The sequence below is a fragment of the Campylobacter sp. 2014D-0258 genome (assembly GCF_008000495.1).
Taxonomy (GTDB): Bacteria; Campylobacterota; Campylobacteria; order Campylobacterales; family Campylobacteraceae; genus Campylobacter_D; species Campylobacter_D jejuni.
Map to the genome: position 1 here is coordinate 1 of NZ_VOAR01000001.1, position 100,562 is coordinate 100,562.

100 protein-coding genes, 1 rRNA gene, 1 other RNA gene and 4 pseudogenes are annotated in these 100,562 nt (G+C 30.5%); 67 read left to right on the top strand and 39 right to left on the bottom strand.

Annotated elements, in window-relative coordinates:
• Positions 1-4: 4 nt before the first annotated feature.
• The 4 genes from rrf (at position 5) to SR62_RS00020 (ending at position 7,218) form a co-directional block, all read left to right on the top strand.
• Positions 5-121, top strand: a 5S ribosomal RNA gene (rrf, locus tag SR62_RS00005).
• Positions 122-226: 105 nt separating this feature from the next.
• A complete protein-coding gene (locus SR62_RS00010; protein WP_002892151.1) occupies positions 227-1,630 on the top strand; it encodes a PD-(D/E)XK nuclease family protein in 1,404 nt (467 codons plus the stop codon).
• A 46-nt stretch (positions 1,631-1,676) separates the two neighbouring features.
• Positions 1,677-5,294 (top strand): class I SAM-dependent DNA methyltransferase, encoded by a 3,618-nt coding sequence (locus SR62_RS00015; protein WP_002892149.1) that lies wholly within the window; start codon positions 1,677-1,679, stop codon positions 5,292-5,294.
• Between the two features lie 154 nt (positions 5,295-5,448).
• Positions 5,449-7,218: a pentapeptide repeat-containing protein gene (locus tag SR62_RS00020; RefSeq protein ID WP_002892147.1), complete on the top strand. Its 1,770-nt coding sequence runs from the start codon at positions 5,449-5,451 to the stop codon at positions 7,216-7,218.
• Between the two features lie 29 nt (positions 7,219-7,247).
• Here SR62_RS00020 and SR62_RS00025 read toward each other — a convergent pair whose 3' ends face one another.
• A complete protein-coding gene (locus tag SR62_RS00025) occupies positions 7,248-7,949 on the bottom strand; it encodes an SIMPL domain-containing protein (protein WP_002866314.1) in 702 nt (233 codons plus the stop codon).
• Positions 7,946-9,148 carry a multidrug effflux MFS transporter gene (locus tag SR62_RS00030; RefSeq protein ID WP_147502213.1) on the bottom strand — a complete coding sequence of 401 codons (1,203 nt, stop codon included), beginning with the start codon at positions 9,146-9,148 and terminating at the stop codon, positions 7,946-7,948. The genes SR62_RS00025 and SR62_RS00030 overlap by 4 nt, the downstream gene beginning before the upstream one ends.
• A 102-nt stretch (positions 9,149-9,250) precedes the next feature.
• Between SR62_RS00030 and SR62_RS00035 the strand changes: the two genes are divergently transcribed.
• A complete protein-coding gene (locus tag SR62_RS00035) occupies positions 9,251-10,600 on the top strand; it encodes a DUF2130 domain-containing protein (RefSeq protein WP_002888662.1) in 1,350 nt (449 codons plus the stop codon).
• Positions 10,601-10,623: 23 nt separating this feature from the next.
• Here the strand turns inward: SR62_RS00035 and SR62_RS00040 are convergent, their stop codons facing one another.
• The 3 genes from SR62_RS00040 to typA all read right to left on the bottom strand — a co-directional run bounded on the left by SR62_RS00040 (position 10,624) and on the right by typA (position 14,300).
• Positions 10,624-11,667, bottom strand: coding sequence for a c-type cytochrome (locus SR62_RS00040; RefSeq protein WP_002851947.1), 1,044 nt, complete (start codon positions 11,665-11,667; stop codon positions 10,624-10,626).
• 177 nt (positions 11,668-11,844) lie between these two features.
• A complete protein-coding gene (locus tag SR62_RS00045) occupies positions 11,845-12,492 on the bottom strand; it encodes a hypothetical protein (RefSeq protein WP_002851804.1) in 648 nt (215 codons plus the stop codon).
• Complete coding sequence (gene typA / locus SR62_RS00050; RefSeq protein ID WP_002799607.1) at positions 12,492-14,300, bottom strand: translational GTPase TypA; 1,809 nt, start codon at positions 14,298-14,300, stop codon at positions 12,492-12,494. The genes SR62_RS00045 and typA overlap by 1 nt, the downstream gene beginning before the upstream one ends.
• Before the next feature lie 134 nt (positions 14,301-14,434).
• On the opposite strand from typA, the gene SR62_RS00055 reads away from it, so the two are divergent.
• The 4 genes from SR62_RS00055 to SR62_RS00070 are packed head-to-tail and all read left to right on the top strand — an operon-like array spanning position 14,435 to position 19,148.
• Positions 14,435-14,758 carry a hypothetical protein gene (locus SR62_RS00055; RefSeq protein ID WP_002869940.1) on the top strand — a complete coding sequence of 108 codons (324 nt, stop codon included), beginning with the start codon at positions 14,435-14,437 and terminating at the stop codon, positions 14,756-14,758.
• 17 nt (positions 14,759-14,775) lie between these two features.
• Positions 14,776-16,569 carry a flagellar hook-length control protein FliK gene (locus SR62_RS00060; protein WP_147502214.1) on the top strand — a complete coding sequence of 598 codons (1,794 nt, stop codon included), beginning with the start codon at positions 14,776-14,778 and terminating at the stop codon, positions 16,567-16,569.
• A 53-nt stretch (positions 16,570-16,622) separates the two neighbouring features.
• Positions 16,623-17,507 carry a flagellar basal body rod modification protein gene (locus SR62_RS00065; RefSeq protein ID WP_002805290.1) on the top strand — a complete coding sequence of 295 codons (885 nt, stop codon included), beginning with the start codon at positions 16,623-16,625 and terminating at the stop codon, positions 17,505-17,507.
• A gap of 3 nt (positions 17,508-17,510) precedes the next feature.
• Positions 17,511-19,148, top strand: coding sequence for a flagellar hook protein FlgE (locus SR62_RS00070; RefSeq protein ID WP_002893371.1), 1,638 nt, complete (start codon positions 17,511-17,513; stop codon positions 19,146-19,148).
• A gap of 3 nt (positions 19,149-19,151) precedes the next feature.
• On the opposite strand, the gene SR62_RS00075 is transcribed toward SR62_RS00070, so the two are convergent.
• Positions 19,152-21,020: a flagellar assembly protein A gene (locus SR62_RS00075; RefSeq protein ID WP_002893372.1), complete on the bottom strand. Its 1,869-nt coding sequence runs from the start codon at positions 21,018-21,020 to the stop codon at positions 19,152-19,154.
• Positions 20,977-21,741 (bottom strand): hemerythrin family protein, encoded by a 765-nt coding sequence (locus SR62_RS00080; RefSeq protein WP_052804010.1) that lies wholly within the window; start codon positions 21,739-21,741, stop codon positions 20,977-20,979. The genes SR62_RS00075 and SR62_RS00080 overlap by 44 nt, the downstream gene beginning before the upstream one ends.
• Positions 21,742-21,921: 180 nt before the next feature.
• On the opposite strand from SR62_RS00080, the gene ffs reads away from it, so the two are divergent.
• From ffs to SR62_RS09255, 4 genes and pseudogenes are all read left to right on the top strand, one after another.
• Positions 21,922-22,019: signal recognition particle sRNA small type (gene ffs, locus SR62_RS00085), an RNA gene on the top strand.
• Positions 22,020-22,269: 250 nt separating this feature from the next.
• Positions 22,270-22,389 (top strand): hypothetical protein, encoded by a 120-nt coding sequence (locus SR62_RS00090; RefSeq protein ID WP_002893375.1) that lies wholly within the window; start codon positions 22,270-22,272, stop codon positions 22,387-22,389.
• 222 nt (positions 22,390-22,611) lie between these two features.
• Positions 22,612-23,208 (top strand): annotated as a pseudogene (locus tag SR62_RS09250) (anion permease).
• 20 nt (positions 23,209-23,228) lie between these two features.
• Positions 23,229-23,765, top strand: a pseudogene (locus SR62_RS09255) (anion permease).
• Positions 23,766-23,792: 27 nt separating this feature from the next.
• Here SR62_RS09255 and mnmA read toward each other — a convergent pair.
• The 10 genes from mnmA to aroQ form a co-directional block, all read right to left on the bottom strand.
• The gene (gene mnmA, locus SR62_RS00115; protein ID WP_147502215.1) at positions 23,793-24,809 is read right to left on the bottom strand and encodes a tRNA 2-thiouridine(34) synthase MnmA; all 1,017 of its coding nucleotides are present in this window, start codon (positions 24,807-24,809) and stop codon (positions 23,793-23,795) included.
• A complete protein-coding gene (locus SR62_RS00120) occupies positions 24,809-25,414 on the bottom strand; it encodes a TIGR00730 family Rossman fold protein (RefSeq protein ID WP_002892110.1) in 606 nt (201 codons plus the stop codon). Before SR62_RS00120 ends, mnmA begins: the two co-directional genes overlap by 1 nt.
• A 67-nt stretch (positions 25,415-25,481) precedes the next feature.
• On the bottom strand, positions 25,482-26,324 hold the full coding sequence (gene fliY, locus SR62_RS00125; RefSeq protein WP_002892112.1) for a flagellar motor switch protein FliY: 843 nt from the start codon (positions 26,322-26,324) through the stop codon (positions 25,482-25,484).
• A complete protein-coding gene (gene fliM, locus SR62_RS00130; RefSeq protein ID WP_002851710.1) occupies positions 26,321-27,400 on the bottom strand; it encodes a flagellar motor switch protein FliM in 1,080 nt (359 codons plus the stop codon). Before fliM ends, fliY begins: the two co-directional genes overlap by 4 nt.
• Positions 27,400-28,092, bottom strand: a complete 693-nt coding sequence (locus tag SR62_RS00135) for an RNA polymerase sigma factor FliA (RefSeq protein ID WP_002892114.1) — start codon at positions 28,090-28,092, stop codon at positions 27,400-27,402. The genes fliM and SR62_RS00135 overlap by 1 nt, the downstream gene beginning before the upstream one ends.
• A complete protein-coding gene (locus SR62_RS00140; protein WP_002854547.1) occupies positions 28,073-28,429 on the bottom strand; it encodes a hypothetical protein in 357 nt (118 codons plus the stop codon). Before SR62_RS00140 ends, SR62_RS00135 begins: the two co-directional genes overlap by 20 nt.
• A gap of 18 nt (positions 28,430-28,447) precedes the next feature.
• Positions 28,448-29,314, bottom strand: a complete 867-nt coding sequence (flhG, locus tag SR62_RS00145; RefSeq protein ID WP_002854691.1) for a flagella biosynthesis ATPase FlhG — start codon at positions 29,312-29,314, stop codon at positions 28,448-28,450.
• Complete coding sequence (gene flhF / locus SR62_RS00150; RefSeq protein WP_002854264.1) at positions 29,307-30,761, bottom strand: flagellar biosynthesis protein FlhF; 1,455 nt, start codon at positions 30,759-30,761, stop codon at positions 29,307-29,309. The genes flhG and flhF overlap by 8 nt, the downstream gene beginning before the upstream one ends.
• A 9-nt stretch (positions 30,762-30,770) precedes the next feature.
• A complete protein-coding gene (gene folK / locus SR62_RS00155) occupies positions 30,771-31,244 on the bottom strand; it encodes a 2-amino-4-hydroxy-6-hydroxymethyldihydropteridine diphosphokinase (RefSeq protein WP_002851803.1) in 474 nt (157 codons plus the stop codon).
• Between the two features lie 2 nt (positions 31,245-31,246).
• Positions 31,247-31,726, bottom strand: coding sequence for a type II 3-dehydroquinate dehydratase (aroQ, locus tag SR62_RS00160; RefSeq protein WP_002852001.1), 480 nt, complete (start codon positions 31,724-31,726; stop codon positions 31,247-31,249).
• A gap of 91 nt (positions 31,727-31,817) precedes the next feature.
• On the opposite strand from aroQ, the gene SR62_RS00165 reads away from it, so the two are divergent.
• The 3 genes from SR62_RS00165 (at position 31,818) to SR62_RS00175 (ending at position 35,042) form a co-directional block, all read left to right on the top strand.
• Positions 31,818-33,047, top strand: a complete 1,230-nt coding sequence (locus SR62_RS00165; protein WP_002892119.1) for a metal-dependent hydrolase — start codon at positions 31,818-31,820, stop codon at positions 33,045-33,047.
• Positions 33,035-33,931 carry a signal peptide peptidase SppA gene (sppA, locus tag SR62_RS00170; protein WP_002892120.1) on the top strand — a complete coding sequence of 299 codons (897 nt, stop codon included), beginning with the start codon at positions 33,035-33,037 and terminating at the stop codon, positions 33,929-33,931. The genes SR62_RS00165 and sppA overlap by 13 nt, the downstream gene beginning before the upstream one ends.
• A 79-nt stretch (positions 33,932-34,010) precedes the next feature.
• Entirely contained in the window at positions 34,011-35,042 is a 1,032-nt protein-coding gene (locus tag SR62_RS00175; protein ID WP_002892122.1) for a Cj0069 family protein, read from the top strand.
• Here SR62_RS00175 and SR62_RS00180 read toward each other — a convergent pair.
• From SR62_RS00180 to cdtA, 10 genes and pseudogenes are all read right to left on the bottom strand, one after another.
• Positions 35,032-35,223: a hypothetical protein gene (locus SR62_RS00180; protein ID WP_032603995.1), complete on the bottom strand. Its 192-nt coding sequence runs from the start codon at positions 35,221-35,223 to the stop codon at positions 35,032-35,034. The genes SR62_RS00175 and SR62_RS00180 overlap by 11 nt on opposite strands.
• A 60-nt stretch (positions 35,224-35,283) precedes the next feature.
• A complete protein-coding gene (locus SR62_RS00185; RefSeq protein WP_002854639.1) occupies positions 35,284-35,892 on the bottom strand; it encodes a bacteriohemerythrin in 609 nt (202 codons plus the stop codon).
• A gap of 2 nt (positions 35,893-35,894) precedes the next feature.
• The gene (locus SR62_RS00190; RefSeq protein WP_261791844.1) at positions 35,895-36,491 is read right to left on the bottom strand and encodes a hemerythrin domain-containing protein; all 597 of its coding nucleotides are present in this window, start codon (positions 36,489-36,491) and stop codon (positions 35,895-35,897) included.
• A gap of 230 nt (positions 36,492-36,721) precedes the next feature.
• A complete protein-coding gene (locus tag SR62_RS00195; RefSeq protein WP_002857772.1) occupies positions 36,722-37,378 on the bottom strand; it encodes a lactate utilization protein C in 657 nt (218 codons plus the stop codon).
• On the bottom strand, positions 37,371-38,810 hold the full coding sequence (locus SR62_RS00200) for a LutB/LldF family L-lactate oxidation iron-sulfur protein (protein WP_002922400.1): 1,440 nt from the start codon (positions 38,808-38,810) through the stop codon (positions 37,371-37,373). The genes SR62_RS00195 and SR62_RS00200 overlap by 8 nt, the downstream gene beginning before the upstream one ends.
• The gene (locus SR62_RS00205; protein WP_079263620.1) at positions 38,807-39,547 is read right to left on the bottom strand and encodes a (Fe-S)-binding protein; all 741 of its coding nucleotides are present in this window, start codon (positions 39,545-39,547) and stop codon (positions 38,807-38,809) included. Before SR62_RS00205 ends, SR62_RS00200 begins: the two co-directional genes overlap by 4 nt.
• 123 nt (positions 39,548-39,670) lie before the next feature.
• The gene (locus tag SR62_RS00210) at positions 39,671-41,353 is read right to left on the bottom strand and encodes an L-lactate permease (RefSeq protein WP_002869917.1); all 1,683 of its coding nucleotides are present in this window, start codon (positions 41,351-41,353) and stop codon (positions 39,671-39,673) included.
• A gap of 171 nt (positions 41,354-41,524) precedes the next feature.
• Positions 41,525-42,093: pseudogene (gene cdtC, locus SR62_RS00215) on the bottom strand (cytolethal distending toxin subunit Cj-CdtC).
• Between the two features lie 10 nt (positions 42,094-42,103).
• Complete coding sequence (gene cdtB / locus SR62_RS00220) at positions 42,104-42,901, bottom strand: cytolethal distending toxin nuclease subunit Cj-CdtB (protein WP_002851847.1); 798 nt, start codon at positions 42,899-42,901, stop codon at positions 42,104-42,106.
• A pseudogene (cdtA, locus tag SR62_RS00225) lies at positions 42,898-43,704 on the bottom strand (cytolethal distending toxin subunit Cj-CdtA). Before cdtA ends, cdtB begins: the two are co-directional and overlap by 4 nt.
• Before the next feature lie 112 nt (positions 43,705-43,816).
• Between cdtA and SR62_RS00230 the strand changes: the two are divergent.
• Genes SR62_RS00230 through cydB form a run of 3 tightly spaced genes read left to right on the top strand, consistent with a single transcriptional unit; the run spans position 43,817 to position 46,737 of the window.
• Entirely contained in the window at positions 43,817-44,050 is a 234-nt protein-coding gene (locus tag SR62_RS00230; RefSeq protein WP_002851632.1) for a DUF4492 domain-containing protein, read from the top strand.
• A complete protein-coding gene (locus SR62_RS00235; RefSeq protein ID WP_002893388.1) occupies positions 44,051-45,613 on the top strand; it encodes a cytochrome ubiquinol oxidase subunit I in 1,563 nt (520 codons plus the stop codon). It begins immediately after the preceding gene.
• Positions 45,613-46,737 carry a cytochrome d ubiquinol oxidase subunit II gene (gene cydB, locus SR62_RS00240; protein WP_052794145.1) on the top strand — a complete coding sequence of 375 codons (1,125 nt, stop codon included), beginning with the start codon at positions 45,613-45,615 and terminating at the stop codon, positions 46,735-46,737. The genes SR62_RS00235 and cydB overlap by 1 nt, the downstream gene beginning before the upstream one ends.
• Before the next feature lie 193 nt (positions 46,738-46,930).
• Here cydB and SR62_RS00245 read toward each other — a convergent pair whose 3' ends face one another.
• Together SR62_RS00245 and ung are read right to left on the bottom strand one after the other, a co-directional pair.
• Entirely contained in the window at positions 46,931-47,626 is a 696-nt protein-coding gene (locus SR62_RS00245) for an aspartate/glutamate racemase family protein (RefSeq protein WP_002893390.1), read from the bottom strand.
• Positions 47,627-47,745: 119 nt separating this feature from the next.
• A complete protein-coding gene (gene ung, locus SR62_RS00250) occupies positions 47,746-48,441 on the bottom strand; it encodes a uracil-DNA glycosylase (protein ID WP_002854281.1) in 696 nt (231 codons plus the stop codon).
• Between the two features lie 270 nt (positions 48,442-48,711).
• On the opposite strand from ung, the gene aspA reads away from it, so the two are divergent.
• The 36 genes from aspA to SR62_RS00430 all read left to right on the top strand — a co-directional run bounded on the left by aspA (position 48,712) and on the right by SR62_RS00430 (position 78,641).
• A complete protein-coding gene (gene aspA, locus SR62_RS00255) occupies positions 48,712-50,118 on the top strand; it encodes an aspartate ammonia-lyase (RefSeq protein ID WP_002851742.1) in 1,407 nt (468 codons plus the stop codon).
• Positions 50,119-50,134: 16 nt separating this feature from the next.
• On the top strand, positions 50,135-51,472 hold the full coding sequence (locus tag SR62_RS00260) for an anaerobic C4-dicarboxylate transporter (protein WP_002892575.1): 1,338 nt from the start codon (positions 50,135-50,137) through the stop codon (positions 51,470-51,472).
• 107 nt (positions 51,473-51,579) lie between these two features.
• On the top strand, positions 51,580-52,941 hold the full coding sequence (locus SR62_RS00265; RefSeq protein WP_038400824.1) for a COG3014 family protein: 1,362 nt from the start codon (positions 51,580-51,582) through the stop codon (positions 52,939-52,941).
• Between the two features lie 9 nt (positions 52,942-52,950).
• A complete protein-coding gene (locus SR62_RS00270; RefSeq protein WP_002854396.1) occupies positions 52,951-53,319 on the top strand; it encodes a DUF1425 domain-containing protein in 369 nt (122 codons plus the stop codon).
• A 23-nt stretch (positions 53,320-53,342) separates the two neighbouring features.
• Positions 53,343-53,966 carry a penicillin-binding protein activator LpoB gene (lpoB, locus tag SR62_RS00275; RefSeq protein WP_002851945.1) on the top strand — a complete coding sequence of 208 codons (624 nt, stop codon included), beginning with the start codon at positions 53,343-53,345 and terminating at the stop codon, positions 53,964-53,966.
• Between the two features lie 81 nt (positions 53,967-54,047).
• Complete coding sequence (locus tag SR62_RS00280) at positions 54,048-55,400, top strand: hypothetical protein (protein WP_002892571.1); 1,353 nt, start codon at positions 54,048-54,050, stop codon at positions 55,398-55,400.
• 9 nt (positions 55,401-55,409) lie between these two features.
• Positions 55,410-56,600 (top strand): CsgG/HfaB family protein, encoded by a 1,191-nt coding sequence (locus SR62_RS00285; RefSeq protein WP_002892570.1) that lies wholly within the window; start codon positions 55,410-55,412, stop codon positions 56,598-56,600.
• Positions 56,601-56,758: 158 nt separating this feature from the next.
• Positions 56,759-57,067, top strand: a complete 309-nt coding sequence (rplU, locus tag SR62_RS00290) for a 50S ribosomal protein L21 (protein WP_002778820.1) — start codon at positions 56,759-56,761, stop codon at positions 57,065-57,067.
• A gap of 10 nt (positions 57,068-57,077) precedes the next feature.
• A complete protein-coding gene (gene rpmA, locus SR62_RS00295) occupies positions 57,078-57,332 on the top strand; it encodes a 50S ribosomal protein L27 (RefSeq protein WP_002800974.1) in 255 nt (84 codons plus the stop codon).
• Between the two features lie 108 nt (positions 57,333-57,440).
• Positions 57,441-58,478 carry a GTPase ObgE gene (obgE, locus tag SR62_RS00300; protein WP_002892569.1) on the top strand — a complete coding sequence of 346 codons (1,038 nt, stop codon included), beginning with the start codon at positions 57,441-57,443 and terminating at the stop codon, positions 58,476-58,478.
• A gap of 122 nt (positions 58,479-58,600) precedes the next feature.
• Entirely contained in the window at positions 58,601-59,356 is a 756-nt protein-coding gene (gene proB, locus SR62_RS00305; RefSeq protein ID WP_002892568.1) for a glutamate 5-kinase, read from the top strand.
• A 73-nt stretch (positions 59,357-59,429) separates the two neighbouring features.
• The gene (gene fmt, locus SR62_RS00310) at positions 59,430-60,347 is read left to right on the top strand and encodes a methionyl-tRNA formyltransferase (protein WP_002892567.1); all 918 of its coding nucleotides are present in this window, start codon (positions 59,430-59,432) and stop codon (positions 60,345-60,347) included.
• Positions 60,310-60,963, top strand: a complete 654-nt coding sequence (locus tag SR62_RS00315; protein WP_002892566.1) for a biotin--[acetyl-CoA-carboxylase] ligase — start codon at positions 60,310-60,312, stop codon at positions 60,961-60,963. Before fmt ends, SR62_RS00315 begins: the two co-directional genes overlap by 38 nt.
• A complete protein-coding gene (locus tag SR62_RS00320; protein WP_002851697.1) occupies positions 60,960-61,745 on the top strand; it encodes a ParA family protein in 786 nt (261 codons plus the stop codon). The genes SR62_RS00315 and SR62_RS00320 overlap by 4 nt, the downstream gene beginning before the upstream one ends.
• A gap of 5 nt (positions 61,746-61,750) precedes the next feature.
• Complete coding sequence (locus tag SR62_RS00325) at positions 61,751-62,587, top strand: ParB/RepB/Spo0J family partition protein (RefSeq protein WP_002851919.1); 837 nt, start codon at positions 61,751-61,753, stop codon at positions 62,585-62,587.
• Between the two features lie 60 nt (positions 62,588-62,647).
• Positions 62,648-63,073 carry a FoF1 ATP synthase subunit B' gene (locus SR62_RS00330; protein ID WP_002857723.1) on the top strand — a complete coding sequence of 142 codons (426 nt, stop codon included), beginning with the start codon at positions 62,648-62,650 and terminating at the stop codon, positions 63,071-63,073.
• Positions 63,074-63,083: 10 nt separating this feature from the next.
• Positions 63,084-63,596 carry a F0F1 ATP synthase subunit B gene (locus tag SR62_RS00335; protein ID WP_002851681.1) on the top strand — a complete coding sequence of 171 codons (513 nt, stop codon included), beginning with the start codon at positions 63,084-63,086 and terminating at the stop codon, positions 63,594-63,596.
• Between the two features lie 2 nt (positions 63,597-63,598).
• The gene (locus tag SR62_RS00340; protein WP_002851861.1) at positions 63,599-64,120 is read left to right on the top strand and encodes a F0F1 ATP synthase subunit delta; all 522 of its coding nucleotides are present in this window, start codon (positions 63,599-63,601) and stop codon (positions 64,118-64,120) included.
• 13 nt (positions 64,121-64,133) lie between these two features.
• Positions 64,134-65,639: a F0F1 ATP synthase subunit alpha gene (atpA, locus tag SR62_RS00345; RefSeq protein WP_002892565.1), complete on the top strand. Its 1,506-nt coding sequence runs from the start codon at positions 64,134-64,136 to the stop codon at positions 65,637-65,639.
• Positions 65,640-65,647: 8 nt separating this feature from the next.
• Positions 65,648-66,532: an ATP synthase F1 subunit gamma gene (atpG, locus tag SR62_RS00350; RefSeq protein WP_002860587.1), complete on the top strand. Its 885-nt coding sequence runs from the start codon at positions 65,648-65,650 to the stop codon at positions 66,530-66,532.
• Positions 66,533-66,556: 24 nt separating this feature from the next.
• Complete coding sequence (atpD, locus tag SR62_RS00355) at positions 66,557-67,954, top strand: F0F1 ATP synthase subunit beta (RefSeq protein WP_002852005.1); 1,398 nt, start codon at positions 66,557-66,559, stop codon at positions 67,952-67,954.
• A gap of 3 nt (positions 67,955-67,957) precedes the next feature.
• Complete coding sequence (atpC, locus tag SR62_RS00360; protein ID WP_002892564.1) at positions 67,958-68,347, top strand: ATP synthase F1 subunit epsilon; 390 nt, start codon at positions 67,958-67,960, stop codon at positions 68,345-68,347.
• Positions 68,347-68,901 carry a MotA/TolQ/ExbB proton channel family protein gene (locus tag SR62_RS00365; protein WP_002892563.1) on the top strand — a complete coding sequence of 185 codons (555 nt, stop codon included), beginning with the start codon at positions 68,347-68,349 and terminating at the stop codon, positions 68,899-68,901. The genes atpC and SR62_RS00365 overlap by 1 nt, the downstream gene beginning before the upstream one ends.
• 8 nt (positions 68,902-68,909) lie before the next feature.
• Positions 68,910-69,299 carry an ExbD/TolR family protein gene (locus SR62_RS00370; RefSeq protein ID WP_002892562.1) on the top strand — a complete coding sequence of 130 codons (390 nt, stop codon included), beginning with the start codon at positions 68,910-68,912 and terminating at the stop codon, positions 69,297-69,299.
• 2 nt (positions 69,300-69,301) lie between these two features.
• Positions 69,302-70,081 (top strand): TonB C-terminal domain-containing protein, encoded by a 780-nt coding sequence (locus SR62_RS00375; protein ID WP_002892561.1) that lies wholly within the window; start codon positions 69,302-69,304, stop codon positions 70,079-70,081.
• A 9-nt stretch (positions 70,082-70,090) separates the two neighbouring features.
• Complete coding sequence (gene tolB, locus SR62_RS00380; RefSeq protein WP_002892559.1) at positions 70,091-71,299, top strand: Tol-Pal system protein TolB; 1,209 nt, start codon at positions 70,091-70,093, stop codon at positions 71,297-71,299.
• Positions 71,300-71,375: 76 nt separating this feature from the next.
• Positions 71,376-71,873 carry a peptidoglycan-associated lipoprotein Pal gene (pal, locus tag SR62_RS00385; RefSeq protein ID WP_002851617.1) on the top strand — a complete coding sequence of 166 codons (498 nt, stop codon included), beginning with the start codon at positions 71,376-71,378 and terminating at the stop codon, positions 71,871-71,873.
• A 3-nt stretch (positions 71,874-71,876) separates the two neighbouring features.
• Complete coding sequence (locus SR62_RS00390) at positions 71,877-72,824, top strand: tetratricopeptide repeat protein (RefSeq protein ID WP_002892557.1); 948 nt, start codon at positions 71,877-71,879, stop codon at positions 72,822-72,824.
• A 14-nt stretch (positions 72,825-72,838) separates the two neighbouring features.
• Complete coding sequence (locus tag SR62_RS00395) at positions 72,839-73,408, top strand: peptidylprolyl isomerase (protein ID WP_002851661.1); 570 nt, start codon at positions 72,839-72,841, stop codon at positions 73,406-73,408.
• 47 nt (positions 73,409-73,455) lie between these two features.
• A complete protein-coding gene (locus SR62_RS00400) occupies positions 73,456-74,328 on the top strand; it encodes an ACP S-malonyltransferase (protein ID WP_236842038.1) in 873 nt (290 codons plus the stop codon).
• Positions 74,325-75,014 (top strand): aminodeoxyfutalosine nucleosidase, encoded by a 690-nt coding sequence (gene pfs / locus SR62_RS00405; protein WP_002859787.1) that lies wholly within the window; start codon positions 74,325-74,327, stop codon positions 75,012-75,014. Before SR62_RS00400 ends, pfs begins: the two co-directional genes overlap by 4 nt.
• Positions 75,011-75,766 (top strand): ATP-binding protein, encoded by a 756-nt coding sequence (locus SR62_RS00410; protein ID WP_002892556.1) that lies wholly within the window; start codon positions 75,011-75,013, stop codon positions 75,764-75,766. The genes pfs and SR62_RS00410 overlap by 4 nt, the downstream gene beginning before the upstream one ends.
• Positions 75,767-75,770: 4 nt before the next feature.
• Complete coding sequence (locus SR62_RS00415; RefSeq protein ID WP_002785057.1) at positions 75,771-76,292, top strand: isochorismatase family cysteine hydrolase; 522 nt, start codon at positions 75,771-75,773, stop codon at positions 76,290-76,292.
• Positions 76,292-76,906 (top strand): recombination protein RecO, encoded by a 615-nt coding sequence (gene recO / locus SR62_RS00420; protein ID WP_002851895.1) that lies wholly within the window; start codon positions 76,292-76,294, stop codon positions 76,904-76,906. The genes SR62_RS00415 and recO overlap by 1 nt, the downstream gene beginning before the upstream one ends.
• Positions 76,903-77,307, top strand: coding sequence for an rRNA maturation RNase YbeY (gene ybeY / locus SR62_RS00425; RefSeq protein WP_002857275.1), 405 nt, complete (start codon positions 76,903-76,905; stop codon positions 77,305-77,307). The genes recO and ybeY overlap by 4 nt, the downstream gene beginning before the upstream one ends.
• A gap of 86 nt (positions 77,308-77,393) precedes the next feature.
• Complete coding sequence (locus tag SR62_RS00430) at positions 77,394-78,641, top strand: Cj0814 family flagellar-dependent secreted protein (protein WP_147502217.1); 1,248 nt, start codon at positions 77,394-77,396, stop codon at positions 78,639-78,641.
• Here SR62_RS00430 and SR62_RS00435 read toward each other — a convergent pair.
• Genes SR62_RS00435 through bamA form a run of 7 tightly spaced genes read right to left on the bottom strand, consistent with a single transcriptional unit; the run spans position 78,638 to position 85,145 of the window.
• The gene (locus tag SR62_RS00435; RefSeq protein WP_002868942.1) at positions 78,638-79,555 is read right to left on the bottom strand and encodes a tRNA dihydrouridine synthase; all 918 of its coding nucleotides are present in this window, start codon (positions 79,553-79,555) and stop codon (positions 78,638-78,640) included. The two genes, SR62_RS00430 and SR62_RS00435, sit on opposite strands and share 4 nt — an antisense overlap.
• Positions 79,552-80,538 (bottom strand): hypothetical protein, encoded by a 987-nt coding sequence (locus SR62_RS00440; protein WP_002868941.1) that lies wholly within the window; start codon positions 80,536-80,538, stop codon positions 79,552-79,554. The genes SR62_RS00435 and SR62_RS00440 overlap by 4 nt, the downstream gene beginning before the upstream one ends.
• Positions 80,528-80,890: a molecular chaperone DnaK suppressor DksA gene (gene dksA, locus SR62_RS00445; protein WP_002851949.1), complete on the bottom strand. Its 363-nt coding sequence runs from the start codon at positions 80,888-80,890 to the stop codon at positions 80,528-80,530. Before dksA ends, SR62_RS00440 begins: the two co-directional genes overlap by 11 nt.
• Positions 80,891-80,901: 11 nt before the next feature.
• The gene (locus SR62_RS00450; RefSeq protein WP_002857335.1) at positions 80,902-81,351 is read right to left on the bottom strand and encodes a 23S rRNA (pseudouridine(1915)-N(3))-methyltransferase RlmH; all 450 of its coding nucleotides are present in this window, start codon (positions 81,349-81,351) and stop codon (positions 80,902-80,904) included.
• Position 81,352: 1 nt separating this feature from the next.
• Positions 81,353-82,195 (bottom strand): acetyl-CoA carboxylase, carboxyltransferase subunit beta, encoded by an 843-nt coding sequence (gene accD, locus SR62_RS00455; RefSeq protein ID WP_002851791.1) that lies wholly within the window; start codon positions 82,193-82,195, stop codon positions 81,353-81,355.
• Between the two features lie 8 nt (positions 82,196-82,203).
• Positions 82,204-82,926, bottom strand: a complete 723-nt coding sequence (locus SR62_RS00460; protein ID WP_002851687.1) for an inositol monophosphatase family protein — start codon at positions 82,924-82,926, stop codon at positions 82,204-82,206.
• The gene (gene bamA / locus SR62_RS00465; RefSeq protein ID WP_002869859.1) at positions 82,926-85,145 is read right to left on the bottom strand and encodes an outer membrane protein assembly factor BamA; all 2,220 of its coding nucleotides are present in this window, start codon (positions 85,143-85,145) and stop codon (positions 82,926-82,928) included. Before bamA ends, SR62_RS00460 begins: the two co-directional genes overlap by 1 nt.
• 76 nt (positions 85,146-85,221) lie before the next feature.
• Here bamA and SR62_RS00470 point away from each other — a divergent pair, with 76 nt between their 5' ends.
• From SR62_RS00470 to SR62_RS00520, 11 genes are all read left to right on the top strand, one after another.
• On the top strand, positions 85,222-86,049 hold the full coding sequence (locus tag SR62_RS00470) for a prephenate dehydrogenase (RefSeq protein ID WP_002860599.1): 828 nt from the start codon (positions 85,222-85,224) through the stop codon (positions 86,047-86,049).
• A gap of 79 nt (positions 86,050-86,128) precedes the next feature.
• A complete protein-coding gene (locus SR62_RS00475; RefSeq protein WP_002876253.1) occupies positions 86,129-87,502 on the top strand; it encodes a M23 family metallopeptidase in 1,374 nt (457 codons plus the stop codon).
• Complete coding sequence (lpxC, locus tag SR62_RS00480) at positions 87,502-88,386, top strand: UDP-3-O-acyl-N-acetylglucosamine deacetylase (protein WP_002869857.1); 885 nt, start codon at positions 87,502-87,504, stop codon at positions 88,384-88,386. The genes SR62_RS00475 and lpxC overlap by 1 nt, the downstream gene beginning before the upstream one ends.
• Before the next feature lie 38 nt (positions 88,387-88,424).
• A complete protein-coding gene (locus tag SR62_RS00485) occupies positions 88,425-88,826 on the top strand; it encodes a tRNA threonylcarbamoyladenosine biosynthesis protein TsaB (protein WP_002851789.1) in 402 nt (133 codons plus the stop codon).
• A gap of 8 nt (positions 88,827-88,834) precedes the next feature.
• Positions 88,835-89,713: a homoserine kinase gene (gene thrB / locus SR62_RS00490; protein WP_002851909.1), complete on the top strand. Its 879-nt coding sequence runs from the start codon at positions 88,835-88,837 to the stop codon at positions 89,711-89,713.
• Between the two features lie 24 nt (positions 89,714-89,737).
• The gene (locus SR62_RS00495) at positions 89,738-89,995 is read left to right on the top strand and encodes a DUF448 domain-containing protein (RefSeq protein ID WP_002859353.1); all 258 of its coding nucleotides are present in this window, start codon (positions 89,738-89,740) and stop codon (positions 89,993-89,995) included.
• A complete protein-coding gene (gene infB, locus SR62_RS00500; RefSeq protein WP_002867809.1) occupies positions 89,982-92,597 on the top strand; it encodes a translation initiation factor IF-2 in 2,616 nt (871 codons plus the stop codon). The genes SR62_RS00495 and infB overlap by 14 nt, the downstream gene beginning before the upstream one ends.
• Entirely contained in the window at positions 92,594-92,956 is a 363-nt protein-coding gene (gene rbfA, locus SR62_RS00505; protein ID WP_002778650.1) for a 30S ribosome-binding factor RbfA, read from the top strand. Before infB ends, rbfA begins: the two co-directional genes overlap by 4 nt.
• A complete protein-coding gene (gene rimP, locus SR62_RS00510; protein WP_002935258.1) occupies positions 92,946-93,368 on the top strand; it encodes a ribosome maturation factor RimP in 423 nt (140 codons plus the stop codon). The genes rbfA and rimP overlap by 11 nt, the downstream gene beginning before the upstream one ends.
• A 120-nt stretch (positions 93,369-93,488) precedes the next feature.
• Complete coding sequence (locus SR62_RS00515) at positions 93,489-95,300, top strand: McrB family protein (protein WP_052805899.1); 1,812 nt, start codon at positions 93,489-93,491, stop codon at positions 95,298-95,300.
• Positions 95,300-96,637, top strand: a complete 1,338-nt coding sequence (locus tag SR62_RS00520; RefSeq protein ID WP_002859357.1) for an McrC family protein — start codon at positions 95,300-95,302, stop codon at positions 96,635-96,637. The genes SR62_RS00515 and SR62_RS00520 overlap by 1 nt, the downstream gene beginning before the upstream one ends.
• Here SR62_RS00520 and SR62_RS00525 read toward each other — a convergent pair.
• The 3 genes from SR62_RS00525 to SR62_RS00535 are packed head-to-tail and all read right to left on the bottom strand — an operon-like array spanning position 96,626 to position 99,179.
• The gene (locus SR62_RS00525) at positions 96,626-97,429 is read right to left on the bottom strand and encodes a metal ABC transporter permease (RefSeq protein ID WP_002903408.1); all 804 of its coding nucleotides are present in this window, start codon (positions 97,427-97,429) and stop codon (positions 96,626-96,628) included. The two genes, SR62_RS00520 and SR62_RS00525, sit on opposite strands and share 12 nt — an antisense overlap.
• Positions 97,422-98,276, bottom strand: a complete 855-nt coding sequence (locus SR62_RS00530) for an ABC transporter ATP-binding protein (RefSeq protein WP_002910485.1) — start codon at positions 98,274-98,276, stop codon at positions 97,422-97,424. Before SR62_RS00530 ends, SR62_RS00525 begins: the two co-directional genes overlap by 8 nt.
• 12 nt (positions 98,277-98,288) lie before the next feature.
• Positions 98,289-99,179, bottom strand: coding sequence for a metal ABC transporter solute-binding protein, Zn/Mn family (locus SR62_RS00535; RefSeq protein WP_070316337.1), 891 nt, complete (start codon positions 99,177-99,179; stop codon positions 98,289-98,291).
• Between the two features lie 268 nt (positions 99,180-99,447).
• Between SR62_RS00535 and SR62_RS00540 the strand changes: the two genes are divergently transcribed.
• On the top strand, positions 99,448-100,562 hold a 1,115-nt coding region (locus SR62_RS00540), incomplete at its 3' end, for a cache domain-containing protein (protein WP_187106210.1).

The following is a 100,562-nucleotide window of genomic DNA, read 5'->3' on the forward strand; positions in this document are numbered from 1 at the left end:
CAATGTCCGTGATTATACAGATGTGGAAACGCCTTGCTCCATCCCGAACCAAGAAGCTAAGCACATCGTGGGTGATGATACTACGCCTTACTGGCAGGGGGAAAGTAGCTCATTGCGGACTTGTTAATTCTACTTAACTTGCCTATAAAATTAATAATCAGTTTTTTTAGTTTGTAATTAAAAATTTATTTACATGTAAGATTGTATAAAATTTGGAAAGTGATATATGGAAAAATTTATTGAAAGATTGCTTGAAGAAGATATTAAATTTGAAAAAGATGTGAATAATGGTTTGAGTGATATAAATATATTTGATGCTTTGAATATTGAAACAAAAGAAAATTATCATTCTAAATTTATAGCTTATTTAATTGATATAAATAAGGATCATTATCAAAAAAATTTTGCAAAGGTATTTTTAGAAAAACTTGGCAAGAGTTTAGTAAATACGAAATTTGAAAATTTAAACATAGAAGATATAAAAAGCGTAGAAACAGAAGCCTGCATAAAAGATAATAGAAGGATAGATATTTTAATAACATTAAGTGATAAAAGATATATTATAATAGAAAATAAAATTTATGCAAAAGATCAAAAAAATCAATTGAAAGATTATATTAATTTTGTAAGAAAAAATATCAAAAATATAAAAGATTGTTATAAAAACATATTGACTATATATTTGCATCAAGATGAGTGTGCTAGTCCTAGTGATTATAGTTTGGGAAATTTTACAATAAAGACAAATTTGATTAAAGATAAAAATGAAAATAATGTTAGCTATTATTTGAAGATGGATTATATATGGATTAAGGAATGGATTGATGAGTGTATAAAAATATATGAAGAAAAATCAACCAAAGATCAAAAATTTATTCTTGATATACAAAACATTATTTTTACTTTAAATCAATACAAAAGTATTTTACAATGGTATATGACAGATGAGTATACTCAAAGAGATGATGTATTGGAATTTATTTTTCAAGACATTATAAAAATGCAAAATTTAAAAAATGCGATGATTTTATATAGATATAACAAAAACAAATCAGAGCTTAAAAATTTAAATGAAGAAAAATATAAAAAAGCTAAAGATATTATTCAGCATAAATGGAGCAACATCTGCGAATATATAATAGAAGAATTTTTTGATAGTTTTGAACACAAGGAAATTAAAATAGGTGATATAACTTTTATCGGCAATAAAATAGAAGAAAATCGTGTTAATCATGGTGTATTTATATTTTATCCTGTTGATTATAAGAATGAAAGCATATATCCATGTATATATATTTATTTTAAAAAAAAATACTATGATATTATTGGTTTGACATTTGAAATTTCAAATGATGATGAAGAAGATATAGAAAATGAAAAATATAAAGAATGTTTAAAATTATTTAAAGATGTAAAAGAAGAAAATGTTAGAAAATATCAAAATCACTATTATTGTGATAAATTAATAAACAATGAAAAATTAGAAGGAGAATACGCTTTTATTTATTGGTTGATTGAAAATCAAAATTCTAAAAAAGATTTTATTCAAATTTTAAATGATTTTTTTATTAAAAAACCTATACAGGAAGCATATAAAGGTATTAATAAATTCTTAAAAAATTTTATATAAAAGTAAAATTTGATAAAATACAAAATATTTTTTATAAAGGTTAAAAATGCATTTCACTTTGCTAAATGAAAAAGATTTTTTCAACCCATACTACCGCAAAAAGCAAATCATGCAAAATGAATTTGATATATTTAGCAAGGCTTTAATGCAGTATTTAGAAAGACTTGAAAGTTCGCAAAGTGAAAATGAAGATTATCTTGTAGCTAATGCACTTAGTCCATTTTTAACCATGTTAAATTTCAAAACCCACATCAAAACCAAGCAAAAAGGCAAAAGTGAGATTGACTTATCCATCTCTAAAGATGAGTTTAGTAAAGACTTAGAAGTTCTTATTGAGGCTAAAAAGCCAAATTCAAAAGAATTTATCACTCATACAAAGGTAAATTCTAAAGCCTTACACGAGACTATTTTATATTATTTTAGAAATAGAGAGTATAGTTTTAGCTTAAAATTTATTATCATCACAGATTTTTATAAATTTTACATTTTTAAAATTAGTGAGTTTGAAGAGCTTTTTTATAAAAATCCAAGTTTTAAAAAACTTTTTGAAGAATTTTGTAATCCAAATTCACTTTTCAAAGGCAATACTGAAGAATTCTATAAAGAAGTAGCCAAACTCATAGAAAATTCCAAAGAAAACTTAAAAGGCTTTTTGATTGACTTGACGTTTTTAAAAGACAAACAAAAATCAAATTTTAAAAACCTAGCAAGTATTTATAAAACTTTTCATAGAGACTTTTTGCTAAGTGAGTTTAACCCCAACGATGCAAATTCACTCAACAACGCTTTTTACAAAGAGCTTTTATATATCTTAGGGCTTTGTGAGAGCAAACAAAACTCAAAACTCATCATCGCAAAAAGTGAAGAAAGCAAAGAAGAGCAAGGCACTTTCTACACCGCTATAAACTCTAAGCTCAAAGAAGAAAATTTTGAAACCATCTTAAAACTTTTGATCTTATGGCTTAATCGCATTTTGTTTTTAAAGCTTATAGAGTCAAATTTGGTGCGTTTTAATGATGATAAAAATTTGAAATTTTTAAATTTCAAAAAAATCCCTGATTTTGACAAGCTTAGCGAACTTTTCTTTGAAGTTTTAGCCAAAGAAAAAAGCACGAGAAAGAAAAGCGAATTTGCTTATCTGCCTTATTTAAATTCTTCTTTGTTTGAAAAACAAAGCATAGAAAACACACTTGAAATTTCAAGCTTAAGCAATGATTTAAAGCTTTTTTACTATAAAAACACCGTGCTAAAAGATGATAAATGCAAGGCTAAAAAAGGACAAGTGGGGCTTTTAGAATACTTGTTTGAATTTTTGGATAGCTTTGATTTTGGTAGTGATGATGAGCAAAGCGAAATTTTAAGCCAAAAAGAACTCATAAGTTCAAGTGTTTTAGGAAATGTGTTTGAAAAACTCAATGGCTACAAAGAAGGAAGTTTTTACACGCCAAGCTTTATCACTTCTTATATGTGCAAAGAAAGCATCACAAAAGTTGTGCTTGATAAATTCAACGCTCAATTTGATCTTGATGCTAAAGATATAAGCGAGTTAAGAAGATCTTTAAGAAAAGAAGATAAAAAAGCACAAAAAGAGCTTTTAAACTCTATAAAAATTTGCGATCCTGCGGTGGGAAGTGGGCATTTTTTGGTTTCTGCTTTAAATGTTATGTTAAGCATTTATGATGAGCTAAATCTTTTTGATGAAGAATTTTATCTAGAAGTGCAAAACGATGAAATTCTCATCACAGGTAGAAAAGGCGAGTTTATAGAGTATAAACGCCCAAGTACGCCTAAAGATAAAGCCCATCTTATCCAGCAAGAACTTTTTCATACCAAAAAAGACATCATAGAAAACAACCTTTTTGGAGTCGATATCAACCCTAACTCATGCGAGATCACCAAGCTAAGGCTTTGGATAGAGCTTTTAAAACATAGTTTTTATCAAAGCTTTGATGATGAGAATTATCACGATCTTAAAACATTGCCAAACATCGATATAAACATAAAATGCGGAAATTCTTTAGTATCTTACTTTGAAACAGGCAAAAGCCTAAACCACTATCCTAACATCAAAGAACGTATGGGCAAATACAAACGCATAGTAAAAGACTATAAAGAAGGCTTTTACACAGATAAAAGCCACATCAACCAAGAGATAAAAAATCTCAAAATTTCTTTTAAAAATTTCTGCTTTGCAGATAAATTTAAAAAAGAAATGAAAAGCTTTAATGATAAATGTGAAAAATACTCTAAAAAATACGGAAATTTCTTAGCCGTAGATGATGAAAATTTGAAATTCTTTGTTAGTGCGAATTTGACTCTTTTTGACTTTGATGAAAAAGAAGCCACAAAAGAATTTGCAAATCTTAAAAAAGAATACGACAATATCTTCAACCTAGAAAGCAATCATCCTTTTGAATGGCGTTTTGAATTCCCTGAAATTTTGGACGATGATGGAAATTTCAAAGGCTTTGATCTCATCATCGGCAATCCACCTTATATAAGACAAGAGGAGCTTAAAGAACTCAAGCCCCATTTAGCTAAAAATTATAAGGTTTATAAAGGCACGAGCGATATTTATACTTATTTTTATGAACTAGGATTTAATGTTTTAAAAGATAGGGGAGGGGTATTGAGCTATATCACTTCTAACAAATACACGCGTGCAGGATATGGGGAAGCTTTGCGTGAATTTTTGCTTAAAAATGTTAAGTTTTTAGAATACACTGATTTAAACGGCATAAAAGTTTTTGATAGTGCTACAGTAGATACTTCCATACTTTGTTTTGAAAAATCAAAAAGCAAAGATAATAAATTCAAATACCTTGCCCTAAGCAATGAAATTTTAAAAACTTGTGCTTATGACATTGGCTTATATAAGGACTTTGCAGAATTTTCGCAAAATTCTTTAAGCAAAGAAAGCTTCACTTTTAGCGATGAGAATACTAGTGCCTTAAAGGCTAAGATAGAACGCATAGGAACTCCACTTAAAGAATGGCAAGGACTTAATATATATCGTGGAATTTTAACAGGCTATAATGAAGCCTTTATCATCACTACTGAAAAAAGAAATGAAATTTTAGCAAATTGCAAAGATGAAGCCGAAAAAGAACGCACCGCCAAACTCATACGCAAAATGCTACGCGGACGCGATATAAAAAGATATAGTTACGAGTGGGCGGGACTTTGGGTGATATTTATACCTTGGCATTTTCCAAATGTTGAAAAACCAAAGACAATGCTAGAAAATGAACAAGATTTAAAAGAACAATATCCGAGCTTATATAAGCACTTGTTATCTCATAAAGAAAGATTATCTAAAAGAAATAAAGAAGAAACAGGAATTCGCTATGAATGGTATTGTTTGCAAAGATGGGGAGCAAATTATTATCAAGAATTTGAAAGGGAAAAGATAGGTTGGCAAAGAATAACACAAGAGCCAAGTTTTATTTTAGAAAAAGAATATATTTTATTAGATTCTATGGCTTTTATGGTGGCAAATTCTAAAAATGAACTCAAGTATCTTTTAGGGTTTTTAAATTCTAGTTTGATATTTTATTATTTTAAAAATATAGGACATTTGTATTCTGACAAAGGCTTTTTATTATCAAATCAATATGTAGAAAAGTTTCCTATACTAAAAATAAATTCTAAAATCAAAAAATAGCCGATGAGCTTATAAATTTAGTCGATGAAATTTTAAAAGCCAAAGAACAAGACAAAAACGCAAATACCCAAGAGTTAGAAAATAAAATCAATTCTTTGGTTTATAAACTCTATAACTTAACCGAAGAAGATATAAAAATCATAGAAGGGAAATAATGGAAGAACTAACAAAAGAACAAAGACAAATCATAGAAGAAGAAATTAAAAAAGAAATTAAAAAAGCTGATACTTTTTTAAAACCTGAATCAATTAACAAAATTATACAAGATATTATTGGAAATATAAAAGGAAATTTTAAATACCCAAAAAATTTAGAAGAAATATTATCGAGTATTCCGCAAAAAGTTTATGTATCTTTAGGAAAAGAAGAAATAAAACAAATTTTAAAATTAGATTTTTGTTGTTTTGTCGATAATGTATTTTACATTAATTTTGCTCCTAAAATAGAACCTTACGAACACAATCAAAATAAAACTGCTATCGAAGAGCAAAGAATAATACAATGCTCTTATGATGATTTATTGTATTTGTTTAAAACCTATCCTTTAATATTTAATCATTGTATATTTGATTATAAAATAGATAAGAAAACACCCATAGAACAAATCAAAAAACTTTCTTTTTTAAATTGTAATTTTAAAAAAGAAATTTATTTACATTTTCAAGAATGCTTAGATATTTTTCAAATGGATAATTGTGTATTTGAAGATAGGGTTACCATCAAAGGGAAATTTAACGATAATGTTTATTTCAATAATTCTATTTTTAAAAATTACGCTAATTTTCACACTTGTGAATTTGAAAAAACAGCTAGTTTTTATGGGGTGAGATTTAATAAAACTCCAAATTTTTCTCAAGCGATTTTCAGAGGAAATTTAAATGCTGTAAATGCGAATCTAAATTTTACTTTTGATGATTTACAAGAGAGAATCAAACAAGAATATGAAGATTTTAATAAAAATATAGAAAACAAAAAATCTTTAGATAAATTTGCAAATGATTTTAGAGATTCTTTTAGGACTTTTAAAAATGCCTTGATAAAAGATAATAATCTTTTAGACGCTTCAAATTTTCATAAATACGAGCTTTATTGTAAAGAGATAGAGCTAAAACAAAATTGGGATAAAAGGGGTGAGAATGTAAAAAATACGACAGATTTAGAAAAAAATGTTTCGAGAATTCGGGATTTTATGGATTTTTTACTTTTAGGATTTTATAGAAAGCTTTGTGATCATCATACAGACTTTTTAAAGGTTTTTAATAATCTTATATTATTAATTGCTTTGTATGCTTTGTTTGTTTTTGGTTTTACTTGGCTTCACGATGATAAACTAGAAGATACAAGAGCGATTTTAACTTTATTTGGATTTTTTGATAAATTTAGGCTTTATTTTGATATCATAAGCACTATTTTTGTAGTTTTTGGATGTGGTTTTTTTGTTTGTAAATTAGATTCATATGAAAAGAAAAACAATGTTTCAAAAAAACAAAACATAAATTTTATATATATCATTGGTGATTTTTTGAATTTGATTAAAAGCTTATTGTTTGCATCCTTTATCCCTTGTGTTTTTTATGTGTTATTTTCATTATCTGGATTTTTTTTAAATTTAGGTAAAGACTTTGGATATTCATTACTTATAAATACTTTGTTTGTTAGTTTATATATTTGTTTAGTTTATACCAAATCTTTGTTTTTTGGTAGATATGTGGTGCTTATCTTTTCATATATAGTATTTATTATAATGCTCATAAAACAACCTAATGTAATTCACCCTTTAATAGGAAAAATCGCAAACGAATCTGATAAATTTTTTAATTATCCAAGCTTAATAGTGCTAAACATACTATATACCATACTTTTAGCTTTAGTTCTTTTCTCACTCCAAAAGACCGCACGAAAAAATTCCATAGTGCCAAGCTAAGCCTTAAAGCTTAGCTTGAAATTTTATCATCAGTCTTTTAAGTAGTATTCTATAGTAGAAACCACTCTTATGGTTTTGATATAAGGGGTGTTTTTATCTCTGTTGCTAATGCTAAATTGTCCTTGAGAAGCCTTTTTTATCTTGCCTAGATGGCTGTTTGAGTCTTGTGCGAATTTTATCGCTGCATTTCTAGCATTGAGCGTTGCTTCTTCTATCATTTGTGGTTTTATATCATTTAGCTTGGTGTAAAGGTATTCTATATCATAATCATCGATTTTTGTTACTATACCAAATTTTGCAAGACTTGAAATGTTTTCTAGTATGCTTTTTCCAAGCTTTACATTTTGAGTATAGATGAGTAAATTCGCAGTGCCTATGTATCGGTATGCAGCTTGAGTGTCGTTGCTATAAGGATCGCTTAAACGATCTATGATATTTGGCGAGTTGTAGCTGATCTCATCTTCTTTTATGCCTTGTTTTTCTAAAAATTTGATGATATTTTCTTTATCTTGCTCTAGTTCTTCGTATAAATTTGTAAGATTGTTATTTGATCTTGTGAATTTTATAGGAAGTATCAAAGTATCCGCTTCGACTTCTTTTTGGCTTAAACCCTTTACGCTTACACTTCTTTCAAGTGTTTTAAAATCGCTTAAAGCCTTGTTAAATCCAAAAGCTAGAATCAAACTTGCTAAAACTATGGCTAAAGCCATAAAGATATTATTTGTTTTCATTTTTTCTCCTTTATTTTGATTAGAAAATATATCATATTTGCAACCAATACGCAAGCACACATTACAAAAGCAAGGATTATCGGCGTATTTGCGTTAATAGCCCCAACCACGAAGGAGATAAAACCTGCAAAACCAAATTGCACCGTTCCAAGCACCGCAGAAGCAGTTCCGCTATGTTCTTTAAACCTTGCCATGGCTAAAGTCGTGGTATTAGGTGTGATGAAACCAAGCATAGCGATACTTGTAAAAATACTAAGTTCAAAAAGCAGGAAATTTGGATGAAAAAAGGCATTTACAAGTAAAATCACGGTCGATATAAACATTATCATCAAAGCTTTTGCCAAAATTTTTTCGCTTTCGTATTTTAAAACCAATCTCGCATTGATATTTGCACAGATGACAAAACCTAAAGCATTTGCCCCAAAAAGCAAAGCAAATTTTTGCTCACTTAAGCTAAAAAACTGCGTAAAAACAAAGCTTGATCCTGTGATATAAGCAAACATCGCCGCCAAAGCAAAAGAAGCACATAGTATATAAACTAAAAAGCGTTTATCGCTTAAAACAAATTTGTAGCTTTTCATCGCTTCATGATGGGAAAATTTTTTGTTTTTAAGATGAGGTGCGGACTCTTTTAAACCAAAAAGTATCATCAAAAAAAGTAAAATTCCTAAAGCAAACAAAGTCGCAAAAATACTATGCCATGAAAAATACTCTAGCAAAATTCCCCCAAAAGTTGGCGAAAGCATAGGAGCAAGAGAACTAAAAACCATCATCAAAGCAAAAATCCCTGCAGCTTCTTTGATCTCAAACAAGTCATTGATAATAGCCCTTGCGATAACCACACCTGCACAACCCCCAAGTGCTTCAAAAAATCTCAAAGCGATAAAAGCATAAATATCATCGATAATCACACAAAACAAACTCGAAACGATGAAGAAAAATATCCCCACCAAAGCTGGAATTTTACGCCCAAAAATATCACTTAAAGGCCCATATATAAGCTGTCCTAAAGCAAAAGCGATAAAAAAACTTGCGATACTAAGTTGGGTTAAAAAAGAATTAGTTTGAAAACTTTGCTCCACATGAGAAAGTGCAGGCAAATACATATCTGTAGAAAGTGGTGCTATGCTTGACATCAAAGCAAGGATAACGATGAGTTTAAATTTAGTAAAGCCGTGAATTTTGGTGTGTTTTTGCATTTGTAATCCTAATTATTCTAAAAGAATGATTTTAACAAGTCAATCTTAGAATAATCTTTGTTTTTCTATGTTAAATTTAGGGAAAAATTCTAAGGAAATTTTATGCAAAATTTAAACCAAAATGAACAAATCAAATGCCCAAGTTGTGGAAGTTTTATCGATATTAGCACTGCTTTATATGTTCAAATTTTAGATAAAGCCAAGCAAGAAATGCTAAAACAAAAAAAAGAATTTGATGATGAGGTAAATGCTAAAAGAGCTGAATATACCAAAGCTTTAAATGATTTAAAAACTCAAAAGATAGAACAAGAAAAACTCATAAACGAGCAAGTAAGCCAAAAGCTTCTTTTAGAAAAGCAAAAATTTGAACAAGAACTTCTCACACAAAAGCAAAATTTCCAAAAAGAATTCAGCGAGAAATTTAACAAAGAGCATGAAAATGAAATGAAAATCATGCAAGAAGAACTCGAGAAAAAAAGCAAAGAACTTAGCGAGTTTTTAAGCATAAAGGCTGAAAATGAAAGGCTAAAAAGAGAGCAAAAAGAAAATGAAGAAAGATTGAAATTTCAAGCCAAAGAAGAGGCTTTTAAAGAATTTAAAGAACAAGAAAGCAAAAATTTGGAATTTGAAAGAGAAAAAATGCGTCTTGAATTTCAAAAAAGCACTCAAGAGCAAGATCTTAAATACAAAGAACTAGAAACGAATTTTAAAAGTGTAGCCCAAAAGTTAGAAGACGCACAACGCAGGATAGAGCAAGGCTCACAGCAACTCCAAGGCGAAGCAGCCGAACTACTCATAGAAGAATACATACAAAGTGAGTATTTAAGCGATGAAGTAAAAGAAGTGCCAAAAGGCGTAAATGGAGCTGATTGTCTGCATATAGTAAAGGATAATTTTGGAAATATTTGTGGAAGTATTTTGTATGAGAGCAAACGCACTAAAGAATTTAATAAAGAATGGCTTGATAAACTTAAACTAGACAGTATAGCCGCAAAAAGTGATATAGCAGTTTTGATCACAAAAACTATGCCAAAAGATAAAGAAAAAACGCATTTTAAAGAAGGAATTTTGATTTGTACTTTTAATGAATTCAAAGGTGTTTTAGCAGTGCTTAGAGAAAGCATTATAAACGCTTATAAACTCAAAAATGCCCTGCAAAACAAAGATGAAAAAAATCACATTTTATACGAATACTTAAATTCTAAGGAATTTAACACGCAAATCACTTTTATACTCAAAACTTACCAAAATATGAAAGAAGAGTTAGAAGCTGAAAAAAGGGCTTTGCAAAATATATGGAAAAAAAGAGAAAGAGCTATAGAAAATCTAAGTTTTAATTCCACTGCCATAGTGAGTTCTTTAAATGCGATATTTAGCGACTTACAAAGTGGAAATTTGATAGGCGAAGAAGGGATTAAAAGTCTTGAAAATTTAGCCAAAGATGAGGATTAATTTTGGGCTAAGCCCAAAATTAATCATTCTCCTGGGAAGTGATTTGGATTTTTCCAAGGTCCGTATTTTACTTTTATGTATTCTTTAGGGTCTAAATTTTGTTGTGGTGAAGCAAAATACTCAGGTTTTAATGATGGGGATTTGCTATAAGCTGTATCAAGTCCTGCACGATTTTCTGTAGTGGTTATAGGCATTCTTACAAAACCTGTATTGACATAAGCTGCTATATCCAGTGCATCTTCATCGCTTAATATAGGATTATCTGCACTCGCACCAAAAGGCATGGCTGATTTTAAAAATCTTGCTAAAAATGGTATCATAGCCATGTGTCCACCATCAGGATAGATAAGTAAAGATGGATATAAATGTCCGCTACCTTGTTCGTAATTATCATTTTTTACCCCAAGTCCTCTTTCGCCATGACAAGCAACGCAATTTTCTTCAAAGAGCTTTTTCCCACGCACAGGGTCAGCTGGGCGATTTGGAAAATTCATCTTAGCAAAAAAATCTCCTTCAAGCTTTACGCCGTCTTTGATACCATAAGCTTCTTTTAGCCATTTAAAATAAGCTAAAATTGCTTTCATTTCTTTAGAATCATTAGGAAATCTATGAGAGTCAGTTCCGCCCATTCCGCGAATTCTATCTTCAACAGAGATGATTTTCATCGTTTCTATGTCAAGTCTTGGATAATTGTTTAGGATATTTAAAAATGGAATAACATATTTTTTTGTCCCTGGCAAACCATTGCCGTCATTGTCCATGTGACAGGAAATACAATTTACTTCGTTGCTTGTCTTTTTTAGCTTGCTATAGGGTCCTAGAGTACTTTCTGTCTTGCTTAAAAGCTCTATGCCATAACGGATTAAATCCCCTTGCTTGCCTTTTGGAACATCATTGATGCTTAAATTTTTATTTGGCCATTCTTGCACAGGTCTTTTGGAAAGTTCCTTAAAATACTCTACTCCTTCCTTGTCGCTTAATTCTTCTCCTACTTTGTAATCACTCACGCTTTTAGCACTAAGACTCAAACTAAGACATAAGCCAAGCAATAAAATGTTTTTTTTCATGATTTTCCTCCTTTTTATTTGCAGTTCAAATTGATTTTAGTGTATTTTTTCTTAAATATTAAGCATAATAAGAATAATTTAAATAAAATTAAATTTTAAAGTGTTACTAAAAGTAATATATTTTTAAAGTATATAATTAATATTTATTAAAATTTTATAATATTAACTTTATATTAATTATTTAAATAATTTATTTTTTATAGAATTTAGATTTTCTTCTAAATTTTTGAAATTGTTTTCAAAATCTTTTTTTATATCTATAAAAAAAGGATTGCTTAAAGTAGTGATAAGATAATGATTTTCTTTAGAAAAGATATGATTTAAAGTGAAATTTTTATCTGTAAGTTTGATATAAATTTGTTCTTCGTTTTCAAAGCTAGGATTTTTGTTTGCTTTTGAAATTTCGAGCAAAATTCCGCAAAAAAAGCGTTTGTTTTCGTCTAAAAACTGAATATCATAAATTTTAAAATCCTTAAATTCAAAGCAGTTTTGACTTTTAAATTCTTTCAAATCCTTTGTAAGTCCTAGTTTTAAAAAGTCTTTTTGACTTAAACTTTGCTTTTTAAATTTCGCCCCAAAACGACGCAAAAACAAATTTAAAGCATTAATTTGTAATTCTTTTTGTGCGAGTTTTAGTTTTTTGGCTGTAAAACGAAAGAAAAAAACACCCACAAAAACAGCTAAAATTACTGCGATTAAGGCATCTCTTATAAAAACAAAGGCTAAAAAACCTACAAGTAAGGCTTCGATAATGCTTAGGAATTTTAAGATTCCTAAGCGTTTAAGTATATAAAGTCTATTATTTTCTAAGCTTTTTAAATCCATTAAGATTTTGCTTTTTCCATTCTTTTTCTTTGAGTTGGGTCAAGATAGCGTTTGCGAACACGCACATTTACAGGTGTAACTTCTACAAGTTCATCTTCTTCTATCCACTCTAAAGCTCTTTCAAGACTTAATTTTCTAGGTGGCACAAGTTTGATTGCATCATCGCTTCCACTTGCTCTTACATTGGTAAGATTCTTTCCTTTGATAGGATTAACATCTAAATCATTTGGACGAGAGTGCTCACCTATAATCATACCGGTATAAACTTTAGTTTGAGGCTCTATGAAAAGTACTCCACGCTCTTGAAGGTTAAACAAAGAATACCCTAAAGCCACGCCATTTTCCATAGAAATTAACGCTCCATTATTACGCTTTTCAACCGCACCGCTAAAAGGACGGAATTCTAAAAAGCTATGATTCATCACGCCTTCGCCTTTGGTATCAGTTAAAAACTGACTTCTAAAACCTATAAGTCCGCGTGCTGGAATTTCAAACTCAAGCCTTGTTTGTCCATCGCCCGTTGGTGCCATGGTTTTCATTTCAGCTTTTCTTTTGCCAAGTTTTTCTATTACCGCACCGCTAAATTCTTCAGGCACATCGATAACTAAATGTTCAAAAGGTTCTGTTTTAACTCCATCTTCAACCTTTACGATAACTTCAGGTCTTCCCATACAAAACTCAAAACCTTCACGACGCATATTTTCAGCTAAAATAGTGATTTGAAGTTCGCCCCTACCGCTTACTTTAAATTTGCCTTCGCCTGTGCTTTCGTATTTCATAGCGATATTAGTTTTCATTTCAGCTTCTAAGCGTTCAGCGATTTTATTTGAAGTTACATGTTTTCCTTCAGTTCCTGCTAATGGTCCATCATTTACAGAAAATACTATGCTTAAAGTCGGCTCTTCAATGTGTAAAGGATCAAGTGGCATAGGATTGTTTGGATCTACAACGCTATCACCCACATCTAAAGCTTCAAAACCTGCTATAGCTACGATATCTCCACTTCCTGCTTCTTCAATATCCATTTTTTCTAAGCCCATAAAGCCAATGAGTTTTGAAATTCTACCATTTACTTTGGTGCCATCAGCTTTTGCAAGCATTACGCTTTGGTTTTTCTTCACAACCCCATTGAAAATTCTAGCAATGCCTATTTTACCTACAAAATTATCATACCCTAAAGTGAAAACTTGAAGTTGTAAAGGATTGTCATTTGTGCCACTTGGTGCTGGAACGCGTTCAAGTATGGTTTTAAAAAGTGGCTCCATATTATCACTTTCATCGTTTAGATCAAGCTTAGCATAACCATTTTTTGCTGCAGCATAAACTATGGCAAAGTCAAGTTGCTCATCGTTTGCATCTAGGGCTACAAAAAGATCAAAAATTTCATTGATCACTCTTTCAGGATCAGCAGCTGGTTTGTCGATTTTGTTGATTACAACTATAGGTTTAAGCCCTAAAGATAAAGCTTTTTTAACCACGAATTTAGTTTGTGGCATAACGCCTTCTTGAGCATCCACCAAAAGCAAAACTCCATCAATCATTTTTAAAACGCGTTCTACTTCTCCGCCAAAATCAGCATGCCCTGGAGTATCTATGATGTTGATTTTTGTACCTTTGTAATTGATCGCTGTGTTTTTTGAAAGTATGGTAATGCCACGTTCTTTTTCTATATCGTTGCTATCCATAACGCGTTCTGAAATTTGTTCTCTTTCGCTAAAGGTGCCTGATTGTTTTAATAATTCATCTACCATAGTGGTTTTACCATGGTCAACGTGAGCTATAACTGCTATATTTCTAATGTTTTCCAAATTTTCTTCTCCAAAGCTAAATTTTTAAAAGCTTAGATTATACAAAAATTTAACTTAAACTATAAAGCATCAAAACTTGGAACACTTCTTGCTTTAAAGACTTGTGAAATTAAAATTTTAAAAAGGAAGTTAAAATGTCAAAACCATTAAATGAAGAGATTTTTATTGAATTTAAAAGCGATTTAGCTGAGAGAAAAAATGAAGTTTTACTTCAAGTTTTAGAACTTTTAGAAACTTTTAGATCAGATAAAAATGAAAAAATGGCAAGAATTTCAAGTGAGCTTACAGAAATTTTAGAAAATGAAGAAAATTTAGAAAAAATTTTAAATGCTAAAAATTTAGAAGAGCTTTTAAATATTTTAATTGCTTTAAATGAAGATAAGATGATTAAAGTATATGAAGATTCTTATTTGAAAGAAAAATTTCCTAATGTAATGGTAGATCAATTTTTAAAATAATTTTTTTTGAAGGAAAAGTGATGTCAAATTTAGCTCCGCAAAATGATGTTTTAAATCTTACGCCGAGTAAAACTTCTAATACTAGTAGTTCCTTTAGTAAAACTAGTAAAAATAAAGAACATGAAAGTAGTGATAGTAAAAATTCAACTCAAGATGATACGGAAAGTTTTTTAAATTCTTTGCTTAATTCTATCAATGAAACCAATGAATTTTTACCTGATCATATGAAGATCAGTCAAAAAGAAGTTGTTAATGAAGCGATGAGCAGACTTCAAAAAGGAGCTTTTGATGAGAGCGATAAGATAAGCATTTTCGAATCTGCTTCTTTTATGCAAATTCTTTCTTTGTTAGATAAGCTAAAAACAGATACAGCAGATGTTAAACTAGCAAATCTTTCTACTCAACTTTCAAGTCTTATTAAAACAGAGGCTAATTTTAATGCTTTAAAAGGTGCATCAAATCTTAGTGAGCTTTTGGACATAGCTAAAGATCTGGGCTTAAATGTAAAAAATATTAAAGTAGATCGTCTTCTTGATCTTAAAGCAACTTTTCCAAATTTAGATAAGGCTGATTTTTTTAAGGGTGCTGTGGATAATGTTTTTAAAGAAATCATCAATAATAAAATTTCCAATGTGAGTAAAAATTTAAATCACAATTTAGAAAATACAACTCATACTACAAGCACTCATTCTATGCAAAAAACAAATTCTAAAGATAGCGGTTCTTTGCTTTCTCAAACTTTAAAAAATTTAGATTCCATACTTTCATCCAAAGAAAGCAAACACGAAAAAAACGATAAAGTTAAATCAAAAATAGAAGAAGATACCACAGATGCTAAAAATACTTTAAAAAATATCAAAAATGATGAGTTTGCAAAAAATTTAACAGAAGAGTTAAATATAAAAGATAAAAAAAACCAAGATAATTTAAATAAAGAAAGCAAAGACTTAAACAAAGATTTTAATAAAGAGTTAAATAAAAATCAAGAAAAAAACAATTTAAATCAAGAAAATATACAAGATCAAAATAAAAATTTAAAGAACAATGATCAAAATTTAAATCTTGATAAAAATTTAAATAAAGAAATTGTTAAAGATACTCAGAAATTAGTTTCAAATTTAACACAAAAAGATTTTAATCTAAATAAAGAGCCTAAAAACAACAACAAAGAAAATAAAGATATAAAACAAAATTTCTTTGATCAAAAATTAAATTTTGAAAATTTAAATAAAACTCAAGTAGTTCAAAACAAAGAGAATAATGCAAATTTTAATAATAATACTACTAATAAAGAAACTTTTACTCAAGAGCAAACAAAAACGCACAGTGAAAATGTAGATAAAAATAGCTTAGATGAGTTAAATTCTTTAGTCAAAGATTTAAATAAAGTAACACAAAACAATGCTCGCAATATCACTCCTAAAGAAACTTTGCAGTATTTTTCACAAGATTTAAAAGAGGCTGTGGATCAATACAAAGCACCTATTACTAAACTTAGTATCACTCTAAATCCTAATAATCTTGGAGAAGTGGAGGTAACTTTGATACAAAGAGGTAATAACCTTCATATCAATTTCAACTCCAATACCAATGCAATGAATTTGTTTATCCAAAATCAAGCCGAGTTTAAAAATTCTCTTGTAAATATGGGATTTGCTGGACTTGAAATGAATTTTAGTGATCAAGGTAAAAGAGAGCAAAATCAAAATCAAGGAAAAAATCGTAGTGGATATGGTTTTAAAGATGCTTTAGATGGAAAAAATGAAAGTGAAAAAGTCAATCTAGAGCTTGTTTTAGCGAAGTATTTTTAAGTTGGAACACTTATTGCTTAAATAATAAAAAACTAAATAAAAAGGAGTTTATAATGATATCATCATCGGATTGGAATTTAAATACCACTGCTACAACTTCAGGTACTACTTCTTCAGGAAGTACTAGTGGAACAACTAGAACAGATTCAAGCAGTAGCTCAGGAATAGTGAGCAATCCAAATGCTACCTTAGATAAGGATGCGTTTTTAAAACTTCTTTTGATAGAGCTTCAACATCAAGATCCAACAGATCCTATGGATAGCGATAAAATGCTTACTCAAACTTCACAGCTTAGCGCACTTGAAATGCAGCAAAATACCAATACAACTATGCAAAAAATGGTTGAAACTATGCAAAAGCTTTCTGATTCTTTTAGTACAAGTATGAGTACTTCAGCTTTAGGGGCTATTGGTAAAATGGCAACTGTTTCAGATAATAAAATCAAACTTACAGGTGCAGATGAGCTTATCGCTCTTAAAATGTATTTGCCTGAAGATTCTGATGAAAACGGTGTTACGCTAGAAATTTATGATAGCAATAATAAACTTGTTTTCAGTGAAAAAAGCGATGCTAAATCTATTTCTCAAGGTTTATTTACTATGGAGTGGCCAGGAAGAAATAACGATGGGGTTTATGCAGGTGATGGTGAGTACACTGTTAAAATGGTTTATAATAATAAAAATGGTGAAAAAATCACTGCAAATTACGGAACTTATCCTATCGAAGGTGTTGTTTTTAAAGATGGTGTTGCCTATGCAAAAATGGCTGGACAAGAAGTTCCTTTTGATGCAATACAAGAAATAACAGATTATAAGCTTGGTTCATCTTCATCTACTGGAGGAAGCGGTTCAAGTGGAGACTCAAGTGGTGGTTCAAGCGATGGAGATTCTTCTGGGTCTGGATCTACAGAAGATGGCGACAAAGAGGAAAAGGCATAAGCCATGATGAATTCATTTTATAATGGGATTTCTGGAGTAAAAAGCAATAGCTTTGGTATTGATATCACTGCTAATAACATAGCAAATGTCAATACCACGGGCTTTAAATACTCTGATGCTCAATTTAAAGATATTTTTTATACTACCATAACAACCCAATCAACCAACCCTGCTCAAGGTGGTTATGGTAGCGGTGCAGCATCTTCTCAAGTTGTTTTCGAACAGGGTTCTCCTGTTGCAAGTGATGGCGAATTTGATGTGGCTTTGCAAGGAAAAGGATTTTTTGGGGTTTTAGGGGCTGATGGCAATGCTTACTATACTAGAAATGGATCATTTAGAAGAGATGCCAATGGATATTTGGTAGATTCTTATGGAAATTTTGTTTTAGGAACAATGAATCCTGCTTTTACTGGTATTAACTATAGCGATAGAGTTGCTGGGCTTATGGGGGATTATCTTAACACAGGAACTCCGGTAAATAATGGTTTTACTGTAAATTCAAATAATTCTTTCAGTATAGGCACAACCGCTTCTCAAGGGGCTATTAAAGTACCTGTGAATATGTATTTACCTCCTCAAGTAACTCAAAATGTAAAATGGAGTGGAAGTTTAAATACTAACACAACAACAGAAGTAGTTAAAGTAGATCTTGATCCTAGTAAATTTAACATTACAAAAACTGAAGATGGAAAATATGTAGTTAGTGGTAGTGTTAGCAAAGAAGATGTGTTTAGTGCTAAAGCAGGTGATAGGATTATTTTAAATTTCACTGATGATAATGGCGTAAAAACAAGCTTTGAAGCGACTTTAGATGAAAATCTAAATTTTAAAAGTAACGAGCTTGATTTAAAAGGATTGGATGAAAATAGCATCAAGCTTGATACAGCTCAAATTTCAACAGAGCAACAAAAAGCCAATAAAGATATTTTAGAATCCCCTATTTATAATGCAGATGGAAGTAAAAGCACTTTAAGGGTTACACTTGAAAGAGTTTTACCGCAAGAAAGCGATAATATACAATATAAAGCTATTGCACAAATTTATGATTCTAATGGGAATGCCGTAGGCAATCCGACTGAAGGAAATATGGTTTTTGATAAAAATGGTGCTTTGCTTCAAAACAATATTACAAGCATTGCAAATCCAAATGGTGGAACAATTAATATTGATTTAGGTTCTCCTTATGATGCTAACAAACCTGGTTCGGGTTATAGTGGGATTTATATTAAAGAAGGCGTCGAAAAAAATGTAGTTACACAACAAGATGGTGTAGCTGAAGGGTTTTTTGAACAATATAATATATCCGATGATGGAAGTATTGTTGCGCAATTTAGCAATGGTAAAAATGCCATAGTTGGAAAGCTTGCTTTATATAATTTTATCAATGAGCAAGGATTGGCTGCTATGGGAGATAATATTTTTGCAGCAACGGCAAATAGCGGTGATGCAAGCTTTATTATGAAAGATGGTCAAGTTGTTAATACAGCCAAATTTAAAGGCGGATTCTTAGAACAATCAAATGTTGATTTAAGCACAGAGCTTTCAAACCTTATCGTAACTCAAAAAGCTTTTGATGCAAGCTCAAAAAGTATTACTACAAGTGATCAGATGATACAAAAAGCCATTAATATGAAAAGATAATTTTTAGGAATTATCTTTTTCTAATTTTTCAAAAATAATTTTAATTTCTTCTATATCACTTTCGCTATAATTATGGCTTGATTTAATATAACTTACTTGCTGCCCTTTTTCAAGATATAAAACCTTTTCATAGTCTTTTAAATTTATATGATGTTTTAATTCAAGGTTGGTGTTTGTTTTAGGATAAAATTTTAAAAAATTATCCTTTCCGATATTTTTGGCTTTTATGTATATTTTTACATTGTAAACCATTTCATTTAAGAAATTTAATTTCGCATCAATTTGATATTTTAATTTTATAAGTTTTTTATACAAGATGCTAAGATGATTGTATTTTTTTATGATATCGTGATAAAGATTTGAAAATTTCATTTCTATAGCACTAGGATTTTTAGTCTTTTGAAGTTTGATGATTTTGATTTGATTTTTGATTAGATAATCATAATAATTTTGCATTTTGCTTATGGTGTCATCAAGCTTACTTTTTATTTTAAGGCTTAGGTTTTTAAGATTTTCACATTCTGTATCTGAGTTGTTTTCAATAGAAACTAGTGGCGAAACTACGATATTGTTTTTAAATTTTATATTGTTTGCTATGATTAGATTTTTTCTTGGATATAAAGTATTATCTGTTAGTAAATTGCAAATATAAATATTTTCTGCTTCTATTTTTCCACCCATGCAGTTTTCAACAAATACATTTTTAGCTATAATTGTCCCATTTTCTAAATTTTTTATATATACAGTGTCAGCCTGCAAAGTTCCTTTGTGTATTGCAACAAAAACATCTTGTGCAAAAATTTCGCTTTTTGCATGAGTTAAGCCTTTTATGCTGATATTTTTTCCATAAAGTTTTGTCGCTCCAATGCTCCCATTTACTTTTATATCTGAAGCTTGAACATTTACAATACCTGATTTAATAGCATCATCGCTTATATCAAAATTAGTGATTTCTAAGTTTATATTTTCATTGGTATTTGTTTTGATTGAACCGGTTGTTTTAAGCCCTACTTGCGATAATTTTAAATTGTTTATAACGCTATATCCTGAGTGGTCTTTATTTAAAAATCCATAATTGGCGCTAAAATATTTAATTCTATCTTCTAGTTCTTCTACATAAATGCTTTCATCTTTTATGATAAAAGGATTATTAAGAAAGGCTATTGGATTTAAATGAAGGATTTCTCCTCTTAAATTTCTACCTTCTTTTCCAAGAATTCTATAAATGTATTCAAAAAGTAGCTCATTTTTTTCAATAGGTTTGCAGTAGTTCCCTTCATCATAGTTAGCATTTTCACTAAAACACACTTCTTCAACATTTCGATGATAGATAATTTCATCACTTTTATGTTCAATTTTATCTACACCTTTGGCAATTTCAAGCTCTAATTCTTTAATAGATGGATTTTTTTGTATTGATAAGATAAAATCATCGATTTTTGTAAATAAATTTTTATCAAGTCTTAAGATTAAAAATTTTTGCTTGATCATTATTTTGTAGATATTTTGCAAAATATCAAATTTTAAATTAGGGTAATATTTAAAATTTTCTGTAAGGTTGATACTGGCTTTTAGATGGGTTAGGTTGGAGTTGGATCTAAGTTTGACTGTAAAAGGAAAACTTTTTTTTGGATAAATTTCTATAAGAAATTTTTGTATTATGGTATTATAGTTTTTTACAAAAAAATCATCTGCATAAAACAAATCAAAATCTTTTCTTTCATAAGTTTTTGTTTTCGCTGGTTTTACACTAGAACACAGAAGTTTAAAATCTATAACTCTAAAATCAAGAATTTGTTCTGTGTTTGCTTGTTCGTGATTTAAACTTTCAAAAGGATTGAAAGTTTCTAAGGTTTTTACTTGAAAATTCATCTATCCCCCCCCCCATATCATTTTTTTGAGTCGTGAAATGGTGATTTTGTAGTGCATCTTCAAAAATAGCATTGAATTTTTCGAAATTTTGATTCAAATCAAAATAATCCAAATGAACTAAAATTTGTCCACATTTTTCACATTTTAAAGTATTTTCCTTGCTAACAAGTTCTTCGTGTATGGTTTGTGGAACTGCATGAGTACGTAAATAACAATTGCAAATATAATCATGAGTTTTTTCAGCTCTTAGGTCTTGTTTGATTGATTTTAGTTTTATGTATTGTTCTAAGGTATAATGGATTTCTTGAAGGTGTAGGGTTTTTTTTGTAAAATTAGCTATCCATAAATCTTCATTAGCAAAATGATCTAAAATCCAATCTTTGGTTAATATGGAAAGTTCTTGAGACATTTTTACAATATTATCTGAATGCTCTAAAAGCTCTTTAGTTTTTTCTACTAATATTTGATGAGATTTTTTATGTTCTTCAATCAAAGGAAAATCAATGCTTTCCATAAATTTTTCTTCATCTTTAAAATGAATTTTGATGTATTGAAATAGCTTTACAAGAATTTGTTTTAAATCATTTTTGTGTTGTGTATTATTATCTTGAATGTTTAGAGCTAAATCATTTGCAAGATTGGTAATTTCAAAAATTAGTTCGTGTTGTTTGTCTAATTGCATATTTTTAATGCTAAAATCTCTACTCCATTTAACTTCCATATTTTTCCTTTTTGGATGTAATAATTATTTTTATATCGTATTTTTTGAAAATAAAATAATAATTTTACAAATGAATTTTTAAAATTCTTAGTAAAAACAATGGATTGATTGCAAATTTATATATTGAATCTTAACAACTCAAGGCTTTTTAAGTATATTATGATATAATTTTTAAGCCTTTTCTTAGACCTGTGCAATGCTATTTTTAAGCACCGCTTCAGGGTGGGAACACAGCAGAGCACTTGATTTTAGCGTGTGCCGCAGTTATCTGGGGAAGGGTTTTATTCATTTTAAAATTCCTATTTTTCAATTAGGCTAGCTTTTTTATAAATTAAAAATTTATTTAAAAATTATCATTTTAAGATTTATTAAAATATTAGTTAATTAGAATTTAAGCATTGCAAATTACATTACCAATATCAAAGGATAAACAATGGATAGAAAGAAAATTCCCTTGTTGGTGCTGTGTATTTAATTGCAACTGTGTTTTGGCTTGTACCTACTCCTTGTAGGTTTGGAAGATAATTCTTGCATTTTCTTGAGTTTTTTATTGCCGTGATTATGGCAGTGATTTTACAAGTAATGCCTTTTATAGCTATTGCCATAGTAGCTCTTAGTGGTATTACCACTACCCAATTGAAAATCTAAGTAAAATTTACGCCAAAGCTACTTCAAAAACTTCTACGCAACAACTTATTGATGAGACTAAAATTTCCTTTAAATACTTCAGTACTTGATTTTTTATATCAAAAGAGTATAAGATGAAAAGGTAAATGCTGCTATATCAAATTTAAAATCTAAAACGGGTATAAAAGACGCTTTAAGTGGTTTTTCAAATTCTCTTATTTAGCTTATAGTTATTCTATTATTGTGGCTCGTGGAGTTATTAAAACAGGACTTGGAGAGCATTTGGCTTATCATTTTATCAGTATTCTTGGTAAAAAAACCTTAGGTATTGCTTATTCTATAGCTTTTTGTGAAACTATTTTAGCTCCAGTTACTCCTTCAAATACTGCAAGAGCAGGGGCTATCATAAATCCTATAGTTCAAGTTATTGCAAGAAGTTTTAAATCCACTCCTGAAGATGGAACACAAAATAAAATAGGCACTTATCTTTCTTTGGTAAATTATCAAGAGCCAATCCTATTTCATCAGCTATGTTTATTACAGCTACAGCTCCAAATCCTTTGGTGGTTGATCTTATAGCACAAGCTACAAATTTAGAAGTGCATTTAACTTGGGGGGGGGTAATAGGCTTTAGGGATGTTTTTACCTGGTATAGCTGCTATGCTTTTGATGCCTTTGATGCTTTATTTTCTCTCTCCGCTAGAAATTAAATCCACGCCTAATGCTTCTACTTTTGCTAAAGATAAATTAAAAGAACTTGTAAAAATGAAAAATAGTGAAAAAATCATGCTCAGTGTTTTTATCTCGCTTTTACTTTTATGGGCTGGAGCTTTGGGCTAATTTCTCTTGATGCGACTAGTGTGGCTTTGCTTGGGTTGTCTTTGGTGTTGATTAGTGGAGTTTTAACTTTTGGGGAAGTTTTGGCTGAAAAAGCTGCTTGGAATACTTTAGTATGGTTTTCAGCTCTTGTAATGATGGCAACTTTACTTGGCAAACTTGGTGTTACACAGTTTTTAGCTGAAGCTTAAGGTGAATTTGCTTCTACTATGGGACTTGGGGAAATTTCTATTATGATATTTTTAAGCCTTGCTTTTTTTTATATACACACTATTTCTTTGCTTCCATTACAGCTCATATATCAGCAATGTTTTTTGTTTTTTATAGTGCAGCTTGCCTTAGGAGCACCACCACTTTTTTATGCTTTTATTATGATAGCTTCAGGTAATGTTATGATGGCATTAACTCACTATGCAACAGGAACAGCTCCTGTTATTTTTGGAACGGGCTATGTAACTCTTAAAAAATGGTGGAGTATAGGTTTTGTGATTTCCATAGTTGATATAGTGGTGATGATAGCTGTTGGGCTTTTTTGGTGGAAAATTTTAGGATTTTATTAATAATTTCTAGGAATTAATTCCTAGAAATTATTCTATAAAACCGCTTGCTATGACTTTATCAATATCATAAAAGACTGCCATTTGTCCGCTAGCAAGTCCATAAACAGGATCTTTTAGAGTGATTTTTGCGCTTTTATCTTCATAAATTTCTACCTTACAAGGTGTAGATTTTGAACGATAGCGGATTTTTACTTCGCAATCAAGCTCTTTAGCGTCTATAAAAAGATTGATATTTTTTAGGTTAAATTCACTGATTTTAAGTTCTTCTTTGGTTCCTACGATGATTTGGTTTTGCTTAGGATTGATTTTTAAAACAAAATGCGGCTCATGCGCCCCACGTACCTCAAAGCCTCTTCTTTTGCCTATGGTATAGTGCATATAGCCCTCATGTTTGCCTACTACTTTTCCGCTACTATCTAATACTTCTCCAGGAATTTTTGTATCCATAAACTGATCTAAAACTTGCACATAAGTATCTTCAACAAAGCAAATTTCAGAACTTTCCTTTTGGGTGGCAAAAGATTTTAAAACCTCTATAGTGGAAGCAAATTTTTTCACATCTTCTTTTTTCATTTCGCCTAGCGGAAAAATAAGATATTTTAAAGCTTCTTTATCTGCACTGGCCAAAAAATAGCTTTGATCCTTGCTTTCATCTACTGCGGTTTTTATTAAGTTGTTTTCAAGTCTTGCATAATGCCCTGTGGCAAGTTTTTCACAACCTAAACTTTTAGCAAATTCTAAAAGTTTTCCAAGTTTGATAAAACGGTTACATAAAGCGCAAGGATTTGGTGTTTTACCCTCTTTATAAGTATCCACAAAAGGCATGTAAACTTTGTTTTTAAAATCTTCTTGTAAGTCTAAAATATGATAAGGAATTTGCAAAAAGTTTGCAACTTTTTCTACTTTTTTGATATTTTCTTCGTGATAATTTGGTTTGCCATGAAGTTTCATATAACAACCTATAACTTCATGACCTAAATTTTTAAGTTTATAAGCAGTGACTGTACTATCAACTCCACCGCTCATAGCGACTAGAATTTTCATTAAATTTCCTTTAAAGTATTAATTATAAAATCCAAGTCGTCAGTGATTTTATACTTTAACTCATCTCCTTTAGAAATCACTTCAAGTTTGAGTAAAGAATTTCTGACGAACTCATCAAAACCTCGCCAAAATTCACTCCCAAACAAAATAATAGGAACATCTTTTTTAAATTCTAATTGTTTTAATGTAAGAATTTCACACAATTCATCAAGTGTTCCAAAGCCGCCTGGGAAGATCACAAAAGCTAGACTCTTTTCAATAAGAGCCATTTTGCGTATGGCTAAGCTCTCAAAAGTAATATTATATTCTACAAAATCATTAAGTTTTTGCTCGTGAGGTAAAAATATATTAAACCCTACAGAACTCATTGAATTTGTATTATTTTTTTGTGAAAAAGCACCTTCGTTGGCTGCACGCATAATACCACCACCTCCACCACTTATCACACAAAAACCATTTTGAACACATTTTTGTGCCAAAATTTTAGCCTGCTGATAATAAAAATTATCTTCTTTAAGTCTTGCTGAACCAAAAAAAGTAACAGCCTTTTCTAGCTCGGGTATATTTTCAAATTTTTCAACATCTTTTATGATTTTTGTATCCATCAAATACCTTTTTGGCAAAACTATAAAAAATGATTATAGCTAATTTTTTTAAATTTATAGAGTAATTTTATCTTAATTGCTCTAATCTTTCTTTTTTAGATCCGATTTCTGTAATTTGAACACCAAAATTACCATCGACAATTACTACTTCACCATAAGCAATTCTTTTATCTCCGATTAAAATTTCAAGCGGATCGTTTGCAAGTTGATTAAGCTCCACAACTGAACCTATATCCATAGTTAAAACATCTTTTAAAAGCATTTTTTTATTGCCTATACGCACACGCACAGGCAAACGAACATCCATGATAAGATTGATATTTTTAAGTTCTTCGCTAAGCATTATCGCTTTTTCTTCAGCGTTGTGATTAGAATCAGTGCTTGTATTTCCTGTTTCAGCAGGTTTACCACTTAGGATGTTGTGAAGTGTTTGATCCATGGCTAAAGAAACTTGTTCTTCTAAATCGCCTATTTTTACATCATATAAAAATAATTTTTTAAAATCTTTAAAATCTACGCTTTCAGGCACAAATTCACAAGATTCTATACTAAAATCCATTTTTGGAATGTCTTTTTGAGCTCCTAAAGTTGTAGAAAATGCTGAAATGATATTTTGGATGGCTTCTTTAGCTGCATCCATTTCATCAGGACCTAGTTTATCGTTTTTGGTGATCTCTTCTTCGCCCATCATCCATTCACCAATAGCACTCATTAAAACAGCACCGGCTAAAATTCCTATTTTTCCACCATTTGCTATATCAAATATAGCATACACTAAAGGTGCTTTTAAGGTATCGCTTGTATTGACATCAAATTCTTTATATTCGCTAAATTCAGCACTTTTTCCTGTTAAACCTTCAATGGTGCTGATGCATTCATTTGTAAACATTTTTAAAAAATCATTGATCATATTTCTTCATCCTCCTCTTCAGGCTCATCATAAACACTGGCTTTAGCTTTACGCTCTTCTTCGTATTTTTCCAAAATTTCTTTGATTTCATCTTTATCTGTGCGTATAAGTTCTAAAATTTTAATAGATTTTCTAAAACGATGCAATCCAATTTGTGCTAAGAAAACATCTTTTTTATCGATACTTACTATAGCTTTATCGTCTGCTTCTCTATCAAGCCTTAAAATATCGCCTTGTTTAAGTTCTAAAAATTCATGAACATTAATTAAGGTTTTTCCTAAAATTGCCTCATATACCACTTCAGCACGACCGATTAAAGTTTTAAGCTCTTTGTTACGTGATTTTTTGGCTGAGGTTTCACCCATCATAATATCACGGTTTGCTAAACGGCTTAATATACTTTCTAAATGTACTACAGGATAGCAGATATTTACCATTCCGCTTGAATTTCCTATGATGATTTCCATTACTACCATGATAACAATCTCATTTTGAGATACGATTTGCACAACATTTGGACTTGATTCTTTAGCTTCTATACTAGGATAAATTTCAGTTACGGTAGCCCAGCTTTCTTTAAGTCTTTGCATAATGATACGCAAAATAGAATCAAGTAAATTAAGCTCAATATCCGTAAGCTCACGCGAAGCTTCATAGCTATCGCCTTGACCACCTAAAAGCCTGTCTATCATAGGAAAAGCTATGCTTGGATTGATTTCTAAAACACAGTTTCCATCTAAAGGTTTGATAGAAAAAACGTTAAAACTTGTTGGGCTTGGCAAAGACATTAAAAACTCTCCATAAGTCATCTGATCGACTGAATGAAGTTTAGTTTCAACAATACTTCTCATCATCGATGAAATTTGAGAGGCTAAATTTCTTGCTAATTTATCATGTATGCCTTTAATCGTCCTAAGTTGTTCTTTTGAAACTCTGTTTGGACGCTTAAAATCGTATACAACGATATTTCTTTCGTCTTTTTCATCTTTTGAATTTGAGGCTATGGGTGTGTCGGTGTTATCATCGACAACTTCAAGTAGAGCATCAATTTCTTCTTGGGAAAGTATCTCAGCCATTACATTAGCCTTTCTCTAAGTTTTTTAAGAAGTTTTTTGTGAATTTGTGAAATTCTGCTTTCACTGATTTGTAAAATTTCACTGATTTCTTTTAGGCTTAATTCTTCATAATAATAAAGCTGAATAATTAACTGATCGCGCTCTTTAAGATCATCTAGCACTTCGTGAATTTTTTCTAAAAGTTCTTCTTTTTCAATTTTTTCTAAAGTATTGTCTTCGTTATAAAGTTCGATTTGCTCATCGATGGGCAGGGTATAGCTAATAGCATGAGCTGTTCTTACCTCTTTGATTTTTTCTACATCTAAATCAAGTTTTTTGGCTAGATACTCATCATCAGGTTCGCATTCATTCTCAAGGAAATATTCGTCCATGATTGCATCAATATCTTTAATAATTTTGCGATTATTGCGACTCATTACATCAAGACTTCTAAGATAATCAAGCATAGAGCCATTAACTCTTTTTCTTGCAAAACCCCAGAAGTTATCATTTTGTTCTTTATCGTAACGGCGTGAAAGCTTTATCATTTCTTCAACGCCTATGCTAATAAGATCATTAACATCTATGCTTGAAGGCAAGCGTTCTTTTAGTCTAAAAGCCATAGCACGCAGAGCTGGCATGTAAGAAAGCACAAGCTCATCTTGCTCTTTCTTTAGCATTTGTGCATAAGCTTTAGGCGGCTCTTTTAGCATTTCTTCGTCTTTCTTTGGATTCATTTTTCTTTAGCTCTTCTCTTTCTTCATTGAGCTTTTCTAAAATTATATCCATTTTCTTTTCACGAATAACTAAATCGTTGATAATATTATTGCTAGTTTTTTCATAATCGTGTTTATTAAAGATTCTGCCACTAATTTTCTTTACATCTATAAAATTCATAATAGCAATATGAACAAAAACATAAAACATAAAAGTAATAAAACAAGTAAAAATCAGTATATCAAAGGCTTCATCTATACTAATAATGCTAAATGCAAGTCCTATAAAAAATCCACAAACAGTGAAAAATGCTACATAATTTTCTGGCCTCATAATCTCTTCTCTTTATTGCTAAAATCTTTCAATAATTTTTCTAAAAAAACTTGAAAAACTACGATTTGAAACATTATCAAGCACTTTCCGTTCCAATCTATATAAAAGCTTGGAGGCTAGGGCTTTAAGCTCATCACTTGAGGCTGTGTTTTCATCGCTAAATAAAGTTCTTTTTTTAATACTACCACTTACATCTTTAGAAGCGCTTAAATGACCTAAGAATTCTAAATTTAAAGGATTTTTAATGTTTGCATCTGCAACTTTTTTAATATTTTCAAAAACTTTTAAAGCTTCATTTTCATTTTTTACAACATTAAAGAGCATTAGTAAATTTTCTTTTGTCTTAGAAGTTGTTTTTATGGTTGCATACGCATCGGTAATTGCTGCAGGATCAGGAACAGTTACTACTATAACTTCATCAGCCATTTCTAAAAAATTTAAAATATTTCCACCAATACCCGCACCTGTGTCGATAATAAGAAAATCAAGCTCATCTAAAATACTTGCTTGATTTAAAAATCTCTCGTAAATATTTTTATCATTATATTTTAAAATCTCATCTCCACTTTCGCCTGGGATGAGCCATAAATTTGGCTTAACTTCTATTAAAATATCTTCCAAAGAACATTCTCCGCGTAAAACATGCAAGAGATTTTTTTGTATGCGTACATTTAAAATGACATCCAAATTTGCCAAGCCAATATCAGCATCAAAAAGCCCAACTTTATAGCCATTATTTGCTAAAACATTGGCTAGATTTGCGCTAATCGTACTTTTTCCAACGCCACCTTTTCCACTTGTAATAGCTATAAAATGAGTGTTTTGGGATTTTTTGGTTCCATTTTGACTCATGAGATTGCGAAGTTTATTTGCTTGGTTATTCATTATTTTTTCCTTTGTTAAACCCTTCTAAAATACAATGAACTAGAAAATCACTATTGGCTACTTCTAAATCATCTGGCACTTCTTGTCCTGTAGAGAAAAAGCTTAGAGGAATATTTGTTTCATAAATAAGAGAGAAGATATTTCCAAAAACCTTTGTTTCATCAAATTTAGTAATAATCAAAGTATCAATATTTAAGAATGAAAAATTTTTATAAATTTCCATTAAATCTTCATGTTTGGTGTTTGCAGAAACCACTAAATTTACATCAATTTCTGCATTTGAGTGCATTAAAAATTCTTTAGTTTTAGCAAGTTTGCTTTGATCGTATTGTGAATTTCCTATAGTATCAACTAAAATTACTTCGCAATTATTTAAGCTTTTTATCGCTTCATCTAAATCCTTTGGTTCTATGCTATCAATAATAGGAAGTTTCATCATTTTTGCATACTGAAAAAGTTGCTCAACCGCACCGATTCTATAAGTATCAAGCGTAATAATACCTGTTTTATAACGCTTATCTCCATAAGCATAGCGAAAAGCTAACTTAGCTAAGGTTGTTGTTTTTCCGACTCCTGTTGGGCCCACTAGCATCATGATTTTTTGTTTTTTTATATCGCTTTCAACGCGACAAGGCAAGATATTTCTTAAAAGTGAGTGAAAATATCTTTGAACCGCATCTTTGTTGGTTTTCATAGCAGCTGGCATATTTTCTATAGTTGCTTTCATAATCGCTTCTAGATGATTTTCAAGCATTCCACTTTCTTTGGCTTGTTTATAAATACTTGCAAATTCAGGAGGTATCATAAGATTTTTTCTAGCTTCAGCTTTATCGTCCCACATCATATCTGCAAGAAGATCTATTTTATCGTTAAGCTTGTTGATTTGTTTTTCAAATTGCTTTTCAAAATTTTCTATTTTTTTATTATAATTTGGATTAGGGGTGTAATTTTCTAAAGGTGTGTTTGTGACTTTAGAAATTTCATTGCTAACTTCACTTAGTTTTTCTTTAAAATCATCAAAGCCTAGAGTCTTATTTTGATGAGGGTTGATTTTGTTTTGTGGAAAATCTTGATAGGTTTTTTTAGTTAAGTCATTGTTTTTTACAGTGTTTAAATTTGTATTTAAGCGAGTGTTTGAGAAATCCAAGACTACATCTTCATCTTCTTGAGGGATTTGAGATCTAATTTTTTCTTCTGCAAGAGAGGTAGAAGATGGTTTTGGCGAGCTTTTTTTTGCAGGTAAAGATTTTCCTTGTTTTTTTAAGTGTTCTTCATAGTCGCTTTCTTCTATGGCTACCATAACCTCATAAAGCGCACTGCGATTTAAGGTTTTAGGACGAATTTGTTTATTTGTTATAATTAAAGCTTTATCTCCGTAATCTTCTTTTACTTTGGGTATAATTTGTTCTGTATCTTCAACAGTAAAAGTATGTATAAGTTGTCCCATTTATATTCCTTATATCATGCCTAAAGGCAAAATTACACTCACTCTTTCTTTAGCCCCTTTATGAGGCACCTCACACCACTTATCACGCTTGACTTTTTGTGAAAAGTATAAAAGATCTAAATCAAGCGTTCTAGGAGCGTTTTTGAAAGTTCTCTTGCGTTTAAATTTTACTTCATAATAAAGTAAAACTTTCAAAAGTGCTCGTGCATGCAAATTAGTTTGTATCAACATAACAGCATTGGTAAAATCTTTTTGTTCTTTAAAACCAAAGGCTTCATTTATCAACATAGGAGATGTGGATAAAATTTTAAATCTTTTATCATCCATCATTACTCGAAAAAGCATATCAAATCTTTTTTTTTCGGGCTCTATATTGCTTCCTAAGCCTATAAGAGCTAAATATTTAAAAGATCGTATATTTTGACTAAAAAAAGGAAAAAAACGACTTTTTTCAAAGTGTTTTACTCCTTGAATTTTTAGCATTATTATTTATTCGTTTGTTGTGCTTGTTGCATCGCACGCAAATTTTTTATTTGTTCGCAAATTTGAATTATACCCATTAAAGCCAAGTGATAGCCAAAAGGACCAAAACCAACAATAGTTCCAGAACATACAGGTGCTATAAGACTTTTTTGACGAAATTCTTCTCTACGATAAACATTGCTAATATGTACTTCAATTGTAGGCAAAGCTACTGCTGCAATAGCATCGCGAATAGCTACTGAAGTATGAGTATAACCTGCTGCATTGATAATAATTCCATCAACTGTTCCAAGGCATTCTTGAATTTTATCTACGATTTCACCTTCAAAATTACTTTGGAAAAAGTCAAGTTCTACATTGTTTTGCGATGCTGCAAGTTTCATTTGCTCATGAATTTCTTCCATTTTCATAGCACCATAAATTCCCACTTCTCTTACGCCAAGCATATTAACATTTGGGCCTTGGATAATCATTATTTTCATGGATTTAACCTTAAAAATTTATTTTTTAACCTTTTATTATAACATTTTAAAAATAAATTTTTGCTACAATGTAATTTTTGAAAGGAAAATCGTGTTTATAGCTGCTGCAAGATATCTTTTTTTATGTGATGAAGATTTTACGATACTAGAAAATCAAGCCTTTGTTTTTGAAGATAAAATTTTAGAATTGGGTGAATTGGATAATTTAAGAAAAAAATATCCCAAGGCTAAAATCATCAAAACACCTAAAAATTCGGTTATTTTACCTGCTTTTATAAATCCTCACACACACTTAGAATTTAGTGCAAATTCAACAACTTTACATTTTGGAGAATTTTTAATTTGGCTTAAAAGTGTTATAAATTCTCGTTCTATGTTAAATGCACAGGCCAAAGAAGAATTAATACTTCAAAGCATTAAAAAAATGCAAAAAAGCGGTATAGGCACTATAGGTGAAATTTCAAGTTTTGGGAGTGATTTAGATCCTTGTTTAAAGGCTAGTCAAAAGGGTATGCGTATAGTATTTTTTAATGAAATTTTGGGTACAAATGAAAATCAAGTTGAAGATAAAAAACAAGAATTTTTAAAAAGATTTGAAAATTCTTTGAAATTTAAAAATGATTTTTTTATCCCAGCAATTTCGATTCATTCTCCTTATTCAACTCATCCTAGTTTGGCTCATTTTGCTCTTGATTTAGCTAAAAAGCAAAATTTACTAGTTAGTACGCATTTTTTAGAAAGTAAGGCTGAAAATATCTGGCTTAGAGAGTTTAAAGGGGGGTTTAAAAAATGGCTTGAAAATTTCACACTTCATCCTAAGCCTCTTTATGCACCAAAGGATTTTGCTAAACTCTTTAAAGGAGTAAGGACTCTTTTTACGCATTGTGTTTATCTAAAAGAATATGAATGGTTGGATAAAAATTTACATTCTATTACACATTGTGCATTTTCAAATCGCCTTTTAAGTCAAAAAAGCTTAGATTTAAAAACGGCTTTAAAAAGTGGATTAAATATCCATTTAGGAACCGATGGACTTAGCTCAAATATTTCATTGTCCTTGCTAGATGAAATGCGTGTAAATTTGCTTATACATAAGAATTTTGATTTATTAGAGTTAGCCTCTAAACTTTTGCAAATGGCAACGCTTTATCCTGCAAGGGCTTTAAATTTAAATTTAGGAGAGCTTAAAAAAGGTAAAATTGCTGATTTTAACGTATTTGAGCTAGGAGAATGTGATAAAAAGCAAGCTCCTTTGCAGTTTATTTTAAATGCTAAGGAAGTAGATAAATTATTTATAAAAGGAAAAGAATGCAAATTTTAAAATCATTTTTTAAGGCTTTAGGATGCGGTATAAAATTTATCAATACTTATTTTAAAACCTTTGTTTTATTGTTGATTATTATATGGATTTTAATGCCTAGTGCAAATTCAAGCTCTAATCTTGCAAATTTAGAACGCATTGATTTAAAGGGTGAAATTTTTGACAGCTCTGCGGTTTTGGAAAAAATTATCAATGCTAAAAATGATAGCAATATTAAAGGAGTGCTTTTTGTTATAGACTCTCCTGGTGGAGCTTTTGCTCCTAGTATGGAACTAGCTCTAGCTATAAAGGATTTAAAAATTAAAAAGCCTGTGCTTGTTTATGCAAGTGGAACTATGGCAAGTGGAAGTTATTTAGCAGGAGTTGGAGCAAATAAAATTTTAGCCAATCCGGCAAGCTTTATAGGCTCTATTGGTGTGATTATGCAAGGAGCTGATTTAAGTGGATTGGCTAATAAACTTGGTATTAAAGAACAAACTATTCAAGCGGGTGAATTTAAAAGTGCTGGAACTTTTGCAAGAGCTTGGAATGAGAATGAAAGAAATTTTTTACAGGGTTTAATTGATCAAAGTTATGATCTTTTTACAGGTTTTGTTGCCAAGGAAAGAGCATTAGATCTTAACAAAAAAGATCAATGGGCAAATGCAAGAGTGTTTTTAGCTGCCAAGGCTAAGGAGCTTGGTCTTATAGATGAGCTTAGTAATTATGAAAATGCTAAAAAGGAGCTTGAAAAACTTGCTAATGTTTCAAATCCTGTTTGGAAAGAAGAAGATAAGATTGATAAATTTCTTAACCGCCTAGAAGGACAAGCATCAAGCTTGATAAGTAAAAGCTTAATTGAAATCGCTTATAAGACTAATAGCAGTTTTATAAATGCTAGATAAAATATATAAATATTTTTATTTAATTTTTGCAATATGTTTACGCAATAATTATTTATATCTTAGATAAGGAGTAAAAATAATGAAAAAAAATATTGTTTTTTTCGAAGTTAAAGGTGGGAGTGATAAAGGTGAAGATGGTTATAGAAAAGATACCATGCCTATGGTAAATGCCTTAAAAGCTAAGGGTTGGAATGCTGAGGTGATTTTTTTTGAAGTGGGTAAAAAAGATGAAATTTACAAATATGTAAAAGAAAATTTTGATGGTTATGTTTCTCGCATCAATCCTGGTAATCTTAAAGAAGAAAATGAGTATTTTGATATGTTAAGAAAACTTTGTGCCGACAAGCTTGTAGGTATGCCTCATCCTGATGCTATGATAGGTTATGGCGCTAAAGATGCACTTACAAAATTAGCAGACACTGATCTTGTTCCAAGCGATACTTATGCTTACTATGATATTAAGACTTTTAAAGAAAATTTTCCAAAAAGTTTGGCTAAAGGTGAAAGGGTTTTAAAACAAAATCGTGGCTCTACAGGAGAGGGAATTTGGCGTGTGAGTGTAGAGGGTAATGTTAGTGGAGGTAGTTTGCCTTTAAACACAAAAATCAAATGTACAGAAGCTAAGGATAATCATGTAGAACATAGAGAGCTTGGGGAATTTATGGATTTTTGCGAGCAATATATTATAGGTGATAATGGTATGCTTGTGGATATGACTTTTTTACCGCGCATTAAAGAAGGTGAAATCAGACTTTTAATGCTTTATAACACCCCTGTAAATGTAGTGCATAAAAAACCAGCCGAAGATGCCGATGCTTTTTCTGCTACGCTTTTTAGTGGGGCAAAATATCGCTATGATAAGCCAGAAGATTGGAAAACTTTGGTGGATATGTTTTTAGGCGAGCTTCCTAAGGTAAGGGAAAAATTAGGCAATTACGACTTACCATTGATTTGGACGGCTGATTTTATTTTAGATATTGATGAAAAGGGCAATGATAAATATGTTTTAGGCGAGATTAATTGTTCTTGTGTAGGCTTTACTTCTCATTTAGAACTTGCTGATGAAGTAGCCTCAAATATTATTAATATTGTAAGTAAAACTAAGGCTTAGTCTTTAGTTTAATGTCCATTTTATTATTGCAAAATGGACATTCTTTTTCTATTGTTTTTAAGTTTGAGCTATATTCTATCGGGAAAAAATTTTCACAAAATGAGCATTTTGTATCTTTGGTTAGTATAGGATAGGAATAGTCAAATTTATCCAAAATAAAATATTTTATTTTTTTATCCATTAAATTTCCTTCTTTGTCTAACTTATGCTTTATTTATTATTTTAACGCATAAATAGTTAATTAGAAATTTTCTGAATATTTTTTATAAAACTGTATGGCTTCTTTACATTTTTTACATTTAAATTTTACACCCTTAAGTTGAATTTTTTGATGAATTCCAAAAGGTACATCATGCATTTGTCCTACGCATTCACATGTGTAAAGATAAACTGCATTTTCATCATCTTTTTCTTCTTTAACTTCTTCAAAGCTTACTTCTCCATCATCTTCAGAAGCCAAAGAAGATCTTCTGTATTGTTCAACCTTCATATCTTCATAAAGTATATGTTCTAAAAGCCATTTTTTAGAAACTGTATAAAGCTTTTCTTTTAAATCGTTAGTAGATTTTATGTTTTTAATAAGATCTATCATGGATTGAATGATTTCTTTATGAATTCTTTTATGTTCTTCTAAATCAGGATATCCTATAAGTTTCATATATTTTTCTTCATCATTAAAATGATCTTTCATGTAGTTAAAAAATTCAGCCAATAAAGCTTTTACATCATCCTTGTAAACAGGTTTATCAAACATAAACTCTACTTTACCTGCAAGTTCAAAAAGTTTTTTGTGCTGTTCATCTATTTTTGCATTATGAACGCTATAGCTATCATCCCATTTTGGAAACATTTTTAATCCTTTAACTCACTTTTAACGTAGAATAAATTTTTTTGACATTTTTTACATCTTAATTGTTTTTTATGACAGAGAATGTCAAGGTGTTCTGTATATGAAAGTATGTGATTTGTTCTGCAGGGGCAAGAATAGATAAATTCATATTCTTTATGTTTTACCTGTTTGGCGGTAGGAGTTGTTGGAGTGTTTTCGTATAATATTTCTTCATTGATTTTTTCAAGCTCTTCTTCTTGTTTGCTTAAAATTTGATCCGAAAGCCAATTTCCTATCATAACATCATGATGTAATATATGTTCTAAAAGCCACTCTGATATTATAGTATAAAGTTTTTCTTTTAAATCATTAGTGGTTTTTATGTTTTGTATAAGATAAGACATATCATGAATGATATTTTTATGCATGATTTTGTGTTCATTTAAATAAGGATAATGAATTTCTTGCATGTATTGTTCTTCATTGTTAAAATGTTCTTTCATGTAGTTAAAAAGTTCTGTTAAAATTTCTTTGAGTTCTTCTCGTTTTACAAATTTATAAACAGCACTTTCAACCTTGCTTGCAAGTTCAAAAAGTTTTTGGTGTTGAATGTCAATCATTGTGTCATGAATACTGTATTTTTCATTCCAAGTCGGAATTAGTTTTATCTAAAAGCACCTTCTTTAATTTTTGTATTTAAAATTAATTTAATATATTTGAGTGAAATATTACATAATATTTTATTAAAATATTATTAATTAGAAATTATTTATTTTATTTATATTTATATAATATAAAAAATATATATAATTAATATTAAAAATTAAGACTTACTGATTCTAGTATAGAATCAGTAAATAATAATATGTGCAATTTGTGGTCCATGAACACCAAAAACAGTGATAAGTTCTATATCTGCTGTTCTTGAAGGCCCTGCTATAAATAAGATATTAGTAGGTAAAATTTCATTTTCTTTTTTTACTAAATTTAAAGCTTCGCTAAGACTTTTAACAACATTTTCTTTTTTAAGCAATACTATGCAAAGTTTAGGTGCAAGGCTTAGCATTCTAGGTTGGGTTTTACTTGAAGGTATAAGTGCAACTCCGTGAGAGCTTACCCCTGCTCTTGCGTGAATGATGGAAAAATCACTATGAAAAACTTCAGATCTTAAATTTTCGATTTCTTTATCAAAGCAAATCTTTTTTTCTGCTTTGATTTGTTCTAAATTTAAATTTAAATCCGCTCCATAAATCATACTTTTAAAGCCATATTTTGCGACAATTTCATTGATTTTTTCTTCTAAGGTATCTTTTGTAGCATTTTCAACGATGTATTTGTTATCGCTCATTTTTTGCTTCATTTCTGTAAGCATATCTTGGGTTGTCTGGATATGTTCTACAGGATCTATACTTTCAATGCGTGTGAAAGTTGTTTCTTTGTAAGCTTTTTTAAGATGTTCTAAAATATTTGCTTTGCTTTTGCTTGAAATTTCATCGATTTTACTCATAGCTTACTCCTTCTAGTTTTTGCACTTCTTTATAAAGATCCATTTTAATTTGAGGTAATTCTTTAAAAGCGTACCATTTTTTAATCACAGGCAAAATGCTTGCGAAATTTTGTACCGTCCAGTTGAAATAATGTGCTTTTGAAAGTGAAAAACGCCATTTATCGCCATTGGTTGCGATATTTTTAAATTGTTTAAAAGTAAAGGCTTCTAGGGCATTGTGATGAACATTATTTGCTCCTAAAGGTGGATTTTTACCTTGCCCTATTTTATCACATCTTAATTTGCGAATAAGATCAGCCAAAGGAATTTGCACTGGACAAACTTCAGAACAACGCCCACAAAGTGAACAGAAATTCAAAATATCTCCTGTATGATCTATACCAAAAATATTAGGACTGATTACTTCTCCTATAGGTCCTGGATAAGTGGTTTGATAAGCATGTCCGCCGATTTGATCATAAACAGGGCAAAAATTCATACAAGCCCCGCATCGAATACAACGCAAAGCCTCATAATAATCCTCATGAGCTAACATTTTAGAGCGATTGTGATCAAATAAAATCACATGTACTTCTTTAGGACCATCTAAATCTCCATTTTTTCTAGGGCCTGTAATGATATTGTTATAAGTTGGTATAAATTGTCCTGTGGCTGAAGGAGTAAGTAAAGAAACCATAGTAGCCGCATCTTCAAAGCTTTCCATGACTTTTTCTATACCACAAAGTGCGATATGAATATCAGGTGCTGTAGTGCACATTCTACCATTTCCTTCATTTTCTATAAGCCAAAAAGCTCCTTCTCTTGACATGGCAAAATTGACCCCACTAAGTCCAAGTTTTAAGCCTTCAAAATCTTTTCTTAAATATTCTCTAGCCACCGCATTTAAACTTTCGGGTTCATCGTTTTCTAAATTTGCTCCTAATTTTTCTTTGAAAATTTCTCCGATTTCATGGCGGTTTCTATGTATGGCAGGTACAACTATGTGTAAAGGGGGTTCTTCATTAAGCTGTAAAATAAGCTCTCCAAGATCGGTTTCTATAGCTTTTAAACCTTTTTTTTCTAGGTAGTGATTTAGGCCTATTTCTTCACTTGCCATAGACTTGCCTTTTAAAAGCTTGGTGATATTTTTTTCTTTCATGATTTCATAGACGATTTCACAGGCATCTTCATCACTACTTGCCCAATGCACCTTAATGCCATTTTTTGTAGCATTTTTTTCAAATTCTAAAAGTCTTTCTTCTAAGCTCATTAAGGCATTATTTTTAGCTTGCTTAGCTTTAGCTCTTAAACCCTGCCAGTCTTTAAATCTAGCATCAATAACATTGAGTCTATTTTTTTGCAAAGTATGCATGGCAGTCATTAAATTTTCTTGCATTTGTTTGTCATTGAGTTTAATTTGAACGATTTGTTCGTGAGGAATTTTTTGACTCATAGTCTCTCTCCTTCTAAGCGTTTAAGTAAAAAGTCATATAAATGTATGCCTTTTATATCCAAACCCATTCTTTTCATTGTGCCATCTATATTTAAAAGACAACCTCCATCACCACTGATGAGATATTTTGCACCGCTATTTTGTATATCTTTGATTTTGCTTCTTACCATAGCATTTGAAATTTCAGGCTCTTTTACTGAAAAGGTTCCTCCAAAACCACAGCATTCTTCTTCGTATTGAAGTTCTGCTAATTCTACGTTTTTTAGTTTTTTGATAAGATTTTTACTCGCTTGTATGCTTTTTTGCACTCTTAAAGCATGGCAATTAGAATGCCAAGTTACTTTTATAGGTGCACCTTTATCTTCATAATCTACTTTTAAAACTTCATCAAGGTATTGTGAAAGTTCTATCACTCTAGAGCTAAAAGTTTTTATTTTGGAAAATTCAGGTCTGTTTTTAAAAAGCTCTTTATAGTCATGACTCATCATACCCGCACAAGAACCACTGGGTACAACGATGGGATAATCTTTATCAAATAAATCTACATTATATAAAGCGATCTCACGACTTTCATCGAAATAACCTGAGTTAAAAGAAGGTTGGGCGCAACAGGTTTGATTTTTTTTGAAAATCACTTCAATACCCTCACGCCTTAAAAGTTTTATCGCATTTAAAACGCTTTGTTGCATAGCGGCACTTCCTAAGCATGTGGCGTAAAAATACACTTTTTTCATCATTTTTCTCCTTTTAGGATAATTTAGGATAAATATTCTAATCCTGTAAAAATAAAAGCAAAGTAAAATTTCTAACAAATATTCTAAAAACGAATATTTGTTGAAATAAAACTTAAATTTTTTTAATTATTTCACTATAACTTCAGGGATGATTCCTTGTAAGAAAAAAGCTATAATGCAAGTCCAAATTCCTATTAAAATAATAAAAGCTACAGAATATTTTAATGTGAATTTGAAAAGATCAGATTCTTTTCCCACAAGTCCAACCGCTGCACAAGCTATAGCAATGCTTTGTGGACTGATCATCTTTCCAACAACCCCACCTACTGAATTAGCTGCTAAAAATAAAGCTTCGCTAATACCTAGTTTTTGAGCGCTTACTTGTTGCAAGGTTCCAAAAAGTAAATTAGCACTTGTATCAGAGCCTGTTAAAAATACCCCTATCCAGCCAATGATTGGTGAAAAGAAAGAAAAAGCATCACCTGTGTGTGCAAAAGCAAGTCCTAAAGTAGTGCTCATACCACTATTTTTAGAGATAAAAGCAAAGGCCACAACCAAACCTATGGTGATACAAGGTATAGCCATTTCTTTTAAGGTAACCCAAAAGCATTCTGCAGCATCTTCGGCTTTGATTTTTAAAATAGCTATAGTTAGAAAAGCGGCAAGTAAAATCGCTGTTCCTGCTTGAGCTACGGTTTTTCCATTGATTAAATCTACGCTCAAGGCCAAAGATAAAGGCTTAGCTTCTCCTATGCCTGTGATAGAAGGGCTTAAAATTCCAGCTGTGATATTGCTAAATTGTAAAGTAATACTTGTATAGCTTAAAATTCCGTCCTTATCAAAGAGAGCTTTAAACCAAGGTTGTGTCCAAATGATAATACAAACAATGAGTAAAATAAAAGGTGACCAAGCTTTTAAAATTTGATTAAAACTTAAGGTGTTATCTTGAGTGAAATTGCTTTCATTGTCAAATCTAAAAATATTTTTTGGTTTCCAAAATTTCAAAAATACAGTCGTAACTGCTAAAGAAACCACAGCTGAAATAATATCAGGTAATTCCGCTCCTAGGTGATTTGAGCTTAAAAATTGAGTAGTTGTAAAACTTAGCGCCGCAACTAAAATAGCTGGAAAAGTTTCTTTAATACCTTTAAATCCATCCATTAAAAAAACTATGAAAAAAGGTATAGTAAGGCTTAAAGGAACTAGCATTCTACCTACCATGGCAGAAACTGAATGCTGTTCTATGCCGACAAGATTTGCCATAGCAATAATAGGAATTCCCACCGCACCAAAAGCAACAGGAGCGGTATTTGCGATAAGACAAAGCCCTGCAGCTTGTAAAGGACGCAAGCCAAGTCCTACTAAAAGTGCAGCGGTTATAGCCACAGGGCCACCAAAACCTATAGCACCCTCTAAAAATGAACCAAAACAAAAACCTATTAAAATCACTTGAATTCTATGATCTGGAGTAATGCTCATCACGCTTTTTTTAATGATTTCAAAAGAACCTGACTTGATAGAAAGTTTGTAAAGAAAGATTGCCGCGATGATAATCCAAGCTATAGGCCACATACCATTTGTAAAGCCTTGAATAAAACTTGCACCCACTAAATTCCAAGGCATTTTATAGGCAAATAAAGCTACTAAAGTAGCAAGTATAACAGTTAAAAAACCTGCTTGATAGCCTTTAAGTTTTAAAACAACCAAACAAACTAAAAAACATAGTATAGGTAAAAATGCCACTAAAGCACTTAGCCAAATGTTTGAAAAAGGGTCATAAATTTGTTGCCATGTTAAAATTTGTTCCAATTTTTCCTCCTTGATAATTATTATGTATAAATTTATTGTAACAAAAAATTAAATTAAAATAAAAAAATTATAGAGTAAAGTAAATTACATTGTATTGTTATTAATTATTTTGTGTATTTTAGTAATATCATAAATATTAAATAAATATAAAAATAGAACAAGATAAAAATCTTATTCTAAAGGGGTAGCAGCTGTTAAAGGTGGGGTTATAATCATTAGTTCATTTACTTCACAAAAAAATTAGGATCTAGGGTGCAAGGGGCTATTCCAAAGCGTTTTTGTATAGGAATATTTGGATTAAAAAAAGTTACTATACATTCATCAGATTCCAAAACTAAAGAACGAATTTGCACAGCTGAAGTTGTTGTTGGCATTATAGAAAATACAGTTTCTAATTTACCATCTTTTAGATCATCTTGACAAGATTTTGCTCCAAAGGTTCCATCTTCTAAGATGGCTAAACAAAGATCGCTTTCTTTTGGATTTGTAAATTGCACATAACCAAAAGGAAGTTCATCAGCTAATTTATCTTTTTGTTTTAACTCATCGCTTAAAACAATTTCTTTAATATTCCAATTTTGATCAATAGGATCTTTTGAGGTATCCCTAAAGGCGCTTAAAAAAATTCCCGTTTCTAAGCTTCTTATAGAAACCATTTCGGTAAAATCTTTCAAATCTCCAGTAGGAGTTGCAAAGGCTAAAGTTATAAACATAAAAAACAAAGTAATAATTTTTTTCATATTAAATGTCCTAAAATTTTCTAAAATTTACTGGAAAATGATCTGAAACTATATGAGATCTTAAACTTGCAAGCATTAAAATTGCAGCTAAAAGCGGTGGAGTATAGGTTTGTTGTCTATTTGAATTTCCTGTAATTGCATAATCAAGAGTCCCTCCGCTTGCTTGAGTTGCGCTAGTTGGAAAAACCACTCTAATTCTATTTGCTAATTCTCTATCCACTGTACTTGTTATAGTAGAAGGATCACGGTTAAAATCCCCTGCTATCATCCAGTTAACTTGAGGCATATTTGCAAAATGTGCATCTACAGCTGTGATAATTGCTCCTACATCTGTTCCTCCATTAGCTAAAGCATGGATATTGAAAAAAGCATCATTTCCATTGCGAATTCCTATAATGGGTCTTGAAACTGTAGTAGGTGGAGGTAAAACAATCACTTCTTCAGCTTGCATTCTTGAAACTATAGCTAAATTTACACGATTAGCTCCTACATCAACGCGAGAATAATAAATAAAAACCCTATCAGGCCTTGAAAGAGTTCCTAAATTCCACTCATATTCATCAATAGGTGTTCCACCTTGTTGCACATGGCGTCCTGTTGGAGTGGCTGTTCTTGGTAAAGTTCCTGCTTCTTGTATCATTAAGATATCTAAGGGGTTTGCTCCACTTACAAGTTGTCTTACGCTAACACTCCATTTGCTTTCTGTGGCTGCGGATGAGCCTTGCAAATTCCAAGTGCCAACATTAAAATTTTCTAAATTTGCAAAAGCAAGGTTAAAAGATAAAAATAAACATATAATTTTTTTCATCGTACCTCTCCTTGGCGATATAAAGGTTTTGCAGTAAAAGGCGGAGTAGTTAAAAACCATTGTTGATCAAAATTATCTTTTTTTGCACACTCTACGGTAAAAATTTTAAAAACCTTGTGAAAATCACCATAAAGATTTGTAATAGGTGCTTGTATGCATTTTCCATTTCCTAAATTTTTAATTTGAACCGCTGTATTGCTCATAGGGATAAGTTTCCACATTTGTGCGTGATTGCTTGCATCGCAAGGATAATGGACAATTCCATTACCATAAGCATTAAGACAAGTATTGGTTTTGGTATTTTTAATCATTGCAAAATCATTAGGATAAAGCAAAAGTTACCAAACTCTAGCATCGCCAAATCCTTTACTATCGATTAAAGTATAGCCCCAAATCCAATTTCCTTGTGCTAAAGCCCAAACCGTTAAAGCTGCTCCGCTAGGGCCTAAAATGGTTAAAAAATCAGAAACCGCAGGGCGATTTTCAAAAATTAAAACATCATTAAAAGCTTCGTCTTTAAAGCGAGGATTGATCCCATTTACTGCATTATTGTTGACACTATTGCTTGTTCTAGTTAAAGGTGGGGTAATAGGAGTAATAGGTACTAAATCAGCACCGCTAATTAAACTTGGAATTTCTTGATTGGTAGGAAAAGTAGGTTCAAGTCCTAGTTTTAAAGGATCAGTATCTTCAAATTCTCCAAATGAACGCCCCAAAGGATTTACATTTTCAAATTTAGAAGAACATGCATAAAGAAAAAAAGTCATAAAACAACATAAAATAAAAACTATAATTTTTTGCATTAAAAACCTTGATATGTATTTAAATTTTTAAGAAAATAATAACATAAATTTCATTATAATTTTCCGCTTTTTAAAAATGTTTTATTTTGTTGTTTTTAAAGGTAGAATTTACATGTATCTTAAACACTTATATTTTAGCATCTCTCAAATTTTTAATTTTTACAAAGAAGGTTTTAAAAATTTAACTCTTGGAAAGACCCTTTGGAAAATTATTTTTATCAAACTTTTTGTTATGTTTGTGATTTTAAAACTTTTTGTTTTTGATGTAAATTTTAATTCTATTTTTAAAAGCGACAAAGAAAAAAGCACTTTTGTACTCAAAAATCTTACACTCGAAGGAAAATAAATGAACGAACTTAGTAGCGTTGATTGGTCAAGAGCGCAGTTTGCTTTAACTGCACTTTATCATTTTTTGTTTGTGCCTTTAACCTTAGGCTTATCTTTTATGATCGCTATCATGGAAACCATCTATGTAAAAACTAAAAATGAAAGATGGAAAAAAATCACCAAATTTTGGCTTTCATTATTTGCTATAAATTTTGCTATCGGTGTAGCTACAGGCATTATAATGGAATTTGAATTTGGAACAAACTGGGCAAATTATAGCTGGTTTGTGGGTGATATTTTTGGTGCACCTTTGGCGGTTGAAGGTATTATGGCATTTTTTTTAGAGGCTACTTTTTTTGCAGTTATGTTTTTTGGCTGGGATAAAGTAAGCAAGGGTTTTCACTTACTTTCAACTTGGTGTGTGGCTATAGGAAGTAATCTTTCTGCTTTTTGGATTTTAGTGGCAAATGGTTGGATGCAATATCCTGTAGGAATGAGCTTTAACCCTGACACAGCAAGAAATGAAATGCAAAGCTTTTTTGAAGTAGCACTTTCTCCTGTAGCTATTTCAAAATTTTTACATACCATAGGCAGTGGTTATGTGATTTCAGCTTTATTTGTAATGGGAATTTCAGCTTGGTTTATGTTAAAAGGACGCCATATTATCGAGGCTAAAAAAAGCTTAGTTGTAGGAGCTAGTTTTGGTTTGGTTTGTTCAATCTTTTTATTTTTCAGCGGAGATGAAAGCGCTTACCGTGTAACTCAAACTCAACCTATGAAACTTGCAGCTATGGAAGGGGTTTATCAAGGTGAACATCGTGCAGGACTTGTACCTTTTGGAATTTTAAATCCTAAAAAAACCATAGATAATAACGAAAGTGTGTTTTTATTTGACATTACTATACCTTACGCTCTTTCTATATTAGGAAACCGTGATCCAAATTCTTTTGTTCCAGGAATTGAAGATTTGATCTATGGAAATGAAAGCAAAGGTATAGAACCTATGCAAAATCGTATCGATAGAGGAAAAATCGCTATACAAGCTCTAAAAGACTATAAACTTGCTAAAGAAAACAATGATACAATAGCTATGGCAAATCACAAATCCATTTTAGAAACTCATTTTAAAGATTTTGGTTATGGATATTTAGAAAAACCAAGCGATACTATTCCACCTGTGGCTTTAACTTTTTATAGCTTTCATATCATGGTTGCTTTAGGAAGTTTTTTCTTTTTACTTTTCATCGTTACGCTTTATCTTACCATGGCAAATGATATTGAGAAATTTAGAAAAGTACTTTGGGTGTGTTTGTTATCCATTCCATTAGGTTATATCGCCGCTGAAGCAGGCTGGATTGTTGCTGAAGTAGGCAGACAACCTTGGGCAATTCAAGACTTACTTCCCGTACATATCGCAGCAACGCAACTTGGAAAAATCAACGTTCAAATTTCATTTTGGATTTTTGCAGTACTTTTTACAGCTTTATTGATTGCAGAAGTTAAAATCATACTTACTCAGATTAAAAAAGGTTTTGATGCACATGCAGGACATACTCCACTTATGGGCAAAGGAGAAAAATAATGTTTTTTGGTTTAGAACTTGAAGGTTTGCAAATTTATTGGTGGTTGATTTTAAGTTTGCTCGGCGGACTTTTAGTTTTTATGTTTTTTGTCCAAGGTGGACAGACTTTAATCGATGAGCTTAGCAAGGATGAGCTTGAAAAAACCATGCTAGTCAATTCTTTAGGGCGTAAATGGGAGCTTGGTTTTACAACTCTCGTACTTTTTGGCGGAGCAGCTTTTGCAGCTTTTCCACTTTTTTATAGTACAAGTTTTGGCGGAGCTTATTGGGCTTGGCTTTGTATTTTATTTTGTTTTATTTTACAGGCTGTGGCTTATGAATATCGCAAAAAAGAAAATAATGTTTATGGCTCTAAAACCTATGAAATTTTTCTTAAAATCAATGGTTATTTAGGTGTGTTTTTAATCGGAGTTGCAGTAAGTAGTTTTTTTAGCGGTTCTGAATTTATCTTAAATGAGCATAATTTTGTTTCTTGGCAAAATCCTTTGCACGGCTTAGAACTTTTACTTAATCCTTTTAATTATCTCTTAGGCTTAGCTTTAGTATTTTTAGCAAGGCTTTTAGGCGCAGCGTATTTTATGAACAATATCAATGATGAGAATATCAAAATAAGAGTTATGAAAAAACTCATGATTAATAGTATTTTATTTTTACCTTTTTTCTTAGGTTTTTTAGTGTGGATTTTCTTAAAAGATGGTTTTAGTGTAGATGCAAATGGAGTTGTAAGCATGAGTGCGAATTTATATTTATATAATTTCTTAAATCAAATGATTTTTGCTGTTTTGCTTGTTATTGGTGTGATTTTAGTGCTTTTAGGTATGGTTCAAGGAGCAAAAGGTTGCTCTAAAGCTATTTTTACCCTAGGACTTGGAACGGTTTTAACAGTTTTTGCTTTATTATCAAGCATTGGTTTAGGTCAAAGTGCTTTTTACCCATCTTTAAGTGATTTGCAAAGTTCTTTAACTTTAAAAAATGCAAGTTCAAGCTATTATACTCTAAGCGTCATGGCTTATGTATCTTTACTTGTACCTTTTGTTTTAGCTTATATTATCTATGTTTGGAATGCAATGGATAAAGTAAAAATCACACGCGAAGAAATCGCAAACGATGATCACGCATATTAAGGAGAAAAAATGTTACATGCTTTGTTTTTATTGGCTTGGCCTTTAGTAATTTATCTAAGCTATAAATTTATAATGCTAAATATCAATCAATTAGAAAAAGATAGCAAACTATAAAGCAAGATAAGATTTAAACCGATATAAGTATAAATCTTTTCAAAATATTGCAATTTGCCCATTTTTGGGCATCTTTTAATCATAAATCTTTTAAAGCTTCATTAGCAGCATCAAGGGCGTGAATAAGGCTTGTGTCAAAAATTTTAATATTTGTATCATTTTTGGATATTAATAAACCAATTTCAGTGCAAGCTAAAAGCACTCCCTTTGCCCCTTTTTCTTGTAGTTTATTTATAATATTTAAATATTTTTCTTTAGAATCTTGCTTGATTTTACCTTTGCAAAGCTCATTAAAAATAATATCATTAACGATTTTTATATCTTCATCACTAGGAGTAATAACGCTAATATTTTCTTCAATCAGCATTTTTTTATAAAAATCCTGAGTCATTGTGTATTTAGTACCCAATAAACCAATTTTTTGTATGTTTTCTTGTTTTAAAGCCTTAGCAGAGCTTTTTGCAATATGCAAAATAGGGATATTTATATTTTGTTGAATTTCATCAAAAACCTTATGCATAGTATTAGTTGCAATTATTATAAAACTAGCCCCTGCAAGTTCTAATTTTTTAGCACATTGAGTCAAAATTTGTGCAGCTTCTTGCCATTTATCTTGGCTTTGTAAATTTTCTATTTCTTCAAAATTAACACTGTAAAGTAAAATTTTTGCAGAATTTAAAGATTTTAATTTATCATTTATAGCTTGATTTATTGTTTTATAATAAGTAATAGTGCTTTCAAAACTCATTCCGCCTATAATACCAATGGTTTTCATTTTTCTCCTTAAGAATTAATTTTTGAGTTATTTTATTACAATATATTTCATAGAAATATGATTTATTTTTAAATAAATAAATATATTTTAATATTTTTATTAAAATTTAAAATAATTTTTTAAACTATTTTCCAATCTATAGGAATTTTACCAACTTTTTTTAAAAATTCATTAGCCTTTGAAAAATGCTTACAACCTAAAAATCCTGTTCTAGCTAAAGGGCTTGGGTGGGCTGCTTTTAAAATCAAATGCTTAGTATTATCAATCAAAATCTCCTTGCTTTTTGCGTAATTTCCCCAAAGCATAAAAACAAGTCCTGATTTTTCATTGCTTAATTTATGTATTATAGCATCACTAAATTCTTGCCAACCCCACGAACTATGACTAGCTGCTTTATTTGCTTCAACGCTAAGAATAGAATTTAAGAGCAAAACTCCTTGTTTTGCCCAAGAGCTTAAATCTCCGCTTTTTGCTGGAGTGATGTTTAAATCATTTTGCAATTCTTTAAAAATATTATTAAGACTTGGTGGGATTTTTACATTTTTTGGAACCGAAAAACTAAGCCCCATTGCTTGATTTGGTTGATGATAAGGATCTTGTCCTAGGATAATAATTTTAATTTCTTTTAAAGGACATAAATTAAAAGCATTAAAGATTAAATTTGCAGGTGGATAAATAATTATATTTTGATTAATCGCATTTAGGTATTGTTTTTTGATTTCTAGAAAATATTTTTTTTGAAATTCGTCTCTTAAAAATTCTTTCCAGTCATCATTTATTTTAATCTTATCTATGTTTATTGTAATTTCTTCCATATTATCCCTAATTATTTAAATTATTAAAAATTTTATTCTAACAAAAAAGCTTGCAAAAATATATTAATTTTTTTTAAAGTAAATAAAATTTTTTATATTAATAAAAATTAAATATAAAGACATAATAGGATATAAAAATACTTAATTTATTGTATTTGAAAGTAGTTTTCTTATTAACCAATTATTAACTAAAAATGCAATATCATTATTTTATGATTTAAATCAAAAATTTTTGATTTTAAATTAAAATACTTTTATGAAAGGTTCAAAATGGGAACAAGAAAAGAACATGATTTTATTGGGGAATTAGAAATCTCTGATGAGGTTTATTATGGAGTGCAAACTTTTAGAGCTGTTGAAAATTTTGATATTTCTCATGATAGATTAAAAGATTTTCCTCGCTTTGTTAGAGCTTTGGCTAGAGTAAAAAAAGCTGCAGCTATGGCAAATCATGAATTAGGTCTTTTGGATAAAAATATCCAAGATGCGATTATTAAAGCGTGCGATAAAATTTTAGAAGGCGGGTATTATGATCAATTTGTAGTAGATATGATCCAAGGAGGTGCTGGAACAAGTACAAATATGAATGCTAATGAAGTTATAGCAAACATAGGACTTGAACTTATGGGTCATAAAAAAGGTGAATACCAATATCTTCATCCAAATGATCATGTTAATTTAAGTCAAAGTACTAATGATGCTTATCCTACAGCTTTACACCTTGCCTTGCATGATTATTTAAGCGATTTGGCAAAAGCTATGGAACATCTAAAAAAAGCTTATGAGAGAAAAGCTGAAGAATTTAAAGATGTTCTTAAAATGGGTAGAACCCAACTGCAAGATGCTGTACCTATGACTTTAGGTCGTGAATTTAAAACTTTTGCCGTAATGATAGGTGAAGATATACAAAGAGTATTAGAAGCTAGAAAATTGATTTTAGAGATCAATTTGGGTGGAACTGCTATTGGAACGGGAATTAATTCTCATCCTGATTATCCGAAGGTTGTAGAAAGAAAAATAAGAGAAGTGACAGGTTTTGAATATACTGTGGCTGAGGATTTAATCGAGGCGACTCAAGATACGGGAGCTTATGTACAAATTTCAGGTGTTTTAAAACGTGTTGCAACAAAACTTTCTAAAGTATGTAATGACTTAAGACTTTTAAGTAGTGGTCCAAAATGTGGTCTTAATGAGATTAATCTTCCAAAAATGCAACCAGGTAGTTCTATCATGCCAGGTAAGGTAAATCCTGTTATTCCTGAAGTAGTTAATCAAGTTTGTTATTTTGTTATTGGAGCAGATGTAACTGTAACTTTTGCTTGTGAGGGTGGACAATTACAACTTAATGTTTTTGAACCAGTTGTAGCATATAGCTTATTTAATTCTGTTGTAATGCTAGAAAAAGCAATGTATACTTTAGCTGATAAATGTATAGATGGTATTACTGCAAATGAAAAAATTTGTTCAGACTTCGTCTATAATTCAGTAGGTATAGTAACAGCTTTAAATCCTTATATTGGCTATGAAAATTCAGCTTCTATAGCTAAAGAGGCAATGAACACTGGAAAAAGAGTGGCTGATATTGCGCTTGAAAGAGGGCTTTTAAGTAAAGAACAAATTGATGAAATTTTAACTCCATCAAATATGCTAAATCCTCACATGGAAGCTAAAAAATAGCATTTTAGGATTTAATATGGATATAATGATAATTTTGCAAGTAATCGTCCTTCTTGGGGCGATTTTTATCGGTATTCGCCTAGGCGGTATTGCTATAGGTTATGCTGGAGGATTAGGTGTAGTTATACTAGGACTTGTTTTAGGTATGAAACCTGGTAATATTCCTTGGGATGTTATTTTAATTATTGCTGCAGCTATTGCAGCAATTTCTGCTATGCAACAAGCAGGTGGACTTGATTATATGGTAAGGGTGACAGAAAAAATTTTAAGATCAAGCCCTAAATTTATAAATTATTTAGCTCCAGCTTGTGGGTGGTTGCTTACAATCTTAGCAGGAACAGGAAATGCAGTATTTTCTTTAATGCCTGTTGTAGTTGATGTTGCAAAATCTCAAAACATAAAACCTAGTGTTCCACTTTCATTAATGGTTGTTTCTTCGCAAATTGGAATCACTGCTTCTCCTGTAAGTGCAGCTGTGGTTTATATGAGCGGCGTTTTAGAGCCACTTGGATGGAATTATCCAACTTTAATTGGAATTTGGATTAGCACAACTTTTGTAGCTTGTATGCTTGCAGCTTTTATAGTGAGTTTAATCACTCCTATGGATTTGAGTAAGGATAGTGTTTATCAAGAACGATTAAAAGCAGGACTTGTAAAGGATGCAGGAGCTGTTTTGCATGGCGAAGATAAACCAGGTGCTAAACTTTCAGTGGTGATTTTCTTGATCACTGTTTTGGCAGTTGTACTTTATGCAACCGCAATTTCAAGTAATATTAAATGGATTGATCCTGTTGTGGTTCCAAGAGATGCAGCTATTATGAGCTTTTTGCTTACTGCAGCAACTTTGATCACTTGGCTTTGTAAAGTTGAACCAGGTAAAATTCTTGACACTAGTGTATTTAAAAGCGGTATGACTGCTTGTGTTTGTGTTTTTGGTGTAGCATGGCTTGGAAATACTTTTGTTGCAGGACACGAAGCTTCTATTAAAGAAGTAGCAGGCGACTGGGTTAAACAAACCCCTGCTATGTTAGCAGTTGCATTTTTCTTTGCAAGTATGCTTTTATATTCTCAAGCAGCAACCGCAAAGGCCATTGTACCTGTAATTATCACTGCTTTAGGAATTTCAGCAGCAAATCCGCATGATTCTTATATGCTTGTAGCTTGTTTTGCAGCAGTTTCAGCACTTTTTGTACTTCCAACTTATCCGACTTTGTTAGGTGCAGTGCAAATGGATGATACAGGAACGACTAGAATTGGTAAATTTATATTTAATCACTCATTCTTTATACCAGGGGTTTTAGCTATTGCAATTGCTGTAGCATTAGGCTTTGTATTAGCTCCTATGCTTATTTAAATCAAACCCTAGGTTTTTCTCTCCTAGGGTTAAAATTTTTTCATTAGTTTTTAAGTATATACTACGCTATAATATTCATTTTTAATTTTCTTTAAGAAAGGAATTTAATGAAGATAAAAGTTGGGTTGATTTTTTCAGGTATTGTTTGCCTTTTTTTAACAGCTTGTGTTAATCAGGTTAAACAAAATACAACATTTGAAAATGCTTTAACACAAAAATATTGTGGTGATGATTTTTTCAATCAAAATTTAGAAAAAATTAAAAAAAATGATGATGTCATTTATACAGGATTAAATGCAGGTTTGATTGCTAGAAATTGTGGTGATTTTAACAAAAGTAATGTATTTTTTGATGCTGCGGAAGAATCTTATAAATATGATGTGGATTTAGAAAATGTAGGCTCTAAAGCAACTAAATTTGTTGGTACAACCTTGCTTAATGATACTATAGTAGATTATGATGGTTCTTTATATGAAAGAATTATGGTTAATATATATAAAGCTCTAAACTATATGGAAGAAGATGATTATGAAAATGCAAGAGTTGAGTTTAATCGTGCTTTAATGCGTCAAGATAAGGCAAAAGAATATTTTGCTAAAGAAATTGAAAAAAATCGTGCTGATTTAGATAAGGCAAAAGAAGATAAAAATTATGATAAAAATATGAATGAAAATTCAAAAGTTATAGAAGAGCAATATGACAACTTATTTAAAGAATTTGATACAACAAAAAATTTCATAAATCCTTATGCGACTTATCTTGCTTCAATATTTTTCTTTATGGATAAAGATTATAGAAAAGCTGCAGATTTATTTAGAGAAGTAGCTATTATTTATCCAAAAAACAAAACTATCAAAAAAGAGGCTAAAATTTTTAAAGAATATGCCACAAAAATAAAAGTCAAAAAAGCTAAAAAATATGTTTTTGTAGTTTATGAAAATGGATTTGGTGTAGTTAAGGATGAATTTGCTTTAACCTTACCTTTTATAGTGGATAAAAAAATTATTAGCACAAATATTGCTTTACAAACCTTGAAAAAAAGGGAAGCTTCTTTTGCAAATTTAAATATAAATGGTCAAAATACAAATGATTTTGTAGATTTAGACAATATTGTCGCTACTGAATTTAAAATAAATATGCCTGCAATGATTGCTAAAGCCTTAGCTCAAACTATAATTAAAACCACTTTAAATGTAGCTGTTGCAAATAATGACTCTACAGGTGGATGGCTAAGTCTTGCAACAGCAGTAGCAACTGCTGCAACCAACAAAGCTGATGTGCGTTCTTGGAGAGGTTTACCAAAAAGTATTGCCATAGCAACAATAGAAAACGACGGAAATTTAGAAATCAAAGATCCACAAGGCAATATTTTGTTTCAAAAATCATTGGATAAAAATAAAAATGCTCTTGTGATAGTGCGTTCTTTTGCTCCGTATTTACCCGCAAGTGTTGCTATCATGGAAAAATAAGGCTAAAAGATGAAAAAAAATATTTTATTTATTTTAATGTTTTTACTTAGTGCTTGTGCACCAAGTTATCAAATAAATTCAAATCAAAATACTGTAATTTTAGGTTCAAATTTACCAAAAAGTTTAGTAAAACAGTTTCAAAAGCGTATAAATAGCAATGGTTATTTAGAATTTGAAGTGATTTTACGCAGTACTTTTGCTAAAGATGTAATTTATAAAGTGGATTGGTTAGATAAAGATGGTTTTGTGCTAAGAGATGTTTTAAATGAGGACTATCAAGCCCTTAGAATTCCAGCAGGACAAGAGGTGATTCTTCGTAAACTTGCATCTGATATAAGAGCGAAGGATTTTAGATTAGAAATTAAAGCAAAAAATTAATCTCATTTTAGGAAGGATAAATCATGAAAAAAACAAAAATTTTAGGAACAGCTCTTATTGGAGCTTTGCTTTTTAGTGGTTGTGCGCAAACAGCTTATACAGATGGAAAGGCAAGTCAGGTGAAAAAAGGGGATGCTTTAACCTTGGGTCTTGATAGACAAGATTTTGAAAGTGCAGCTGAAACTATGATAAATAGTATGTTAAGCGATCCTGCTTTTGCAAATATTAAACCAGGTACAAGAAAGGTTATTGCTATTGGTAGGGTTGTGAATGATACCCCGCAAAGAATCGATACTGAAAAACTTACCGCAAAAATCACTTCTGCATTAAGAAAATCAGGTAAATTTGTTCTAACTTCAGCAGTTGCTGCAGGCGGAGCACTTGATAGCATGAGTGAAGATGTAAGAGAATTAAGAGATAATGATGAGTTTAATCAAAAAACCATAGCAAAAAAAGGGACATTGGTATCGCCTGATTTTTCTCTTGCGGGTAAAATTAGACAAGATAATGTAAAACTTAGCAATGGTAAAACTCAAGTAGAATACTTTTTCTTGTTAAGACTTACTGATTTAACATCAGGTTTAGTTTATTGGGAAGATGAACAAACTATTGATAAAACCGGTTCTAGTAAATCAGTTACTTGGTAAAATAAAAATTAATTTATGAATAAAATTTTTAGCTCAAGTGTTTAGCTTGGGCTTTTTTTATGATTTTTAAAAGGATACGAAATGAAAAAAATATTATTTATCGGCTCTTTAGTTATGGCAAGTTTACTTTATGCACAAGGTTCCCAGCCTGTAGAGATTATTGAGCCAGAACAAACAGAACAAACACCAGTTACAAAACCTAAAACAGAGAATTTATCAAATCTTATGAATAAAGCGAGCAAAGCTCTTAAAAGAAAAAATCCTGAAGCTGTAGTTTATACTGCAAAAGCTTCTATTGATGTAGGACCTGATGATTCGCAATATTATGATTATTTAGCAACTGCTTATTCCGAAGCTGTTTTAAAGCTTAAAGCTAATATGGTTTTATCAAAAGCAGGGATAATTGCTGTTAAAGAAACTTTATCTTATTTTCATAAAACCATTCCTGATGATAAATTAAATCAAGAAATGCAAAAAAAAGCAGATGTAGAACTAAAAAAATTACAAGAAAAACAAGCAGATGCGGATAAAATTTTTGATTTTATAGGTAAGCTTATATCTGAATTTGCGCAAAAACTACCACCTGAAAAACAAGATTCTAAATTTGTAGCAGAACTTGAAGATAAAATTTTTGAAAACACTTATAATCAAGGTTTTACAAAAACTGCCATGGATGAAATTACAGGATTAATTCCTTATGAAACTTTTATAGTAAATGATGAAGATGGCTATCAAGTAGGTGTTTTAGCTTATACTACGCCAAATTCTTTACAACTTGCTAGAGATTTAAAACAAGGACATCAATCAAAACCTACAGATAAAAAAGAACAATGCAAAAATCCTGATGATATAGCTGATGCTATGGATGATGATGCATTGCTTTCTCATTTGGGTATAAAATACTTTTTTAATGAAAATTGTCGTCCAGCAATTTTAGCTTATGGTATGTCTTCTTTCATAAAAGAAGAAGGAATGAATGCAGATTATCAAGAAGAGGAAGAAGAGCGTGCTAAAGGCAGAGCAGATGCTTTCATATCATCGTTTTTATCTTCTTCGGTATCAGCAAACATTAAAGATAGCTCAACAAAAGAAAAAATAAAAAAAGCTATGATTAAAGCTGTTGCTCAAGGAGATACTACTAATTACAATACAAAAAAAACAGGACCTCAAACTTCATTAATAAAAGAAATGTCAAAAGATTTCAGTGCTGATTCAAGTATGAGTTTATTAGGAATTGAAGATGCTAGAATTTGGAGTGTGGATAAGGGGGATTATAGAGTAGTAGGTGCGATACGTTATTATTCTATGGACAGTATAGAAGCTGCTAATAAAAGATTTGATCCAAACTATGGGGCAACACCAAAATCTAGCACACCAAAAAAAGTTATACCTAGTGTAAAACACTCATCAAACCTTGATGTAGATGATTTTTAAGGAAAATCAATGAGAGTTTTATTTGTATCACTAGTTTTTTTTGCATTTTTAAATGCTAAAGTTGTCACCACTAGCACGACAAAACAAGCACAAGGAGAAGGTTATGGTGTTACTTACGAACAAGCCGTGGGTAAAGCTTTAGCTGATGCCATATCTCGTATGTATGGTGGTAGTTTAAGTCAAAGTACAAATTTTAAAACTAAAAGTACAAAAGACAAAAATGGACAAAATTTAGAAAAAAGCTTCAATGATGAAATTCGTTGTGCTACAAAAGGTAGTTTTGACTCTTATGAAGTGATTTCTAAAATCCAAACCAATGACGGGTTTAATGTTAAAGTTGTGATTAAAAAAACCACAACAACAAAAAAGTATCAAGCTCCAGGTTTAAGTGCAGATAATAGAAGAAGTATTACTGTTTTTGATTCTACTCCAGATGCTGCAAAAAGAGGTATAGGCTCAGCTTTGCAACAAAAAATCATTTCTGATTTATTGCAAAGTCGTAAATTTAATGTTTTAGACCGTGATTCTAGTGGCTATTATGAAATGGAAAAAGCTTTAATCAAAAGTGGCGACGCAGCTAGCGATGAAGTTTATAAACTTAAAAATGTGTTAGCAACAGATTATATTTTATTGTTTTCTATTTCAGGACTTGAAGGTAAACAAAAAACAAGCAATTTAACAGGAAAAAGCAAAACTGAAATTGAAGTTATCGTAGATTATCGTGTGCTTTTATTTGCTACAAGACAAATTAAATTTTCTAATACTTTAAGTATGAAAGTCAATCTTAAAGACAATAGTCTTAGTGCCAATGAAGCTGCACTCAAACAAATTGCAAATCGTATTGCAGGAGATATTTTAAATGCAATTTATCCTTTGAAAGTTGCAAGCGTTGAAAACAATGAAGTAGTATTTTCTCAAAGCTTAAATCAAGGTGATGTTTATGAATGTTTTGCTCTTGGCAAGGCTATAAAAGATACTTATACAAAAGAAAATATAGGAAGAGTAGAAAGCAAAACAGGAAGTATTGAAATCACTCGCACAAGCCCTAAACTTTCTTATGCAAAAATCACAGAAGGTAGTGTAAAAGTGGGCGATATTTGTAGACCTTTAATTGGTAGTAATAGTGGAAATGGATACACTATAGGTCGTGATGCAAATTATCAAACCGAAGAAGGTGGCGGAGTAAATCTGGGATTTTAAATTTTTAGAGTTTGATTTTTCTCAAACTCTAAATCCTTTCTTAAATTCATCAAAAATTAAAGAAAAATTTTGTAAAATCGAAATTTTATTAAACCACTAAAGCTTTTAAATCCGTTATTGCGGTGCTTTATGGTACTACCAATTTATAAGGAAAAGCAATGTATGCTATTATCAAACACAGCGGAAAGCAATACAAAGTAAGTGTTGGCGATGAGCTAAAACTAGATCACTTTGAAGCTGAAAGCAAAGCAAGTATTGAAGTAAGCGAAGTTCTTGCTATCAATGATAAAGAATTAAAGGTAGGTGCGCCTTTCGTAGCAGGTGCAAAAGTTGTTTTGGAAGTGATCAATCACGGAAAAGATAAAAAAGTTGTGATTTACAAAAAAAGACGCAGAAAAGATTCTAAACTCAAACGCGGTTTTAGAAGACAATTTACTCGCGTTGTAGTAAAAGATATCAAAGCTTAAGGAGTAAAGAATGGCACACAAGAAAGGTCAAGGTTCAACTCAAAATAACCGCGATTCTATAGGTCGTCGTTTAGGTGTTAAAAAATTTGGTGGCGAGTTTGTTAGAGCTGGAAATATCATCATCCGCCAAAGAGGAACTGCAACTCATGCAGGTAACAATGTAGGTATGGGGAAAGATCATACTATCTTTGCTTTGATTGATGGTTTTGTAAAATTCGAAAGAAAAGATAAAGATAGAAAAAAAGTTTCTGTATACCCTGCATAAGTTTTTAGGACGCTTTTTTAGCGTCTTGAAAACTTTAAATTTATAAATTTAACTTCTTTTTATTTACTCAAATTTAGCTTTATAAATTTAAAATCAAAGGCAATTTAAATGTTTATTGATAGTGTTAAAATTACTTTAGCTTCAGGCGATGGTGGTAAAGGTGCTGTAAGTTTTCGTCGTGAAAAACATGTTCCACTTGGTGGCCCTGATGGGGGAGATGGTGGAAATGGTGGCGATATTATTTTCGTATGTGATAATAATACCCACACTCTTGTAAATTTCAAAGGCAAAAGAGAATTACGCGCACAAAATGGTGCTGGTGGAATGGGACGCAATAAAAATGGCAAAAAAGGTGAAAATTTAGAACTTATAGTACCCGAAGGAACGCAAGTTATCGATGCACAAACTAATGAAATTTTACTCGATCTTACCAAAGAAGGACAAAGAGAGCTTTTTTTAAAAGGTGGAAAAGGCGGACTTGGCAACACTCATTTTAAACATGCTACCAATCAACGTCCTGATTACGCACAACCTGGTATAAAAGGAGAAAGTCGCTTAGTCAGACTTGAGCTTAAACTTATTGCCGATGTAGGGCTTGTAGGCTTTCCAAATGTGGGAAAATCTACTCTTATAAGCGTTGTTTCAAATGCAAAACCTGAAATTGCAAATTATGAATTTACCACCCTTACTCCAAAACTTGGACTCGTAGATGTAGATGAGTATAATTCCTTTGTTATGGCTGATATTCCAGGGATTATCGAAGGAGCAAGTGGAGGCAAAGGCTTAGGACTTGCCTTTTTAAAGCACATAGAAAGAACGAGCTTTTTGCTTTTCGTACTAGATCCTATGAGGCAAATGCCTTTAAAAGAACAGTTTATAGTACTAAGAAAAGAACTTGAAAAATTTTCCAGTGAACTTTTTGGGCGTAAATTTGGTATCATGATTTCAAAAAGTGATAGTGTTAATTTAGGAGAAGAATTTGCCGAGCAAATTACTTTAAACATTAATGAGTTAGAAAATTATCTCAAAGAAATAAATAACCCACAAAGCTTTTTAATCAAAGTTTCAAGCCTTGAAAAAACAGGACTTAAAGAACTTAAATTCATGCTTTTAGAAGAAATTAAAACTTTAAGAAATAACAAATAAAAATTTTAACAATCTAGGAAGTGTTTTATATTAAAAATTTCAAACACTCCCTATTTTTTCAAAAAATAACTAGTTTATATGAAATTTTGGCTAAAATTATAAAAATTTTTTAAGGAATAAGCATGAAAAGAATAGTTGTTAAAGTGGGTTCTCATGTGATTAGCGAAGAAAACACTTTAAGTTTTGAGCGTCTTAAAAATTTAGTCGCATTTTTAGCTAAACTCATGGAAAAATATGAAGTGATTTTAGTAACTTCAGCGGCTATTTCAGCAGGACACACCAAACTAGATATCGATAGAAAAAACCTCATTAATAAACAAGTTTTAGCCGCTATTGGACAACCTTTTTTAATCAGTGTTTATAATGAACTTTTAGCCAAATTTAACAAACTAGGCGGACAAATTTTACTTACAGGTAAGGATTTTGACTCTAGAAAAGCTACTAAACACGCAAAAAATGCTATCGATATGATGATAAATTTAGGAATTTTACCTATCATCAATGAAAATGACGCTACAGCTATAGAAGAAATTGTCTTTGGTGATAATGATAGCTTAAGTGCTTATGCTACGCATTTTTTTGATGCGGATTTGCTTGTGATTTTAAGTGATATTGATGGATTTTATGATAAAAATCCTAGTGAATTTAGTGATGCAAAGCGTTTAGAAAAAATCACTCATATTAAAGAAGAATGGCTACAAGCAACCATAAAAACAGGTAGTGAGCACGGAACGGGTGGTATAGTAACCAAACTTAAGGCAGCTAAATTTTTACTTGAACACAATAAAAAAATGTTTTTAGCAAGTGGCTTTGATTTAAGTGTGGCAAAGACATTTTTATTAGAAAATAAACAAATAGGCGGAACTTTGTTTGAGTGATTAATTTATTAAATTCTCTTTTAAAATCAAATAAGCTATAATTAAAATTTTTAATTTCACACAAAGCGAAAAAATGAAAAAAATTATTTTTATGGGTACTCCATCTTACGCAACTTGTATTTTAAAAGCACTAGTAGAAAATGAAAATTTTAAACTCGTAGCACTTTTTACCCAGCCTGATAAAGCTGTAGGTAGAAAGCAAATTTTAACTCCAAGTGATACTAAGGCTTTTTTAAGTCAAAATTATCCTAGCATTCCTATTTTTACTCCAAGTTCTTTAAAAGATGAAAATATTATAAGAGAGATTAAGGATTTAAATCCTGATTTTATCGTGGTTGCTGCCTATGGAAAAATTTTACCTAAAGCCATTTTGGATTTAGTACCTTGTGTGAATTTGCATGCTTCTTTACTTCCAAAATACCGTGGTGCCAGTCCGATCCAAAGTGCGATTTTAAACAAAGATGAAAAAAGTGGAGTTTGCACCATGCTCATGGAAGAAGGGCTTGATACAGGTGCTATACTTGAAAGCTTAGAGTGTGATATAAAAGATAAAAATTCAAGTGAAGTTTTTGAACTTTTAGCAGATTTGGCCGCTAAGCTCATCCTCTCTACTCTTTTAAATTTCGATAAAATCACCCCTAAAAAACAAGAGGAAAGTCTAGCAACACTTTGTAGAAAAATCAAAAAAGAAGATGGGCTTATAAATTTGCAAAATGCAAGAGAACTTTATCAAAAATATCTAGCTTTTACCCCTTGGCCTGGAGTTTTCTTGGAAAATGGACTTAAATTCTTAGAGCTTGAACTTGTGGATGAATTAAAACAAAATGCTAAGATGGGTGAAATTTTAGAATTAGAAAAAGAAAGTTTTTTGCTTGCTTGCAAACAAGGAATTTTGCGTATTAAAAAACTTCAAGAAAGTGGAAAAAAAGCTCTTGATGGCAGGACTTATTTAAATGGAAAAAGGCTTAAAAGTGAAGATAGTTTGTGTTGAAAGTATAGATTCAACTCATCTTTTTTTATGCGAGCAAATACGCAATGGAAAGATTGATGGAAATTTTGCTATTTATGCTTTAGAACAAACAAATGGAGTTGGAAGTAGGGAAAATTCTTGGCAAAGCTCTAAAGGAAATTTACATCTTTCTTTTTGTATTAAAGAAGAAGATTTGCCAAAAGATTTGCCTTTGGCTTCTGTAAGTATTTATTTTGCTTATTTACTTAAAGAACTTTTACAAGAAAAAGGTTCTAAAATTTGGCTTAAATGGCCTAATGATTTATATTTAGATGATAAAAAAGCTGGAGGAGTTATAAGTGCTAAAATTTCAAATTTTATCATAGGCGGTATGGGTTTAAATCTTAAATTTGCACCCCAAAATACAGCTTTATGTGATATAGAAATTTCGCTTAAAGATTTAGTGAGTGAGTTTTTGCAAAAAGTAGAAAAAAAAATTTTATGGAAGAATATTTTTAGCAAGTATATGTTAGAATTTGAAAAATCAAGAAAATTTAGCGTCCATCATGAAGGTAAAGTTTTTTCACTTGAAAATTCTTTTTTGTATGAAGATGGTTCAATTTTACTAGGTGATAAAAGGGTGTATAGTTTAAGATGAGCGAAATTATTACAATAGCAAACCAAAAAGGTGGGGTAGGAAAGACTACAACAGCAGTAAATTTAGCCGCTTCTTTAGCTGTGGCTGAAAAAAAAGTACTTTTGATTGATGTTGATCCGCAAGCTAATGCGACTACAGGACTTGGTTTTAATCGTAATAATTATGAGTATAATATTTACCATGTTTTTATAGGAAGAAAAAAGCTTTCAGATATTATTTTAAAAACAGAATTGCCACAACTTCATTTAGCTCCTTCAAATATAGGTCTTGTAGGTATAGAACAAGAGCTTGCTAAAGGTGAAAATAATGAGAAAAAAATGCTGCTTAAAAATCAAATTCAAGAAGTGATTGATGAGTATGATTTTATTATTATTGATTCTCCACCTGCTCTTGGAAGTATTACTATAAATGCTTTTGCAGCAAGCGATAGTGTAATTATCCCTATACAGTGTGAATTTTATGCGCTTGAGGGTGTAGCTATGGTTTTAAATACAATTAAAATTATCAAAAAAACTATTAATTCTAAACTCAGGGTTCGTGGATTTTTACCGACAATGTATAGCTCTCAAAATAATCTTTCTAAAGATGTTGTAGATGATTTGAAACAAAATTTTAAAAAACAACTTTTTACTATTAATGGAAACGAAGATGACTTTATTGTGATCCCTCGCAATGTAAAACTTGCAGAAAGTCCAAGTTTTGGAAAGCCTATAATTCTTTATGATATTAAATCGCCAGGTTCTGTTGCTTATCAAAATTTGGCGTATTCTATATTAGGATAATTATAATGGGGTTAAATAAAGATAGGGGTTTAAGTAGTTTAATCAGTGATATGGATACTGTTTATAGTAAAGAATTGGGTTTTGATAAAAATCAAAGCACTATGATAGAAATTGATCAAATTTCACCCAATCCATTTCAGCCAAGAAAGAATTTTGATCAAGAAGCTTTAGATGAGCTTGCTAATTCTATCAAAGAATTTGGACTTATTCAGCCTATTATTGTATTTAAAAAAAATAATAAATTTATTTTAATTGCTGGGGAACGTCGCTTAAGAGCAGTGAAAGCATTAGGAAAAAAAGAAATTCTAGCTTTTATTGCTGATATTGATGAGAATAAGCTTAGAGAATTGGCTCTTATTGAAAATATACAAAGAGAGAATTTAAACCCTATTGAGCTTGCTAATTCTTATAAGGATTTAATGCAAGTTCATAAAATTACTCAAGAGAATTTAGCAGAACTTATTCATAAGTCTCGTACTCAAATAACAAATACTTTAAGACTTCTGAATTTAGATATTAGAACTCAAGAGTTGATTGCTTCTGGAAAAATTTCCCAGGGTCATGCTAAAGTTTTGGTTGGTTTAGATCAAAAAGATGAAAAAATGTTGGTTGATAGCATAATAGGTCAAAAACTTAATGTTAGAGATACTGAAAAAATAGTTAAAAAAATAAAAAATAATGAAAGCTTACCTAATCAAGAATTTGAAGATGAAATAAAAAAATTAAAACAAATACTAAATCGCTTTGGATTTGACTGCAAAAATAAAAATAATGATTTTGTAATTCATTTAGAAAATATTGATAAAATTAAAAAATTAATCAAAATGCTTGAAAAGCTTTAACCAAAATCTTAGCTTTTTTATGGTAAAATAGTCCTTCGAAAATTCTAACCAAGGAGAATTATGTTTGAAGATATGCATCCTTCCATAATGCTTGCTACTATGGCTATTTTTTTAGCTATGATAGTTATTTTAAATAGTATGCTGTATAAGCCGCTTTTAAAATTTATGGATGAAAGAAATGATTCTATAAAAAATGATGAGAATAAAGTAAAAGAAAATTCTCAAGAAGTTTTAGGTGTGAATGATGAATTAGAAGCTATTCATATTAACACTAGAGAAGAAATTCAAAAAATTAAACAAAGTGCTATAGCTGCTGCTAAAGAAGAGGCAGAGCAAATTCTTAGAAGCAAGAAAGAAGAATTAGAAAGAAAAATGGCCAGTTTTTATGCAGATTTAGCCGTTCAAAAAAAAGAGTTGCAAGAACATTTAAACATACATTTACCTGAGCTTAAGCAAGCTTTGCAAAATAACATAAAGAAAATTTAAGAGGAGAGAAATGAGTAAGTTATTCTTTATTATATTTTTGCTACCTTTGTATGCTTTTGGTGCATCAAACGGTAGTGGAGAATATGATATTATTCCAAGGACTATTAATTTTCTAATTTTTGTGGCTATATTGTATTATTTTGTTGCAACTCCATTTAAAAATTTTTACAAAAACCGTATTGTAAAAATTTCTTCTAAACTTGATGAAATTCAAAAAAAACTTTTAGAAAGTAAAGCTAAGAAATTAGACACGATGAAAAAACTTGAAGAAGCTAAGGCAAGTGCTGCTGCCGCTTTAATTACAGCAAAAAAAGAAGCTGAAATTTTAGTTCAAAATATTAAGAAAGAGACTCAAGATGAGTTAGATTTACTTCAAAAACATTTTGAGGAACAAAAAGATTATGAATTTAGAAAAATGGAAAAAGAATTAGTATCAAATACTTTAAATGAAATTTTTTCTGATCCAAATATGACATTAAAACAGAGTGAAATAATAGAACTTATGATGAAGAAGGTATCTTAAATATGGAAAATATAATTGCAAGAAGATATGCAAAAGCGATAGCTTCAAGAGCTGATATAAATGATTTTTATCAGAATTTGTGTATTTTAAATTCTGCTTTTGTTTTGCCAAAATTTAAAAATATTATAGAATCTAATGAGATTAAAAAAGAAAGAAAAATGGAATTTCTTGATTCTTTTTTTGATATTAAAAATTCTAGTTTTCAAAATTTTTTAAGACTTTTGATTGAAAATTCAAGATTAGAATGCATTCCTCAAATAGTTAAAGAACTTGAAAGACAAAAAGCTTTTAAAGAAAATATTTTTGTTGGTATTGTATATTCTAAAGAAAAATTAAGTCAAGAAAATCTTAAAGATCTTGAAGTCAAACTTAACAAAAAATTTGATGCAAATATTAAACTAAATAATAAAATCAGTCAAGATGATAGTGTTAAAATAGAATTAGAAGAATTAGGTTATGAACTTTCTTTTTCTATGAAAGCTCTTCAAAATAAGCTAAATGAATATATATTGAAAATTATCTAAGGAGAAAAAGTAAATGAAATTTAAAGCTGATGAGATCAGTTCAATAATCAAAGAAAGAATTGAAAATTTTGATTTAAATCTTGAAATTGAAGAAACAGGAAAGATTATTTCTGTAGCTGATGGTGTTGCTAAGGTATATGGACTTAAGAATATTATGGCTGGAGAAATGGTAGAATTTGAAAATGGTGATAAAGGAATGGCCTTAAACCTTGAAGAGTCGAGTGTAGGTATTGTTATACTTGGAAAAGGAGAAGGTTTAAAAGAAGGTGCTTCTGTAAAAAGACTTAAGAAATTACTTAAAGTTCCAGTAGGTGAGGCTTTGATTGGTCGTGTTGTAAATGCTTTAGGTGAGCCAATTGATGCTAAAGGTATGATCAATGCTAATGAATATCGTTTTGTTGAAGAAAAAGCAAAAGGTATTATGGCGAGAAAAAGTGTTCATGAGCCTTTACATACAGGAATTAAAGCTATTGATGCGCTTGTGCCAATTGGTCGTGGTCAAAGAGAGCTTATCATAGGTGATAGACAAACAGGTAAAACTACTGTTGCTGTTGATACTATTATATCTCAAAGAGGTCAAGGAGTTATCTGTATATATGTTGCAATTGGTCAAAAGCAAAGTACAGTGGCACAAGTGGTTAAAAGACTAGAAGAACATGGTGCTATGGAATATACTATTGTTGTAAATGCTGGTGCTTCAGATCCTGCGGCTTTACAGTACTTAGCTCCATATACTGGTGTAACCATGGGTGAATTTTTTAGAGACAACGCAAAACATGCTTTAATTGTTTATGATGATTTGAGCAAGCATGCTGTAGCTTATCGCGAAATGTCTTTGATTTTACGTCGTCCTCCAGGTCGTGAAGCTTATCCAGGCGATGTTTTTTACCTTCATTCAAGATTGCTTGAAAGAGCAAGCAAGCTAAATGATGAATTAGGTGCTGGTTCTTTGACGGCATTGCCGATAATTGAAACACAAGCAGGAGATGTTTCTGCTTATATTCCAACTAATGTTATTTCAATTACAGATGGACAAATTTTCTTAGAAACTGATTTATTTAACTCAGGAATTCGTCCCGCAATTAATGTTGGTTTATCAGTATCTCGTGTAGGTGGGGCTGCTCAAATTAAAGCTACAAAACAAGTTTCAGGCACATTAAGACTTGACCTTGCTCAATATAGAGAGCTTCAAGCTTTTGCACAATTTGCTAGCGATTTAGATGAGGCAAGTAGAAAACAACTTGAACGTGGACAAAGAATGGTTGAACTCTTAAAACAACCACCTTATTCTCCGCTTAGCGTTGAAAAACAAGTAGTTTTAATTTTTGCAGGAACCAAAGGTTTCTTAGATGATATTGCTGTTTCTAGAATTAAGGAATTTGAAGATGGAATTTATCCTTTTATTGAGGCAAAACATCCAGATATTTTTGAGCAAATTCGCTCTAAAAAAGCTTTAGATTCTGATTTGGAAGAAAAACTAGCTAAAGCCATTAATGAGTTTAAAGCAAATCATTTATAAGGTCTTTTATGTCTAATTTAAAAGAAATTAAAAGAAAAATTAAAAGTGTTCATAACACTCAAAAGACTACAAATGCTATGAAGCTAGTTTCTACTGCTAAGTTAAAAAAAGCAGAAGAAGCAGCTAAAAGATCAAAAATTTATGCACAAAAAATCGATGAAATTTTGAGTGAAATTTCATTTCAGATCAATAAAATTGTTCACAATGAAGATGATGTGCGTTTATCTTTGTTTCATAAAAAAGAACAAATTAAAACCGTAGATTTAATATTTATCACTGCAGATAAAGGCTTATGCGGTGGTTTTAATATTAAGACTTTAAAAACAGTAAGTGAAATGCTAAAAGAATATGAAGCAAAAAATATTAATATTCGTCTTAGAGCTATAGGTAAAACTGGAATTGAATATTTTAATTTTCAAAAAATAGAATTGTTAGAGAAATATTTCCATCTTAGTTCTAGTCCTGATTATGAGAAAGCATGTGAAGTAATTCATGCTGCTGTAGATGATTTTTTAAATGGAAATACAGATGAAGTGATTTTAGTTCATAATGGTTATAAAAATATGATTACCCAAGAACTTAAAATTAATCATCTTATTCCAGTTGAACCAAAGAGTATTGAACAGACTCATAATTCTCTTTTAGAGCTTGAACCGGAAGGAACTGAGCTTTTAGAAGATTTAATGAAAACATATTTTGAGTATAATATGTATTATGCGTTAATTGATTCTTTGGCGGCAGAGCATAGTGCAAGAATGCAAGCTATGGATAATGCAACTAATAACGCAAAGGCAAGAGTGAAACAACTAAATTTAGCTTATAATAAAGCAAGACAAGAATCCATTACTACTGAGCTTATAGAAATTATCAGTGGTGTTGAATCAATGAAATAGTAAATTTTAAGGAGAAGATAAATAATGCAAGGATTTATTTCACAGGTATTAGGTCCGGTTGTTGATGTAGATTTTAACGACTATTTACCTCAAATTAATGAAGCAATTGTTGTAAATTTTGAAAGCGAAGGAAAAAAACATAAACTTGTTTTAGAAGTAGCAGCTCATTTAGGAGATAATAGAGTTAGAACTATTGCTATGGATATGACAGATGGTTTGGTAAGGGGCTTAAAAGCTGAGGCTTTAGGTGCTCCTATTAGTGTTCCTGTTGGTGAGAAAGTTTTAGGAAGAATTTTCAATGTTACTGGAGATTTGATCGATGAAGGTGAAGAAATTTCTTTTGATAAAAAATGGGCAATTCATAGAGATCCGCCAGCTTTTGAAGATCAAAGCACAAAAAGTGAGATTTTTGAAACAGGGATTAAAGTTGTGGATTTACTTGCTCCTTATGCAAAAGGTGGTAAAGTAGGTCTTTTTGGTGGTGCAGGTGTTGGTAAAACTGTTATTATTATGGAGCTTATTCACAATGTTGCATTTAAGCATAGTGGCTATTCTGTATTTGCAGGTGTGGGTGAGAGAACTCGTGAAGGAAATGATCTTTATAATGAAATGAAAGAAAGTAATGTTTTAGACAAAGTTGCTCTATGTTATGGACAAATGAATGAACCACCAGGAGCAAGAAATCGTATTGCTTTAACAGGTTTAACAATGGCTGAGTATTTTAGAGATGAAATGGGTCTTGATGTGCTTATGTTTATTGATAATATCTTTAGATTTTCACAATCAGGTTCTGAAATGTCAGCACTTTTAGGAAGAATTCCATCAGCTGTGGGTTATCAACCAACCCTAGCAAGTGAAATGGGCAAATTCCAAGAAAGAATTACTTCAACTAAAAAAGGCTCAATCACTTCAGTTCAAGCTGTTTACGTTCCAGCTGACGACTTAACCGACCCAGCTCCAGCAACTGTTTTTGCTCACTTAGATGCTACAACAGTTTTAAATAGAGCTATCGCTGAAAAGGGTATTTATCCTGCAGTTGACCCACTTGACTCAACTTCAAGAATGCTTGACCCAAATATCATTGGAGAAGAACATTATAAAGTTGCTCGTGGTGTTCAATCAGTGCTTCAAAAATACAAAGATTTACAAGATATCATCGCCATTTTAGGTATGGATGAGCTTAGCGAAGAGGATAAACTTGTAGTTGAAAGAGCAAGAAAGATTGAAAAATTCTTATCACAACCATTTTTCGTTGCAGAAGTTTTCACAGGTAGCCCAGGAAAATATATAAGCCTTGAAGACACAATAGCAGGATTTAAGGGAATTTTAGAAGGTAAATATGATCATTTACCAGAAAATGCTTTCTATATGGTTGGAAATATAGATGAAGCTATTGCAAAAGCGGATAAATTAAAAGGTTAATTTATGAACGATTTGATTAATTTCGAGATAGTTACGCCTTTGGGTGTAATCTATCAAGGAGAAGTAAAATCTGTTACTTTACCGGGTAGTGAAGGAGAATTTGGCGTGCTTAAAGGACATGCTGCTTTGGTTTCTTCTTTAAAATCTGGAGTAATTGATATTGAAAAAGCTGATTTAAACCATGAATTAATTGCTATTGATGCTGGACATGCAAAGATAGATGAAGATAAGATTTGCGTGTTAGCAAAGGGTGCGGTTTGGGTTTGTGGAAGTGATGAAAGTGAGATTGAAAAAAATCTTGCTCAAGCAAAAGATTTGATTAAATCTATGAGTTCTGATAATGCAGCTTTAGCAGCAACTTTTTCAAAACTTGATAATGCAAGGATGCATTAATGAATTTTGAAGCTATATTTCATTTTTTCAATAGTTCAAGTATTATTACTTATATAGTTTTATTATGGCTTTCTTTATATTTTATTTTAGCATTTAGTATTTTGTTTGCTAGATTGACTTATTTGGCTACATGGAGAAATAAAGAAAAAGAAAGTTTAGAAACTTTGCTCTTGGGTGAGAAGGATTTAAGTCATACTGATTCGATTTTAAGAAAATGCAATGATACAACTTCAAATCATTTAGAAATCTATAAAAATTTAGCAAGTCGCCGCGCTTCTGCTGGACTTACTTGGCTTAGTATTATTGCTTCAACTTCACCTTTTATAGGTCTTTTTGGGACAGTTATTTCTATACTTGAAACTTTTGGTGGGCTTGGAACTCAAAATTCTTTAAGTATCATAGCTCCTAAAATCAGTGAGGCTTTAGTTGCTACAGGTTGTGGTATTTTAGTAGCAATTCCTGCTTATACATTTCATCTCATCATTAAAAGAAAAGCTTTCGAACTTTTAAGCATTATTGATAGCGAGATTAAAGTTATAAGTTCGAGTAAATAAGGTTAAAAATGCCATTTGATGATGAAAAACCTGAGCTTAATATCACACCTTTAGTAGATATTATGCTTGTATTGCTTGCGATTTTAATGGTAACAGCTCCAAGCATTACTTATGAAGAAAAAATTAATCTTCCACAAGGTAGTCAAAAAAATACTAGTGCTCCAACTGTTAAGAGTTTAATTATTAGTATTAATGCAAAAAAAGAAATTTTTTTAAATCAAGAAAAATACGATTTTATAAGTTTTGCTGACAATATTGCTCAAAGAAAAGCACAATTTAATACCGAAGATCCGGTTTTTATACGCGCTGATAAAAGCTTAAAATATGACGATGTTATTTCAGTCTTAAGAAGTGTAAAAAATTTAGGATTTAATAAAGTTGCTTTACAGACTGAATAATCATGAAAAATTATGGTTTGAGTAATTTAAATTCGTTTTTACTTGCTTTAGCAATATATATTAGTATAGTAATTCTTGTTTTTTTTAGACTTGTAAGCGAGGTTGAACCTGCTATACAATATACCGATATAAAAGATAGTTTTGTAGATATTGAACTTGCTGAACCATCAAAACAAGTTATTACTCAAAGCAACACTCCTAAAGAAATACAAAAACCAACAGAGCAAGTTGATATAGAAAAGCTTTTTGCTCAGACTACAAATAAAACAGTTAAGACAGAAGATATTGACCAAAAGGCAAGTAATTTTAATGAGCTTTTTGGAAATATCAAAGACATACAAGAAGAAAAGACTACAAAAATTCAATCAAGTGCTAAATCAGGAGCTTCTAGTGCCCCAAAACCTCAAGCTTCCGAACTTGTAAAGCAACTTAATGATAGTTTACTTCAAGAAGAAAGTTCAACGCAAGGCCAAAGCACAAAGGCGCAAAAGATTGGAATTTATGATGAATTTTTAGGGAAAGTCGTGCGTATTATCACCCAAAGATGGACTCAGTATTATCCAAATAGTGAAAAAATTTCTGTTAAGGTAAAAATTTTTATTGATGAAAATGGAAAATTTGGCTATACTTCAGTTGAAAAAAGTGGGAATCCTTTATATGATGCTAAAGTGGCTGAATTTTTAGAAAGTCAAAAAGGTAAATTTATTACTTATCCTCCGCAAAATAAAAATATAAGCATTACCATGAATTTAAGAGATGAAGCAAAAGTTAAAAATGATTAGGAGAAAAAAATGAAAAAAATTGTAGCAATTTTTTTAGTCTTTTTAGGAAGTCTTTGGGCAGAAGATCCAGTGATTGATGTTGTTAATTCTGGTGTAGTTTTACCAAAGATTATTGTTAAAGATAATTCAAATTTAAGTGATGAGAATTTAAAGAAAAGCTTTTATAATATCATTGTGAACGATTTGAAAGTAAGTTCAAACTTTGAAGTTGTTGCTAATGCAACTGAGACAAGTAATTATACTTTTGAATACGCTTTAAATAAAAATGGTAACACTTTGAGTTTAAATGTAAAAATAAAAGCTGGCGGTTCTGATAAGTCAGAGCAAACTTATACTTTAAATGGTTTAGAGCAATATCCATTTTTGGCACATAAAAGCGTCAAAGCTTCTGTAAATGCGTTAGGACTTGCATCTGTTGATTGGATGGATCATAAAATTTTGATCGCGAGAAATTCTAGCTCTAAAAAAAGTCAAATTATTATGGCTGATTATACTTTAACTTATCAAAAAGTTATTGTTGATGGTGGGCTTAATTTATTTCCAAAATGGGGAAATAAAGAACAAACTCTATTTTATTATACAGCTTATGATCATGATAAGCCAACTTTATACCGTTATGATTTAAATACCAATAAAGCTAGTAAAATTTTATCAAGTGGCGGTATGGTTGTAGCAAGTGATGTGAGTGTAGATGGAAGTAAACTACTTGTTACCATGGCTCCAAAAGATCAGCCTGATGTTTATTTATATGACTTAAATACCAAAAATCTAACACAATTAACTAATTATTCTGGTATTGATGTTAATGGAAATTTTATTGGCTCAGATGATAGTAAAGTGGTATTTGTAAGCGATCGTTTAGGATATCCTAATATTTTTATGCAAGATTTAAATAGTAATGGTGCTGAACAAGTTGTTTTTCATGGTAGAAATAATTCGGCTGTTTCGACTTATAAAGATTTTTTGGTTTATTCAAGTCGTGAACCAAATCAAGCAGGTGTTTTTAATATTTATTTGATGTCAATTAATAGTGATTATATTCGTCAACTTACGGCAAATGGAAAAAATTTATTTCCAAGATTTTCTAGTGATGGTGGAAGTATAGTATTTATCAAATATTTAGGTGTGCAAAGTGCTTTAGGTGTTATTCGTGTAAATGCAAATAAGACTTTTTATTTTCCTCTTAGGGTTGGAAAAATTCAATCAATTGATTGGTAAAAATTTCAATTTTAGGTTAAAATTAATTAAAAATTAGATATAATAGTAAGAATTTATTAACTTTGAAAGGTCATAAATGAAAAAAATTCTTTTTACTTCAATTGCAGCTCTTGCAGTTGTTATTAGTGGTTGTAGCACAAAAAGCACTAGCGTAAGCGGTGATAGTAGTGTTGATTCAAATCGTGGTTCAGGTGGAAGTGATGGTTGGGATATTGATTCAAAAATTTCTCAACTTAATGATACTTTAAATAAAGTATATTTTGATTTTGATAAATTCAATATTCGTCCTGATATGCAAAATGTTGTAAGCACAAATGCTAATATCTTTAACACTGAAGTAAGCGGTGTAAGTATTACTGTTGAAGGAAACTGCGATGAGTGGGGAACCGATGAATATAACCAAGCTCTAGGTTTAAAAAGAGCAAAAGCTGTAAAAGAAGCTTTAATCGCTAAAGGTGTAAATGCTGATAGAATTGCTGTTAAAAGCTATGGAGAAACAAATCCTGTGTGCACTGAAAAAACTAAAGCTTGCGATGCGCAAAACAGACGTGCTGAATTTAAATTATCAAGATAATTAATGAAAAAAATATTCACAGTAGCTCTTCTTGGAGCTACTTTACTTTATGCAGAAAGCTCAGCTTTTGGTGCAGGAGATATAACAAGCAATTCTTCTTATGGTTTAACTTCAAATGAAAAATTATTTAAAGAAAAGTTAGATAATTTAAATAATGAAAATATACAAACAAATGCTAGAATTAATGAAATTAACGAAAGAATCGAGGGTTTACAAAGCACTTTAGAAGGTATAAATTCTCAATATACTAAATCAAATTCTAGATTAAGTCAAGTTGAAGAGAATAATCAAAATATTGAAAATAATTTTACTAGTGAAATTCAAAAATTAAAGGCTTATGTTGAAGAAAGTAGAAAAATTCAAGAAGCTAATAATAAGCAAGTAAAAAAAGTTTTAGCCGAACTTAGTTCTTTAGTAGATGCTATTAATGCAAATTATGTTTCTAAAAACGAATTAAATGATGCAAATTTAAGCGTTAAAACTATTACACCTAGTGTTGTTGTTTCAACTACAGATTCAAATAGTACTATTGAAAACAATAATACTCAAAATACCCAAGATGATAAAGCAAAACAAATTGATGAATCTTGGAAAAAGAAAAAAAATAATGAAATTTTAGAATTAGCGATAAAAGATGTTGATAAAAATGCTTTTGAAGATTCCAAAGCAAAATTAAATTTTCTCATAACAAAGCAGTATAAACCCGCAAGAGCAAATTTTTGGTTAGGGGAGATCGAGTATAAACAAAAAAATTATAACAATGCTATTGTTTATTATAAAAAAAGTTCTTCTTTGAGTACAAAAGGGGATTATTTCCCAAAACTTTTATATCATACTGCCATTTCATTGGATAAAACAGGTGATACAAAAACAGCAAATGGTTTTTATAAAGCTTTAAAAACTAATTATCCAAATTCACCCGAAGCAAAAGCTTCACCTAATAGAAAATAAATTAAGGAGATAAAATGGCTATAGAAAAAAATAGTGTAGTTTCAATGTTTTATGAGTTAAAAGACGCAAATACAAATGAAGTTTTAGAATCAAATTTATACTCTCAACCTATTTCTTTTATTTTAGGCAAAGGTCAGATTTTAGAAAGCTTAGAAGAAGAAGTGATGAAGCTTGATTGCCCTAGCAATGCTGATGTGGTAATTAAAAAAGAAAAAGGTTTAGGCGAATACGATGAAAATGCCGTTCAAACTTTACCAAAAGAGCAATTTGCAGGTATTGATTTAAAAGTAGGTATGGAGCTTTTTGGCGAAGGTGAAAATGGCGAAACCGTTCGTGTAACTGTAAAAGAGATTGGCGAAAATGATGTGACAATTGATTATAATCATCCTTATGCGGGTCGTGATTTGCTTTTTTCTTTAAATATCGTAGATGCTAGAGCTGCGAGTGAAGATGAAATTCTTACAGGTATTATCGCAGGAAGTCATAGTTGTGGTTGTGGAAGCGGACATGGGCACGATCATCATCACGGACACGGACACGGTGGCGGCGGTTGCTGTGGTGGTGGCGGTTGCGGTTGTCATTAATGAAGACTGCGTTTATATTTCCAGGTCAAGGCTCACAAAGTCTTGGCATGGGAAAAGATTTTTATGAAAACTCTATAAAAGCCAAAGAACTCCTTCAAAACGCAAGTGATTTTTGTAAGATTGATTTTAAACATTTACTTTTTGAAGAAAACGAAAAACTCAATCAAAGTGAATTTACTCAACCCGCCATCGTTTTAAATTCCTTAATGGCTTATAGTGTTTTACTTGAAAAAAAACCTGATTTAAGTTCGAAATTTGCTTTAGGGCATTCTTTGGGAGAATTTTCAGCCTTAGCTGTCAATGGTGCTTTTGATTTTTTAGAGGCTCTTTCTTTGGTCAATAAAAGAGGGCTTTTTATGCAAGAAGATTGTGCAAAAGTTGAAGCAGGTATGATGGTGGTTTTGGGGCTTGATGATGAAAAGGTTGAAGAGCTTTGTCAAAAAGCACAAAAAGAAAACAAGCAAATTTTCGCTGCAAATTATAACTGCGATGGACAAATCGTTGTAGCAGGTTTAAAACCTGATTTAGCAAGTTATGAAAGTGTATTTAAAGAAGCAGGAGCTAAAAGAGCTATGCTTTTAAATATGAGCGTGGCAAGTCATTGTCCTCTTTTGGAAAATGCTTCAGCTAAGCTTTGTGTGGAGCTTGAAAAGGTATTAAAACCAAATTTTAAAGCCGTAATTTCTAATGCAAATGCCAAAATTTATACAAGCAAAGAAGAAGCCCTTGAACTTTTAAAAGCACAACTTATCTCACCTGTGCTTTATAAACAAAGCATTAAGGCATGTGAAAATGAAGTAGATTATTTCATAGAATTTGGTGCAAGCGTGCTTAAGGGTTTGAATAAAAAAATCACTTCAAAAGAAACTTATGCTTTAACAAATATGAATGATATTGATGAATTTTTAAAGGTTATATGATGAAAATAGCAATTTTAGGAGCTATGAGTGAAGAAATCACTCCTTTACTTGAAACACTTAAAGATTATACGAAAATAGAACACGCTAATAATACTTATTATTTTGCAAAGTATAAAAACCATGAACTTGTTTTAGCGTATTCTAAAATTGGCAAGGTAAATTCTACTCTTAGTGCTAGTGTGATGATAGAAAAATTTGGCGCACAAGCGTTGCTTTTTACAGGAGTTGCAGGTGCTTTTAATCCTGAACTTGAAATTGGTGATTTGCTTTATGCAACAAAATTAGCTCAATACGATCTTGATATTACCGCTTTTGGGCATCCTTTGGGTTTTGTTCCAGGTAATGAAATTTTTATCAAAACCGATGAGAAATTAAACAATCTTGCTTTAGAAGTTGCTAAGGAATTAAATATCAAACTGCGTGCAGGCATTATTGCAACGGGTGATGAGTTTATTTGCGATGAAGCAAAAAAAGCAAAAATCAGAGAAATTTTCAATGCGGATGCTTGTGAAATGGAAGGCGCAAGTGTTGCTTTGGTTTGTGATGCCTTAAAGGTGCCTTGTTTTATCTTAAGAGCTATGAGTGATAAAGCAGGGGAAAAGGCTGAATTTGATTTTGATGAATTTGTGATCAATTCAGCTAAAATTTCAGCCAATTTTGTGCTTAAAATGTGCGAGAAATTATGATAAATCTTAGCAAAAAACTTATACGCCAAGTTGCACAAGCTAATGCTAAATTTGGACTTATTAAAGATGGAGATAGGGTTCTTTTAGGGCTTAGTGGCGGGAAAGATTCTTTGGCTTTAGCCCATCTTTTAAATCGTATGCAAGCTCACGCTCCTTTTAAATTTGAACTTGAAGCAGTAACTTTGAGTTATGGCATGGGCGAGGATTATTCTCATCTTCATGCACATTGTGAAGAACACGGCATTAAACATAACGTGCTTGATTCAAATATTTATGAAGTTTCAGGCGATACCATAAGAGAAAATTCAAGTTTTTGTAGTTATTTTTCGAGAATGCGTCGTGGAGCTTTATATACTTACGCTCTTGAAAAAGGTTTTAACAAGCTTGCTATAGCTCATCATTTAGATGATGCAGCAGAAAGCTTTTTTATGAATTTTATTCATAATGGAGCTTTAAGAACCTTAGCGCCTATTTATCAAAGCAAACGCGGTGTAACTGTGATACGCCCTTTGATTTTTGTGCGAGAAAGACAGCTTAGGGATAATGCTACGCAAAATGAACTTAGCGTGATAGGAAATGAATTTTGTCCTGGTATGAAACTCAGTGAAAAAAATGTAAAATTTCCACACGCTAGAGAAGAAGCTAAACAGCTTTTAGCAAATTTAGAAAAAGATCATCCTAAGCTTTTTACAAGTTTAAAAACCGCTTTTGCCAATTTACACACGGAGAGTTTTTGGCTTCAAAAGGCATAAAAGCATGAAAAAAGCTTTTGTTTTAGTGGATTATCAAAATGATTTTATTGATGGAAGTTTAGGTTTTGATAAGGCTTTAAAAATCAAAGAAAATATTCTTAAAGCCTTAAATCAAATCGATTTTAATAACACGCATTTGCTTTTAACCTATGATACGCATGATGAGCATTATCTACAAAGCAAAGAAGGTTTAAATTTACCTGTAAAACATTGTATTAAAGAGAGTTTAGGTTGGCAAATGCCAAAGGAATTTGAACCTTTTTTACAAAAAGCTCATAAAATTTTTTATAAAAATACTTTTGGTAGCTTAGAATTAGCTAATTTCATACAAAAAAGCGATTATGAAGAACTTCATTTTGCAGGGCTTGTTTCTCATATTTGTGTGTTTTGTAATATCATTCTAGCTTTTGGTGCTAAGCCTAATGCAAGGATAATTTTACACCAAAATTTAAGTGCAAGTTTTGATGAAAATTTAGAAAAATCCGCTTTTGATATACTTAGGGCTTATGGTATTGAAATTGTTTAATGCAAGGCTTTATACTTCATACTCAAAAAGTTAAAGATGAGGATTTGATCGTTTATATTTTAAGTCCTAAAATGCTTATCAAGGCTTATCGTTTTTATGGACTTAGACATTCTAGTATTTTAAGCGGCTATAAAATCGACTTTGCTTTAGAAGAAAATCCTAGTTTTTTACCAAGACTTAAAGATGTATTGCATTTGGGATTTTTATGGATTATGCAAAGGGATAAAATGCTTATTTGGCAAGAATTTATCCGTCTTTTATATAGACACTTAAAAGATGTGGAAGAGCTTGATAGTTTTTATTTTGATTTACTTGATGAGTGTGTGAAAAGGTTTGAAAAACAAAATCCAAAGCGTGTTATTGTTGATGCTTATTTAAAAATTTTGGAATTTGAAGGAAGATTGCATAAGGATTTTTTTTGTTTTGCCTGTGATGAGAAAATTCAAAATTCCATTACATTGCTAAGGGCTTTTTTACCTTCGCATTCTCAATGCGCTTTAGGATTTGAGTTTGAAGAGAAAAAACTAAAACAATTTTATAGCAGTAAAAATTGTGCGATTTTTGATGATGAAGAAATAGAAAATTTATATCATTTGATTAAGGAAGGTTTATGATATTAAGTGATGAAAAATGTGATTTTTTAGAGTCTATAGCAAGTTTTTTAAGTCCTAAAGATGTGGAGCTTGTTTTTGTGGATAGTAAAGAAATGCAAGAAATTAACTTAGAGCAAAGAAAACAAGATAAAACCACTGATGTACTTTCTTTTCCGCTTGAAAATATCGATGAGAGTTTGCCTTTGGGTTCTGTTGTGATTAATGTGGATTTGGCAAAAGAAAAGGCTAAAGAGTTAGGGCATAGCTATGAAGAAGAAATAAGCTTGCTTTTTATCCACGCTATGCTTCATTTACTAGGTTTTGATCATGAAAATGATAATGGAGAAATGAGAGAAAAAGAGAAAGAACTTATAGAGTATTTTAATTTACCTAAAAGTTTGATTGTAAGGACTTTGGGATAACTCCACCCCAAAATGGAACAGATCTTGCTTATATTATTTTAATATATTTAGGTTGAAGGCAGAAAAATCTAAATTAAGGAATTAATATGAGTATCTTTAGTATCAATGATAACTCAAACTATGGTTCTATACTTTCACAAGCAAAAGCTAATAAAGAAAGTAAAGAAAATTCTAAAATAAGTTTTGCTAATGCTTTTTTAAAACAAAATGCTAGTAAATTAAATGAAATTCAAAATGCAAATTCACAAACTCTAGCAAGAAGTGAAGTATTAAATTCTACTAATACAACAAATACTAGCAATAATACTAATTTTAGTATAAGTAGTAAAACAAATTCTCCTAATTATGATATATCAAGTGAATTTAAAAACTCTATTTATACTCTAAAATATAAACAAGTAGATTTAAGCACTGATACAGCCTATGGTTATAGTGTAGATAAAGATGGTTATATGGGAAGTGATTTTAACAAAGCCGCAGGATTGCCAAATGATTTTAAGATACATAAATCTACTTTGGATGAGATAGAGAGATTTAATCAACATGGTATGGCTGATGAAACTAGTGGTAATTATTATGATAGTTTTGATATGGTTTCTATTGTTAAATCCTATTATAATAGTTTTAATCAAGTAATAAGTGCATTTCCAAATGATAAAACAAGTTTTAGCGAAGCTGATTTAGAGCAATTACCAAAAGGACTAAATTATGGTCGTAATGAAAACAAAGAAAAAATTGTAAAAAATATATTTAATGCGGAACAATTTCACGAAGCACAAGCGATTAAGTATTCTACTATGAATTTAGGTATGAACCTTATGAAACTTGACTTTTCTCCGCAAAGCATGGAGCAAGGACCTTCAAATGAAGGTGAATTTAATCCTGATATGTCAGTTTATCCACAAAATGAAGATGGGAATTATTCTAAAGAAGCTTTATTTATGAGTTTTTTAAAATCCTATCCGCCTTTTCCATCTCCAAATCAAGTTGTTTTTAGTCCTGAAGCAAAAGTTCGTGAAGCAAAACTTGAGCTAGAAATGAAAGCAAATCCTTCTTTTAGCGTTTCCTTAGATGACATTATGACAGGAAAAGTTGATTTTGCAAGTTTATTAAAAGGTTATGCACAAGATGGCTGGCTTGATGCAGATATATATGCAATGGAAAAAGGAGTTGCTTGGCAAAATACAAGCATAGGTTATGGTGGAGCTTGGTTTGATAATCAGTTTAATCAAGCAAAAGCTAATGGTTGGAAAGCAAGCAGTGAAAGTATAAATTCTTATGTTGGATCTATAATGGATAGACTTAATAATCTTATAGGACAAACTAGGGTTTAGAAAAAACTTTCGATTTTTTCTTGCATTATCTTAGCATCATTGATACGATTGACTTCATCTCTAAAGGCTGAAGCGTCTTTATGCCCTTTAGAATACTCGTGTAAATGCTTGCGAAATATACTTACGCCTTGATCTTTGTAGTGTTTTATCATTTCATCAAAATGAGTGAGTATGATTTCTTTTTTGAGTTTTTCATCTACACTTTTACCGCTTTTGATTTCATAAAATATCCAAGGATTTCCCACGCTTGCACGCCCTATCATGAGTCCATCGCATTTTGTGATTTTATAAACTTCTTTAGCATTTTGTGCGTTAATATCGCCATTTGCAATCACAGGAATACTAACGCTTGCTTTAGCACTGGCAATGGATTCATAATCGGCTTTTCCGCTATAAAGCTGTTTTCTTGTGCGTCCGTGGATACTTATAAAATCCACCCCCAAGCTTTCACAAATTTTAGCCATTTTTTCAGGATATTTTTCATTAAATCCTAGTCGAAATTTCACACTTGTAAGGCTTTTTTTATTGTTTTCTTTAATCACTCCTACAAGATTTTTAAAAAGCTCTAAATTTTCTAGCAAAGCACTGCCAGCACATTGTTTAACAACTTTATTTACAGGGCAACCGCAATTAAAATCAATCCCATCTACAAAATCCATTTCATTTAACATTTGCACTGCTTTTTTTAGCACTTCTTTATCTCCACCTGCAATTTGGACTATATAGGGATTTTCTAATTCAGCTCTTTCTAGCATATGTAAAGTTTTAGAACTTTCATAAACTAAGGCATTAGAACTTATCATTTCACTTATGGTAATATCAGCACCAAATTTTTTTACTACATTACGAAAAGGCAGATCTGAAAAACCTGCCATAGGGGCTAAAAATAAAGGTTTTTTGCTAAAATCTATCATTGTATGAGTTGGTTTAGATCGATTTTGATATTTTTTTCACGCAAGACTAAAAAGGCTTTAAAATCATTAAATTTCTTATCATCATTGTGAATTTGTTCTCTTAACTCATCTAAAAGTCCAAATTCAGCTAAAAGATATAAATGTGCTCTTAAAGCTTCGCTTTTTTCATTTTTAATTTTGTTAAAAATTCCTAAAATAGCATCAGGATTTAAAAGTTTGGTACTTAGTTTTGCTGCGTTAAGATAGTCTTTTTCGCTTAGTGTATTGTGTGAAAGTAAAACTTCATATTCTGCTACACTAAGTTCTAAATTTCCTTCTTTAAAACGTTTGATAAGTGTGAGAACTTCAGAAGGCTTTTTAGGTATTTTTACATTTTTAATTTGCTCATAACTAGCTTTTTCTATAAGAGTGTTAAAAGCAATTTCTTCAAATTCATCTTTGATTTCATTAAGATTTTTAAGTTTGTTATAGGCATAATTTGCATCGTTTTTGAGATGATTTTTTTCATTTTGCAAATATAAAACATTGTTATTTTCGAGTTTAAATTTGCTAAGGTTAAAAAATTCGTTTTTATTTAAACCATCAATAAGATCTAAAATTTCATTAATTTTATTTGAGTGTGGAATTTTTTCATGTGTTTTTATGGTTTTAAAAAGTTGTGCTACAGCTCTAAATTCTTTTGTTTGAAAAGTAGTTTTAAGATCTTTTTCAAGGAGCAAATCTTGAGTATAAGCTTCAAATTTAGCTGCATCTTTAAAAAAATGCTTAAATTTTAAATAACGCAAAAATCCATAAAATGCTATGTGTAAAACGGCTAAAATCATATAAATAAATAAAGGAATAACAAGCCATATCATAATAGGTAGTTCAAAAGTATAAGTGCTGATATTTAGAGTATAGCTTCCTAGTTCTAGATGCCAAGCAAAGGCAAAAATAAGTGCTATATAAATAAAACTTGCAAGTAAGAAGAGTTTAATTTTCATGTTTTTTTCCTTGTTCTGCAATTTGACGGCAAGTGATACAATATCTTGCGTGAGGTTTGACTTTTAGTCTTTGAGAGTCGATTTCATCATCGCAAGATTCGCAAATTCCATAAGTGCCGTTTTTGATTTTATCTAAAGAATCTTCGATTTCTATAAGTTCTTCTTTGAGATTGGTACTGATAGCAAAGTCAATTTGAGAGCCTGTTTCTATGACAGAAAAATCTACACTATCGCTTGGGACGCTATTGTGAAGAGCTTCGATTTCATTTGAATTGCTTTGCAAATTTTCTAAGATGGCTTTTTTTCTTTCTTCTAAAATATTTTTGAAATTTTGTATTTCATTTTTTTTCATTTTAAAACTTTCTATTTGTGATAAGGGTGATTGTTGTTGATACAAAATGCACGATAAATTTGTTCTAAAAGTAAGGTTTTAACAAATTGATGTGCTAAAGTAAGTTTGCTTAATGATAGTCTAAAATCCAAACTTTGATTAAATTCTTCTCTTAAACCATAAGCACCGCCTATAAAAAAACTTAATTCATTTTTATCTTGGATGAGTTTTGCAAATTCTATACTTGTAAGATCTTTCCCTTTTTCATCAAGAGCGATACAATAGCCTTTTTTATAAGGCATAAAAGCTTCTTCATAGCTTTTTTTTGCTTCTATGGCATTTAAATTTTGAGCTAAGGCTATTTTTTTATTAAAAACATTTATTTCTTTTAAAGTGGCGTATTTGGAGATGAGTTTAGAGTATTTCTCACTCCAAGTTTTAAATTCATCACTTTTTTGAATACAAAAGATATTAACTTGCAAATTATTTTCCACTAAAAAATTTTAGTACATCGCTAAGATATTGTTTTTGTTCTCCTCTTTCAACTATAGCATCTATAAGTCCATGTTCTAACAAGAACTCTGCTTTTTGAAAACCTTCAGGTAAATCTGCTCCTATAGTTTGTTTGATAACTCTTGCACCAGCAAAACCTACTAAAGCTTCAGGTTCAGCGATGATTAAATCTCCAAGCCAAGCAAAAGAAGCACTTACCCCACCCATAGTAGGATCAGTTAAAATGCTAATATAAGGAAGTTTTTCTTTGCTAAGAAGTTTAAGTGCAGCACTAGTTTTGCTCATTTGCATCAAAGAATAAGTACTTTCTTGCATTCTAGCTCCACCGCTTGCACTTACGATGACAAGAGAAGTTTTGCTTGTGATAGCTCTTTGTATAGCTCTAACAATTTTTTCTCCTTCAACAGAACCTAAAGATCCGCCCATAAAAGAAAAATCAAATACAACAAGTTGGGTTTTTAAACCATTGATTTCACATTCTCCACTGATGACAGAACTTTTTCTACCTGTTTTACTTTCACCTTCGCTAAGGCGTTTTTTATAGGATTTGCTATCAACAAATTTTAAAGGATCTATAGCTTCTAAATTTGCATCATACTCAATAAAACTGCCTTCATCGCTTAAAAGTTTAATACGTTCATCAGCTGAAATTCTCATGTGATAATTGCATTTAGGACAAACATTAAAACAAGATTCTATTTCTTTATAATACATCAAAGCATGACAACTTTGGCACTTTACCCAGTGATTTGGCGCTTCTTTAACGCTAGGTTGTTGTCTTCTTATTTTTGAAAAAATATCTGCAAAATTCATATATTCACCTAATTATTTTTTAAAAATTCTAAGATTATATCAAAAATTTTTTTGTCTTGGCTTAGGAGAAGGAAATTTTCATTTTTTTCTATATATAAATTTTGATGAATTGCTAAAGCAGCTGCTGTATCAAAAATTCGTGTTTTTCCAAGAATTAATACAAAACTAAAATACGAAGCATAAGCAAGACTTAAGGCTGTTGCACCCAAAGAGCGAAATTTTAATTGATTTTTTGTTAAAAAATCGAGAAGTTCTGGATAAAGTGAAATTTTTTCAACTATACCTATTTTAGAAAATAGATTAGGTGTTAAGGGTGAGTATTTTGGATCGGAAAGATTGGATTTAAAAGCTTGTTTGTTATTAAAAGCAAAAATTTCTTGACTGACAAGATTGCAAACAAAAGCGCTTTTTGCCTGATCTTTTTCCATAAGAGCTATAGAAGTTCCATAAAATGGTATTTTAGAAACAAAATTTGAACTTCCATCCAAAGGATCAAGAATCATTTGTTTTGGGCTAGCTTTTCCGATCAATCCGCTTTCTTCAGAAAAAATTTGTCCAAAACAACTAAGATATTTTATGAAAATTTGTTCACATTTTAAGTCAAGCTCATAGCCTTGATTTTTATCATAGCCTAATTTAGAGCAAAGTTTAAGATCATTTTGTGGGATATTGTTTAGATACTTGCGTATTTGCAAATTTGCATTCAAGCAAGCATCTAAAAATTCTTTCATTAAAAGCGTGTTCCAAGATTAAATTCAAAACTATTAGTATCATCACCTTTTTTATCATTAAGAGGTTTGGCAAATACAAGTTGTAAAGGTCCAATAGGTGTAATCCATTCAATGCCTATACCTGTACTCATTCTTTTTATTTCATCTAAATTTTTACGCCCTATCATACCATAATCAAAAAACACGCTACCACGAAGTTTGATTCTATCAATCAAAGGAAAACTAAGTTCTACGGAATTGGCAAAAGCTATAGTTCCACCTACTTCATCTCCCCATTGATTTTTAGGACTTACTGTTCTGCTTTCAAAACCGCGTATCGATCTAATACCACCTAAATAAATTCTTTGGTTAATTGGTAAATAACCTTCATCCCATACTTTATAAAAACTCGCTTTATAGCGATAAATAAGATCATATCCTATATAGTCTTGCAAACCTTGATAAAAGTTAAATTTAGAGCTTGATGAAATAAATTCTTGATCTCCGCCAAGTCCAGCGTATTCTAAACTAGTTGAAGCAATAATACCTGATCGTGGCAGATAATAATCATCTGTATTGTTAAAGGTGATTGCTGGAGTTATAGAGCTTTTAATACTTTTGCCAAGTTCATATCCTGTTCTTAAAAGAGTTGGACTTAAGTGATATATATCGCTTTGTTCAAGATTATAAGTTAAGCTTACATTATAGTATCTTGCAAATTGGCGTCCAACTGTTATATCAAAGCCGTAATTTTTTTCTGAATAATTATCCCATTCATAGTCATTTGAATAAAGTGTTCCACCCAGACTATATTGACTATCAAGAACGCGTGGATTTACGAGACTAATCCTTCCCGATAAAGTATCATCGCTTTTATCTACGCTTACAGAGCTTTTTATTCCTGAACCAAAGATATTTGTATCCGATAAAGAAGCGTTAAGCAAAATACCATCGCTTGATCCATAGCCAATGCCTCCAGAAATAGCTCCTGTAGAAGCTTCTTTAACATCAACAATCAAATCAATATGTGTATTATCAACTTTTTCTTCTTTGATATTTACATCGTCAAAATAAGAAGTTCTTTTTAAAGCATTTTTTGACTCGCTTAAGTCTGTTCTATTGTATAAATTACCTTCTGTTATATATAATTCTCGGCGTATGACGCGATCTACGGTGCGTGAATTTCCTGAAATAATAACATTTCTTATATAAACTTTATCGTGAGGGATTACTTTAAATACAACGGTGGCTTCTTGAGTTTGATCATTTTTTTGAATATCAGGATAGACTTCTACAAACGCATAACCCAAATCAGCACTTTGTGTTTCTATGGTTTTAACATCTTTTCTAATGTCTTCGATATTGATAGTTTTGCCAGCGCTTGATCTTAAATCTTTTACGGTTTGTGCATTTTGCTTATCATCAAATAAAGGATTTTCTATGCTTATACTTTTAATTTTATAAGGCTTTCCTTCTTTGATAAAATAAGTCAAATTTGCTTGATAAGTATCTGTGTAGGTTTTAAGATAAGGGGAGGATACTTGAACATCTAAATATCCTTTTTTCATATATTCATCAGCAATTCTTGAACTATCGTTACTAAGTTCAAAAACTTTTAATTTTCCATCATTGCGTCCCCACATCCATCCCATAAATTCTTTTTCTTTGTTAACAACAGCAGGTTCTATATCAGAATATGAAAATTTCTTTGCTCCACTTAAATGAACATTATCAATAATGATATTTTCACCACGATTTACTATAAATTCAAGCTCTAGTCCATCAGTATTTTCTAAAGTCTTTTTTTTGTATTCTACAATAGTATCAAAATAACTTTTTGCTTCATAATAAGCTTTAATGCGTTCAATAGCTTCTTTTATACTTCCTTCATCAAGTAGTGTACCTCTTTTAATCCCTAAAATACTTTCAACTTGTTTTCTATCATTGGAAGCTATACCTGTTATACTAACCTTTGCTATAGTTGGTTTTTCAGTAACTATAATTTCCAAAATTCCATTGTTGTTTTCTACTGCAATATTTTCGAAATAATTTTGTTTATAAAGATTAAGAATAGCAGTGTTGATTTTTGCAGGATTTATTTCCTCGCCTATTTTAAGCCCCGCGATATTTATAGCGCTTGTGTTCGATAAATGATTTAATCCGATAAATTTAATATCTTTAATGGTTGCTGCATTGGCCATAGCAACTAAAGCACAAATACTAATAAGATGTTTTTTCATTGATTTTTTACCTAAAGCTTTATTAAAAGCTGTATAATAGCAAAAAAAATTTAACAAAAAAACTAAGGTAGAAAGTATGAAAATAGCAATTATAGGGCTTGGGCTTATGGGTGGATCTTTAGGGCTTTGTTTGAAAGAAAATAAGCTTATTTCTTGTGTTTATGGTATGGATTTAAGCAAAGAAAATGAAAAAGATGCCCTGCAATTAGGTCTTATTCATGAGCTTATAGAATTTAAAGATTTAGCTTTATGTGATATGATTTTTGTCGCAACTCCTGTTGATGCTATTATAGCAATTTTGCAAAAGTTAGTTGATTTGCCTTCTAATGTAACAATTATAGAGCTTGGAAGTACAAAAAGAAAAATTATAGAAAGTTTGCCTAAGAATTTAATCAAACAAACTCTTTTTGCTCATCCTATGACAGGAACTGAAAATTCAGGTCCAAAAGCAGCTTTTAAAGAGCTTTATAAAGATGCAGTTTGTGTTCTTTGTGATAGTGAAATAGCTGATGATTTACATCAAAAAAGAGCGGTAGAAATTTTTTCTCATTTAGGGATGAAAATTGTTTTTATGGATAGTAAAGCCCATGATCATCATGCTGCTATTATTTCTCATTTGCCTCATGTTATAAGTTTTTCTTTGGCAAATTTTGTAATGAAGGAAGAAGATAAAAGAAATATAGTTCATTTAGCCGGAGGATCTTTTAAAGGTATGAGCAGAATTGCCAAATCATCGCCACAAATGTGGGAAAGTATTTTTTTACAAAATAAAGATAACTTATTAAGTTCTATTGATTTTTTTCAACAAGAATTAGAGAGATGTAAACAAATGATACAATTAGACAAAAACGATGAATTAAGAGAATGGATGAAACAGGCTAATACCCTAAGAGAAATTTTATAAATTTGCTAGATATTTACTGAAAATATAATAGAATTTATATTAAAAGCAACAAAAACATTGAAAATTTTTAAGGAAGGTTATGGCAAAAAGAAAAGGCAAAACTTATTTATCTGTTTTAATTTTAGTTTTAATAGCAATTTTGATTTTTTTTATTTCAAGATTAAGTATTTTTGAAAAAAATCCTCCTCAAATTTTAATGCCAGATGTTGTATATACTGATCTTAAAAAACCTATTTTAGTGCATATTAAAGATGATGAAAGTTCTATCAAAAACGTACAAATTATATTGCATAAAGACGACAATACTAGTGCAATGGTTATAGCAGATGAAAAGATTTCTAATTTAAAAGATATTACCTTACAAGTTGCTTTGCCAAAATTTGGTTACAAAGAAAATGTAAAATCTTTTGTTTTGGAGGCGATAGCTAAAGATTCTAGTTTTTGGAATTTTTTTAGTGGCAATGAAGCAAGAAAACAAATTGCGGTATTAGTAGATAATACGGCTCCAAAAATCAATATCATAAGCAATTCTTACCAAATCGAGCAAGGTGGTGCTGGGGCAGTTGTTTTTAAGGCTGATGATGCTAATTTAGATAAGGTGTATATAGAAACAAATAAAGGTAAAATCTTTAAAGCCACACCTTATGTAAAAGAAGGATATTATGCGGCTTTGATTGCTTGGGATGCAAGAGATGAGGAATTTCGTGCATTTGTTATCGCTACGGATAAAGCGGGCAATATTTCAAAAGAACGTATAAGGTATTATTTTGTTAATCGTAAATATCGTGTTTCAAATATCAATCTAACGGATAAATTTTTAGATGGAAAGATTGAGAATTTAGCAAATCAGTACGCTCCAAAAGATAATAATCTCAATCGTTATGAAAAATTTAAGTTTGTCAATGAAACTTTAAGAAATAGCAATGAAAAACTTATCCATGAAATCACTTCAAAAGTACCTGAGGAAAAAATTGATAATTTTGATTTGAATTTATTTTTACCTCTTAAAAATGGTATGAAAGTAGCGGATTTTGCTGATCATAGGTATTATTCTTATAATGGGCAATTTGTGAGTGATTCTTATCATATGGGGCTTGATCTAGCAAGCGTAGCACAAGCTCCTATCATAAGTAATAACGCAGGCAAGGTTGTTTTTGCTGCTGAAAATGGAATTTATGGTTTAAATTTAATTGTTTATCATGGTTTTGGAGTATATAGTCTTTATGGGCACTGTTCTTCTAAAAATGTTGATTTAGATGAAATGATTAATAAACAAAGCATTATAGGCAAAACAGGAACAAGTGGTTTAGCCTTAGGCGATCATTTGCATTTTGGAGTTTTGGTTCAAGGGGTTGAAACGCGTCCTGAACAATGGCAAGATAAAAAATGGATAGAAAATAATATTTACAATGTTTTAAATGATGGTAAAAAGATAATTTTAGGAAAAAATTAATGAAACAATTAACTTTAGCAAAAACTGTCAAAGGCGTAGGTATAGGACTTCATAAGGGTGAACCCATAGAAATTACTTTAGAGCCTTTAGAAGCAAATAGTGGTATAGTATTTTTTAGAAGTGATCTTAATGCAAGCTATAAGGCAAGTCCTGAAAATGTGATCAATACTCAAATGGCAACTGTTTTAGGAGATGAAAGAGGGTTTATTTCTACAATAGAGCATTTAATGAGTGCGATTAATGCTTATGGAATCGATAATGTACGCATTGTTTTAAATGCAAATGAAGCTCCTGTTATGGATGGATCAAGTATTAGTTTTTGTATGATGCTTGATGAAGCAGGGGTAAAAGAACTTGATGTGCCTAAAAAAATTATGGTAATTAAAAAGCCTATAGAAGTAAGAGATGGTAATAAATTTGTGCGTTTAACTCCTACTAAAGAACCCCGTATTAATTACACAATTAAATTTGACAATGCTGTCATAGGTGAACAAAGTTACAATTTTGAATTCAGCAAAAAAAATTATATAGAAAACATAGCAAGGGCTAGAACTTTTGGTTTTTTAAAAGATGTTCAAGCTCTTAGGAGTATGAATTTAGCACTAGGTGGAAGTTTAGAAAATACTATAGTAGTAGATGAAAATCGTATTTTAAATCCTGAGGGTTTGCGTTTCAAAGATGAGTTTGTAAGACATAAAATTTTAGATGCAATTGGAGATTTAACCTTACTTGGATATCGTGTTTTTGGAGATTATACTTCATATGCTGGGAGTCATCATTTAAATCATTTACTTACTAAAGAAGTTTTAAAAGATAAAGATGCTTATGAAATTGTAAGCCTTGAAAAAACAACCCAAAAAGCTTATGAAAAGGTATTTGCATAAAAACTTCTCTTTTACTTAATACTTTATCTAAGCCTTTAATGATCGGAATTTATCAAGATGATAAACTTATAAAAACTTATAAAAGTGAAGAAAAAGCAAGCGAATTTTTACCAAAAATTTTAGATGAATTGCTTAAAGAATATGATTTTACAAGTTTAATCTATGCTAATGGTCCAGGTTCTTATATGGGGATTAAAATTTCTTATGTAAGTTTGAGTACTTTAAGTATAGTAAAAAATATTCCTTTATTTGCGGTGAGTGCTTTTGAATTAAATGGCTATAAACCCATAAGTGCAAATAAAAATTTTTGTTTTGTATATAAGGAAGGTGAAATTTGTTTAGAGCAAAATATCCCAGCAGAGTTTTTTTTACCAAAAAATTTACAAGAGCTTAAACTAAATAATGATAATCTTCCCTTTTATTTTTTAGATGCAATTTAGGATGAAATTTGAAAATTTTAGTTCCAGCTACGAGTGCGAATTTAGGGCCAGGTTTTGATTGTTTAGGACTTAGTTTAAAGCTTTTTAATGAAACTCAAATCCAAAAATCAGGTGTTTTTAGCATTAGTATTGGAGGCGAGGGAAGTGATAATATTTTTCTTAAAAAAAACAATATATTTGTAAATATTTTTTATGAAATTTATGAAAAACTAAGCGGAAAAAAAGATAATTTTCGTTTTATTTTTCAAAATAACATTCCTCTTTCAAGAGGATTAGGAAGCTCTTCAGCTGTGATTGTTGGAGCTATTGCCAGTGCTTATTATATGAGTGGATTTAAGGTAGAAAAAGAACGTATTTTAGATGAAGCTTTAATTTATGAAAACCATCCAGATAATATCGCTCCAGCTACTCTTGGTGGTTTTGTGTGTTCTTTGGTTGAAAAAAATAAAGTTTATAGTATCAAAAAAGAGATTGATAAAGATTTAGCTGCTGTGGTTGTGATCCCAAATTTGGCAATGAGCACGGAACAATCACGCCAAGCTTTGGCCAAAAATTTAAGTTTTAATGATGCGGTTTTCAACCTTTCTCATGCTTCATTTTTAACCGCTTGTTTTTTGGAGAAAAAATATGAATTTTTAAAATTTGCAAGTCAAGATAAGCTCCATGAAATCAATCGTATGAAAAACTTACCCGAGCTTTTTGAAGTGCAAAAATTTGCCTTAGAAAATAAAGCTTTAATGAGCACACTTTCAGGTTCGGGATCGAGCTTTTTTTCTTTAGCTTTTAAAGATGATGCTTTAGCTTTAGCAAAGAAAATACAAACAAAATTTAAAGATTTTCGTGTGCAATATTTAGAATTTGATGATAATGGCTTTGAAATTTGCTAAAAAATATAAAAAAAAGATATAATTTTGAAAAAACATATACCAATTAGAATGTGCATAGTGTGTAAAAACCGCTTTGAGCAAAATATGTTATTTAGATTTAAAGTTGTTTTAGGAGATATTGTGCCTAAAGCAGAACATGGAAGAAGCGGATATTTATGTCAAAATTGTATTGAGAGAGAAGATAAAGTCTTACAAAAAGCATTTTCTAAAATATGTAAAAATTTAAATACTAAAATTACTCAGCAAGGACTTAAGGAGATATTTTTAAATGGCAAAGATTAGAATTCATGAAATCGCAAAAGAATTAGGTTATGATAGTAAGGAAATTATTGAAAAGGCAAATGAATTAGGACTTGGAATTAAAACAGCATCAAATGCTGTAGAACCTGAGATTGCGGCAGCTATTTATGAGTATATACAAACAAGAGAAATTCCAGAAGCTTTTAAGAAAAATATCAAAACTCCTACAGCAAAAAAGCCTAAAAAAGAAAATATAAAAGAACAAGAAAAGCTAAATGAATCTGAAAAAAAAGAACCTAAAAAAGAAGAAAAGCTTAAACAAGAAGTTAAAAAAGAAGAATTAAAAATTGAAAAAGAAAATGCAAAAGAGGAAGAAAAACAAGAAATTATTGATGCTCATAAGCCACAAAGCCTTGCTAGTGCAACTTTAGCCAAAAGACGCGGACTTGTTATTGTTAAAAAGAAAAAAGACGAAGAAGAAATTCAAGTTAAAAAAGAAGAAGTAAAAAATTCAAATGATATATCTATCAATAATGAAGAGCGCTTAAGTTTAAAAACTATGTTTTCAAATGCTGATGAGAGTTTAAAGAAAAAGAAAAAAGAAAAAAAATCTTTTGTTGCGAGTAAAAAAGAAAGTACCGAAAAAATGAATTTTTTAGATGAACATGATTTTGGTGATATTTCTTTAGATGATGAAGATGAGGTAGTATTACCTGATTTTAGTGTAAAAGAACAAGAAAAACCACAAAATATCAATAAAAAACAACCTAATTTTATAAGACAAGCTGTTGGAAATTCTGCGGGTTTTGGGCTTGAAGGTGGAATTCAAAGAAGAAGTCGTAAAAAACCATCTAAAAAGATTGAAAAAAAGGAAGTAGAAGAAGTAGGTAGCGTTGCTATTTCTAAAGAAATTCGTGTGTATGAATTCGCTGATAAGATAGGAAAAAGCACTAGTGAAGTGATTTCAAAACTTTTCATGCTTGGAATGATGACAACAAAAAATGATTTCTTAGATGAAGATGCGATTGAAATTTTGGCTGCTGAATTTGGTATAGAGATCAATATCATTAACGAGGCTGATGAGTTTGATTATGTAAAAGACTATGAAGAAGAGACTGATGAAAAAGATTTAGTGACTAGAGCGCCTGTGATTACCATCATGGGGCATGTTGATCATGGTAAAACTTCTTTGTTAGATTATATCAGAAAATCACGCGTTGCAAGTGGAGAAGCAGGGGGTATTACCCAACACGTGGGTGCTTATATGGTAGAAAAAAACGGGCGTAAAATTACTTTTATCGATACTCCAGGTCACGAAGCTTTTACTGCTATGCGTGCAAGGGGTGCAAGTATCACTGATATTGTAATCATCGTTGTAGCCGCAGATGATGGGGTAAAACCACAAACCAAAGAAGCGATAAATCATGCTAAAGCAGCAGGTGTGCCTATTATTATCGCTATTAACAAAATGGATAAAGAAGCGGCAAATCCCGATATGGTAAAAACTCAACTTGCAGAAATGGAAATCATGCCAGTAGAATGGGGCGGATCTTATGAATTTGTAGGAGTTTCGGCTAAAACAGGAATGGGGATTGAAGATTTACTTGAGATCGTGCTTTTACAAGCTGATATTTTAGAACTTAAAGCCAATCCAAAAAGTTTTGCTAAAGCAAGCATTATAGAAAGTTCTGTGCAAAAAGGGCGTGGTGCGGTGGCTACTATCATCGTGCAAAATGGAACACTTACTGTAGGAAGTACCGTGGTTGCAGGCGAGGCTTATGGAAAAGTGCGTGCGATGAGCGATGATCAAGGTAAAGCCTTAAAAGAAATTAAACCAGGCGAATGTGGGGTTATCGTAGGGCTTAGTGAAGTAGCAGATGCAGGTGAAATTTTAATCGCAGTAAAAACCGATAAAGAAGCAAGAGAATATGCTAATAAACGCCACGAATACAATCGCCAAAAAGAACTTAGCAAATCCACTAAAGTTAGCATTGATGAGCTTGGAGCTAAGATCAAAGAAGGTAATCTAAAAGCCTTGCCTGTTATTTTAAAAGCTGATGTGCAAGGATCTTTAGAAGCCTTAAAGGCAAGTTTAGAAAAACTTAGAAATGATGAGATTAAAGTGAATATCATTCATAGTGGAGTAGGAGGAATCACGCAAAGTGATATAGAGCTTGCAAGTGCGAGTGAAAACTCTATAGTACTAGGTTTTAACATACGCCCAACAGGGGAAGTTAAAGAGCGTGCTAAGGATAAAGGCGTAGAAATTAAAACTTATAATGTAATTTATAATCTTTTAGACGATGTAAAAGCCTTACTTGGTGGTATGATGAGCCCGATTATTTCTGAAGAGCAATTAGGACAAGCAGAGATTAGACAAGTGATCAATGTACCAAAAATCGGACAAATCGCAGGTTGTATGGTAACTGAAGGGGTGATTAATCGTGGAGCCAAAATTCGCCTTATCCGTGATGGAGTTGTGGTTTATGAAGGAAATGTAAGTTCGCTTAAACGCTTTAAAGATGATGCTAAAGAAGTGGCAAAAGGCTATGAGTGTGGCGTAGGTATAGAAGGGTGCGATGATATGAGAGTGGGTGATTATATAGAAAGCTATAAAGAAGTAGAGGAACAAGCAAGTCTATGAACCCAAGTGAGATTAAAAAACTACGCACTGAAAGTATCTTAAAAGAGCTGATCCCTGAAGCTTTAGCAAATTTAGATGATGAAAATTTGAAAAATTTGTGTGTAGTGGATGTAGAGTGTAAAAAAGGCAGATACGATGCTTTTGTGTATCTTGATAAGATGTTTTTTAATGTTCATGAGCAAGAAAAAATTTTATCTTCTTTAAAAAAGGCAAGTAGAGCTTTGCAAAATTACTGCATGAGTGAGCAGGGTTGGTATAGGTGTCCGAATTTTCATTTTAAATTTGATGATAGGCTTGAGTATCAAAACCATATGGATGCACTTTTTGAAAAAATAAAAAAGGATAAAAATGAATCTTGAAGCCCTTTGCAAAGAAGCAGGACTTAGTTTTTATGATGATGAGCTAGTAAGTGAAAATGGCAGAAAAATTTATAGAATTTATGTGCAAAAAGAAGGCGGGGTAAATCTTGATGATTGTGCAAGACTTAGTGAAATTTTATCGCCTATTTTTGATGTAGAGCCACCTGTAAATGGGGAGTATTTTTTAGAAGTATCTTCACCAGGACTTGAAAGAAAACTTAGCAAGATAGAACACTTTGCTAAAAGTATAGGTGAACTTGTGAAGATTGCAACCAATGAAAAAGAAAAATTCGAAGCAAAAATCATTGCTGTAGATGATGAAAATATCACTTTAGAAAATTTAGAAACTCAAGAAAAAACTACTATAAATTTTAATGATATAAAAAAAGCTAGAACTTTCATTATATGGTAAAATTTAGTTTTACTTATCTTTTTGAATTAAAGTCTAATATAAAGTAATATATATAATAGTCAGGTTTATTTTGTAATATTTGGATAATAATTTTAAATTATCAAAAATAAAGGATATATTATGATTGTATTGTCATCTGATGATAAAAAGAGGTTTAAAAAGTATTTAGTAGATTTTTTTCACAATGCTTACAATGGGAACAAATTGTCATCTAAAGATGAGGTAGTTAATTTTAATTTTTTTAAAAAATATGATTTTTACGTTGATTTGAGTTATGGAAAAGGAAATGTAGCTAAAATCCCATGGATTATATTTATAAGAATGGATACTCAAGAATATAAAGCTTCTTATGGTGTTTATGTGTATTGTGGTATAAAAAGAGAAAATAGAGAAATTGTTGTTTGTATTGGAGAAAGTGAAGATAAGACAGTCAATTATTTAGCAAGAAATAAAGTCGATGAGTATAATGCACAATTTAATCATCAAGTTTATAATTATTCAAATTTAAGCAATGATATTAATTTAATTGTGGATAAAATTATTTTAAATATGCAATGGTTTAAAGAATTACCTCTAAATGAGATTCAAGATATAAATATTAATACGCTTGAAAGTAAAAGCTTAGAAGTGGAAAATAATGTGCAACAAATATCAAGTAAAATGGAAAATAAAAATATGCCTTTAAATCAAATTCTTTATGGGTCTCCAGGGACAGGAAAAACTTATCATACTATAGATAAGGCTTTGGAAATCTTGGGTGAAAATTTAGAAAGTAGAGATGAGAAAAAAGCTAAATTTGATGAGTATGTAAAAAATGGACAAATAGTATTTACTACTTTTCATCAAAGCTATGGATATGAAGAATTTGTAGAAGGTATAAAGCCTCACATAGATAGCGAAGAAAATTCTAAAGAAATAAAATATGAAATAAAAGATGGAATTTTTAAAGAACTTTGCGAAAAAGCTTTAGAAAATAGGGATAGTATAAAAAATTTTAATTTTTATATAGATAAATTAAAAGAAAAAGTAAAAATAGATGATAATAATCCAGAAAAATATTTTGAATTACCAAATACTAAATATTCTATTCAATATAGAAATGGAAAAACATTTAGAATTAAATTTGATGATATGAGTAAAAATCATAAAGATTATCCAGTAAGTATAGATAATATAGAAAAATTATATAAAACTTCTAATATAGATGAAATATATAATTCAGCATATGTTAGAGCTATATTAAATTATTTAAAATTGCAGGGTTTAGAAGATTACAAAGAAAAAGATGAAAAAGTAAATTTACCTTATATAATCATCATCGATGAAATCAATCGCGGTAATGTAAGTAAGATTTTTGGTGAGCTTATAACCTTGATAGAAGCTAGCAAAAGGATAGGTGAAAAAGAAGAGTTAAAAGTGACTTTGCCTTATAGTGGCAAAGAATTTGGAGTACCTAAAAATGTTTATATCATAGGCACTATGAATACAGCCGATAGAAGCATAACTTCTCTTGATACAGCTTTAAGAAGAAGATTTGAATTTATTGAGATGATGCCTGATGTGAGCAAATTATCTATGGATTGTGAAGGTATTAATTTACAAGAATTATTAAAAGCTATAAACACTCGTATAGAATATTTACTAGATAGAGAAAAAACCATAGGTCATGCATTTTTTATAAGTGTTGAAAATTTAGAAGATTTAAAAAAGGTTTTTAAAAATAAAATCATCCCACTTTTGCAAGAGTATTTTTACAATGACTATGCTTTGATTGACGCAGTTTTAAATAAAAATGGTATGTTGGAAATTAGTGTTGAAAATAAAGATTATTTAAAAAATATGACAGAATTTATAGAAAGCGATAAGATTGTTTATAAATTTAGTGATAGTAATAATTGGAGTAAAGATACTTTTATAAAAATATATGAATAATGAAAACAAGTAATACTTTTTCCATCATCGAATACCAAGCTTTTTCTAAAGAAGATTTAAAAGAAATTTTCAAAGAAAAGGCCGAAGGGTTTTATAAAGAGCTAGAAGACTTTGCAAAAAATAATGAAAATCTTCTAGGCTTTAAAAACAAAAATTCCTTAAAAGCTAAAAATTATGTCGGCATTATACAGACTAAAAGCGGGGTTTTGGAGATTTTGCCAAAATGCACGAATTTAGATAGTTATAAAAAAGAAGATAGTTCTTCAAATCATGACAAAGAAAAACTAAGAAGATGTTATGAATTAGACAATATTTCTAAAAATAATGATTTTTATGAAAAAGATTTTAAATTTAATCCTAAAAATCTTTTGATAAATATGCTAAAAACCTTAAAAAACTCCCCCTTTAAAAAATCGCAAATTTCATCTTTGCAAAGTTCTAAAATTCCTTTATTTGAAGTGTTTATCACTATGTTTTTAGATGAATTTGATAGCGTATATAAAAAAGGCTTGATGAGATCTTATCTAAGTTGCGAAGAAAATAGGGCTTTTTTGAAGGGAAAATTACTATTTAACGAGCATATCAAGCGAAATTTGATACACAAAGAAAGATTTTTTACAAGCAATGATGAGTTTGTTTTAGATATAGCACCCAATCGTTTGATAAAATCAACGCTAAATTTTTTAAAATCAAAAACAAGTTTGAATAAATTTAGACTTATAAAAGCCATGCAAATGCTTGATGAGGTAGAATTTTCTAAAAATTATGAAAAAGATTTTAGCTATAAAATTTCAAGACATTTTGATTATTATGAAAACTTGCTTTTATGGTGTAAAATTTTCTTAAAAAATGAAGGTTTTATGCCTTATCATGGTAAAAATGAAGCTTTTGCTTTGCTTTTTCCTATGGAGAAAATTTTTGAAGATTATGTAGCTTATATGCTAAAAAAAGTAAATCCAGCTCAAGATATTAAAGTTCAAAACAATGGAAAGTATTTAATCTCAAAAAATGATGAAAATTGTTTCATGTTAAAGCCTGATTTATATATAGAAAATAAAATGATCCTAGATACCAAATGGAAAATTCCAAATGATAGTGAAGATGAGAAAAAACAGGGTATAGAACAAAGCGATTTGTATCAAATGTTTGCTTATGCTTGCAAATTTAAAATTTATGATATTAAACTTGTGTATCCTTTATGTGAAAAAACTCAAGATTTACAAAGAAAAATCGCAGAAAAATTTTTTGTTTTTAAGGCAAGCGAACATTTGTATTTTAAAGAACAAGGGCAAAAAGATATAAAAGTGCAAGTATTTTTTGCACCTTTACCTTTTTAAAAATTTGCCTATCAAATGCACTAAAAAACCAAAACAAGCTACAGCTATGATGCAAGCACCGCTTGAGAGATTAAGATAATAGCTAAGTATAAGTCCTAAAACACAAAAAATCATACTTAAAAAACTTGCCAAAATCATGATAAAGCCAAGTCTTTTAGTAAAATTTTCAGCAATAAAGCTTGGGATACTAAGTAAAGCCATAACTAAAATAAGCCCTACAAGGCGTATAGAAATAACTATACAAAAAGCCATAAGGGCGATTAAAAGATAATGAAAAAAACTTGTATTGATACCACGAACTTTTGCAAATTCCGCATCAAAGCTTAATGCTTCAAATTGTCTATAAAATAAAAAGATCAAAAGCACCACCACGCTATCAACCAAAGCCATAAGCCATAAATCTTGTGTTCCTACAGCCAAAATGCTCCCAAAAAGATAAGCCATTAAATCTGTGTTATAACTAGGGCTTAAATCGATTAAAATAATCCCAACAGCCATTCCAAAAGCCCATATTACAGCGATAATACTATCACTTCTGTGTTCATAGTGTTTAGCTAAAAAAGCTACTAAAAAAGCCAAAAATAAAGTAAATATTCCCGTGCTTAATAAAATAGGCAAAGAGAAATAAAAAGCTATACCTATACCACCAAAAGCCCCATGTGTTATACCTCCAGCCATAGAAAAAAGGCGATTTATCATCACCAAAGTGCCTATGATCCCACAAGCTATACTGACTAAAATCGCTCCTAGTAAAGCGTTTTGAAAAAAGGTGAAATTTAAAATTTCAAGCATTATTTTCCTTTGAAAATTTTAAACAAAAATTTTCTTTTTTAAATTCTGTTTTTTTCAAATTTCTTCTTGTAAATTCTTGTTCGCATAGTTTTTTACTATCGCAATTTTCTTCATCGCAAAAACAAGTATTTAAACTCATTTCTACATCACAAAAATGAGAGTGGTTTTCGTATAAGTGTTTTAAAAATGAACTTTTTTCTTTTTCTTTAGTATTGGTATGCAAGAAAAGTTCTTTGTTTAAATGTGCAATTTTATCGCTATAAGCTAATACAAGGTTGATATCGTGACAAATGAGTAAAATTCCCATACCTTTTTGGTGCAAGGAGCTTAGAAGTTCAAAAATTTGTATAGCAGACTTGTTATCAACGCTTGCGGTAGGTTCATCTAAAATAAGCATCTTACATTCACTAGCTAAGGCTCTTGCGATAAAAACACGTTGTCTTTGTCCCCCGCTTAGAGAATCAATTGTTTTGTTCCAAAATTTTTCCATTCCTACGCTTTTTAAAGCTTGTATAGCTTTTTCTTTATCTTTTTTCCCATAAAAACCAAAAATTTTTTTACTTACAAGTCCCATAAGAACGATTTCAAGTACTCTTGGACAAAAATTAGGATTGGCTAGAGTGTGTTGAGGAACATAGCCTATTTCTTTTCTTTGAAGAGCTTTGAAGTGGATTTCATTTTTGGATTTTAAAAGTCCTAAGATAAGTTTTACGAGTGTTGATTTTCCTGCGCCATTTGGACCTATGATAGAGAGAAAGTCTTTATTGTCATAGCTAAGATTGATGTTTTTTAAGATGATTTCATTATTATAAGCGTAGTTTAGATTAGAAATTTCAAAAAAAAGCATCAAAAAACCTGATTATAAATTATGAGAAAAGGCATCAGCAGTTTTTAAAAGCTCATTTTCCCAATCATAAGATAAATGATCTATTTTGTAAATTTTTGCATCACATTCTTTAGCAAGTGTTTTTGCTGCATTTTCAGGGAAACCATTTTGAACAAAAATGACTTTTAAATTTTTATTTTTCATTAGAGTGATAAGTTTTTGCAAATCTTTGCTTTTTGGTTCCTTGCCTAAAATTTCTACAGGAATTTGCGTAAGATTATAGCGTTTTGCAAAATATGTCCAAGAAGGATGATAAACTACAAATTCTCTATTTTTTAATTTTTCTAATTTTGAGGCAATTTGTAAATTTAAACTATCCAATTCTGCTAAAAATTTATCTAAATTTTCTTTATATAAATTTTCATTTTGTGGATATTTTTGAATCAAGGTGTCATAAATATTTAAAGCCATAGTTTGGACTAAAATAGGATCTAGCCAAGTATGAGGATCAAAATGCTCATGTTCGTGGTGTTCATGCTCATGAGAGTGTTCGTGTGTATCATGAGTTTGAATCAAAGCTATGTTTTTTTGCATATTTACAACTTGAAGTTTTGAAAAATTTTGTTTAAATTTATCCGTAAAAACTTTTTCAAATTCTAAGCCTATAGTGAAATAAATATCACTTTTTTCAAGTTTTTTCATAGTACTTGGTTTAAATTCAAAATTATGCTCATTGCTATTTGGGGGCAAAATAACATTGACATCTAGAGTATTTGCAGCTATTTTTTTAACAAAAAATGCTTGAGGTGCTATACTGACACTAACTAAATTGCTACTAGTATTTTGTTCTTGCTCTAAATTTTTAGCTTGTGTGAAAGTATAAAATATCCCTAAAGATAAAATAAATAATAGAATTTTTTTCAAAATATTTCCTTCGATATAAATTTTTTAAATTATAACGATATTAAGCTTAATACATAGAATTTTCGAAGCGATATTTATTTAAATAAAAATAATAAATATAAATTAATTTAATATTTATTAAATGAAATTTTTTATCACTTTTATATTTAAGTAAAAATTTAGATTTTTTAATTTATAATTCTTAAGAAAATTTAGCATTATTTTATATTTTATAAAATTAATGTTAAAAGTTCTTTTACAAAAATTAATTAAATTTAAAAGGAAAAATATGAATAATATCAAAATAAAACTTTCTGTTATTGCAAATTCAATTGCAATTTTTGCTTTAAGTATTTTGAGCATCATTAGCTTTTACTTTACAAAAGATTCTTTGTATCAAAGTACGCTTTATACTGAAACAGAACTTCTTAAAGCAACACAAATTTCTATAGAGGATTTTAGATCCAGAAATATATCTTTGCTTAATACTCTTGAAAAAGATATATTAAAATTACCCTATGAAGCACTAAATTCTCAAGATAACATAGTTAATAATGTAGGGGCCATATTAAAATACTACCGCAATAGTGGAAATTTGCTTGCTGTTTATATTGGTTTAGATAATGGTGAAAATATCATGAGTAGTGATCTAAGCGAGAAAAAAAATACTAATATAACTATAAATGGAAAAGCCAACAACTATAATGCAACTACTAGGGAATGGTATAAAGAAGCTAGAAATAGTAATCAAATCTATATAACCCCAGCTTATATTGATGCTGTTAGTAATGAATACTGCATTACTTACTCTAAAGCTCTTTATAAGGATGGTAAATTTATTGGTGTTTTAGGAATTGATATTTTATTAACTAGTTTACAAGATCAAATCGCTAGAACTCCAGGCAATACCTTTGTTTTTGATAATAAAGATAAAATTTTTGCAGCCACCAACGAAGCTTTATTAGATCCTTCGGTAGACCATTCTCCTGTTCTAAATGCATATAAACTCAATGGTGATAACAACTTCTTCTCTTATAAGTTAAATAATGAAGAAAGACTTGGAGCTTGTACTAAAGTCTTTGCTTATACAGCTTGTATTACCGAAAGCGCTGATATTATAAATAAACCTATATTTAAAGCAGCATATATACAAGTTATAGCCTTAATTGTTATGATATCTATTAGCATCATCCTCCTTTATTTCATCGTATCAAAATACCTCTCCCCACTTGCAGCTATCCAAACAGGTTTAACTTCATTCTTTGATTTTATCAACTATAAAACAAAAAATGTTTCTACTATAGAAGTAAAAAGCAATGATGAATTTGGACAAATCTCAAATGCTATCAATGAAAACATTCTTGCTACTAAAAGAGGCTTAGAACAAGACAATCAAGCCGTTAA

Coding starts and splice junctions, on each gene's coding strand:
- cydB (WP_052794145.1), top strand. CDS start 45,613: ATGTTTTTTGGTTTAGAACTTGAAGGTTTGCAAATTTATTGGTGGTTG.
- mnmA (WP_147502215.1), bottom strand. CDS start 24,809: ATGAAAATTCTAGTCGCTATGAGCGGTGGAGTTGATAGTACAGTCACT.
- cdtB (WP_002851847.1), bottom strand. CDS start 42,901: ATGAAAAAAATTATATGTTTATTTTTATCTTTTAACCTTGCTTTTGCA.
- SR62_RS00365 (WP_002892563.1), top strand. CDS start 68,347: ATGAATTTTGAAGCTATATTTCATTTTTTCAATAGTTCAAGTATTATT.
- SR62_RS00520 (WP_002859357.1), top strand. CDS start 95,300: ATGAAAACAAGTAATACTTTTTCCATCATCGAATACCAAGCTTTTTCT.
- flhG (WP_002854691.1), bottom strand. CDS start 29,314: ATGAATAACCAAGCAAATAAACTTCGCAATCTCATGAGTCAAAATGGA.
- SR62_RS00080 (WP_052804010.1), bottom strand. CDS start 21,741: ATGGAAGTTAAATGGAGTAGAGATTTTAGCATTAAAAATATGCAATTA.
- atpC (WP_002892564.1), top strand. CDS start 67,958: ATGAACGATTTGATTAATTTCGAGATAGTTACGCCTTTGGGTGTAATC.
- SR62_RS00040 (WP_002851947.1), bottom strand. CDS start 11,667: ATGAAAAAAAACATTTTATTGCTTGGCTTATGTCTTAGTTTGAGTCTT.
- SR62_RS00135 (WP_002892114.1), bottom strand. CDS start 28,092: ATGCTAAAAGAGCCGCCTAAAGCTTATGCACAAATGCTAAAGAAAGAG.
- aroQ (WP_002852001.1), bottom strand. CDS start 31,726: ATGAAAATAATGATTATCCAAGGCCCAAATGTTAATATGCTTGGCGTA.
- SR62_RS00260 (WP_002892575.1), top strand. CDS start 50,135: ATGGATATAATGATAATTTTGCAAGTAATCGTCCTTCTTGGGGCGATT.
- rpmA (WP_002800974.1), top strand. CDS start 57,078: ATGGCACACAAGAAAGGTCAAGGTTCAACTCAAAATAACCGCGATTCT.
- SR62_RS00180 (WP_032603995.1), bottom strand. CDS start 35,223: ATGGATAAAAAAATAAAATATTTTATTTTGGATAAATTTGACTATTCC.
- SR62_RS00070 (WP_002893371.1), top strand. CDS start 17,511: ATGATGAATTCATTTTATAATGGGATTTCTGGAGTAAAAAGCAATAGC.
- SR62_RS00045 (WP_002851804.1), bottom strand. CDS start 12,492: ATGGATTTAAAAAGCTTAGAAAATAATAGACTTTATATACTTAAACGC.
- SR62_RS00515 (WP_052805899.1), top strand. CDS start 93,489: ATGATTGTATTGTCATCTGATGATAAAAAGAGGTTTAAAAAGTATTTA.
- obgE (WP_002892569.1), top strand. CDS start 57,441: ATGTTTATTGATAGTGTTAAAATTACTTTAGCTTCAGGCGATGGTGGT.
- SR62_RS00460 (WP_002851687.1), bottom strand. CDS start 82,926: ATGAAAGAATTTTTAGATGCTTGCTTGAATGCAAATTTGCAAATACGC.
- SR62_RS00120 (WP_002892110.1), bottom strand. CDS start 25,414: ATGGATACAAAAATCATAAAAGATGTTGAAAAATTTGAAAATATACCC.
- atpG (WP_002860587.1), top strand. CDS start 65,648: ATGTCTAATTTAAAAGAAATTAAAAGAAAAATTAAAAGTGTTCATAAC.
- atpD (WP_002852005.1), top strand. CDS start 66,557: ATGCAAGGATTTATTTCACAGGTATTAGGTCCGGTTGTTGATGTAGAT.
- SR62_RS00320 (WP_002851697.1), top strand. CDS start 60,960: ATGAGCGAAATTATTACAATAGCAAACCAAAAAGGTGGGGTAGGAAAG.
- SR62_RS00075 (WP_002893372.1), bottom strand. CDS start 21,020: ATGAATTTTCAAGTAAAAACCTTAGAAACTTTCAATCCTTTTGAAAGT.
- SR62_RS00190 (WP_261791844.1), bottom strand. CDS start 36,491: ATGATTGACATTCAACACCAAAAACTTTTTGAACTTGCAAGCAAGGTT.
- SR62_RS00530 (WP_002910485.1), bottom strand. CDS start 98,276: ATGCTTTTTTTTGAAATTTCTAATCTAAACTACGCTTATAATAATGAA.
- infB (WP_002867809.1), top strand. CDS start 89,982: ATGGCAAAGATTAGAATTCATGAAATCGCAAAAGAATTAGGTTATGAT.
- aspA (WP_002851742.1), top strand. CDS start 48,712: ATGGGAACAAGAAAAGAACATGATTTTATTGGGGAATTAGAAATCTCT.
- recO (WP_002851895.1), top strand. CDS start 76,292: ATGCAAGGCTTTATACTTCATACTCAAAAAGTTAAAGATGAGGATTTG.
- SR62_RS00265 (WP_038400824.1), top strand. CDS start 51,580: ATGAAGATAAAAGTTGGGTTGATTTTTTCAGGTATTGTTTGCCTTTTT.
- SR62_RS00325 (WP_002851919.1), top strand. CDS start 61,751: ATGGGGTTAAATAAAGATAGGGGTTTAAGTAGTTTAATCAGTGATATG.
- SR62_RS00195 (WP_002857772.1), bottom strand. CDS start 37,378: ATGAGTAAAATCGATGAAATTTCAAGCAAAAGCAAAGCAAATATTTTA.
- SR62_RS00020 (WP_002892147.1), top strand. CDS start 5,449: ATGGAAGAACTAACAAAAGAACAAAGACAAATCATAGAAGAAGAAATT.
- proB (WP_002892568.1), top strand. CDS start 58,601: ATGAAAAGAATAGTTGTTAAAGTGGGTTCTCATGTGATTAGCGAAGAA.
- SR62_RS00315 (WP_002892566.1), top strand. CDS start 60,310: ATGGAAAAAGGCTTAAAAGTGAAGATAGTTTGTGTTGAAAGTATAGAT.
- SR62_RS00370 (WP_002892562.1), top strand. CDS start 68,910: ATGCCATTTGATGATGAAAAACCTGAGCTTAATATCACACCTTTAGTA.
- SR62_RS00065 (WP_002805290.1), top strand. CDS start 16,623: ATGATATCATCATCGGATTGGAATTTAAATACCACTGCTACAACTTCA.
- fliY (WP_002892112.1), bottom strand. CDS start 26,324: ATGATCAATGATTTTTTAAAAATGTTTACAAATGAATGCATCAGCACC.
- ung (WP_002854281.1), bottom strand. CDS start 48,441: ATGGAAGAAATTACAATAAACATAGATAAGATTAAAATAAATGATGAC.
- SR62_RS00015 (WP_002892149.1), top strand. CDS start 1,677: ATGCATTTCACTTTGCTAAATGAAAAAGATTTTTTCAACCCATACTAC.
- sppA (WP_002892120.1), top strand. CDS start 33,035: ATGCAAATTTTAAAATCATTTTTTAAGGCTTTAGGATGCGGTATAAAA.
- SR62_RS00280 (WP_002892571.1), top strand. CDS start 54,048: ATGAAAAAAATATTATTTATCGGCTCTTTAGTTATGGCAAGTTTACTT.
- folK (WP_002851803.1), bottom strand. CDS start 31,244: ATGCTAAAAATTCAAGGAGTAAAACACTTTGAAAAAAGTCGTTTTTTT.
- SR62_RS00200 (WP_002922400.1), bottom strand. CDS start 38,810: ATGAGTCAAAAAATTCCTCACGAACAAATCGTTCAAATTAAACTCAAT.
- SR62_RS00440 (WP_002868941.1), bottom strand. CDS start 80,538: ATGAAAATTAAACTCTTCTTACTTGCAAGTTTTATTTATATAGCACTT.
- SR62_RS00430 (WP_147502217.1), top strand. CDS start 77,394: ATGAGTATCTTTAGTATCAATGATAACTCAAACTATGGTTCTATACTT.
- SR62_RS00410 (WP_002892556.1), top strand. CDS start 75,011: ATGATAAATCTTAGCAAAAAACTTATACGCCAAGTTGCACAAGCTAAT.
- atpA (WP_002892565.1), top strand. CDS start 64,134: ATGAAATTTAAAGCTGATGAGATCAGTTCAATAATCAAAGAAAGAATT.
- accD (WP_002851791.1), bottom strand. CDS start 82,195: ATGAATTTTGCAGATATTTTTTCAAAAATAAGAAGACAACAACCTAGC.
- SR62_RS00185 (WP_002854639.1), bottom strand. CDS start 35,892: ATGTTTCCAAAATGGGATGATAGCTATAGCGTTCATAATGCAAAAATA.
- SR62_RS00435 (WP_002868942.1), bottom strand. CDS start 79,555: ATGATAGATTTTAGCAAAAAACCTTTATTTTTAGCCCCTATGGCAGGT.
- SR62_RS00030 (WP_147502213.1), bottom strand. CDS start 9,148: ATGCAAAAACACACCAAAATTCACGGCTTTACTAAATTTAAACTCATC.
- SR62_RS00035 (WP_002888662.1), top strand. CDS start 9,251: ATGCAAAATTTAAACCAAAATGAACAAATCAAATGCCCAAGTTGTGGA.
- SR62_RS00055 (WP_002869940.1), top strand. CDS start 14,435: ATGTCAAAACCATTAAATGAAGAGATTTTTATTGAATTTAAAAGCGAT.
- fliM (WP_002851710.1), bottom strand. CDS start 27,400: ATGGCTGAGATACTTTCCCAAGAAGAAATTGATGCTCTACTTGAAGTT.
- SR62_RS00415 (WP_002785057.1), top strand. CDS start 75,771: ATGAAAAAAGCTTTTGTTTTAGTGGATTATCAAAATGATTTTATTGAT.
- SR62_RS00375 (WP_002892561.1), top strand. CDS start 69,302: ATGAAAAATTATGGTTTGAGTAATTTAAATTCGTTTTTACTTGCTTTA.
- SR62_RS00230 (WP_002851632.1), top strand. CDS start 43,817: ATGTATCTTAAACACTTATATTTTAGCATCTCTCAAATTTTTAATTTT.
- SR62_RS00335 (WP_002851681.1), top strand. CDS start 63,084: ATGAGTAAGTTATTCTTTATTATATTTTTGCTACCTTTGTATGCTTTT.
- SR62_RS00235 (WP_002893388.1), top strand. CDS start 44,051: ATGAACGAACTTAGTAGCGTTGATTGGTCAAGAGCGCAGTTTGCTTTA.
- SR62_RS00395 (WP_002851661.1), top strand. CDS start 72,839: ATGGCTATAGAAAAAAATAGTGTAGTTTCAATGTTTTATGAGTTAAAA.
- SR62_RS00340 (WP_002851861.1), top strand. CDS start 63,599: ATGGAAAATATAATTGCAAGAAGATATGCAAAAGCGATAGCTTCAAGA.
- ybeY (WP_002857275.1), top strand. CDS start 76,903: ATGATATTAAGTGATGAAAAATGTGATTTTTTAGAGTCTATAGCAAGT.
- dksA (WP_002851949.1), bottom strand. CDS start 80,890: ATGAAAAAAAATGAAATACAAAATTTCAAAAATATTTTAGAAGAAAGA.
- SR62_RS00175 (WP_002892122.1), top strand. CDS start 34,011: ATGAAAAAAAATATTGTTTTTTTCGAAGTTAAAGGTGGGAGTGATAAA.
- SR62_RS00270 (WP_002854396.1), top strand. CDS start 52,951: ATGAAAAAAAATATTTTATTTATTTTAATGTTTTTACTTAGTGCTTGT.
- SR62_RS00245 (WP_002893390.1), bottom strand. CDS start 47,626: ATGAAAACCATTGGTATTATAGGCGGAATGAGTTTTGAAAGCACTATT.
- pal (WP_002851617.1), top strand. CDS start 71,376: ATGAAAAAAATTCTTTTTACTTCAATTGCAGCTCTTGCAGTTGTTATT.
- SR62_RS00475 (WP_002876253.1), top strand. CDS start 86,129: ATGGCAAAAAGAAAAGGCAAAACTTATTTATCTGTTTTAATTTTAGTT.
- lpxC (WP_002869857.1), top strand. CDS start 87,502: ATGAAACAATTAACTTTAGCAAAAACTGTCAAAGGCGTAGGTATAGGA.
- flhF (WP_002854264.1), bottom strand. CDS start 30,761: ATGGGACAACTTATACATACTTTTACTGTTGAAGATACAGAACAAATT.
- SR62_RS00205 (WP_079263620.1), bottom strand. CDS start 39,547: ATGATGAAAAAAGTGTATTTTTACGCCACATGCTTAGGAAGTGCCGCT.
- rimP (WP_002935258.1), top strand. CDS start 92,946: ATGAATCTTGAAGCCCTTTGCAAAGAAGCAGGACTTAGTTTTTATGAT.
- SR62_RS00330 (WP_002857723.1), top strand. CDS start 62,648: ATGTTTGAAGATATGCATCCTTCCATAATGCTTGCTACTATGGCTATT.
- SR62_RS00140 (WP_002854547.1), bottom strand. CDS start 28,429: ATGAGGCCAGAAAATTATGTAGCATTTTTCACTGTTTGTGGATTTTTT.
- SR62_RS00390 (WP_002892557.1), top strand. CDS start 71,877: ATGAAAAAAATATTCACAGTAGCTCTTCTTGGAGCTACTTTACTTTAT.
- SR62_RS00025 (WP_002866314.1), bottom strand. CDS start 7,949: ATGAAAACAAATAATATCTTTATGGCTTTAGCCATAGTTTTAGCAAGT.
- SR62_RS00285 (WP_002892570.1), top strand. CDS start 55,410: ATGAGAGTTTTATTTGTATCACTAGTTTTTTTTGCATTTTTAAATGCT.
- SR62_RS00470 (WP_002860599.1), top strand. CDS start 85,222: ATGAAAATAGCAATTATAGGGCTTGGGCTTATGGGTGGATCTTTAGGG.
- rbfA (WP_002778650.1), top strand. CDS start 92,594: ATGAACCCAAGTGAGATTAAAAAACTACGCACTGAAAGTATCTTAAAA.
- SR62_RS00525 (WP_002903408.1), bottom strand. CDS start 97,429: ATGCTTGAAATTTTAAATTTCACCTTTTTTCAAAACGCTTTACTAGGA.
- SR62_RS00400 (WP_236842038.1), top strand. CDS start 73,456: ATGGGAAAAGATTTTTATGAAAACTCTATAAAAGCCAAAGAACTCCTT.
- rplU (WP_002778820.1), top strand. CDS start 56,759: ATGTATGCTATTATCAAACACAGCGGAAAGCAATACAAAGTAAGTGTT.
- pfs (WP_002859787.1), top strand. CDS start 74,325: ATGATGAAAATAGCAATTTTAGGAGCTATGAGTGAAGAAATCACTCCT.
- lpoB (WP_002851945.1), top strand. CDS start 53,343: ATGAAAAAAACAAAAATTTTAGGAACAGCTCTTATTGGAGCTTTGCTT.
- bamA (WP_002869859.1), bottom strand. CDS start 85,145: ATGAAAAAACATCTTATTAGTATTTGTGCTTTAGTTGCTATGGCCAAT.
- tolB (WP_002892559.1), top strand. CDS start 70,091: ATGAAAAAAATTGTAGCAATTTTTTTAGTCTTTTTAGGAAGTCTTTGG.
- SR62_RS00485 (WP_002851789.1), top strand. CDS start 88,425: ATGATCGGAATTTATCAAGATGATAAACTTATAAAAACTTATAAAAGT.
- SR62_RS00010 (WP_002892151.1), top strand. CDS start 227: ATGGAAAAATTTATTGAAAGATTGCTTGAAGAAGATATTAAATTTGAA.
- fmt (WP_002892567.1), top strand. CDS start 59,430: ATGAAAAAAATTATTTTTATGGGTACTCCATCTTACGCAACTTGTATT.